109 protein-coding genes, 1 tRNA gene and 1 riboswitch (2 of these 111 running past the window's edge) are annotated in these 115343 nt (G+C 64.3%); of the genes, 76 read left to right on the top strand and 34 right to left on the bottom strand.

The genetic code is table 11. The annotated features are described in order from the left end of the window. Positions 1-357, top strand: the 3' portion of a protein-coding gene (locus ACSKT0_RS05365; RefSeq protein WP_437772844.1) for a flavin monoamine oxidase family protein. The gene continues 1368 nt to the left of window position 1, outside the view; the window shows 357 of its 1725 coding nt (coding positions 1369-1725); its start codon lies off the left edge, out of view; the stop codon is at positions 355-357. Here the strand turns inward: ACSKT0_RS05365 and ACSKT0_RS05370 are convergent. The 3 genes from ACSKT0_RS05370 to purU all read right to left on the bottom strand — a co-directional run bounded on the left by ACSKT0_RS05370 (position 354) and on the right by purU (position 2618). Next, positions 354-878, bottom strand: coding sequence for a gamma carbonic anhydrase family protein (locus ACSKT0_RS05370; RefSeq protein ID WP_437772845.1), 525 nt, complete (start codon positions 876-878; stop codon positions 354-356). The two genes, ACSKT0_RS05365 and ACSKT0_RS05370, sit on opposite strands and share 4 nt — an antisense overlap. Before the next feature lie 93 nt (positions 879-971). Then, entirely contained in the window at positions 972-1661 is a 690-nt protein-coding gene (locus tag ACSKT0_RS05375; protein ID WP_437772846.1) for a class I SAM-dependent methyltransferase, read from the bottom strand. Between the two features lie 96 nt (positions 1662-1757). Further along, positions 1758-2618 carry a formyltetrahydrofolate deformylase gene (gene purU, locus ACSKT0_RS05380; protein ID WP_437772847.1) on the bottom strand — a complete coding sequence of 287 codons (861 nt, stop codon included), beginning with the start codon at positions 2616-2618 and terminating at the stop codon, positions 1758-1760. 36 nt (positions 2619-2654) lie between these two features. Continuing rightward, a riboswitch (ZMP/ZTP riboswitch) is annotated at positions 2655-2740 on the top strand. A gap of 105 nt (positions 2741-2845) precedes the next feature. Between purU and glyA the strand changes: the two genes are divergently transcribed. From glyA to ACSKT0_RS05445, 13 genes are all read left to right on the top strand, one after another. Beyond that, entirely contained in the window at positions 2846-4144 is a 1299-nt protein-coding gene (gene glyA / locus ACSKT0_RS05385) for a serine hydroxymethyltransferase (protein WP_236818388.1), read from the top strand. Positions 4145-4152: 8 nt separating this feature from the next. Next, a complete protein-coding gene (locus ACSKT0_RS05390; RefSeq protein WP_437772848.1) occupies positions 4153-5064 on the top strand; it encodes a bifunctional methylenetetrahydrofolate dehydrogenase/methenyltetrahydrofolate cyclohydrolase in 912 nt (303 codons plus the stop codon). 102 nt (positions 5065-5166) lie between these two features. Further along, a complete protein-coding gene (locus tag ACSKT0_RS05395; RefSeq protein ID WP_437772849.1) occupies positions 5167-6312 on the top strand; it encodes a sensor histidine kinase in 1146 nt (381 codons plus the stop codon). Then, on the top strand, positions 6309-6974 hold the full coding sequence (locus tag ACSKT0_RS05400) for a response regulator (protein WP_437772850.1): 666 nt from the start codon (positions 6309-6311) through the stop codon (positions 6972-6974). Before ACSKT0_RS05395 ends, ACSKT0_RS05400 begins: the two co-directional genes overlap by 4 nt. Before the next feature lie 133 nt (positions 6975-7107). Next, entirely contained in the window at positions 7108-7407 is a 300-nt protein-coding gene (locus ACSKT0_RS05405; RefSeq protein WP_345450074.1) for an SHOCT domain-containing protein, read from the top strand. A gap of 229 nt (positions 7408-7636) precedes the next feature. Continuing rightward, positions 7637-8566, top strand: coding sequence for an ABC transporter ATP-binding protein (locus ACSKT0_RS05410; protein WP_437773973.1), 930 nt, complete (start codon positions 7637-7639; stop codon positions 8564-8566). Next, positions 8559-9380 carry an ABC transporter permease gene (locus tag ACSKT0_RS05415; RefSeq protein WP_437772851.1) on the top strand — a complete coding sequence of 274 codons (822 nt, stop codon included), beginning with the start codon at positions 8559-8561 and terminating at the stop codon, positions 9378-9380. Before ACSKT0_RS05410 ends, ACSKT0_RS05415 begins: the two co-directional genes overlap by 8 nt. Then, positions 9377-10210: an ABC transporter permease gene (locus ACSKT0_RS05420; protein ID WP_437772852.1), complete on the top strand. Its 834-nt coding sequence runs from the start codon at positions 9377-9379 to the stop codon at positions 10208-10210. The genes ACSKT0_RS05415 and ACSKT0_RS05420 overlap by 4 nt, the downstream gene beginning before the upstream one ends. Before the next feature lie 67 nt (positions 10211-10277). Continuing rightward, on the top strand, positions 10278-10850 hold the full coding sequence (locus ACSKT0_RS05425) for a hypothetical protein (protein ID WP_437772853.1): 573 nt from the start codon (positions 10278-10280) through the stop codon (positions 10848-10850). 10 nt (positions 10851-10860) lie between these two features. Then, on the top strand, positions 10861-11694 hold the full coding sequence (locus tag ACSKT0_RS05430; RefSeq protein ID WP_345450080.1) for an exodeoxyribonuclease III: 834 nt from the start codon (positions 10861-10863) through the stop codon (positions 11692-11694). An 18-nt stretch (positions 11695-11712) separates the two neighbouring features. Continuing rightward, positions 11713-12804: a tryptophan--tRNA ligase gene (gene trpS, locus ACSKT0_RS05435; protein WP_437772854.1), complete on the top strand. Its 1092-nt coding sequence runs from the start codon at positions 11713-11715 to the stop codon at positions 12802-12804. A 124-nt stretch (positions 12805-12928) separates the two neighbouring features. After that, on the top strand, positions 12929-13501 hold the full coding sequence (locus tag ACSKT0_RS05440; RefSeq protein ID WP_437773974.1) for a 2'-5' RNA ligase family protein: 573 nt from the start codon (positions 12929-12931) through the stop codon (positions 13499-13501). Continuing rightward, the gene (locus ACSKT0_RS05445) at positions 13389-14525 is read left to right on the top strand and encodes a YihY/virulence factor BrkB family protein (RefSeq protein ID WP_437772855.1); all 1137 of its coding nucleotides are present in this window, start codon (positions 13389-13391) and stop codon (positions 14523-14525) included. Before ACSKT0_RS05440 ends, ACSKT0_RS05445 begins: the two co-directional genes overlap by 113 nt. 91 nt (positions 14526-14616) lie before the next feature. On the opposite strand, the gene ACSKT0_RS05450 is transcribed toward ACSKT0_RS05445, so the two are convergent. From ACSKT0_RS05450 to sdhC, 5 genes are all read right to left on the bottom strand, one after another. After that, entirely contained in the window at positions 14617-15381 is a 765-nt protein-coding gene (locus ACSKT0_RS05450) for an alpha/beta hydrolase family protein (protein ID WP_437772856.1), read from the bottom strand. A gap of 95 nt (positions 15382-15476) precedes the next feature. Beyond that, positions 15477-16259, bottom strand: coding sequence for a succinate dehydrogenase iron-sulfur subunit (locus ACSKT0_RS05455; protein WP_078105990.1), 783 nt, complete (start codon positions 16257-16259; stop codon positions 15477-15479). Position 16260: 1 nt separating this feature from the next. Next, on the bottom strand, positions 16261-18060 hold the full coding sequence (sdhA, locus tag ACSKT0_RS05460; RefSeq protein ID WP_234751269.1) for a succinate dehydrogenase flavoprotein subunit: 1800 nt from the start codon (positions 18058-18060) through the stop codon (positions 16261-16263). Between the two features lie 93 nt (positions 18061-18153). Further along, positions 18154-18648: a succinate dehydrogenase hydrophobic membrane anchor subunit gene (locus ACSKT0_RS05465; RefSeq protein ID WP_437772857.1), complete on the bottom strand. Its 495-nt coding sequence runs from the start codon at positions 18646-18648 to the stop codon at positions 18154-18156. 3 nt (positions 18649-18651) lie between these two features. Further along, complete coding sequence (gene sdhC, locus ACSKT0_RS05470; protein WP_059387994.1) at positions 18652-18987, bottom strand: succinate dehydrogenase, cytochrome b556 subunit; 336 nt, start codon at positions 18985-18987, stop codon at positions 18652-18654. Between the two features lie 283 nt (positions 18988-19270). On the opposite strand from sdhC, the gene ACSKT0_RS05475 reads away from it, so the two are divergent. From ACSKT0_RS05475 to ACSKT0_RS05615, 29 genes are all read left to right on the top strand, one after another. Then, entirely contained in the window at positions 19271-20404 is a 1134-nt protein-coding gene (locus ACSKT0_RS05475; RefSeq protein WP_437772858.1) for a mannose-1-phosphate guanylyltransferase, read from the top strand. Positions 20405-20480: 76 nt separating this feature from the next. Further along, a complete protein-coding gene (locus tag ACSKT0_RS05480; protein ID WP_345450094.1) occupies positions 20481-21680 on the top strand; it encodes an amidohydrolase in 1200 nt (399 codons plus the stop codon). Positions 21681-22025: 345 nt separating this feature from the next. Continuing rightward, positions 22026-22460 (top strand): MarR family winged helix-turn-helix transcriptional regulator, encoded by a 435-nt coding sequence (locus ACSKT0_RS05485; protein WP_437772859.1) that lies wholly within the window; start codon positions 22026-22028, stop codon positions 22458-22460. Positions 22461-22520: 60 nt separating this feature from the next. After that, positions 22521-22952, top strand: coding sequence for an organic hydroperoxide resistance protein (locus ACSKT0_RS05490; protein WP_437772860.1), 432 nt, complete (start codon positions 22521-22523; stop codon positions 22950-22952). Further along, positions 22949-23968, top strand: coding sequence for an NADP-dependent oxidoreductase (locus ACSKT0_RS05495; protein ID WP_437772861.1), 1020 nt, complete (start codon positions 22949-22951; stop codon positions 23966-23968). The genes ACSKT0_RS05490 and ACSKT0_RS05495 overlap by 4 nt, the downstream gene beginning before the upstream one ends. Before the next feature lie 280 nt (positions 23969-24248). Then, positions 24249-25355 (top strand): BMP family lipoprotein, encoded by a 1107-nt coding sequence (locus tag ACSKT0_RS05500; protein WP_236816176.1) that lies wholly within the window; start codon positions 24249-24251, stop codon positions 25353-25355. 163 nt (positions 25356-25518) lie between these two features. After that, positions 25519-27069 (top strand): ABC transporter ATP-binding protein, encoded by a 1551-nt coding sequence (locus ACSKT0_RS05505; RefSeq protein WP_345450105.1) that lies wholly within the window; start codon positions 25519-25521, stop codon positions 27067-27069. Next, positions 27062-28435: an ABC transporter permease gene (locus ACSKT0_RS05510; RefSeq protein ID WP_437772862.1), complete on the top strand. Its 1374-nt coding sequence runs from the start codon at positions 27062-27064 to the stop codon at positions 28433-28435. The genes ACSKT0_RS05505 and ACSKT0_RS05510 overlap by 8 nt, the downstream gene beginning before the upstream one ends. Then, on the top strand, positions 28432-29961 hold the full coding sequence (locus ACSKT0_RS05515; RefSeq protein WP_437772863.1) for an ABC transporter permease: 1530 nt from the start codon (positions 28432-28434) through the stop codon (positions 29959-29961). Before ACSKT0_RS05510 ends, ACSKT0_RS05515 begins: the two co-directional genes overlap by 4 nt. A 2-nt stretch (positions 29962-29963) precedes the next feature. Further along, positions 29964-30374, top strand: a complete 411-nt coding sequence (locus tag ACSKT0_RS05520; protein WP_437772864.1) for a cytidine deaminase — start codon at positions 29964-29966, stop codon at positions 30372-30374. Beyond that, complete coding sequence (locus tag ACSKT0_RS05525) at positions 30371-31681, top strand: thymidine phosphorylase (RefSeq protein WP_437772865.1); 1311 nt, start codon at positions 30371-30373, stop codon at positions 31679-31681. Before ACSKT0_RS05520 ends, ACSKT0_RS05525 begins: the two co-directional genes overlap by 4 nt. A gap of 65 nt (positions 31682-31746) precedes the next feature. Then, positions 31747-32397: a DedA family protein gene (locus tag ACSKT0_RS05530; RefSeq protein ID WP_437772866.1), complete on the top strand. Its 651-nt coding sequence runs from the start codon at positions 31747-31749 to the stop codon at positions 32395-32397. A gap of 234 nt (positions 32398-32631) precedes the next feature. Continuing rightward, on the top strand, positions 32632-33321 hold the full coding sequence (locus tag ACSKT0_RS05535; protein WP_437773975.1) for a DedA family protein: 690 nt from the start codon (positions 32632-32634) through the stop codon (positions 33319-33321). Positions 33322-33349: 28 nt separating this feature from the next. Continuing rightward, positions 33350-34504, top strand: a complete 1155-nt coding sequence (locus ACSKT0_RS05540; protein ID WP_437772867.1) for an adenosine deaminase — start codon at positions 33350-33352, stop codon at positions 34502-34504. A gap of 199 nt (positions 34505-34703) precedes the next feature. Then, the gene (locus tag ACSKT0_RS05545; RefSeq protein WP_437772868.1) at positions 34704-35342 is read left to right on the top strand and encodes a MazG nucleotide pyrophosphohydrolase domain-containing protein; all 639 of its coding nucleotides are present in this window, start codon (positions 34704-34706) and stop codon (positions 35340-35342) included. Positions 35343-35435: 93 nt separating this feature from the next. Continuing rightward, entirely contained in the window at positions 35436-36716 is a 1281-nt protein-coding gene (gene eno / locus ACSKT0_RS05550) for a phosphopyruvate hydratase (RefSeq protein WP_437772869.1), read from the top strand. Positions 36717-36873: 157 nt separating this feature from the next. Next, positions 36874-37611, top strand: a complete 738-nt coding sequence (locus tag ACSKT0_RS05555) for an FtsB family cell division protein (protein WP_437772870.1) — start codon at positions 36874-36876, stop codon at positions 37609-37611. A 56-nt stretch (positions 37612-37667) separates the two neighbouring features. Next, positions 37668-38384 (top strand): DUF501 domain-containing protein, encoded by a 717-nt coding sequence (locus tag ACSKT0_RS05560; protein ID WP_437772871.1) that lies wholly within the window; start codon positions 37668-37670, stop codon positions 38382-38384. Continuing rightward, positions 38381-39328, top strand: coding sequence for a Ppx/GppA phosphatase family protein (locus ACSKT0_RS05565; protein WP_437772872.1), 948 nt, complete (start codon positions 38381-38383; stop codon positions 39326-39328). Before ACSKT0_RS05560 ends, ACSKT0_RS05565 begins: the two co-directional genes overlap by 4 nt. Positions 39329-39344: 16 nt before the next feature. Then, positions 39345-40742 carry a S8 family serine peptidase gene (locus tag ACSKT0_RS05570; RefSeq protein WP_437772873.1) on the top strand — a complete coding sequence of 466 codons (1398 nt, stop codon included), beginning with the start codon at positions 39345-39347 and terminating at the stop codon, positions 40740-40742. A 71-nt stretch (positions 40743-40813) separates the two neighbouring features. Next, positions 40814-42259 carry an NAD(P)/FAD-dependent oxidoreductase gene (locus ACSKT0_RS05575; RefSeq protein ID WP_437772874.1) on the top strand — a complete coding sequence of 482 codons (1446 nt, stop codon included), beginning with the start codon at positions 40814-40816 and terminating at the stop codon, positions 42257-42259. Between the two features lie 90 nt (positions 42260-42349). Continuing rightward, positions 42350-43270 carry an N-acetyltransferase gene (locus tag ACSKT0_RS05580; RefSeq protein ID WP_437772875.1) on the top strand — a complete coding sequence of 307 codons (921 nt, stop codon included), beginning with the start codon at positions 42350-42352 and terminating at the stop codon, positions 43268-43270. Between the two features lie 42 nt (positions 43271-43312). Next, positions 43313-43386: transfer RNA gene (locus tag ACSKT0_RS05585), tRNA-Leu, on the top strand. 241 nt (positions 43387-43627) lie between these two features. Continuing rightward, on the top strand, positions 43628-44857 hold the full coding sequence (locus ACSKT0_RS05590; protein ID WP_437772876.1) for a branched-chain amino acid ABC transporter substrate-binding protein: 1230 nt from the start codon (positions 43628-43630) through the stop codon (positions 44855-44857). Positions 44858-44935: 78 nt separating this feature from the next. Then, entirely contained in the window at positions 44936-45955 is a 1020-nt protein-coding gene (locus ACSKT0_RS05595; RefSeq protein WP_234751305.1) for a branched-chain amino acid ABC transporter permease, read from the top strand. Further along, positions 45952-47154, top strand: coding sequence for a branched-chain amino acid ABC transporter permease (locus tag ACSKT0_RS05600; RefSeq protein WP_234751306.1), 1203 nt, complete (start codon positions 45952-45954; stop codon positions 47152-47154). Before ACSKT0_RS05595 ends, ACSKT0_RS05600 begins: the two co-directional genes overlap by 4 nt. Then, the gene (locus tag ACSKT0_RS05605) at positions 47147-48034 is read left to right on the top strand and encodes an ABC transporter ATP-binding protein (RefSeq protein WP_437772877.1); all 888 of its coding nucleotides are present in this window, start codon (positions 47147-47149) and stop codon (positions 48032-48034) included. Before ACSKT0_RS05600 ends, ACSKT0_RS05605 begins: the two co-directional genes overlap by 8 nt. Further along, complete coding sequence (locus ACSKT0_RS05610; protein WP_437772878.1) at positions 48021-48734, top strand: ABC transporter ATP-binding protein; 714 nt, start codon at positions 48021-48023, stop codon at positions 48732-48734. The genes ACSKT0_RS05605 and ACSKT0_RS05610 overlap by 14 nt, the downstream gene beginning before the upstream one ends. A 132-nt stretch (positions 48735-48866) precedes the next feature. After that, positions 48867-49814, top strand: a complete 948-nt coding sequence (locus tag ACSKT0_RS05615; protein ID WP_437772879.1) for a Bax inhibitor-1/YccA family membrane protein — start codon at positions 48867-48869, stop codon at positions 49812-49814. Positions 49815-49888: 74 nt separating this feature from the next. On the opposite strand, the gene ACSKT0_RS05620 is transcribed toward ACSKT0_RS05615, so the two are convergent. From ACSKT0_RS05620 to galT, 3 genes are read right to left on the bottom strand one after another with little or no spacing between them, the layout of a single operon-like run. Next, positions 49889-51127, bottom strand: coding sequence for an acetyl-CoA C-acetyltransferase (locus tag ACSKT0_RS05620; protein WP_437772880.1), 1239 nt, complete (start codon positions 51125-51127; stop codon positions 49889-49891). A 53-nt stretch (positions 51128-51180) separates the two neighbouring features. Next, positions 51181-52350, bottom strand: coding sequence for a galactokinase (gene galK, locus ACSKT0_RS05625; protein ID WP_437772881.1), 1170 nt, complete (start codon positions 52348-52350; stop codon positions 51181-51183). Next, on the bottom strand, positions 52347-53480 hold the full coding sequence (gene galT, locus ACSKT0_RS05630) for a galactose-1-phosphate uridylyltransferase (protein WP_437772882.1): 1134 nt from the start codon (positions 53478-53480) through the stop codon (positions 52347-52349). The genes galK and galT overlap by 4 nt, the downstream gene beginning before the upstream one ends. A gap of 102 nt (positions 53481-53582) precedes the next feature. Here galT and ACSKT0_RS05635 point away from each other — a divergent pair, with 102 nt between their 5' ends. Genes ACSKT0_RS05635 through ACSKT0_RS05650 form a run of 4 tightly spaced genes read left to right on the top strand, consistent with a single transcriptional unit; the run spans position 53583 to position 57779 of the window. Beyond that, a complete protein-coding gene (locus tag ACSKT0_RS05635; RefSeq protein ID WP_437772883.1) occupies positions 53583-54533 on the top strand; it encodes an aldose 1-epimerase family protein in 951 nt (316 codons plus the stop codon). A gap of 41 nt (positions 54534-54574) precedes the next feature. After that, positions 54575-55900, top strand: coding sequence for an AI-2E family transporter (locus tag ACSKT0_RS05640; RefSeq protein WP_437772884.1), 1326 nt, complete (start codon positions 54575-54577; stop codon positions 55898-55900). Positions 55901-55903: 3 nt separating this feature from the next. Continuing rightward, positions 55904-57142, top strand: coding sequence for a threonine ammonia-lyase (gene ilvA, locus ACSKT0_RS05645; RefSeq protein ID WP_437772885.1), 1239 nt, complete (start codon positions 55904-55906; stop codon positions 57140-57142). A gap of 13 nt (positions 57143-57155) precedes the next feature. Then, positions 57156-57779 (top strand): rhomboid family intramembrane serine protease, encoded by a 624-nt coding sequence (locus ACSKT0_RS05650; RefSeq protein WP_437772886.1) that lies wholly within the window; start codon positions 57156-57158, stop codon positions 57777-57779. Between the two features lie 209 nt (positions 57780-57988). On the opposite strand, the gene greA is transcribed toward ACSKT0_RS05650, so the two are convergent. Then, a complete protein-coding gene (greA, locus tag ACSKT0_RS05655) occupies positions 57989-58483 on the bottom strand; it encodes a transcription elongation factor GreA (protein ID WP_437772887.1) in 495 nt (164 codons plus the stop codon). Between the two features lie 153 nt (positions 58484-58636). Then, positions 58637-59095: a DUF4307 domain-containing protein gene (locus ACSKT0_RS05660; RefSeq protein WP_437772888.1), complete on the bottom strand. Its 459-nt coding sequence runs from the start codon at positions 59093-59095 to the stop codon at positions 58637-58639. A gap of 129 nt (positions 59096-59224) precedes the next feature. On the opposite strand from ACSKT0_RS05660, the gene mca reads away from it, so the two are divergent. The 3 genes from mca to ACSKT0_RS05675 all read left to right on the top strand — a co-directional run bounded on the left by mca (position 59225) and on the right by ACSKT0_RS05675 (position 62816). Then, positions 59225-60130 carry a mycothiol conjugate amidase Mca gene (gene mca, locus ACSKT0_RS05665; protein ID WP_437772889.1) on the top strand — a complete coding sequence of 302 codons (906 nt, stop codon included), beginning with the start codon at positions 59225-59227 and terminating at the stop codon, positions 60128-60130. 69 nt (positions 60131-60199) lie between these two features. Next, entirely contained in the window at positions 60200-60580 is a 381-nt protein-coding gene (locus tag ACSKT0_RS05670; protein WP_437772890.1) for a hypothetical protein, read from the top strand. Beyond that, on the top strand, positions 60558-62816 hold the full coding sequence (locus tag ACSKT0_RS05675) for a thioredoxin domain-containing protein (protein ID WP_437772891.1): 2259 nt from the start codon (positions 60558-60560) through the stop codon (positions 62814-62816). The genes ACSKT0_RS05670 and ACSKT0_RS05675 overlap by 23 nt, the downstream gene beginning before the upstream one ends. Here the strand turns inward: ACSKT0_RS05675 and trhA are convergent. Next, positions 62813-63454, bottom strand: coding sequence for a PAQR family membrane homeostasis protein TrhA (gene trhA / locus ACSKT0_RS05680; protein WP_437772892.1), 642 nt, complete (start codon positions 63452-63454; stop codon positions 62813-62815). The genes ACSKT0_RS05675 and trhA overlap by 4 nt on opposite strands. A 244-nt stretch (positions 63455-63698) precedes the next feature. Here trhA and ACSKT0_RS05685 point away from each other — a divergent pair, with 244 nt between their 5' ends. Next, on the top strand, positions 63699-64460 hold the full coding sequence (locus tag ACSKT0_RS05685) for an isoprenyl transferase (RefSeq protein ID WP_437773976.1): 762 nt from the start codon (positions 63699-63701) through the stop codon (positions 64458-64460). Between the two features lie 250 nt (positions 64461-64710). Beyond that, complete coding sequence (locus tag ACSKT0_RS05690) at positions 64711-66108, top strand: PhoH family protein (protein ID WP_236816243.1); 1398 nt, start codon at positions 64711-64713, stop codon at positions 66106-66108. 219 nt (positions 66109-66327) lie between these two features. On the opposite strand, the gene ACSKT0_RS05695 is transcribed toward ACSKT0_RS05690, so the two are convergent. Together ACSKT0_RS05695 and ACSKT0_RS05700 are read right to left on the bottom strand one after the other, a co-directional pair. After that, positions 66328-66981: a GNAT family N-acetyltransferase gene (locus ACSKT0_RS05695; RefSeq protein ID WP_437772893.1), complete on the bottom strand. Its 654-nt coding sequence runs from the start codon at positions 66979-66981 to the stop codon at positions 66328-66330. Positions 66982-67012: 31 nt separating this feature from the next. After that, positions 67013-68226 (bottom strand): IS3 family transposase gene (locus ACSKT0_RS05700; RefSeq protein WP_437771263.1). Its coding sequence is split into 2 segments (ribosomal slippage): positions 67013-67965 and positions 67965-68226, totalling 1215 coding nucleotides; the frame shifts between segments, so codons are not numbered across the junction. Positions 68227-68416: 190 nt separating this feature from the next. On the opposite strand from ACSKT0_RS05700, the gene ACSKT0_RS05705 reads away from it, so the two are divergent. Both ACSKT0_RS05705 and ACSKT0_RS05710 read left to right on the top strand, forming a co-directional pair. After that, entirely contained in the window at positions 68417-68821 is a 405-nt protein-coding gene (locus ACSKT0_RS05705; RefSeq protein WP_437771023.1) for a hypothetical protein, read from the top strand. Positions 68822-68853: 32 nt separating this feature from the next. Beyond that, positions 68854-69852 (top strand): transposase, encoded by a 999-nt coding sequence (locus ACSKT0_RS05710; RefSeq protein WP_437771022.1) that lies wholly within the window; start codon positions 68854-68856, stop codon positions 69850-69852. 77 nt (positions 69853-69929) lie between these two features. On the opposite strand, the gene ACSKT0_RS05715 is transcribed toward ACSKT0_RS05710, so the two are convergent. After that, positions 69930-70700 (bottom strand): hypothetical protein, encoded by a 771-nt coding sequence (locus tag ACSKT0_RS05715; protein WP_437772894.1) that lies wholly within the window; start codon positions 70698-70700, stop codon positions 69930-69932. Between the two features lie 59 nt (positions 70701-70759). On the opposite strand from ACSKT0_RS05715, the gene ACSKT0_RS05720 reads away from it, so the two are divergent. Next, entirely contained in the window at positions 70760-71317 is a 558-nt protein-coding gene (locus tag ACSKT0_RS05720) for a prepilin peptidase (RefSeq protein WP_437772895.1), read from the top strand. Between the two features lie 163 nt (positions 71318-71480). Beyond that, a complete protein-coding gene (locus tag ACSKT0_RS05725) occupies positions 71481-71954 on the top strand; it encodes an NUDIX hydrolase (protein ID WP_345450176.1) in 474 nt (157 codons plus the stop codon). Here the strand turns inward: ACSKT0_RS05725 and ACSKT0_RS05730 are convergent. The 6 genes from ACSKT0_RS05730 to ACSKT0_RS05755 form a co-directional block, all read right to left on the bottom strand. Continuing rightward, the gene (locus ACSKT0_RS05730) at positions 71942-72142 is read right to left on the bottom strand and encodes a hypothetical protein (RefSeq protein ID WP_437772896.1); all 201 of its coding nucleotides are present in this window, start codon (positions 72140-72142) and stop codon (positions 71942-71944) included. The two genes, ACSKT0_RS05725 and ACSKT0_RS05730, sit on opposite strands and share 13 nt — an antisense overlap. Positions 72143-72259: 117 nt before the next feature. Then, the gene (locus ACSKT0_RS05735; protein WP_437772897.1) at positions 72260-73960 is read right to left on the bottom strand and encodes an MDR family MFS transporter; all 1701 of its coding nucleotides are present in this window, start codon (positions 73958-73960) and stop codon (positions 72260-72262) included. Then, positions 73957-74625, bottom strand: a complete 669-nt coding sequence (locus ACSKT0_RS05740; protein ID WP_437772898.1) for a TetR/AcrR family transcriptional regulator — start codon at positions 74623-74625, stop codon at positions 73957-73959. The genes ACSKT0_RS05735 and ACSKT0_RS05740 overlap by 4 nt, the downstream gene beginning before the upstream one ends. Before the next feature lie 132 nt (positions 74626-74757). Then, entirely contained in the window at positions 74758-76194 is a 1437-nt protein-coding gene (locus tag ACSKT0_RS05745; protein WP_437772899.1) for a class II fumarate hydratase, read from the bottom strand. Between the two features lie 98 nt (positions 76195-76292). Continuing rightward, a complete protein-coding gene (locus ACSKT0_RS05750; protein ID WP_078105935.1) occupies positions 76293-76907 on the bottom strand; it encodes a carbonic anhydrase in 615 nt (204 codons plus the stop codon). A 9-nt stretch (positions 76908-76916) separates the two neighbouring features. Next, a complete protein-coding gene (locus ACSKT0_RS05755; RefSeq protein ID WP_437772900.1) occupies positions 76917-77636 on the bottom strand; it encodes a DUF4245 domain-containing protein in 720 nt (239 codons plus the stop codon). Positions 77637-77840: 204 nt separating this feature from the next. Here ACSKT0_RS05755 and glpX point away from each other — a divergent pair, with 204 nt between their 5' ends. Then, positions 77841-78860 (top strand): class II fructose-bisphosphatase, encoded by a 1020-nt coding sequence (gene glpX / locus ACSKT0_RS05760; RefSeq protein WP_437773977.1) that lies wholly within the window; start codon positions 77841-77843, stop codon positions 78858-78860. Positions 78861-79260: 400 nt separating this feature from the next. Then, the gene (locus tag ACSKT0_RS05765) at positions 79261-79860 is read left to right on the top strand and encodes an endonuclease domain-containing protein (RefSeq protein WP_437772901.1); all 600 of its coding nucleotides are present in this window, start codon (positions 79261-79263) and stop codon (positions 79858-79860) included. A 32-nt stretch (positions 79861-79892) separates the two neighbouring features. Here the strand turns inward: ACSKT0_RS05765 and ACSKT0_RS05770 are convergent, their stop codons facing one another. From ACSKT0_RS05770 to ACSKT0_RS05785, 4 genes are all read right to left on the bottom strand, one after another. Then, positions 79893-80828 carry a lipid II:glycine glycyltransferase FemX gene (locus ACSKT0_RS05770; RefSeq protein ID WP_437772902.1) on the bottom strand — a complete coding sequence of 312 codons (936 nt, stop codon included), beginning with the start codon at positions 80826-80828 and terminating at the stop codon, positions 79893-79895. A 3-nt stretch (positions 80829-80831) separates the two neighbouring features. Beyond that, a complete protein-coding gene (gene manA, locus ACSKT0_RS05775) occupies positions 80832-82082 on the bottom strand; it encodes a mannose-6-phosphate isomerase, class I (RefSeq protein ID WP_437772903.1) in 1251 nt (416 codons plus the stop codon). Between the two features lie 75 nt (positions 82083-82157). Continuing rightward, entirely contained in the window at positions 82158-82682 is a 525-nt protein-coding gene (purE, locus tag ACSKT0_RS05780; RefSeq protein ID WP_437773978.1) for a 5-(carboxyamino)imidazole ribonucleotide mutase, read from the bottom strand. Between the two features lie 80 nt (positions 82683-82762). Next, the gene (locus tag ACSKT0_RS05785; RefSeq protein WP_437773979.1) at positions 82763-83902 is read right to left on the bottom strand and encodes a 5-(carboxyamino)imidazole ribonucleotide synthase; all 1140 of its coding nucleotides are present in this window, start codon (positions 83900-83902) and stop codon (positions 82763-82765) included. A 219-nt stretch (positions 83903-84121) separates the two neighbouring features. Here ACSKT0_RS05785 and ACSKT0_RS05790 point away from each other — a divergent pair, with 219 nt between their 5' ends. Beyond that, positions 84122-84694, top strand: a complete 573-nt coding sequence (locus ACSKT0_RS05790) for a GtrA family protein (RefSeq protein WP_437772904.1) — start codon at positions 84122-84124, stop codon at positions 84692-84694. Here ACSKT0_RS05790 and ACSKT0_RS05795 read toward each other — a convergent pair. Beyond that, positions 84681-85379: a TIGR03089 family protein gene (locus ACSKT0_RS05795; protein WP_437772905.1), complete on the bottom strand. Its 699-nt coding sequence runs from the start codon at positions 85377-85379 to the stop codon at positions 84681-84683. The genes ACSKT0_RS05790 and ACSKT0_RS05795 overlap by 14 nt on opposite strands. Before the next feature lie 364 nt (positions 85380-85743). On the opposite strand from ACSKT0_RS05795, the gene ACSKT0_RS05800 reads away from it, so the two are divergent. The 3 genes from ACSKT0_RS05800 to ACSKT0_RS05810 are packed head-to-tail and all read left to right on the top strand — an operon-like array spanning position 85744 to position 91293. Next, positions 85744-86289 (top strand): WhiB family transcriptional regulator, encoded by a 546-nt coding sequence (locus ACSKT0_RS05800; RefSeq protein ID WP_236818426.1) that lies wholly within the window; start codon positions 85744-85746, stop codon positions 86287-86289. Positions 86290-86315: 26 nt separating this feature from the next. Beyond that, on the top strand, positions 86316-89639 hold the full coding sequence (locus ACSKT0_RS05805) for a glycosyltransferase (protein ID WP_437772906.1): 3324 nt from the start codon (positions 86316-86318) through the stop codon (positions 89637-89639). Next, positions 89632-91293: a DUF5719 family protein gene (locus ACSKT0_RS05810; RefSeq protein WP_437772907.1), complete on the top strand. Its 1662-nt coding sequence runs from the start codon at positions 89632-89634 to the stop codon at positions 91291-91293. The genes ACSKT0_RS05805 and ACSKT0_RS05810 overlap by 8 nt, the downstream gene beginning before the upstream one ends. On the opposite strand, the gene ACSKT0_RS05815 is transcribed toward ACSKT0_RS05810, so the two are convergent. Further along, entirely contained in the window at positions 91287-91805 is a 519-nt protein-coding gene (locus tag ACSKT0_RS05815) for a metallopeptidase family protein (RefSeq protein ID WP_437772908.1), read from the bottom strand. The genes ACSKT0_RS05810 and ACSKT0_RS05815 overlap by 7 nt on opposite strands. Positions 91806-91902: 97 nt before the next feature. On the opposite strand from ACSKT0_RS05815, the gene ACSKT0_RS05820 reads away from it, so the two are divergent. From ACSKT0_RS05820 to ACSKT0_RS05840, 5 genes are all read left to right on the top strand, one after another. Continuing rightward, positions 91903-92277: a DUF3499 domain-containing protein gene (locus ACSKT0_RS05820; protein ID WP_437772909.1), complete on the top strand. Its 375-nt coding sequence runs from the start codon at positions 91903-91905 to the stop codon at positions 92275-92277. A gap of 185 nt (positions 92278-92462) precedes the next feature. Further along, complete coding sequence (locus ACSKT0_RS05825) at positions 92463-92702, top strand: Trm112 family protein (protein ID WP_437772910.1); 240 nt, start codon at positions 92463-92465, stop codon at positions 92700-92702. A gap of 41 nt (positions 92703-92743) precedes the next feature. Next, a complete protein-coding gene (gene ahcY, locus ACSKT0_RS05830) occupies positions 92744-94225 on the top strand; it encodes an adenosylhomocysteinase (RefSeq protein WP_437772911.1) in 1482 nt (493 codons plus the stop codon). Between the two features lie 114 nt (positions 94226-94339). Continuing rightward, a complete protein-coding gene (locus tag ACSKT0_RS05835; protein WP_437772912.1) occupies positions 94340-95686 on the top strand; it encodes a L,D-transpeptidase in 1347 nt (448 codons plus the stop codon). A gap of 119 nt (positions 95687-95805) precedes the next feature. Continuing rightward, positions 95806-97038: an Ig-like domain-containing protein gene (locus ACSKT0_RS05840; RefSeq protein ID WP_437772913.1), complete on the top strand. Its 1233-nt coding sequence runs from the start codon at positions 95806-95808 to the stop codon at positions 97036-97038. Between the two features lie 65 nt (positions 97039-97103). Here the strand turns inward: ACSKT0_RS05840 and ACSKT0_RS05845 are convergent, their stop codons facing one another. Then, entirely contained in the window at positions 97104-97904 is an 801-nt protein-coding gene (locus tag ACSKT0_RS05845; RefSeq protein WP_437772914.1) for an RDD family protein, read from the bottom strand. 140 nt (positions 97905-98044) lie between these two features. Between ACSKT0_RS05845 and ACSKT0_RS05850 the strand changes: the two genes are divergently transcribed. Next, entirely contained in the window at positions 98045-99037 is a 993-nt protein-coding gene (locus ACSKT0_RS05850; protein WP_437772915.1) for a stage II sporulation protein M, read from the top strand. A 145-nt stretch (positions 99038-99182) separates the two neighbouring features. Continuing rightward, complete coding sequence (locus ACSKT0_RS05855; protein ID WP_437772916.1) at positions 99183-100352, top strand: TIGR01906 family membrane protein; 1170 nt, start codon at positions 99183-99185, stop codon at positions 100350-100352. 92 nt (positions 100353-100444) lie between these two features. On the opposite strand, the gene ACSKT0_RS05860 is transcribed toward ACSKT0_RS05855, so the two are convergent. Beyond that, positions 100445-102091, bottom strand: coding sequence for a dolichyl-phosphate-mannose--protein mannosyltransferase (locus ACSKT0_RS05860; protein WP_437772917.1), 1647 nt, complete (start codon positions 102089-102091; stop codon positions 100445-100447). Between the two features lie 161 nt (positions 102092-102252). On the opposite strand from ACSKT0_RS05860, the gene rsmI reads away from it, so the two are divergent. Next, positions 102253-103083, top strand: a complete 831-nt coding sequence (gene rsmI, locus ACSKT0_RS05865) for a 16S rRNA (cytidine(1402)-2'-O)-methyltransferase (RefSeq protein WP_437773980.1) — start codon at positions 102253-102255, stop codon at positions 103081-103083. A gap of 187 nt (positions 103084-103270) precedes the next feature. Next, positions 103271-104752, top strand: coding sequence for an NAD-dependent succinate-semialdehyde dehydrogenase (locus tag ACSKT0_RS05870; RefSeq protein WP_437772918.1), 1482 nt, complete (start codon positions 103271-103273; stop codon positions 104750-104752). Between the two features lie 164 nt (positions 104753-104916). Here ACSKT0_RS05870 and ACSKT0_RS05875 read toward each other — a convergent pair whose 3' ends face one another. The 3 genes from ACSKT0_RS05875 to ACSKT0_RS05885 form a co-directional block, all read right to left on the bottom strand. After that, on the bottom strand, positions 104917-107346 hold the full coding sequence (locus ACSKT0_RS05875; protein ID WP_437772919.1) for a transglutaminase TgpA family protein: 2430 nt from the start codon (positions 107344-107346) through the stop codon (positions 104917-104919). A 155-nt stretch (positions 107347-107501) separates the two neighbouring features. After that, the gene (locus ACSKT0_RS05880; protein ID WP_437772920.1) at positions 107502-108920 is read right to left on the bottom strand and encodes a DUF58 domain-containing protein; all 1419 of its coding nucleotides are present in this window, start codon (positions 108918-108920) and stop codon (positions 107502-107504) included. A gap of 23 nt (positions 108921-108943) precedes the next feature. Next, on the bottom strand, positions 108944-110020 hold the full coding sequence (locus ACSKT0_RS05885) for an AAA family ATPase (RefSeq protein WP_437772921.1): 1077 nt from the start codon (positions 110018-110020) through the stop codon (positions 108944-108946). A 198-nt stretch (positions 110021-110218) separates the two neighbouring features. On the opposite strand from ACSKT0_RS05885, the gene ACSKT0_RS05890 reads away from it, so the two are divergent. The 5 genes from ACSKT0_RS05890 to ACSKT0_RS05910 all read left to right on the top strand — a co-directional run. Next, positions 110219-111103, top strand: a complete 885-nt coding sequence (locus tag ACSKT0_RS05890) for a TatD family hydrolase (protein WP_437772922.1) — start codon at positions 110219-110221, stop codon at positions 111101-111103. Positions 111104-111369: 266 nt separating this feature from the next. Then, complete coding sequence (locus ACSKT0_RS05895; RefSeq protein WP_437772923.1) at positions 111370-112521, top strand: transglycosylase family protein; 1152 nt, start codon at positions 111370-111372, stop codon at positions 112519-112521. A gap of 106 nt (positions 112522-112627) precedes the next feature. Continuing rightward, positions 112628-113509: a 16S rRNA (adenine(1518)-N(6)/adenine(1519)-N(6))-dimethyltransferase RsmA gene (gene rsmA, locus ACSKT0_RS05900; RefSeq protein WP_437772924.1), complete on the top strand. Its 882-nt coding sequence runs from the start codon at positions 112628-112630 to the stop codon at positions 113507-113509. Then, positions 113506-114483 (top strand): 4-(cytidine 5'-diphospho)-2-C-methyl-D-erythritol kinase, encoded by a 978-nt coding sequence (locus ACSKT0_RS05905; RefSeq protein WP_437772925.1) that lies wholly within the window; start codon positions 113506-113508, stop codon positions 114481-114483. Before rsmA ends, ACSKT0_RS05905 begins: the two co-directional genes overlap by 4 nt. Before the next feature lie 39 nt (positions 114484-114522). After that, positions 114523-115343, top strand: partial view of an ABC-F family ATP-binding cassette domain-containing protein gene (locus ACSKT0_RS05910; RefSeq protein ID WP_437772926.1) — the start only. The gene runs 1015 nt beyond the window's last position; only the first 821 of its 1836 coding nucleotides appear in the window; the start codon lies at positions 114523-114525; its stop codon lies off the right edge, out of view.

Consider the following 115343-nt stretch of genomic DNA (forward strand, 5'->3'; position numbering starts at 1 on the left):
GAGCAGATCTACCCCGGTGTGGACATTGCGAGCCACATCGTGGGCCAGCCCATCACCGTTTCCTGGGAGGCCGACCCCAACTTCATGGGTGCCTTCAAGGCCAACCTGCCCGGGCACTACCGCTACCAGCAGCGACTGTTTACGCACTTCAAGCAGGACAAGCTGCCGGAGAGCCAGCGCGGGATCTTCCTGGCCGGCGACGACGTCTCGTTCACTGCTGGCTGGGCCGAAGGCGCCGTCACCACAGGGTTGAACGCTGTGTGGGGCGTCGTGAACCATCTTGGTGGTTCGTCCGTGGCAGGCAACCCCGGTCCCGGTGACTTGTTGGACGAACTGGGTCCGGTCAGCCTGGACTAGCCTTGTGCGTGCATCTCGCGGTGCGCTGCCGCCAGCTCGCGGTAGTGCGCCGCGTTGCGCTTCACGCCGTCGAGCTCTTCTTCGCTCAGTTCGCGGCGCACTTTGGCGGGCACGCCGGCAACCAAGGAGCGCGGCGGGATGACAGTCCCCTCAAGCACGACCGCGCCAGCGGCAATGAGCGAACCGGTACCGATGACGGCGCCGTTCAAGATGGTGGCGCTCATGCCGATGAGGCAGTCGTCCTCCACGGTGCAGCCGTGGACGACTGCGCTGTGCCCGACGCTGACGCGCTCGCCGACGGTGCAGGGGAATCCGGGGTCGGCGTGCAGGACCACATTGTCCTGGAGGTTCGAGCCGGCACCGACGCTGATGGCGGCGGTGTCGGCACGGACCGACACGCCATAGAAGGCGCTCGAGTCCGCGCCGAGGGTGGCCTTGCCGATGATGGAAGCCGTGGGTGCCACGAAGGCGGTGTCATGGATGGCCGGGGTATCGCCGGCAAAGGTGTAAATGGGAGCCATGGGGCAAGCCTAGATGACGGCGTCCGGTCCACCCATCCCAACTGGGTCGCATTTGTTGTCGTTATGAGCCCTGAAAACGACAACAAATGCGAGTCACTTGGCTGAATCGGGACGCGTCCGGAGGACCAGGAACTGGTAGTGCTGTGTCCAATTCCCCGCACCCGGCCCGGATTCGGCTCCCGTGCCCTCGGGCCAGGTCTCAAAGTGCTCCACGTCGCCGTGCGCGCCGAAGATGCGGCGCACGGCGTCGTCGCTCCGGCGGCTGAAGAACCGCCGCGGCTCGTCTTGGTCCTCGGGGTTGAGGACTTCTTCATCGTCACCGGACCAGAGCCCGACGGCGATCGGCGCGCCAGCCGCGCTGACCCGCACGAGTTCACGAACGACGTCGTGGATTACCGCGTTGGGGACGTGCAGGAGGGTGCTCATGGTCCACACGGCCGGGAAAGTGGCATCGGCGAACGGCAGGGACCGGCCGCTGGCAACGCTGGCGTTGAGCCCTTTGGCGCGGGCAACGTGGATGCTCTCCTCGGACAGGTCGACGCCGGTGTAGTGCAGTCCCGCCCTCACGAATTCCAAACCTTCGACGCCGGTGCCGCAGCCTAGTTCGAACAGCGAGTGCCTGTGTTCGTCCTTGAGCAAGCGGATGAACCAGTCGCGGCATTCCGTCCGATGCGGGGTCATGGCGCGGGTGTTCTGGATTCCAGCCTGCCGGTCGTAGTAAACCGCCAGGTTCGCCTCGTGATAGTCGGCTTCGTCGCTGAAGGCCCTCCGGGTCCCGTCCATGCACCCAGCGTAGAACACCCAACTAGCTCGCAGTAGATGTCGTTATGAGGCGTCAAAACGACAACAAATGCGAGCTAGTTGGGAGGGGGACGGGCGCTAGTTGAACACCACCGTGCGGGTGCCGTCGAGCAGGACGCGGTGCTCGGCGTGCCACTGCACCGCCTGCGCCAGGGTGCGGCCCTCGACGTCGCGGCCCATCTGCACGAATTGCTCGGCTGTGCGGGCGTGGTCCACCCGGATGACTTCCTGCTCGATGATCGGACCCTCGTCGAGGTCTGCCGTGACGTAGTGGGCAGTGGCTCCGATGATCTTCACGCCCCGGGCATGCGCCTGGTGGTAGGGCTTCGCGCCCTTGAAGGACGGCAGGAAGGAGTGATGGATGTTGATGGCCTTGCCACTGAGTTCGGTACAGAGTTCGTTGGAGAGGACCTGCATGTAGCGCGCCAGGACGGTCAACTCGATGCCATGCTCACGGATGAGTTCGAGCAGCTTCGCCTCGGCCTGGGGCTTGGTGTCCGGAGTGACTGGGATGTAGTGGAAGGGGATCCCGTAGAACTCCGCCAGGCCTTCGAGGTCCCTGTGGTTGGACACGATGGCCGGCACCTCTATGGGGAGGGTGCCAGTGCGTTGCTGGAAGAGCAGATCGTTGAGGCAGTGTGCGTCCTTTGATCCCAGGATCAGGGTACGGACCTTCCGGCCCACGGGGTTGATCTGCCACTTCATACCGAATGCTTCGGCCACCGGCGCCAGCGCGGAACTCAGTTCAGCCTGGGTCGAGGACGTCGTGGCTTCCACCCGCATGAAGAAGTTTCCCGTGCTGGGGCTGCCGTATTGCTGGGAATCGGCGATGTTGCAGCCGGCCTCCAACAAAGCGCCTGCAACGGCGTGCACAATTCCGGGCCGGTCCGGGCAGGACAGGGTTACAACAAAAGACGTAGGCAGGGTGGAGTCAGTCACACGATCAAGCCTACCGTTGCGCACCTGTTGTACTGTTTAAGTCGTCGCGACTGGCGTTGGGTGGTGTACCACCAGGGAGCGGCATTGATGAAGACCACGGATCGTACGCCTGGGCCGAGGGTCACGTTTTACTGTCGCTGTGCCATGCCCCGTAATCAAAGGCATTGAAAAAACCCAGCCGGTAGCCTGACCTGTAGAAACACCCGTTGCCTATCCAGGAGATCTTCGTGACCACCACCACCATCACCTCCGCGACCATCAGCAACCAGCCGCTTTCCGAGCTCGACCCCGAGATCGCAGCAGTTCTGGAACAGGAACTCGGCCGCCAGCGCGGCACCCTGGAAATGATCGCTTCCGAGAACTTTGCGCCCCGCGCCGTCATGGAGGCCCAGGGCTCGGTCCTGACCAACAAGTACGCCGAAGGTTACCCGGGCCGCCGCTACTACGGCGGCTGCGAATACGTCGACATCGCCGAGCAACTGGCCATCGACCGCGTGAAGGCGCTCTTCGGCGCTGAGTACGCCAACGTCCAGCCGCACTCGGGCGCGCAGGCCAACGCCGCAGCCCTGTCCGCCATGATCACTCCCGGTGACAAGATCCTCGGCCTTTCCCTCGCCCACGGTGGCCACCTGACCCACGGCATGAAGCTCAACTTCTCCGGCAAGCTCTACAACGTAGCTGCCTACCAGGTTGAAGAAGACAACTTCCGCGTGGACATGGACAAGCTCCGCGAACAGGCCATTGCCGAGAAGCCGCAGGTCATCATCGCCGGCTGGTCCGCTTACCCGCGCCACCTCGACTTCGCAGCCTTCCGTTCCATCGCCGACGAGGTTGGCGCGCTCCTCTGGACGGACATGGCCCACTTTGCGGGCCTCGTCGCAGCAGGCCTGCACCCGAGCCCGGTGCCGCACTCCGACGTCGTCACCTCCACGGTGCACAAGACGCTGGCCGGCCCCCGTTCCGGTGTAATCCTCGCCAAGCAGGAGTGGGCCAAGAAGCTCAACTCCAACGTGTTCCCGGGCCAGCAGGGCGGCCCGCTCATGCACGTCATCGCCGCCAAGGCTGTCGCCTTCAAGATCGCTGCCGGCGAGGAATTCAAGGAGCGCCAGGAGCGCGTCCTCGAAGGCGCCAAGATCATCGCCGATCGCCTCAACCAGGCCGATGTCGCTGAAGCCGGCGTTTCCGTCTTGACCGGCGGCACCGACGTCCACCTGGTCCTCGTGGACCTGCGCAACTCGCAGCTGGACGGCCAGCAGGCCGAAGACCTCCTGCACTCCGTGGGCATCACCGTCAACCGCAACGCCGTTCCGTTCGACCCCCGCCCGCCGATGGTCACCTCCGGCCTGCGCATCGGTACCCCGGCACTGGCTACCCGCGGCTTCGGAGCCACCGAATTCACCGAAGTTGCCGAGATCATCGCTTCGGCGCTGAAGTCCGGCTCCGCTACCGACGTCGAAGCCTTGCAGGCCCGCGTCGACAAGCTCGCCGCCGACTTCCCGCTGTACCCGCAGCACGAGCAGTGGTAAACCCGTCCATGGCGCAGACCGCGAAGATCCTTGACGGCAAAGCAGCCGCAGCCGCCATCAAGTCCGAGCTGACTGAGCGCGTCGCTGCCCTGAGGGCCCGCGGCGTAACTCCGGGCATTGCCACCGTGCTCGTAGGTGCGGACCCTGCCTCGCAGCTCTACGTGTCCATGAAGCACAAGCAGTCCGTGGAGATCGGGATGAACTCGATCCAGCGTGAGCTTCCGGCGGACGCCACCCAGGCCCAGGTTGAGGCCCTCATCGACGAACTCAATGCGGACCCCGCCTGCCACGGCTACATCGTGCAGCTGCCGCTGCCCAAGCACCTGGACACAGACGCGATCCTTGAGCGGATCGACCCCGCCAAGGATGCCGACGGCCTGCACCCGACCAACCTGGGCCGGCTGGTGCTCAACGTCAACGGAGAGATCACCTCGCCGCTGCCGTGCACACCCCGCGGCGTCATCGAGCTCCTGGAGCGCAACGGCTACAGCCTCGCCGGCAAGCACGTTGTGGTTGTCGGCCGCGGCGTCACGATCGGCCGCTCGATCGGTCTGCTGCTCACCCGGCGGGCCGTGAACGCCACCGTCACGCTGACGCACACCGGCACCAAGAACCTCTCGGAGCTGCTGCGGCAGGCGGACGTGATTGTAGGCGCGGCGGGTGCCAAGCACATCGTCAAGCCTGCGGACGTGAAGCCGGGCGCGGCCGTGCTCGACGTCGGTGTCACCCGTGAAACCGACCCCGAGACGGGCAAGAGCAAAGTCCACGGCGACATCGATCCCGCCGTTGCCGATGTGGCCGGGTGGATTTCGCCGAACCCTGGCGGCGTCGGGCCCATGACCGTGGCGCTGCTCATGACCAACGTGGTGGAAGCCGCGGAACGCCAATTGGCAGCGGGAAGCGTTTCCGGCATCGCCTGATTGTGCTCCACAGCGCTGTGTAGGGCGCCTACTCCCGCCGGAGTAGGCGCCCTACACCGTTAACCCGACGACGCCGGCGCCCTCCGCGGCTAGGCTCGGAGCATGCAGCGGCGTTTCCAGGGTCCGCCCACGAGTTTCATCGTGATCGCGGTGGCCCTGATCCAGGTCTTGGGGACTGTGTTTTCGGCGAGCCATCAGGCTGCCCTGCGCCCCCTGGATCCGCTCGCCTTCATGCTGCTCTTGGCGGGCCCCGCGGCCTTGGCTTTCCGGACCCGCAGGCCCGCTGTCATGCTGCCGATCACCCTCGCGGCCACGTCCAGCTATTTACTCCTCGGTTACGCCTGGGGTCCGATTGTGCTGTCCCTGGCTTGCTCGATCGTCCTCACCGCCGCCGCGGGGCTGCGCTGGCAGGCCTGGCTTGGGGCGGGAATTTGTGCTGCAGCCGTCGTTCTGATGGCTGTCCTCGCAGGGGATGAGACGGGGCTGGTCCGGGCCTCTGCCGGTGTTGCCTGGGCGGCGATCCTTGTCCTGATCGGTGAAGGCTTCCGACGGCGGGGCGAGCGGATGGCCGAATACCGGCGACGGCGGGAGGCCGCGAAACAGGCCGAACGGGACGAGTACCGTCTCACGCTCGCCCGCGATATCCACGATGTGGTGGCCCACTCCCTCTCGATGATCAACGTCCAGGCTTCCGTGGCGCTCCATCTGGGAACGAACGATCCCGAGAAGCTCCGCCCGGCGCTGGAAGCCATCAAGGCCGCCAGCAAGGAATCCCTGGCCGAAGTCCGTCAGCTCCTCGGTGTGCTGCGCGACGACGCCCCGCTGAGTCCCGCGGCGCCGCCAAGCCTGGGGCGGATCCCGGAACTCGTGGAGGACGCGAGGCGAGGCGGCTTGGAAGTGCGGTTCGAAAACTCCGTAGAGGCGGACAGGGCAGGCCCCGAACACCTTGGCCCAGCGCAGCAGGAAGCCGCCTACCGGATCGTCCAGGAAGCGCTGAGCAACGTCCGCAGGCACGCCGGCGCGGCGTCCGCCGTCGTACTTCTAGAACTGGCCGGGAATGCGCTGAGGGTGAGGATCGACGACGACGGCGGCGGCCTCCGGGGAGCGCCCGCCGGAAACGGGCTCAGGGGCATGCGGGAGCGCATCGAGGCCCTTGGCGGCACGCTTGGCCTGACGCCGCTGGAGCCCGGGCTGCGCGTGGAAGCGAACCTCCCTCTGAACTCCAACAAGGGAGAACGCCAGCTATGATCCGCTTACTGCTTGCCGACGACCAGAACCTCATCCGGGCGGGATTCCGGGCCCTCCTGGACGCTGAACCGGACATGGAAGTGGTGGCGGAAGCGGGTACCGGCAGGGACGCCGTCAGGCTGGCCGAACGTGAGGCGCCCGACGTCGTGCTCATGGACATCCGCATGCCTGATGGCGACGGGCTCGCCGCAACGCGGCAAATCCTGGCCAACCCCCGCCTCGCGCACACCCGCATCATCATCCTCACCACGTTTGAGCTGGACGAATACATCGCCGAGGCCGTGCGCGCGGGTGCCGCCGGCTTCCTCGTCAAGGACACCGAACCGGAGGAACTGATCCGCGCCGTGCGGGTGGTGCACGACGGCGATGCCCTTCTTTCGCCGTCCGTGACCCGCCGCATCATGGCCCAGCTGGCCCTGCACAGCAAGGCTGCGTCGAAGACAGTGCCCCTGGGCCAAATCACCGAGCGCGAGCGGGAAGTCCTGGCGCTCGTGGGCGAGGGCCTGAACAACGCAGAGATCGCCGAGCGGCTGTTCATCACTCCTCTGACAGCGAAGACGCACGTTTCACGGATCATGACCAAACTGCTGGTCCGGGACCGTGCGCAATTGGTAGTGCTGGCGTACGAATCCGGATTGGTCCGGCCGGGCTGGAGCAGCTAGCCTTGGCCCGCTGTCTCCCGGGGGAGTAGGCGGCAGGGCGCAAGTGACTCCCTGTGGCCGACGCCTTTCGATGGGCCAAAAACCAGACTGGAACCAGAGCCGAGATACGGCCTGTTGAGAGTTTGGACTGGACATGTTGACATCACTGAGCACCACCATCGGCGCCGCGGCCGCGCAGCTTCCCGCCGACGTCGTCCATGGGCCGGGGGACGGATTCGTCTTCTGGCCGTTTTTCCTCCTGATCCCGCTGTTTTGGTTCCTGGTCATCGGTTGCTTCATCTTCTTCGGCCGCCGGATGTGGCGTCGGAACCACTACTGGGCAGCAACCCAGGGCGCCGAAAGCGTGCTGAGGGAGCGCTACGCACGCGGCGAAATCGACGAGACCGAGTACCGCCAGCGCCTGGAAGTGCTGCGGGCACATCCGACGAAGTAGGGAACCGGACGATTCTGCTGGATCACTCGTCTGGATAAACCATCAGGCCTTGGAATCACGCGGTTCCAGGGCCTGAGGTTTGGAGTGATCTCGCAGAATGTCCCGCAGGGTCCCGCGAGTTACTCCAGAAAATTGCGGAATACCTCTTTCACGTATTCCTTGGCTCTACTAGTCTGCTGGGGTGCACAATGAAGCCACCCGCTCTTTCTCCACGTCAGCCAGCTTCCAGATGAACCCACCCGCAGTCATCACAGCCGAAAACCTCACCAAGAGCTACGGCGAGCTCACCGCCGTCGACGGTATCTCGTTCGAGGTTCCGGCGGGGGAGTCCTTCGGCCTGCTTGGCCCGAACGGCGCCGGCAAATCGACCACCATGAAAATGATCGGCGGCGTCTCCCAGCGGACGTCCGGGAAGCTCAGCATCATGGGCCTGGACCCGGAAACCCATGGGCCGGAAGTCCGTGCGCACCTCGGGGTGGTGCCGCAGCAGGACAACCTGGACGAGGAACTGAAGGTCCGCGAAAACCTGATTGTCTATGGCCGCTACTTCGGCTTGCCGTTGAGCTACTTGCGTCCCAAGGCCGACGAACTGCTCGAGTTCGCCCAACTGACAGACAAAGCCAAGTCCAGGGTCGATGCCCTCTCGGGCGGCATGAAACGGCGTCTCACGATTGCCCGCTCGCTCATCAACGAGCCCAAGATCCTGCTCCTGGACGAGCCCACCACGGGACTGGACCCGCAGGCCCGGCACATCCTCTGGGACCGGCTGTTCCGGCTCAAGGAACAAGGCGTAACGCTGATCCTCACTACCCACTACATGGACGAGGCCGAACAACTTTGCGACCGGCTGATCGTAGTGGACAAAGGACGGATCATGGCCGAAGGCTCGCCCGCCAGCCTGATCCGCGAATACTCCACACGCGAGGTGCTGGAACTCCGCTTCGGCTCTGAACGCAACGCCACCATCGGCGTCGAACTTGCAGGCATCGGCGAACGCGTCGAGACGCTACCGGACCGCGTGCTCATCTACGCGAACGACGGCGAATCGGCCCTGGAGCAAGTCTCCGCCCGCCGGCTCCGTCCCTTGACCTCGCTCGTGCGGCGTTCTTCGCTGGAGGACGTCTTCCTCCGGCTGACCGGGCGGAGCCTCGTTGACTAGCGCCCACTCGCCGGCCGTTTCCGCCAGCCGGGCGAGGCGCTGGGGATCCTTCTTCTACGCCGAGCAGGTCCTGCGAGTGATGCGCGGCTACGGCTGGTCCGTCTTCCTGTACAGCGTGGGGCAGCCCGTGGCCTACCTCTTCGCGATGGGCGTCGGGCTGGCGAGCCTCGTGGATGCGAACAGCGCGGCCGTGTTCGGGGGCGTGAACTACCTGACGTTCATCGCGCCGGCACTGTTGGTCTCATCCGCCGTCATGACTGCGTCAGGGGACTTTTCCTACCCGATCATGGACGGCTTCAAATGGCGCCGCGTGTTCTATGGCCCGCACGCCTCACCGCTCGTACCGCAGCAGATCGCCGCGGGGCACATCATGGCCAGTGCCTTGAAATTCCTTGTGCAATCAGCGGTGTACTTCGCCATCGTGGTCATGTTCGGTGCCTCGCCGAGTCCGTGGGGCTGGGTGTCGGCGATAGTTGCGACAGTGGCCGGTTTGTCCTTCGGGCTGCCGCTCATGGCCTACGCCTCGACCATCACCAAAGACTCCGGCCAGTTCGCGTTGGTGCAGCGTTTCATCGTGGTGCCGCTGTTCCTGTTCTCGGGCACGTTCTTCCCGCTGGATTCGCTGCCGCTCGGGGTGCGCTGGATCGGTTGGATCTCCCCGGTGTGGCATGGAACGCAATTGGGCCGCGTCTTCACCTATGGACTCGAGGAGAATCCCTTGTTGACCCTGACCCACGTCGTGTTCCTCGTGGGCGCGGCCGCTGCAGGTTGGACGCTGACGCGGCGCCAGTTCGTCAGGAGGATGGGGACATGAGCGTTCTTACTGGAGGCCATAGCGCCACCGACGCTGCCCGGGAACGCACCTTCGGCCCTCTGTACTCCCGCAACGCGCTTGCTGTTGTGTCACGGGGCCTCATGGCAGCGAAAAGCAGCACCTGGTTGATCCTCGTCTCAGGGTTCTTCGAGCCGGTGCTGTACCTGATTTCCATGGGCGTGGGACTCGGCCCGATTGTGGGAACCGTGGCGGGACCGGGCGGCCAGGAAATCAGTTATGCGGCCTACATCGCTCCCGCGCTCCTGGCCGTGTCCGCCATGAACGGCGCTGTCTATGACTCCACCTGGAACGTCTTCTTCAAGATGAACTTCGCCAAGCTGTACCAGGGAATGCTCTACACGTCCCTCGGGCCGTTGGACGTAGCCATCGGGGAGATCTTCCTGGCCCTGCTGCGCGGACTCCTGTATGCCACAGGGTTCACGGCCGTCATGGCCGTCATGGGACTCATCACCACGCCATGGGCCATCCTCGTCATTCCGGCCTCGGTGCTGATCGCTTTCGGCTTTGCGAGTTTCGGCATGGGCATCACGAGCTTCATGAAGACTTTCCAACAGATGGACTGGATCAACTTCTTCATGCTGCCCATGTTCCTTTTCAGCGCCACCTTCTACCCGCTGAGTGTCTATCCGCAATACATCCAGTGGCTCATCCAAGCAATGCCGCTATGGCACGGCGTGGAACTCCTGCGGCAGATCAGCATCGGTTCCTTCAGCCCGGCCACGGCAGTTCATGTCGCCTACTACCTCGTGATGATCGCCCTCGGCATCACGCTCACTACCGGAAGGTTGCGCAAGCTCTTCCTGAAATAGCCGGGCAGGCTGTTCGCCGGGGGTGGAAGAGAGCGGTTCGCCGCGCGGAGTTTGCGACAATGGGTGCATGCGATCCCTCGGCGACTCCCCGTCATCTGTTCCCTCGTCCGCTTCCGCCCGGAGCCCTTTCAAAGGCTTCCGCATCGGTGGACTGGGCATGACAGTGGTGCTCATCGCCTTCCTGGTGGCCGTGATCTTCGCCGCCAACCATAACGACGTCGTCGGTTGGATCGTCGCCGTTGTCTCCTTCGGCTGGCTCGCGCTCGCCGCCTTTGTGGTCTTCAGCATCCAGAAGGCTGCCAGGCGGGCCGGTAAAAAACTCACCGAAGCCCAGAACGCTTTCAACGCGGCAACCGGCCGCGCGCCGTCGTCGTCGAGCGCCGACCACGGTGGCACCCGGGTGGTCTCGGAACGGAACGAAGCGGATGAAATCCGGGACCTCAAATTGGACCACTCCTTCAAGATCGTCCAGGTGCAAGTACGAGTGGTCGAGGACGAACGGGCCAAGGGCGACGCCGCCGACCAGGACACCATCGATCGCGCCCTGGAGACCATCGCCATCACGTCGAGCAATGCCCGGGACATGATCAAGTCCTCCGGCGGCGGCGACGAGCCCGTCTCGGGCACCATCATCGACTAGAGTAGGCGGGGTGAGCTCGGCATTGAAGAAGGACTTCCTTCGCATCGCAACGGTCAACGTCAACGGCATTCGCGCCGCCTACAAGAAGGGCATGGCAGAGTGGCTGGAACCGCGCGACGTCGACATCCTGTGCCTGCAGGAAGTCCGCGCGCCCGATGAGGTGGTCCACCAGCTCATCGGCGAAGGCTGGTACATCCTGCACGCCGAAGCCGAGGCCAAGGGCCGCGCCGGCGTTGCGATTGCCTCCAGGCAGGAACCCGTTGCTACCCGCGTGGGTATTGGCGACGACTATTTCGCCACGACCGGACGCTGGGTCGAGGCAGACTACGTCGTGCGGGACGGCGGCGGCAAGGACACTACGCTGACGGTCGTCAGCGCTTACGTGCACTCCGGCGAAGCGGACACGCCCAAGCAGGTGGACAAGTACCGCTTCCTGGACGTCATGACCACAAGGCTTCCGGAACTGGCCAAGCACAGTGAGCATGCCCTGGTGGTCGGCGACCTCAACGTGGGCCACACCGAGCTCGACATCAAGAATTGGAAGGGCAACACCAAGCGTGCCGGTTTCCTTCCTGAGGAGCGCGCGTACTTCGACCGCTTCTTCGGCGACGAGATCGGATGGAGGGATGTCCACAGGGGCCTGGCAGGAAATGTCGATGGCCCCTACACCTGGTGGTCCCAGCGCGGTAAGGCCTTTGACACTGACACAGGCTGGCGCATCGACTACCACATGGCCACTCCTGGACTCGCGGCAGCCGCTCTTTCGGCCGTCGTTGACCGGGCGCCGTCGTGGGACACCCGTTTCTCCGACCACGCACCGCTGGTAGTCGACTACCAGCTCTAGGCTTTCGAAAGTTTCCTCATGACCAGTTCCACCACGACCGAACCCGCTGCAGCCGCAGCCAAGGCAACATCCACCAAACTGGCCGCCGGGGCAAAGCACCGTGTGCTGTCCGGCATGCAGCCCTCTGCCGACTCCCTCCACTTGGGCAACTACCTTGGTGCCCTGGTCAACTGGGTCCGCATGCAGGACGAGTATGACGCCATCTTCTTCATCCCGGACCTGCATGCCATTACGGTGCCGCAGGATCCTGCCGAGCTGGCCCGCCGGACACGCGTCACCGCTGCGCAGTACATCGCCGGCGGCGTAGATGTGGACAAGTGCACGCTGTTCGTCCAGTCCCAGGTTCCTGAGCACGCCCAGCTGGCGTGGGTCCTGGGCTGCATCACCGGCTTCGGCGAGGCCTCGCGCATGATCCAGTTCAAGGACAAGTCGCTGCAACACGGTTCCGACCACGCGAGCGTCGGGCTCTTCACGTACCCGATACTGCAGGCGGCCGACATCCTGCTGTACCAGCCACATGGGGTACCCGTAGGCGAGGACCAGCGGCAGCACATTGAACTCAGCCGCGACCTCGCCCAGCGCTTCAATAGCCGCTACGGCGAGACGTTCCAGGTGCCGCAGGCCTTCATCCAGAAGGAAACGGCCAAGATCTACGATCTCCAGAACCCCACGGCGAAGATGTCCAAGTCCGCGGAGTCGCCGGCCGGGTTGATCAACCTTCTCGATGACCCGAAGGTCACGGCCAAACGCATCAAGTCGGCCGTCACGGACACCGAGACGGAAATCCGCTTCGATCGCGAAGCCAAGCCCGGGGTGTCCAACCTGCTGAGCATCTACTCGTCCATCAGCGGCCAGCCGGTGGAGAAGATCGTCGCGGACTACGAAGGCAAGATGTACGGTCACCTGAAGGTTGACCTCGCTGAACTCGTTGCTGCCCATCTCGGGCCAATCCGGGACCGCGCCAACGAGCTGCTGGCCGATCCGGCCGAGCTCGACCGGCTCCTCGCCCACGGAGCGGACAAGGCCCGCGAGATCGCCTCGGCCACGCTCGCGGACGTCTACGCCAAGGTGGGCTTCCTGCCTTACGGCGGACCACAAGGAATCCGCTAAAACCATGTGCGCAGCTGGCAAGATCAGCGTCCAGGTCGGCTCTCTTTCAAGGGGAGCCGGCCAGGCCGCTGACGCCCACCCGGCCACGGGCGCACACCAGTCTGCCAGCGCGTGCGGGGACAATATGTGCGTAGGGGTCATCCTGGGTTTCCCCAGGGAAGTCGCCCAGGAACTGCAGCAATGGCGTGCATCCTTCGGTGATCCCATGGCGGAAGTCATCCCGGCCCACATCACCCTCGTCACGACGACGCCTGCCCAGGACTGGGAAGCCACCCTCGAGCACGTTCGCGATGTCGCCCGGCGCCAGGCACCTTTCAAGATCACGATTTCCGGCACGGGCTCCTTCCGTCCGGTGTCCCCGGTGGTGTTCCTGAAGGTCGAAGACGGTTTCGAGGAGTGTGTGGGCCTGCACGAACAACTGCAGACCGGCCCCCTCGAACGCGACCTTCCTTTCCCCTACCACCCGCACGTCACGGTAGCGCACGACGTCGCTCCTGAAAGCCTGGACGAAGCCGAAACGGTGCTCAAGAACTACAGCGCCACCTTCCCTGTGGTTAGCATGGGACTTTACGAGCACGACGACAATGGCATTTGGCAGCTACGGGAAGAGCTCGACTTTGGCGGCGACGCAGACCAAGCACGGAAAAGCACAGCACAACGACCGGCAGCAGGCGGAAAGGCCACCGCTACCGACTGAAGGGGCGCAGCTGAAGCTGCAGCTCATTCACCGTCAGGTCGAATGGGGAAAGGCCCGGCGCTCAGGACATAGGGGCGCCACGATTCCGGCGTTCATCAACTTGGCCCTCGCCCGGCTGAGCAACTTCCGGCCGATGCGTGCCTTCAACCTCTACAACCTGCGCCATGGTCCACTGTTGAGCGCGGGCATTGGCTTCACCATGTTCTTCTCCATCACAGGCCTGCTGGCCACAGGATTCGCGGTGACCGGCTTGGTCCTCAATGGGCAGCCCCAACTGGTTGATTCAATCGTCTCGAGCGTCTCCACGGCGGCCCCGGGACTCCTGAAAACCAGCGGAGGCAACGGCCTGGTGGATCCGCACGATCTCCTGAACCCCACAGGCCTTGGCTGGACGGCCGTCATAGCCGCCGTCGTCACGGTCTTTACCGCGCTCGGCTGGATCGCCGGGATCCGGGAGGGTCTTCGCGGAGTCTCCGGGCTGGAGTCCGTACAAGAGAACCCCCTGCTGATGAAGGCCCGCGACGCCGGGACCCTCCTGCTGCTCGGCGCAGCCTTGGTGGTCAGCGCCGGTGTTTCGCTCGTGTTCGGGACAGCGGCCGGATGGATCATCGAACGGCTCGGGTTGGCCGACGCCGTCGCCGGCCCCGTCACGTGGCTCGTTCGCACGGCCGTTCCACTTGTCCTCAACTGGGCGACCGCGGTGATCATGTTCCGCTTCGCAGGCCGCCTGAAACTTCGCCGCCAAGCGTTCGTGGAAGGAACAGTGCTGGCCGGCATCGGGACCACCATCCTCCAGATCTTCAGCACGGAATTGCTGGCGAACGCCGGACGGAACCCCATCCTGGCCTCATTCGCCATCATCATCGGGCTTCTCATCTGGTTCAACCTTGTCAGCCAGGTCTACTTGGTCTCCGGGGCGTGGGCCGCCGTCAGGGAAGCGGATACCGGCGCTCATGAGCACCCCAAGCCGGCCCTCGGATCACGGCACCCTTCGCCGCGCACGTTCCACGCAAAAGGGTCCTGACGGCATCCAGAGCCCCAACTGACTAACAGTTGTTGTCGTTTTGAGCGCTCATAACGACAACAACTGCTAGTCAGTTGGGCTGGGTCTCCTGCTAGTCGCCGAGGTACTGCCCGGCCCAGGCCGAGATTATCCCCGCGACCCGGGCGGCTTGCCCCTTGCCCGTCAACAGGTGGTCACTGCCTTCAAGCGAAATAAAGCTCCGCGGGTGCCGTGCCGTTTGGAAGATCTCGCTGGCATTGTCGATGCCCACAGTGTTGTCTGTGGGGGAGTGCAGCACCATGAGTGGTCTGTGCAGGGTACGGATGCAGTCCCTGAGGTCGGCCTTCTCCACGTCCTCAACAAAGTGGCGGCGAATCTCCATGCGCCTGCCGCCCAAATTGACCTTTGCGCTGCCTTCGCTGAGAATCGTGCTGACTTCGGCGTCGAACATGTGCTCCACATGCCTGGGCTGGAATGGGGCGCCGACAGTCGCTACCGCCCGTACCTCGGGGAGGCTGAGGGCGGCGGCCAACACAGCGGCCCCGCCGAAGGAGTGGCCAACAAGCAGGGAGATTTCCTTACCATCAGCACGCATGAACTCGGCGGCGCGGATGGTGTCCGCCACTTTCACGCTGAACGATCCTGCGGACCAATCGCCGGAGGAGTCGCCGAGTCCAAGGTTGTCGAAGCGAAGCATGCCGACGCCGAGATCCGCCAAGCCCTTGCAGATACGCGAGGCTGACGGGCTGTCCTTGCCGAGGGTCAAACCATGGGAGAACACACCCCAGCCCCGGACCGGGCCCTCAGGCACGTCCACGATCCCTGCCAGGAGATCTCCGGTACTGCCTTCGAAGCTGATCTTCGTGGACTTGGACACCCTGTCCGCCTTTCGTTTTGCGAGCGAGTCTTAAACAACGACGACGGCGGACCCCGCCAAGGGGACGCCGTCGTCGTCGTATTCTAAATTTTGGACTAGATCTTGCGTGCCAGGATGGCCTGCTTGACCTCGGCGATTGCCTGGGTCACCTGGATGCCACGCGGGCAAGCCTCCGAGCAGTTGAAGGTGGTGCGGCAGCGCCACACGCCTTCCTTGTCGTTGAGGATCTCCAAGCGCATATCACCGGCATCGTCGCGGGAATCGAAGATGAAGCGGTGCGCGTTCACGATGGCGGCCGGGCCGAAGTACTGGCCGTCCGTCCAGAACACGGGGCAGGACGACGTGCACGCAGCGCACAGGATGCACTTGGTGGTGTCGTCGAACCGTTCCCGGTCCTCGACCGACTGCAGGCGTTCCTTGGTGGGCTCGTGGCCCTTGTTGATCAGGAACGGCATGACCTCGCGGAAGGACTGGAAGAACGGCTCCATGTCCACGATCAGGTCCTTCTCCACCGGGAGGCCCTTGATCGGTTCAACGGTGATGGGCTTGGAGGTGTCCAGGTCCTTCAGCAGGGTCTTGCACGCTAGGCGGTTACGGCCGTTGATGCGCATGGCGTCGGATCCACAGACTCCGTGTGCACAGGAACGGCGGAAGGACAGCGAGCCATCGATCTCCCACTTGATCTTGTGCAGGGCGTCCAGCACGCGGTCGGTGCCGTACATCGTCAGCTGGTGGTCTTCCCATACGGGCTCTTCCGAGACCTCGGGGTTGTAGCGTCGCACGCGCAGCGTGATGTTGAAGGTGGGAATTTCCCCGCCTCCACCAATGTGCGCGGGCAGCTCGATCTTGGATGCTGGCTCAGCAAGTTCAGCAGACATCTTAGTACTTCCTCACCATCGGCTCGTAGCGCGTAAAGACAACAGGCTTGGTGCCGAGTCGGATGCCCGCGATTGCTTCCGCAGATCCGTCCGCCGGGGCGTGCTCATCCTTATACGCCATGGAGTGCTTCATGAATTTCTCGTCGTCGCGCTCCGGGAAGTCCTCCCGGAAGTGGCCTCCACGGGACTCCTCGCGGTGCAGGGCAGCAACTGTCATGACTTTGGCCAGTTCCAGCAGGAAGCCCAGTTCCACTGCTTCGAGCAAGTCAAGGTTGAAGCGCTTTCCCTTGTCCTGGACGCTGATGCGCTGGTAGCGCTCTTCGAGGGACGCGATGTCCGTGAGCACCTGGTTCAGGGTGTCCGCAGTACGGAACACCTGCATGTTGGCATCCATGGTGTCCTGCAGTTCCTTGCGGATCGCGGCAACCCTTTCGCCGCCATCGGAAGTGCGGACGTGGTTCAGCAGATCCAGCGTGTACGCCTCCGGGTCTTCCGGGAGCTCCACGAAGTCAGCAGTCTTGGCGTATTCGGCTGCGGCAATGCCTGCACGCTTGCCGAAGACGTTAATGTCCAGCAGCGAGTTGGTGCCCAAGCGGTTGGAGCCGTGGACCGAGACACAAGCAACCTCGCCGGCTGCGTACAGGCCCGGCACGATGGTGTCGTTGTCCTGCAGGACCTCGGTGGTGATGTTGGTGGGAATGCCGCCCATGGCGTAGTGCGCCGTCGGGAACACCGGAACCGGTTCCGTGTACGGCTCGACACCGAGGTAAGTGCGCGCGAATTCGGTGATGTCCGGAAGCTTCGCGTCGATGTGGGCCGGCTCAAGGTGGGTCAGGTCCAGGAGGACGTAGTCCTTGTTCGGGCCGCAGCCGCGTCCTTCACGGACTTCGTTTGCCATGGAACGGGCCACGATGTCGCGGGGAGCGAGGTCCTTGATGGTGGGGGCGTAGCGTTCCATAAAACGCTCACCCTCGGAGTTGCGGAGGATCGCGCCTTCGCCGCGGGCAGCTTCCGAGAGGAGGATGCCCAAGCCGGCGAGACCGGTCGGGTGGAACTGGAAGAACTCCATGTCCTCCAGCGGGATTCCGCGGCGGAAGGCGATGCCCATGCCGTCACCGGTCAGGGTGTGGGCGTTGGAGGTGGTCTTGAAGACCTTGCCTGCGCCGCCGGAGGCGAACACCACGGACTTGGCCTGGAAAACGTGCAACTCGCCGGAGGCGAGGTCGTAGGACACGACGCCGGCTACGCGCTTCTGCTTGTACGGCGTTCCGTCTTCGCGGACGGCGTCTTCCTCGACGGTCAGCAGGTCCAGGACGTAGTACTCGTTGTAGAACTCAACGTTGTGCTTGACGCAGTTTTGGTACAGCGTCTGCAGGATCATGTGGCCAGTGCGGTCTGCTGCATAGCAGGCGCGGCGGACCGGAGCCTTGCCGTGGTCACGGGTGTGGCCACCGAAACGGCGCTGGTCAATGCGGCCTTCGGGCGTGCGGTTGAACGGCAAGCCCATCTTTTCCAGGTCCAGCACGGCGTCGATGGCTTCCTTCGCCATGACCTCGGCTGCGTCCTGGTCTACCAGGTAGTCGCCACCCTTGATGGTGTCGAACGTGTGCCACTCCCAGTTGTCCTCTTCGACGTTGGCCAGGGCTGCACACATGCCGCCCTGGGCTGCGCCAGTGTGGGAACGGGTGGGGTAGAGCTTGGTCAGTACTGCAGTGCGTGCGCGCTGACCGGATTCGATCGCGGCGCGCATGCCGGCGCCGCCGGCACCGACAATAACGACGTCGTACTTATGGACCTGCATACCAGATGCTCTTTCTCTCTAAGTCAGATGGTCGGCGGAGCCTGCTCCGCGTGTTGTGCACAGCCGGACTAAGCCGGTGGTGCAGCGGAGCCGCTACGGCGCCGGGCAGAACCCGCCCGGCAGCTGAACGCCGTTGACGACGGGGCACGGGTTGAACGTGAAGATCACCAAAGTGCCAAGGACGACGATGACGACCGTAGCCGCGTAAAGGACCACCTTGAGCCACAGGCGGGTGGCGTCCTTCTCGGCGTAGTCGTTGATGATGGTGCGGACGCCGTTGGTGCCGTGCAGCATGGCGAGCCACAGCATGGCCAGGTCCCAGAACTGCCAGAACGGGTCGGCCCACTTGCCGGCCACGAAACCGAAGTCGATGCCGTGGATGCCTTCGCCTACCATGAGGTTCACGAAGAGGTGGCCGAAGATCAGGACCACGAGCACGACGCCGGAGAGCCGCATGAACAGCCACGCGAACATCTCGAAGTTCCCCTTGGAACCGGTGCCGCGACGGTACTGCGGAGCAATTTTCCCACTGCCGATTTTTCCACCACTGTTTTTTCCACTGCGTGGGGTTTGAATATCAGTGCTCATGGCTTAGTGGCCTCCCAGTGCGAGGGACAGGTGGCGGATGGCGAAGGCCCCGAAGGTGACCAGCCACAATACCAGGACGGTCCACAGCATCTGGCGCTGGTATTTCGCGCCCTTCTTCCAGAAGTCAATGGCGATGACGCGCAGACCATTGAAGGCGTGGAAAACAATCGCTGCGACGAGGCCCGTCTCGCCGAGGGCCATGAGGGGGTTCTTGTAGGCGCCGATAACGGCCGTGTAGGCCTCCGGGGACACACGCACCAATGAGGTGTCCAGCACATGGACCAACAAGAAGAAAAAGATCACAACACCGGTAATGCGGTGTCCAACCCAGGACCACATGCCTTCACGGCCGCGGTACAAGGTGCCAGCTGGTTTTGTCGGCACTGAATAAACCTTCCTGCAACACAGCGGCGCTGGCACGGGATCCATGCGGGGGAAACGCCAGCTGCGAGAGCACTCGTAGCTCAGCCTAAATCTAGGCTTCGCTCACAGCTTATTCAATTTAGGCACCCCTTCTTGTAACGAGAGTGCGGGTGTTCGCCTGAATTCCGGTCTTTTCGCCGCGCGGGTGAGACGAAGACCACAAAGTGGGAGTTGCGCGTGTGTCGGATAAGGTGTTGCGGTGAGTATAGAAAACGCTGCAAGCTTCGAATCGCCATTGCGTCACTTCCATGCGGTTATTCCGGCTGGCGGAGTGGGCACGCGCCTGTGGCCGCTTTCGCGTGCTGCTGCGCCCAAGTTCCTGCATGACCTCACGGGTTCGGGAAGCACCCTGCTGCGCGCTACGTACGACCGCCTCGAACCATTGGCCGGCAACCGCGTGCTGGTGGTTACGGGTGTGGCGCACCGGGTTGCTGTCTGCCGCCAGCTTCCCGAAGTGGGCGAAAACGAATTGGTCCTCGAAAGCGAACCGAAGGACTCGGGAGCGGCGATCGGCCTCGCCGCCGCCATCCTGTACCGTCGCGACCCGGACACCATCATGGGTTCCTTCGCAGCCGACCATGTCATCAGCCCGGACAACCTCTTCCAGGAAACTGTCCGTGAGGCCATCCACACTGCGGCCGCCGGAAAGATCGTCACCATCGGCATCAAGCCCACGCACCCCTCGACCGGGTTCGGCTACATCCGCACCGGGGACTTGCTCAACATCGATGACGCACCGAACGCGCATGCCGTGGTCGAATTCGTCGAGAAGCCGAGCGAGGACATTGCCAAGAAATACCTCGAGACGGGCGACTACGTCTGGAATGCGGGCATGTTCGTCGCCCCCGTCGCGCTCATGCTCAAGCACCTGGAGGCAAACCAGCCGGTCCTGTTTGCCGGGCTGGAGGAAATTGCCAACGCCTGGGACACGCCGGAACGCGACGAAGTGACTGCCCGGGTGTGGCCCACCCTGCCGAAGATTGCCATTGACTATGCAGTGGCTGAACCCGCCGCAGCGGCGGGGGATGTCGCCGTCGTGCCCGGTACCTTCCGCTGGGACGACGTCGGAGACTTCGCCGCAATCGGTCGACTCAACAATGCCGGCGACGTCGATGAGGTGACCGTCCTGGGCGAAGGCGCCCGTGTCTTCACCGAGAACGCCAGCGGCGTGGTCGTCTCCGACACCAAGCGCGTGATCGCCCTTATCGGGATCAAGGACGTCGTGATCGTTGATACGCCGGACGCCTTGCTTGTCACCACGAAGGAACACGCCCAGCGGGTCAAGGGCGCGGTGGACGCACTCAAGGCGAGCGGCGACACAGACGTTCTCTAGCGCCCTCTTGCGGCGCTGTCCGTAACCAAGAGACCCCTTTCGCTATTCGGGGGGCGTGGATGGCTAGAGTTGTGAGGTGCGCAATTTCACTACCGAAACCGAGCCGACCCCAGTGGTGAAGCCGTGGCTTGACGATCTCTTGCCGGAACTCCTTGAATTCCGGAGGGATCTGCATGCGCACCCCGAACTTTCCTTCAAGGAATTTCGCACCACGGACAAGTTGGTTGAACGGCTCGAAGCGGCGGGGCTTGAACCCCGCCGGCTGGAAGGGTCGGGGCTGACAGTCGACGTCGGCGAGGGGCCTATCGCGACGGCCCTCCGCGGCGACATCGACGCGCTCCCCATCATCGAAGAGACCGGGCTTCCGTTCGCGTCGAAGAACCACGGCGTCACCCACGCGTGCGGGCATGATGTCCACACCACGAGCATGCTTGGCATTGCCTTGGTGCTGCACGCCATGCACCAGGAATCCCCCTTGGGCGGCACGGTGCGCATCATCTTCCAGCCAGCAGAAGAAACCATGCCCGGCGGTGCCCTGTCCTGCATCGAGCAGGGGGTGCTCCAGGGTGTCCCGCGGATTCTTGCGCTGCACTGTGATCCGCGTATCAACGTCGGCAAGATCGGCACGCGCATAGGCGCCATCACCTCGGCGTCGGACACCATCAAAATCGAACTGACCGGACGTGGCGGCCATACTTCCCGTCCGCATTTGACCGAAGACCTGGTCTTCGCGCTAGCCCAAATCGCCGTCAACGTCCCGGCCGTGCTATCCCGTCGGGTGGACGTGCGCAGCGGCGTTTCGGTGGTGTGGGGTCAGATCGCGGCAGGGTCCGCACCCAACGCCATCCCCGCCAACGGATACATGGCCGGCACCATGCGTTGCCTCGACAGGGACGCCTGGCACAGCGCAGGGGAGTTGCTCGACGACGTCGTCCAGCAAGTTGCCGCGCCGTACGGGGTGGACGTGCACCTTGAGCACACCCGCGGCGTCCCTCCCGTGGTCAACTCGGAACACGAGACTGCCCTCATCGAGGCGGCGGCGCGTGCGGAACTCGGCGAGCACGCCGTCGTCCTGACCCCCCAGTCCATGGGAGGCGAAGACTTTGCCTGGTTCCTGGCCGACCTGCCGGGTGCCATGATGCGGCTCGGAACGCACACCCCCGGCGGTGAGGAATACGATCTCCACCGCGGTGACTTCATTGTGGACGAGCGTGCCCTCGGCTTCGCGATCCAGGTCCTGGCCGCCGCCGCGCTGCGAACCATCCGGGATCTCTAAGCCTCGGACGCTCGCTCACTTATGCCGGGTTCTAGCCGGACGCTCGCTCACTTTTGCCGGGTTCTGGCCGGACGCTCGCTCACTTATGCCGGGTTCTGACCGGACGCTCGCTCACTTTTGGTCGAAACGCCGGGGATCCTCTTGCAGATCATCTGCAAGAGGATCCCGTTGTTTCGGCTTGTTTGTGAGCGGGCGTTGTTGGGGGTGGGCTTGTTTGTGAGCGGGCGTTGTTGGGGGTGGGCTTGTTTGTGAGCGGGCGTTGTTGGGGGTGGGCTTGTTTGTGAGCGGGCGTTGCCGGGGTCAATTGAGTTGTGCACAATTTAATTGTGAGCTATCGTTATTCCCATGAGTGAAGCCCCCCGCCTCGACCGCCAGGTCTGTTTCGCCCTCTACTCCGCGTCCAAGGCCGCCACTGCGGTCTACCGGCCCGTCCTGGACGAGCTTGGACTGACGTATCCGCAATACCTCGTGATGCTGGTGCTCTGGGAAAACGAGCCTCGAAGCGTCCGGGAACTGGGTACCGAGCTGGGACTCGACTCAGGCACCCTGTCACCGCTGCTCAAGAGGCTTGAAGCCTTGGGCCTCGTGGAGCGCCGGCGTTCAGCCGAGGACGAGCGACGCGTCGAGATCCACCTGAGCGACGCCGGGCGGGCCCTCAGTGCCCGGGCGGGCGCTGTGCCGCAACGCCTCGCCGACGCCGCCGGCCTGAGCGCCGCGGAGCTTGCGCAGCTTCACGACACTCTGGGCCGGCTCACTGCCGCCCTCCATTCAGCCATCTGATCGTCCATCCCAAAACGTCCATCCCAAAACGTCCATCCCAACAAAGGAAAAGGAACCACAGTGAAGACTTTGTACATAGCCGAGGCACTTGCCTCCGGTGAAGGCCGCGAAGGCAACGCCCGCACGAACGACGGCAAGCTGGACGTCGCTCTCGCCAGCCCGGTGGAACTGGGCGGAAACGGCCAGGGCACCAACCCCGAGCAGCTCTTCGCCGCCGGTTACGCGGCATGCTTCCACTCGGCACTCAGGCTGGTAGGGCGCAAGGCCCGGGTGGATCTGACCGATTCCGCCGTCGCCGCCAAGATCCATTTCGGTGCATTGGAGGGCAGCGAGGGATACGGCCTCGCCGCGGAGCTTGAGATCGCGCTGCCTGCCCTCGACCGGGAAACCGCCGAGCAACTCGTGGCCAAAGCCCACCAGATCTGCCCCTACTCCAACGCGACCCTTGGGAACATCGCCGTCGACATCAAGCTTGTGGAGGTGGCAGCATGAGCTCGGCACTTCCCAAGAGCACCCGCGAAATCCGGCTGGCATCCCGCCCGCAAGGACGCCCTGTCCAAGAGAACTTCCGGCTGGCCGAGACCGATCTGCCGGAGCTGCAGGAGGGCCAGATCCTGGTCCGCAACGAGTTCATGTCGGTCGATCCCTACATGCGCGGCCGCATGAATGACACGAAGTCCTACTCGGCACCTTTCCAGCTCGACGCAGCGCTCGACGGCGGTGCGGTGGGTGAGGTGATCGCGTCCCGTTCCGAGGCACTCAAGGTGGGTGACGTCGTCGTGCACCAGCTCGGCTGGCGCGAATACTCGGTGGTGGATGCGGCAAGCGCGACGCCGGTTCCGGCCGGCCTGGCGCCGACTTCGGCGTTCCTCGGAGCACTTGGCATGACGGGCCTGACGGCATATGCCGGGCTGCTCAAGGTGGCCGAGTTCAAAGCCGGGGACGTCGTCTTCGTTTCCGGTGCCGCAGGCGCAGTGGGTTCGATCGTCGGTCAGGTCGCCAAGGCCATGGGCGCTTCCAAGGTGATCGGCAGCGCCGGTTCCCCGGAGAAGGTGGCTCGCCTGCTGGAACTCGGCTTCGACGCGGCCTTCGACTACGACGACGGTCCCGTCGTGAAGCAACTTCGTGAGGCTGCGGGGGAGCGCGGCATCGATGTCTACTTCGACAACGTGGGCGGCGAGCACCTCGAAGCTGCCCTCGCCGTCCTCACAGTGGGTGGCCGCGTGGCAATGTGCGGCGCCATTTCGCAGTACAACTCCACAGAGCCCGCATCGGGCCCCCGGAACCTGGCCGTGGCCATCGGAAAGCAACTGACCCTGCGCGGCTTCCTCGTGGGTGGCCAGCGACAGCACGCCGCCGAGTTCGCCCAGAACATGGCCGAATGGCTGGCCAATGGAACGGTCCGCTACGACGAGACGATCGTTGATGGACTGGAAAACGCGCCGAAGGCTTTCATCGACCTCCTGGATGGAGCCAACACCGGCAAGATGCTGGTCCGCCTGCCCTGAGTATGATCCCGCACTGAGTACCGGCCGCAGCGGGCGGGCATCCTAGGACCGTTCGCTGGGAGTTCCACTACTGCTTGGTAACAAAAGCTCAACAATCTTCGGGTTGTTGGGCTTTTGTGTTACCCGGGTGTGTTCAATCCCACTAAAGTTGTGCCATCAGTGCGCCCCAGGCGCAGTGCTGCGAAGCATCAGTGAAAACAGAATTTCAGACTCGAGTTTTCGAAACGGACACTCATTGACCAACTGTCGTAGCATCAATCACTTTCTTCCTGGAGGAAAATTGAAGCAATCACTGCGTGCCACATTAAAGCGCGGTTCATTTGCAGGCGTCGCAACTGCGGGCGCCGCTGCACTTTTGCTGGCAGGCTGCGGTAGCGCACCGTCTGCTTCGAGCTCGGGCAGCGCCACCAAGTCGGACTACACCGCATGCATGGTGTCCGACTCCGGCGGCTTCGATGACAAGTCGTTCAACCAGTCAGGCTACGAGGGCCTTCAGGCAGCAGCCAAGGACCTGAGCATCCAGGAGAAGCACGTCCAGTCCAAGGCCGACACGGACTACGACCCCAACCTTCGTTCCATGGTGCAGCAAGGCTGCAAGCTGACAGTTACGGTCGGCTTCCTGCTGGGCGACGCCACGAAGAACATCGCGACGGCGAACCCCAACAGCCACTTCGCCATCATCGACTACTCGGACCCCACCTTCCCGAAGAACGTCAAGCCGATTGTCTATAACACGGCCCAGGCCGCGTTCCTGGCCGGGTACCTCGCCGCCGGCACTTCCAAAACGGGCAAGGTTGCGACCTTCGGTGGCCTCAACATCCCCACCGTGAGCATCTTCATGGACGGCTTCTCCGACGGCGTGAAGTACTACAACCAGAAGAAGGGCAAGTCCGTCCAGCTGCTTGGCTGGGACAAGGACAAGCAGGACGGAACGTTCGTCGGCGACTTCAAGCAGGTCGACAAGGGCAAGGTCCTCACCCAGGGATTCCTGGACCAAGGGGCCGACGTCGTCCTTCCCGTCGCTGGACCGGTTGGAGCGGGCGCCGGAAGTGCGATCCTTGACGCCAAGGCAAAGGGCACGGACGCAAAGCTGATCTGGGTCGACTCGGATGGCTACCTGACCGCACCCGCCTACAAGTCGGTCATCCTGACTTCGGTCCAGAAGACCATGGCGACCGCCGTCGAAACGGTCATCAAGGCCGACAAGGACGGCAAGTTCGACCCCAGCCCGTACGTCGGCACGCTCGACAACGGGGGCGTGGCGCTTGCCCCGTTCCACGATCTCGACTCCGCTGTTCCGGCAGACATGAAGAGCGATCTTGACCAGTTGAAGAAGGACATCATCTCCGGCGCAGTCAAGGTCGAATCGAAGTCCAGCCCCAAGTAAAAATCCGGGCTAAACCGCATCGCGCTGCCCTTCAGCCGAGTTTTGGCAGAAGGGCAGCGCGTTCTGCGTTGCCTTCAATTTGCTCTTCGACACTCCTATGCCGAGCACTATGCTGGGAGCACGGTGATGACGAGGAGCCATCCTTTATAGATGGGTTGGAGTTTTGAAACTCGAACTGAAAGGGATCACGAAGCGCTTCGGATCCCTCGTAGCCAATGACCACATCGATCTCGTGGTTGAACCCGGCCAAGTCCATTGCCTCCTGGGCGAAAATGGTGCCGGCAAATCCACCCTGATGAATGTCCTTTACGGACTCTACGACCCCAGCGACGGCGAAATCCTGGTCGACGGAAAACCCGTTGTTTTCAAGGGGCCGGGCGATGCCATGGCGGCGGGGATCGGAATGGTCCACCAGCACTTCATGCTGATTCCGGTATTCACCGTCGCGGAAAATGTCGCGCTGGGAAACGAAGCCACCAAGGCGGCCGGTTTCCTGAACCTGGATGAAACCCGCCGCAGGATCTCCGAGATTTCCAAGCAGTACGGATTCCACGTCGACCCCGATGCCCTCGTGGAAGACCTGCCCGTTGGTGTGCAGCAACGCGTCGAGATCATCAAGGCACTCGTGCGCGACGCCGAAGTCCTGATTCTCGATGAACCGACCGCGGTTCTCACTCCGCAGGAAACCGATGAGCTTCTGGACATCATCCGGCAGCTCAAAGCCGCCGGAAAGTCAATTGTCTTCATTTCGCACAAATTGCGCGAGGTCAAGGAAATTTCGGACATCATCACGGTGATCCGACGGGGCAAAGTAGTCGGCTCGGCCGATCCCTCGGCGTCCCCGACGGAACTCGCCTCGGCGATGGTAGGCCGGGCGGTCAGCCTGACCCTGGAAAAGAAGCCCGCCCAGCCGGGTGAGGCGACCTTCAAGGTCCGGGACCTGACCGTTGTGGACCACAATGGCCAGCACGTCGTGGACGGGCTGAGCTTCGACATCGCCAAGGGTGAAGTGCTTGCCATCGCCGGTGTCCAAGGCAACGGCCAGACGGAGCTCACGGAAGCCATCCTCGGCGTCCAGCAGCACGTCACCGGGTCCATCGTCCTCGACGACGTCGAACTGCTGGGCAAGAGCGTCAAGCAGGTCCTGTCCGCCGGCGTCGGGTTCGTCCCGGAGGACCGCAAGATCGACGGCCTGGTGGGAACGTTCTCCATTTCCGAGAACATGATCCTGGACCTTTACGACAAGGCGCCTTTCGCCCAAGGCATCGGCATGAAACCGGCCTTGATCGCTTCGCACGCGGAGAAGAAGGTCGAGGAGTTCGATGTGCGGACGCCGTCGATCGATGTCGCTGTGGGTACGCTCTCCGGAGGCAACCAGCAAAAGGTGGTCCTGGCCCGGGAGCTGTCCAGGCCATTGAGGCTCTTCATCGCATCGCAGCCCACCCGAGGGCTCGATGTCGGCTCCATCGAATTCGTACACAAGAGGGTCATTGCGGAACGGGACAACGGAACTCCGGTGATGATCGTGTCCACGGAACTCGATGAAGTCCTCGAGCTCGCTGACAGGATCGCCGTTCTCTACCGGGGAAAGCTGGTCGGGATCGTTCCCGCCGGTACGTCCCGCGATGTGCTGGGCTTGATGATGGCCGGCGTTCCCGAACATGAGGCAGAACTGACTGCGCACAAGACCCTCGAGGGAGGAACCCATGTCTGAGTCCAATACCCCTCGGCAGGAAAACGAGGTCGAGCCGGAGCGCCCGGAAACATTGGACGACGAGGCCGTCCTGGATGTCGCGCTGGACACGGCGGACGGTGCAATGGCCCCGTCAGTAATTCCGGCTGCCAGCCAAGGCGGACAGATCCCGCACGCCGCCGGTGGTTCGGTCTTCCGGCAGATCGTGACCGGAAACGCCATGGTCTCGGTGTTGTCCGTGCTGCTCGCCATTGTGCTCGGCGGCATCCTGATGGCCGTGACGAACCCCAAAGTTGCCGAAACGGCAGGCTATTTCTTCGCGCAGCCGGGGGACATGCTCACCGAGGTCTTCAGGCCCTACGTGGCGTTGGTCCAGGGCGCGATATTCAACTGGGCCGGGGCCGACGCCGCAGCCCAGCTGTACCCGATCACTGAAACCCTGACGGTGTCCACGCCCCTGATCCTGGCAGGACTCGGCGTGGCCTTGGCCTTCCGTGCGGGCCTGTTCAACATCGGTGCGCAGGGGCAGATCATTTTCGGCGCCCTGTTCGGCGCCTACGTGGGCTTCACCTGGCACTTGCCTTTCCTGGTTCACCTGCTGCTTGTCATCGTTGCCGGATTTGTCGGCGGCGCGGTGTGGGGCGGCGTCGTCGGCCTCCTCAAGGCCCGGACCGGTGCGCATGAGGTCATCGTGACCATCATGCTGAACTACATCGCGAACTTCCTGCTCCTGTTCCTCCTGACCACTCCCGCTTTCCAGCGCAAGGGCTCGACCAACCCGATCTCGCCCTTCCTGGACCAGTCGGCACTGTTCCCGGAGTTGCTCGGCCCCCAGTTCAGGCTCCACGCGGGCTTCCTCCTTGCCGTGCTGGCAACGGTCTTCGTCTGGTGGCTCCTGAAGCGCTCCACGCTCGGCTTTGAATTCAGGGCCGTGGGCGCCAACCAGAGCGCGGCACGCACCGCCGGAATCAACGTTCCCCGCGCCGTAATCCTCGTGATGGCGATTGCGGGTGCGCTTGCAGGCCTGGCCGGCATTGCGCAGGTATCCGGAACGGAGAAATACCTCTCCGGAGGTGTCGCTGCTTCCATCGGATTCGATGCCATCACGGTCGCGCTGCTCGGTCGTTCGACGCCGTGGGGAACATTCTTCGCCGGGCTCCTGTTCGGCGCGTTCCGTGCGGGAGGCGTCGCAATGCAGGCTGAAACCCAGACCCCCATCGACATCGTCTTGGTCATCCAGTCGTTGATCGTCCTGTTCATTGCTGCACCGCCGCTGGTGCGGGCAATCTTCGGGCTGAACCCGCGGAAAAAGAAGAAGGCCACTGGCGGCCCCGGCTCCGGAACCATCCCCTCCGGAAAAATCGAGAGCGGAGCTGCAACAGCATGAGCACCACAACAACTCAGCCCGGCGGTGGCACCCCCGCCGGAAACGCCCCGGCGGGCCCGGGAAAAACGGGTGCCACCGAGCTGGTGAGCTGGAAGGCCGGCATTGGACTATCCCTGCTCGCAATCCTGGGAACCGTGCTGTTCGGCTTCATGTCCAACTCGAAGTCGGCAGGCTTCGGCATTGCCGAGGCCGCCAATGAAGCGGCCTCCAGTGTCGCTGCTTTGGTCACGTTCGTCCTGGCCCTTCTGCTTTCCGTTGGTCTCGGATACCTGTGGTTCGTCCGCCGTCGTTCAGGCCTCACCTCCGGTTCAGGCACGGGGTCAGGTTCAGGCACGGTACCGGGTTGGCTGCCCCCATCCACCGTCGCCGCCGTCGTGGTCCTTGGCCTTGCCGCGCTCGGAGTGGCAAAGGTTTCCAAGATCACGCTCCCTTCCGCGGCCATCGGCTGGATCGCTGCGGTGATCCTTCTTGGCCTGGCCGGCTACACGGTGTATCTCACCCAGGCGAAGAGGGCTGCACCCCGCTGGGTGGGCGGCACCTTTGCCGCAGTGTTCCTCATCGGGTTCATGGTCTGGATCGTCGCTGGCGGAAATGGCAATGAGCCGTCGATCTCCCTCGCCGGACTGATCGCAGGATCCGTCACCTTGGCCGTGCCGCTCGTCTTCGGATCCCTTTCCGGCGTCCTGTGCGAACGCGTCGGCGTGGTCAACATTGCCATTGAAGGACAGCTCCTGCTGGGAGCATTCTCCGCAGCCGTTGTTGCCACGGTGACGCACAACGTCTACGCCGGGCTGGTCGCGGCGGCCGTCGCCGGGACGCTTGTTTCCTTGGTCCTGGCCGTGGTCAGCATCAAGTACCTCGTCAACCAGATCATCGTCGGCGTCGTGCTCAACGTCCTCATCAGCGGACTGACGAGCTTCCTCTTTTCGACGCTGCTGACGGCTGACCCTGATGGGCTCAACAAGCCGGGGCGCTTGCCTCCGGTGGACATCCCCTTCCTGTCCGATATCCCCATCATCGGCCCCATCCTGTTCCACCAGTCCCTAGTGGGCTATTTGATGTACATCGCAGTGATCGTGGTTTACCTTGGCCTCTTCCACACGAAATGGGGACTGCGCGTGCGGGCCGTCGGCGAGCACCCGCAGGCAGCCGACACCGTGGGCATCAACGTCAACCGGACCCGATTCTGGAACGTACTCATGGGCGGTGCGATCGCGGGCATCGGCGGCTCGTTCTTCACGCTGGTGTCCGTGGATGCGTTCAGCAAGGACATGTCCGGTGGCCGCGGGTACATCGCCCTGGCGGCGCTGATCTTCGGGCGCTGGAACCCGATCGGTGCCTTCCTGGCCGCGTTGCTGTTCGGCTTCGCGGACAACCTCCAGAGCGTCATCACCATCATCGGATCGCCCGTGCCGAGCCAGTTCATGGCCATGCTGCCTTACGCCTTGACTGTCTTCGCCGTCGCTGGATTGGTGGGCAGGTCCCGGCCGCCGGCGGCAAGCGGCATACCGTACGTCAAGGGCTGACCATGGCGCTCACGGATACCGACGTAGACTGGGCGGCCCTCGAGGCCGCTGCAGTCGCCGCCATGGGGAAGGCCTACGCTCCGTATTCGAAGTTCCCGGTGGGGGCTGCCGCCCTCACCGAGGACGGGCGGATCGTCAGCGGATGCAACGTCGAGAACGCAAGCTATGGACTCACCCTGTGCGCCGAATGCGCCCTCGTGGGGGACCTCCATATGGGTGGCGGCGGCAGATTGCGGGCGTTCTATTGCGTCGACGCGAAAGGCAATGTCCTCATGCCATGTGGCCGGTGCAGGCAATTGCTGTATGAATTCCGGGCACCCGGCATGCAACTCATGACAACGCAGGGCATCAAGACCATGGACCAAGTGCTGCCAGATGCCTTCGGTCCCGACAACCTGGAGGAGAACCGGTGACACAGACTGAAGCGTTCGACGCCGTACAGATCATCAGCATCAAGCGGGACAAGGGAACCCTGAGCCCGGAGCAGATCGACTGGACCATCGACGCCTATACCCGCGGCGTCATTGCCGACGAGCAAATGGCGGCCCTGAACATGGCCATCCTGCTCAACGGGATGGACCGTGCCGAGATCTCACGCTGGACCGAGGCGATGATCGCCTCGGGAGAGCGGATGGACTTCTCGAGCCTTCGGCGGCCCGACGGTGGCGTGAAAGCGACCACCGACAAACACTCCACCGGGGGCGTCGGGGACAAAATCACCCTTCCGCTTGCGCCGCTTGTGGCGGTCTTCGGGGTGGCGGTTCCCCAGCTTTCCGGCAGGGGACTGGGCCACACGGGCGGCACGCTCGACAAGCTCGAGGCAATTCCCGGGTGGCGGGCGAACCTGAGCAACGAGGAAATCCTGGCCCAGCTGCAGGACGTGGGCGCTGTCATTTGCGCCGCCGGCACGGGTTTGGCTCCGGCGGACAAGAAGCTCTATGCCCTGCGCGACGTCACGGGCACCGTGGAAGCCATTCCCCTGATTGCCTCGTCCATCATGAGCAAGAAGATCGCCGAAGGCACAGGCTCCCTTGTACTCGACGTGAAGGTGGGCTCGGGGGCGTTCATGAAGGACGAAGCCCGCGCCCGCGAGCTGGCCGAAACCATGGTGGCCCTTGGCAAGGATGCGGGCGTCAACACGGTGGCCCTCCTTACCAACATGAGCACGCCGCTGGGCTTGACCGCGGGTAATGCGATCGAGGTGGAGGAATCGATGGAGGTGCTTGCGGGCGGCGGCCCGGAAGACGTCGTCGAGCTCACCGTCAGGCTCGCCGAAGAGATGCTCGCGTGCGCCGGAGTGCACGACGCCGACCCCGCGGCCGCCCTCAAGGACGGCCGCGCGATGGATGTCTGGAACCGCATGATTGAAGCCCAGGGCGGCGATCCGCGTGCCGCCCTGCCGGTGGCCAAGGAATCCGAGGTCATCCAGGCTCCGGCCGACGGCGTCCTCGTGGGGCTCGACGCTTTGTCCGTGGGCGTGGCTGCGTGGCGCCTGGGCGCCGGACGTGCCCGGAAGGAAGACATCGTCCAGGCCGGCGCAGGAGTGCGCATGCACGCCAAACCGGGCGCCTTGGTCCGGGCGGGGGAACCACTCATGACCCTACTGACCGACACCCCGGAAAAGTTCGACAGGGCAACGGAAGCCTTGGAAGGCGCTGTGCTCATTGCGCCGGAAGGCTCACGGCCGGCGCAACGGCTCATCATCGACCGGATCTCCTAGGCTGATCTCCCGGGCAATTCGGGATGCCCGGGAGACAATCCCTGCGGCCATTCGTTAGGAAGACCGTGCAAGCCATCAACGACTTCATCCTCGCCGCGGCCGGGCAGCCTTGGGTTTTGCTTCTGGTTTTCGCCTGCTGCGTGATCGACGGTTTCTTCCCGCCCATTCCGAGCGAGTCGATGGTAGTGGGACTCGCGGCAGTCTCCGTGACCGCCGGGACGCCCAACACGTGGCTGTTGATCCTGGTGGGTGCCCTTGGGGCTTTCACTGGCGACAACATCGCCTACTTGATCGGCCGCAAAGTAGGTGTTCGCCGATGGCGGTGGATGCGTTCCCAAAGGATGCAGGGTGCCTTCCGCTGGGCCGGGAGGGAACTTCGACGCCGGGCCGCGTCGCTGATCATGGTTGCCCGGTTCATCCCCATCGGCCGTGTGGCGGTCAACCTCACAGCCGGAGCAACCCACTTCCCGCACGGCATGTTTGTGGCGCTCACGGCCATGTCCGCCGTTCTGTGGGCCAGCTATTCGGTCGCCATCGGCGTGTTCTTCGGCCAATGGTTCGAGCACAACCACCTGCTCGGAGCGGTCATCGCGATCGGCGCGGCCGTCATCCTGGGAATCATCGTGGACCGGATCATCAGCAAAGTCCGCGGGGCCACGCCTTCCACCGAAGAGGGCGAAGAAACCGGGGAGCCCGAAGAGGAATCCGTCGTGTAGCAGGCGTAGCCAAGGGGAGCCGTCTCCTCCCTTGGTATGAGCCCTTGGCACCGGAAGATCCCTCCACGGGTGGATGCTTCCACTTCGACTTTCGAGCTAGCCTTAAAGTGTGTTCTACCCCGGCCGGGGCGTAGCGAACGACGCCCGGGCCGTGGGACACTGGATAGCGATCTATGTCACGCGACCGTGTGACTTTCCTTGAGGAGCAATGCCTGCGTGGAATTCATGAACCACATGCTCGAGCATGCCGCCGGGCAACCGTGGATCTACCCGGTGCTCCTGGTTTTCTTTTTCATCGACGGCTTTGCCACGATCCTTCCCAGTGAGACCGCGATCGTCGGGCTTTCGGCCCTTGCGATGCACCGGGGTGAGCCCAACCTGTGGCTCCTCGGCGCTACTGCGCTTGTCGGGGCCATGGCCGGCGACAACATGGCCTACATGCTGGGCCGCAAGATCGGCCTGGACCGCTGGAAATGGATGCGCAAGCCGAAGGTCCAAAAGATGTTCGCTTGGGCGCACTATGAGCTGGACAAGCGCGGCGCCGTGCTCATCTTCACGGCCCGATACATACCGTGGGGCCGGGTGGCGGTCAACTACGTCGCCGGACAGACTGGCTTCCGCCACAAGACCTTCTTCTTCCTGGATGCCTTCGCCTGCTTCACTTGGGTAGGTTACTCGATCGGCATTGGATCGCTGGCTGGCCACTGGGTGCACAACAACCCGCTCCTCGGCGTGGGGATTGCCGTGGCATTCGCCGTGGTACTCGGCGTCATCGTGGACCACACCTTGCGTTGGTGGCACAAGCACCTCGAAAAGAAGGACGGCGAGAAGAAGGAAGCCGCTTCCCCGGAAACAGCCGCAGCAGACGCGGGTACCGCGGTTAACGCGGCGTCCGGTGTCGACCGCTCAAACCCTGCTGGCTAAGCTTCTTCCGTCCCCCTAGAGTTGAGACGTGACTGAGCCTATTGTTGATGCCGCCCCTGCCCTTGACTTCGACCTGAAGAGCCTGCCGAAAGTTTCCCTTCACGACCACTTGGACGGGGGACTGCGCCCGGCCACCATCATCGAGCTGGCGGAGGCCGTCGGCCATACCTTGCCTTCCACCGATCCCGTAGCCCTGGGCCAGTGGTTCCGGGAGTCCGCCGACTCCGGTTCTTTGGTCCGCTACCTCGAAACCTTTGATCACACGATTGCTGTCATGCAGACCAAGGAAGGCCTGGCGCGCGTCGCCAAGGAATTCGTCGAGGACTTGGCCGACGACGGCGTCGTGTACGGCGAGATCCGCTGGGCACCCGAACAGCACCTGCAGAAGGGCCTCACCCTGGACGAGGTTGTGGACGCCGTCCAGGAAGGGCTCGACGCCGGAGTGGACGCCGTTGAGGAATCCGGGCGCCAAATCCAGGTCGGCCAGCTCATCACGGCGATGCGCCACGCGGACCGCGGCCAGGAAATTGCCGAGCTCGCCGTGCGCCACCGTTACGACGGAGCTGTCGGCTTCGACATCGCCGGAGCCGAAGACGGTTTCCTGCCTTCCCGATTCAAGGACGCTTTCACCTACCTGGCCGAGCACAACTTCCCGGCTACCGTGCACGCCGGCGAAGCCGCGGGCCTGGAAAGCATCCAGTCCGCCCTTGTGGACGGCCGCGCCTTGCGCTTGGGCCACGGCGTGCGTATCGCCGAGGACATCACCGTTGAGTTCGAAGACGCCGAGGGCGAAGAGGCCGACGACGACGCCGAGGACACCGTCGGCATGGTCACCTTGGGTGAAGTGGCCGGCTGGGTCCGCGACCGCGGAATCGCCCTGGAAATCTGCCCCTCGTCCAACCTGCAGACCGGCGCAATCGCGAACTTCGGCGAAGGCATCGAGAACCACCCGCTGGACATGCTCTACCAGCTGGGCTTCAACGTCACCATCAACACCGACAACCGGCTCATGAGCGGCGTGACGCTCACGGACGAGTTCGAGCTTCTCGTGGAGACCTTCGATTACGATCTGGACGACCTTCTCGAACTGACGCTCAACGCGGCCGAGTCGTCGTTCCTGCCGCTGGATGAAAAAGAGGCGTTGGTGGAGTACATCAACGACGCCTACGCCAACCTTGGCTGAGCAGACTCCTGCAGGCGTCGGTTCTCCTGAACGGCCCGCAGACGTGCTCGTTGGGCCCACGGCAGCAGGGGTCCCCGGCCGAGCTTGCGAGGTTGGGGAGCTGCTTGATGGGCCCACGGCAGCAGGGGTCCCCGGCCGAGCTTGCGAGGTTGGGGAGCTGCTGGGGAAAATTGCCTCTTTGCGCGAGCACTGTCCGTGGATGGGGGCGCTGACCCATGAGTCCCTCGTCGAGTACCTGATCGAGGAAGCGTACGAAGTGGTCGACTCGATCGAAGCCGGCGCGTCCGGTTCCGATACTGCCGACGAACTCCGGGGCGAGCTGGGCGACGTGCTGCTCCAAGTGGTGCTGCACGCCCGGCTCGCCGAGGAGCAAGGACAGTTCACGTTCGACGACGTCGCGCGCGCCATCACGGAGAAGATGGTGCGGCGCAACCCGCACGTCTTCAAGCCGGACGGGTCCTTGCAGGAATCCTTCCCGGCCACCGTGGAGGAGATCGTCGAAAAGTGGGACGCCGTGAAGAAGGCCGAAAAGCCCGGGCGCTCGGATCCATTCGAAGGAATACCGCCTCACCTTCCTGCCCTCGCCCTGGCGCAAAAGTCGCTTGACCGTGCCGAGCGGTCAGAGCGCGCAGGCGGCCCGGAACGGGACGGCCGTCACGTGGCGGCGGTTGAGGTTCCCGACTCCGAAGCTGCGCTCGGAGACTTGCTGCTCGCCGTCGTCGCGGGCTCAAGGGAGAAGGGCTTCGACGCCGAACGGGCCTTGCGCGGCGCCGTCCGCCGGTACCAGGGCCGCGACGGCGAAGCCACAAAACGTGAGGGTTCCGACGCTGTTCCGTAACCTTGGCCGGTCTCGACTAGGCTAGTGGCGACGAGGACGTCGAGAATTTCCCTCAAGATTCCCAGTAAATCGCTTCACCATAAGGAGCAGTCCATGGCGCTTATCGATGCCATCCACGCCCGCGAGATCCTTGATTCCCGCGGAAACCCGACAGTAGAAGTTGAAGTTCTGCTTTCCGATGGCCAGATCGGCCGCGCGGCAGTTCCCTCCGGTGCTTCCACCGGCGAGCACGAAGCCGTTGAACTGCGCGACGGTGACAAGGGCCGTTACCTCGGCAAGGGCGTCCAGAAGGCCGTTGACGCGGTCATCGACGAAATCGCCCCGGCCCTGATCGGCTTCGACGCCACGGACCAGCGCAGCATCGACCAGGCCATGATCGACCTCGACGGCACCCCGAACAAAGGCAAGCTCGGCGCGAACGCCATCCTCGGCGTTTCCCTCGCAGTGGCCAACGCCGCCGCCGCCTCCGCGGACCTTCCCCTGTACAAGTACCTGGGCGGCCCGAACGCCCACGTCCTGCCCGTCCCGCTGATGAACATCCTCAATGGTGGTTCCCACGCCGACTCCGACGTCGACATCCAGGAATTCATGATCGCCCCGATCGGCGCGGAGACCTTCTCCGAAGGCCTGCGCTGGGGCGTTGAGGTCTACCACAACCTCAAGTCGGTCCTGCAGGCCAAGGGCCTCTCCACCGGCCTCGGCGACGAAGGCGGCTTCGCGCCGAACCTGCCGTCCAACCGCGCCGCACTGGACCTGATCCAGGAAGCCATCAGGAACGCCGGCTACACCCCGGGCAAGGACATCGCACTTGCGCTCGACGTCGCCTCCTCCGAGTTCTACAAGGACGGCGCCTACCAGTTCGAAGGCAAGGCACTCTCGGCCACCGAGATGAGCGCCTACTACGCCGAACTCGTTGCCGACTACCCGCTGGTCTCCATCGAGGACCCGCTGGACGAAAACGACTGGGAAGGCTGGAAGACCCTCACCGACACCATCGGTGACAAGGTCCAGCTGGTTGGCGACGACCTCTTCGTCACCAACCCGATCCGCCTGCAGCAGGGCATCGACTCTGCCACGGCAAACTCCCTGCTCGTCAAGGTCAACCAGATCGGTTCCCTGACCGAAACCCTGGACGCCGTTTCCCTGGCCCAGCGCTCCGGTTACACCACCATCACCTCGCACCGCTCCGGCGAAACCGAGGACACCACCATTGCTGACATCGCCGTTGCCACCAACGCGGGCCAGATCAAGACCGGTGCCCCGGCCCGCTCCGAGCGCGTCGCCAAGTACAACCAGCTGCTGCGCATCGAAGAAGAACTCGACGATGCCGCTCGCTACGCCGGCCGCAGCGCTTTCCCGCGTTTCAAGGGCTAGTATCCGCTGAAACAGCTGACCGGTGGCTATGGTGGAAAGACCATAGCCACCGGTTCTGTTTAACGAAATGTGCGAGCACTTCGGCAAACCGCAGGCTCCGTGAGGCACGCAACGCGCAGCAACCCGCCAGGCAAGCACCAGGCATTACAGGAGTGTCATGGCCACCCGCCGCCCCAAGGTCCCCCGGGCAGATGCCCTCGGCCGCTCGCCCCAAAAAAATGCCGACGGTGGCCATGTCATCCGTGCCGACTTCGGTGAATCCCGCAAGGCAAGCGCTGCCCAGCGAGAGAACCCGGTTAACGCCGGGTCCAGGACGTCGTCCAATGTCAAAGACGAAGACGGCACGCAAAGCAAGGCCCAGTCCGGATCCAAGGCTGGTTCTGCGGCGAAGCCGGGACGTCCGCTTCCGGGCAGAACGGGAAGCACCCCGGTTGTCGGCAAGGCATCCAACAAAACGTTCGGTGCCGGCTCCACGCACACCGACAAGGACCACAGCGCGCGCCCTGTGCCCGCGAAGGCGTTCTCCGGCCGGATGCTTGCCCTCGCTGTGGTGATGATCGCGATCACCATCATGCTCGCGCCCACAGTCAAGATCTGGTTGGAGAAAAAGGCGGAAATCTCCAGCTTGGAAGCCGATATTGTCAGCAAACAGGCCGAGCAGGCGAGCCTCCAGAAGCAGATCACGCGGTGGCAGGACCCCAACTATGTGAAACAACAAGCCCGGGATCGCATTAACATGGTTATGCCGGGTGAAGCAGGCTACTGGGTGTTTGGTGGAGACGTTCCCGCCGGGACACCGGGCGGAAGCACCAGCTCGGGAGCCTCCGGAAGCCCGTCCAATCTGCCATGGGTGGATGGCCTGTGGGAATCCATCAGGCGCTCGGCAACAGACTAGACGCGGTGCCCGCCGCCGTCGCGCCCTGAGGGGCGCGGCCAAACAGGGCAGGAAGGATGGCAGCGCCAGTGGAAGACAACTCGGCACCTGCATCGCAGGAGGCCCGCAAGCCATCAGCACACGATCTCGAGATCCTCAGCCGTCAGCTCGGACGGCCGGTGCGCGACGTCGTCGAAATCCCGGCGCGCTGCGTGTGCGGCAACCCGCTGGTCGCCGCGACCGCTCCGCGCTTGAGCAACGGCACGCCGTTTCCCACGACGTTCTACTTGACGCACCCCGTCATCACCGCCGCCGTGTCGCGGCTGGAAGCCGGCGGGCTCATGAATGAGATGAACGAACGCCTCACCGCTGACGAGCCTTTGGCGGCGTCCTACAGGAGCGCCCACGAAGCCTATCTCCAGGCACGTGACGAGATTGCCGGACGCGCCGGCACCGGCGACGTTCCAGAAATCGCCGGCGTCTCGGCCGGTGGCATGCCCACCCGCGTCAAGTGCCTGCACGTGCTGGTGGGCCATTCCCTGGCCGCCGGTCCCGGCGTCAATCCGCTTGGCGATGAGGCCATCGGGGCGATCAGCGAATGGTGGACCGCGGACCGCTGCTATTGCGACGGCGCGTGGGACAGTGCGGGGGAGGCCCCATCCCGGGACCTCAGCCGCCACGGACCGCAGGGCCTGCCGGACATCGTGGGCCGTCCCGCCCCGGTCCGCAAATCCAAGTCCCCCCACCCATCAGAGCCATCAGGGGAACCAGCCGCAGGGGAGCCCAACGTATGAACCGGGTAGCTGCCATCGACTGCGGTACCAATTCGATCCGGCTCCTGATCGCGGATGCGAACGGCGCGGACGCAGGCTTTCCGTTACGGGACGTAGTCCGCGAGATGCGCGTTGTGCGCCTCGGACAAGGTGTCGACGCCACCGGCGAACTTGCCCCGGAGGCGCTCGAACGCACCTTTGCGGCAACCGCCGACTACGCCGAGCTGATCCGCCGTCATAGCGCCGGGAGCGTCCGTTTCGTGGCGACCTCTGCCAGCCGGGACGCCCGTAACCGGGACGTCTTTGTTGACGGGATCCGGGAACTGCTGGGCGTCGAACCCGAGGTCATCTCGGGTGACGAAGAAGCCTCGCTGTCCTTCGCCGGCGCAAGCAGTGTGCTGCCTTCGCGCGGCAAGGACCCGGTGCTTGTAGTGGATCTTGGCGGCGGAAGCACCGAGTTCGTCCTCGGAGACGCAGACGGCGTCATTGCCGCCAAATCCGTCGACATCGGCTGCGTGCGGCTGACCGAGCGGCACCTCCGCAGCGACCCTCCGACGCCGGAGCAGATCTCCGCCGCGGAAGCCGACGTCGACGCAGCCATGGACCTCGTGGCCCGCACGGTCCCGCTGGGCCGGACCACCGCCGTCGTGGGCGTTGCCGGCACCGTAACCACCATCACGGCGCATGCTTTGGGCCTGGGCGAGTACGATCCCGCACTCATCCACGGTGCCAGCCTGGACCTGGTGACCATCAGCGACGCGGCCACAAGTTTGTTGGAAATGAGCCGCGAGGAACGTGCCCGGCTGCCCTACATGCACCCCGGACGCGTTGACGTCATCGGGGCCGGAGCCCTCGTATGGCGCCGCATCCTCCAGCGCTTGGCAGAACTCGGAGAGGGCTCCATCACTGCTGCCATCTCCAGCGAGCACGACATCCTCGACGGTATCGCGCTGAGTATCCGTTGAGCATGGGTATTCGCTGATGACGTTGCCACACAGTTGGCGCCGCCGGACATCATCGGCCGCGCTGGCCGCGATGCTGGCCGGGGGAAGCCTTGCAGGTGCGCTATTCACTGCCCCTTCGGCGTTCGCCGACTCTTGGCGGGACAAAGAATACTGGCTCAACGAGTACGGCATCTCCGCCGCCTGGCAGGTATCGAAGGGCGCCGGGGTGAAGGTGGCCATCATCGACAGCGGAGTGGACGGGCAACACCCCGACCTCAAGGGCGCGGTGGTCGGCGGAACCGACGCTTCGGGTGCGGGAGATCCGAACGGCCAGAAGAGCATCGGCGCCAAACCCGAGCACGGGACCCTCGTCGCCACGCTCCTCGCAGGGCGTGGACACGCTTCGGCCAGTCCATCGACCGCTCCCTCGTCTCCGTCGCCGGCGTCGTCTCCTTCGTCCGGTTCCAGTGTCGGCCCGGACGGAATCGTCGGCGTCGCGCCCGAGGCCCAGATCCTGTCCGTTTCCGCTTGGCTCGGTTCGCCGAATCCCGCGGGGAAGACGGACCAGGAACAGATTCCCGAAGCTGTCCGATGGGCAGTGGACAACGGCGCCAAGGTCATCAATATTTCCCTCGGCAGCACATCGCCCGATTGGCCCCAGAGCTGGGACGCGGCGTTCCTCTATGCCGAACAGAAGGACGTGGTCATTGTGGCCGCGGCGGGCAACCGGATCGGTGGAAACGTCCAGGTCGGCGCGCCGGCCACGATTCCGGGTGTACTGACCGTGGCGGGACTCGACCGGAACCGCACGGCCAGCGTCGACGCCTCTTCGCAGGGAATCAGCATCGGCGTCTCGGCGCCCGCGGAAAAACTGGTGGGCGGACTGCCTGGGGGTAGCTATGAAGACTGGGCCGGCACGTCCGGCTCCGCGCCGATTGTCTCCGGAGTCGCGGCTCTTATTCGCTCGAAATGGCCGGATATGAGCGCCAAGCAGGTCATCAACAGAATTGTGTCGACGGCCGAGGATGCAGGGGCGCCCGGCAAGGACCCCATCTACGGGTACGGCATCCTCAACGCCGAGGCGGCCCTGAAAGCCGATGTACCCGAGGTAGCGAGCAATCCGGTGGGATCGATTGCGGACTGGATCCGGGTGCATCGGCGCGGCGACCTCAGCAGCCCCACACCTCCGTCAACATCGAAGCCGGGCATACCTGCGGCCACCTTGGCGGATCCCACAGTTCCTGCGGCGAAGGCGCCCTCGCAGGCCGACACGGCGGTTCCGGCCGCTGTGGTCATCGGCTTCGGTTCGCTTTTCGTGGCGATCGTTGCGGGCGCCTCCGTCCAATTGAGGCGCGCCTACCGGACCACACCGGAACTGCCCGACGAGTCCGCGACCGGCGCGGTGGACGTCGTGGATCCGAGCGGCCCGAAATAGCCCCCGGCGGTAGGGTGTAGCTCCGCGAAATAGTTAGTGAAGATTTTCACAAGGTGCTGTACTCTATTCTTATGGCAACCACCCCTGAGCTCATTGACCGTCCCCGTGTTCTCGTTGTCGGCGGCGGATACGTCGGCCTGTACGTAGCACTCAAGCTGCAGAAGAAGATCGCGAACGCCGGCGGCATCGTCACCGTCGTCGATCCGCTTCCCTACATGACCTACCAGCCCTTCCTCCCCGAGGTTGCCGGCGGCAACATCGAGGCACGCCACGCCGTCATCTCGCACCGCCAGCACCTCAAGCAGACGGAACTCATCCAGGGCCGCGTCACCAGCATCGACCACCAGAACCGCACCGCCGTTGTTGCTCCGGCCGACGGTGGAGAGCCTTTCGAGATCCCCTACTTCGACGTAGTGGTTGCCGCCGGTGCCATTACCCGGACCTTCCCCATCAAGGGCCTTGCTGACGAAGGCATTGGCCTGAAGACCATCGAAGAAGCAGTCGCCCTGCGAAACAAGGTCCTTGAGCGCATCGAGCTCGCTTCCACCATGACGGACGCTGCCGAGCGCGCCAAGGCCCTGACCTTCGTGGTCGTCGGTGGCGGTTTCGCCGGTATTGAGTGCATCACCGAGATGGAAGACCTCGCCCGCGCTGCGGTCAAGAACAACTCGCGCGTCCGCCAGGAAGAGGTCCGCTTCGTTCTCGTCGAAGCCATGGGCCGCATCATGCCCGAGGTCACCGCAGCCCAGGCCGAGTGGGTTGTTGAACACCTGCGCAGCCGCGGCATCGAGGTCCTGCTCAACACGTCCCTCGACAACGCAGAGGGCAGCCTCAAGCTCATCAACCTGCCGGACAAGACCCCTGCCCAGGAGTTCGAAGCCGACACCCTCGTGTGGACCGCAGGCGTGCAGGCCAACCCGATGATCCGTTCCACCGACTTCCCGCTCGAGCCGCGCGGGCGTGTCCGTGTCCTCCCGGACCTGCGCATTGCGGGCGACGAAGGCATCATCGACAACGCCTGGGCAGCCGGCGATATCGCTGCCGTTCCCGATCTCACGGGCAGCGGCTTGCCGGACGGCACCTGTGTCCCGAACGCCCAGCACGCCCTGCGCCAGGCCAAGCGCCTTGCCAAGAACCTGTGGGCCTCCCGTTGGGACAAGCCCATGGGCGACTACAAGCACAAGAACCTCGGTGCGGTTGCCGGCTTCGGCGAATGGAAGGGCGTTGCCAACATCAACATCCTGGGCCGTATCGGACTCAAGGGCGGACTCGCCTGGCTGGCCCACCGCGGCTACCACGGCCTGGCCATCCCCACCGGTGAGCGCAAGGTCCGCGTGATCTTCAACTGGCTCCTGGGCATGACCATGGGCCGCGACACCACGCAGCTGCTGGACCTCGACAACCCGCGCGGAGCCTTCGTGGCCGCTGCCACCCCGGCTCCCAAGCCGGCCGCCGCACCCGCGCCGGCTGCCGAGCCTGCTGAAGCCAAGGCTCCGGTCACGGCTGACGCCAAGTAGCGAATCCCAAGTAGTACCGACGACGGCGGCCGTCTCCCACGCGGGAGGCGGCCGCCGTCGTCGTTTAATAGCGGGTCCTAGACTTGCAGCATGGCTGGCGAAAGCGATCTGACGACTCTCCTGAGATCCATGCACCCCGTGCTTCGAGACGGTGACTACGTGTACGCGTTGTGGCCGCACGGCAAACCGCTTGAGGGCCATATCGAAGCCGCTGTCCGCGAGGCGGAGGGCCTTACCGTGGTGGTGCGGCGGGAGGAGGCCGGGCGCTTGGGACTGGCCTACGATTTCGTGGCGGCGTGGATCACCCTTCAGATCCACTCCGCGTTGGAAGCTGTGGGGCTCACCGCGGCGGTCAGCGCGGCCCTCACTGCAGCCGGTATCAGCTGCAACGTCCTGGCCGGATTCCATCACGACCACCTGTTGGTTCCATCTGCCGAACGCGGGCACGCCATGGAAGTGCTTGGACTGCTGGGCCAGGGTGTGGTGCTGCGATCGGAGAGGGAGGTGGATCGCGAGTCCGTGCTTGCGCTCACTGCTGCCGCCTTTTCCACCAGCCCGGTCACCGGGCTGCCCGTCGAAGGAGTCCCGGCCGAAGTGACGCTGCTGCGTGAACTCTTCGACTGCGATGAGTACTTGCCGCAGTTCAGCATCGTGGCCGAGATTGCCGGTGAGATCGTAGGCCACGTCATCAGTACCCGCGGCTGGATCGGGGAGCTCCGGCTTTTGGGGCTGGGCCCGATCAGCGTCCAGCCACACCTGCAGCGTCGGGGCATCGGATCTGCGCTCTTGCGGGAAACCGTCCGACGGGCCGACGATGCGGGCGAACCGGGCATCGCGCTGCTGGGCAGCACCGGGTACTATCCGCGCTTCGGATTTCTACCCGCCCGCACGCTGGGCGTGATGGCCCCCGACGCCGGGTGGGGGGACCATTTCCAGCTGTTGCCCCTCAAAGCATGGCCCGACGGCGTCAGCGGAACCTTTCGTTATGCCGCGCCATTCCAAGGACTCTAGGAGGCAAAGGAGGGGAGTGCGCTGGGTTACCATTATCCGGGCGCCCCAGTAGCCCAATTGGCAGAGGCAGCGGACTTAAAATCCGCGTGTTGTGGGTTCGAGTCCCACCTGGGGCACGCACGCGAAATGCGAACCGTGCCGCCCCCCGTGTTGCGCCAGGCTGTGCCGTGACGGGAAATTAACCCCGTGTTCATGCGAAGGGCCGTCCGGGCGTGGCAGTGATCCACCGTTATTAGATCCTGACCTGCATATATGTGTTCCACGACACATATTTGGTAGTACTCTCATGGAACATGTTCGAAGTGAAAGTGACTTCGGGCGAATGACCACGAATCAGACGCACCGCGGAGGCTATTTATGTACAGGAAGAAAGTCATTTCGGCGATTGCAGCAGCAGCCACCCTTGGCATGCTCGTGGCGGGCTGTGCGAATCAGACTGCCCCTAGCGGCACCGAGACCTCGGGTGGCGGCGGCAGGATCAACATCCCTGCGATTTCCAAAGTCGACGTTCCTGCCGGAGCTGTTTTGCCAGCAGGCGATGGCAAAGCAAAATGCCCGTCAACCACTACCCTTGCCTATGCCGGTGCAGAGACAGGACCCAACGCCCAGCTGGGTATCAACATCTTCAACGGCATCCAGCTGGCCATCAACCAGCACAACACCGCGAACCCCGGCTGCCAGGTCCAGTTCAAGAAATTCGATACTGAAGGCGACCCGAACAAGGCCACGGGCCCCGTGACGCAGATTGTGTCCGAGCCGGACATCGTCGGCGTGGTGGGTCTGCCGTTCTCGGGAGAATCCAAAGCCACCGGCAACATCTTCGAGCAGAAGGGTTTGGTGCACATCACGCCCTCCGCAACCAACCCGAGCCTGACGAAGAACGGCTGGACCACCTTCTTCCGTGCCCTCGGCAATGACGCCGTCCAGGGTCCGGCTGCGGCGAAGTTCCTCACGGACAAGCTGCAGGCAAAGAAGGTCTACCTCGTCCAGGACGATTCTGACTACGGCATCGGTTTGGGAACCACAACGTCCGCGGCCCTTGGCTCCGCGATGGTGGGCTCCGACAAGGTTGTCACAGGCCAGAAGGACTTCTCGGCCGTGATTTCCAAGATCATGAACGCCAAGGCAGACACCGTCTACTACGCCGGATACTACGCAGAAGGCGCTCCCTTCGACCAGCAGCTGGTTGGAAAGGGATTCACAGGCTCCTTCGTGGGTCCGGATGGCGTGAAGGATGACCAGTTCATCAAGCAGGCCGGCGACGCGTCGTCGAACTCGTACTTCACCTGCCCGTGCATCCCCGGCGAGTTGATCCCGAGCTTCGAGTCCGAGTACAAGAAGCTTGCCAACGCTGAGCCCGGAACCTACTCCATTGAAGGTTACGACGCAGCCACGGTCCTGCTCTCCGGTATCGACAAGGGCAAGCAGTCCCGCGCGGACCTTCTTTCCTGGGTCAAGTCCTACGATGCAGACGGCCTGTCGAAGCACTACAAGTGGGATGCAACCGGCGAACTGGCAACGCCTGATGTTTACGGCTACAAAGTTGAGAACGGCAAGATCGTTCCCATCGGCGTCATCGGAAAATAACACCGAGCCCAGATGAATGCTGGGGGTTAGCATCCATGCCGACCCCCAGCATTTCTTTTGATTACATCAGGAAGTGCCATGATCAGTGAAGTAATTCCCAACCTGCTCCACTCGGTTCCCGTGGACGACACGTGGATCACGTTCGACGTAAACTCGTTTACCCAAAACTTCTGGAGCTCAACCTTTGACGGGTTGACCTTCGGGGCAATTTACGCATTGGTTGCCCTCGGCTACACCCTCGTCTACGGCGTTCTCAACCTCATTAACTTTGCCCACTCTGAAGTGTTCATCACGGGTTGTTATGGAGTGTTCTTTACCCTCAGCGCCCTTAATTTCGGCCCCTCAGCTCCGAGGCTGGGTTTTTGGGCCATCGTGGGAAACCTTGTCCTCGCCCTCGTCGTCGCAATTATCGCCTCAGCGTTGATGGCAGTGATCGTGGAACGCGTGGCTTATAAACCTTTGCGGCAGCGCAAGGCGCCCCGCCTGGCATTCTTGATTACCGCCATCGGTGTTTCCTTCGCCATTCAGTACACGATCTACTGGTGGCGCGGACCGAGCCCGGAGGCTGCGCTGACGATGTTCCGGCCGCTCGCAATTTTCGACGTCTTCGGGACAATCGTCGATTCGCAGCAGGTGGTTATTGTCGTCGCTGCGATTATCCTCATGATCGCCACTGATCAGTTCATTAGGCGGTCCCGTACCGGACGAGGCATCCGTGCCGTGGCGCAGGACCCGGACACCGCAACCTTGATGGGTGTCAACAAGGAAAAGATCATCGTGACCACCTTTATCATCGGCGGGATCCTGGCCGGAGCAGCTGCCTTGTTCTACGTCATGAAAATCCCGTCCGGCGTGCAATACAACGGCGGATTCATCCTCGGCGTCAAAGCCTTCGCGGCCGCTGTCCTCGGAGGCATCGGCAATGTGCGCGGTGCTTTGCTGGGCGGCCTGCTGATCGGTTTGATTGGCAACTACGGCCAGGTGCTCCTGGGTAGTTCCCAATGGACGGACGTTGTCGCGTTCGTGGTCTTGGTGTTGGTATTGATTGTGCGACCCGAAGGTGTCTTGGGTAGCTCGCTTGGAAAGAGTAAGGCATGAGCACGACAGACGGCCCCACGCTTATTCCCGATGATGCTTCAGCACAGGAGATCGCCGACCGCGAAGCCAAGATGCGGCAGCGCAAAGGCTGGTTCCCGGGACTGAGCGACAAATGGAACGCTCTCCCGCGCCAAACCCAATGGCTGATCCTGATCGTCGTGGTGGTCATTGCGTACTTGCTTCCCATCCTCAATCCGCCGCTGATCACGACGGAACCGGGCAACAATTGGCAAATTGCACTCGCGCAAATGTCCGTCTATGCCTTGGTGGCTGTGGGCTTGAATGTGGTGGTCGGCTATGCGGGCCTCCTTGACTTGGGCTACGTGGCATTCTTTGCCCTGGGTTCCTACACGGCAGCAATGTTTACCAGCCCGGATTCGCCGTATGTGCACATTCCCTATTTGTGGACGCTGCCCCTGGCGATGGCGGTTGCCATGTTCTTTGGCGTGGTCCTGGGTGTGCCTACTCTTCGCCTCCGCGGCGACTACCTGGCTATCGTCACGCTCGGCTTCGGCGAGATCGTGCGCATTTTGGCCACCATCATTCCGGCGATGAAAGGCCAGGTTGGTTTCCAGAATGTCGGACACCCTCCGGGAACGGATTCAAGCGGCCAACCAATCTTCCTGAACTCGAGCGGAACTCCGTGGTACTGGTTGACGCTGACCATCATCATTTTGGTGCTCTTGGCCGCCGGAAACCTGGAGCGCAGCCGCGTGGGACGCGCGTGGATTGCCATCCGTGAAGATGAAGATGCCGCGGAAATCATGGGCGTCCCCACGTTCAAGTACAAGGTGTGGGCCTTCGCGATTGGTGCTTCCGTGGGCGGACTCTCGGGTGCTTTGTTCGCCGGCCAGGTGGGTTTTGTGAACAACCAGAAGTTCGACATCGCCACCTCAATCCTGTTCGTCGCTGCTGTTGTCATGGGCGGCACGGGAAACAAGGTCGGTGCGATTCTTGGTGGTGCGTTGGTGGCATATATTCCGCTCCGCTTTACCGCGATTGCCGAGTTCAAGTACCTGATCTTTGGTGCGGCGCTGGTGGTCATCATGATTTTCCGCCCCGGGGGACTTCTGCCGGCACGCCAGAGCCTCCTCGCGTACGGACGCTTGGCTTACAACAAGCTCAAGGGCGCCGTAGGCGACATCCCTCCTTCAGGCAAAGTCGTTTTGGAACCGGGAAAGGGGGCTGACAATGAGTGAAGCAATTGAACCGGATATTGATGTGGAAGCACTCAAGGAACAAGGTGTGGACCTTGAGGTCGCCGGGAAGGTAGCGCCTGAAAGGGACATTGTCACCAAGGTGGGCGAAGCCTTGGTCCAGGTTCAAAACCTGACGATCAAGTTCGGTGGCCTGACGGCCTTGGACAATGTCACTTTCGATATCAACCGAGGCGAGATCCTCGGCCTGATCGGTCCCAACGGTGCCGGCAAAACCACCTGTTTCAACGCCATGACAGGCGTATACAAGCCGACGTCCGGAAAGGTCTTGCTCGAAGGCCAATTGCTCAACGGACTGCCGCAGCACCGGATCACCAGGCGGGGCTTGGCCAGGACCTTCCAGAACATCCGCCTTTTTGGTGAGATGACAGCTTTGGAAAACGTGGTTGTCGGTCTCGATGCACGCCACCGCACGAGTGTCGGCGGGGCACTCCTTCGTCTGCCGACCCATGTCCGGGAAGAGAAAACCGCCATTGAACGCGGCATGGCATTGCTTGAGTTCGTGGGCATCGCTGATCATGCCCATTTCTTGTCGCGGCACCTTCCTTACGGATACCAGCGCCGCCTGGAAATCGCGCGGGCGCTGGCCACCGACCCTAAGGTCCTGTGCCTGGATGAGCCTGCGGCCGGGTTCAATCCCGCGGAAAAAGAAGAACTCATGGCCCTGATCCGGACCATCCGTGACGACGGCTACACCGTCCTGCTCATTGAGCACGACATGAAGTTGGTCATGGGCGTGACCGACCGGATCGTGGTCCTCGAGTTCGGGAAAAAGATCGCGGATGATTTGCCCAAGATTATCCGCGACGACCCGAAAGTTATTTCCGCCTATCTCGGGGAGCCTGAAGATGACCTTGCTTGAGCTGAAGAACGTTTCCGTCCACTACGGCCGGATCCAAGCCATTTCGGACATGTCATTCAGCGTGGAGGAGGGCGAAATCGTTTCGCTCATCGGTGCCAACGGTGCCGGCAAAACCACCACCATGAGGACCATCTCCGGATTGCTGACTCCCTCGGCCGGCTCCATCACCTTCGAAGGCCGGGACATCACCAGGATGAAAGCGCACATCCGGGTCGTCCAAGGTATTTCGCAGGCGCCTGAGGGACGCGGAATCTTCCCTGGCATGACGGTGGAGGAGAACCTTGACATGGGCTCCTACGGCCGCAAGGACCGGACCAAGGTGTCAGACGATTTGGAGCGCGTCTTCGACCTGTTTCCCCGGTTGAAGGAGCGCATCAAGCAGTTTGGCGGCACCATGAGCGGTGGCGAACAACAGATGCTCGCGATTGGCCGGGCGCTGATGTCCAACCCGAAGCTCTTGCTGCTGGATGAACCTTCCATGGGGCTTGCTCCGCAGTTCATCCGCCAGATCTTCAAGATTGTCACGGAGATCAACAAGCAAGGCACCACGGTGCTTCTGGTGGAGCAAAACGCCAACCAGGCCCTCGCCCGCGCACACCGTGCTTTTGTCCTGGAAACCGGGTCAATTACGCACAGGGGAACCGGCAAGGAGCTGCTCGCCAACCCGGCGGTCAAGGAAGCGTACCTCGGCGTCGGATAACCGCATGTGCCGGCACCCTCACAACAAGGAGGGTGCCGGCATCAGCCCTGGTGGAACTTTCGGTGCGGACCAAGCGTGGGAATTGGTAGCGTGAACTATCACTTCGCACCCACGGCAAGAAGGACACCCACCATGGCACTCGGCGGCAACCCGATCTTCAACGGAAAGAATTTCCGTGGAGCCACACAGGCTCCGCCTGTTCCCAGCTATTCCCACGGCCAGAACCACTATGGCCAGAACCAGTACGGCCAGAACCAGTACGGCCAGAACCAGTACGGCCAGAACCAATACGGCCAGAACCAGTACGGCCAGCCCGCCTGGACGGCACAGCCGCAGATGACCAGCGATCAGCTGCAGCAGATGTACAACCAGCCCGCAGCCGGTCCGGCCGAGACCGGCCGTATGACTTTCGACGACGTCATCGTCAAGACTGCGGCCTGCCTTGCGGTGCTGTTGCTTGGGGCAGCCGTCACATTGTTCGTGGCTCCCGGCACGGCAAGTCTCCTCATGATTGTCGGAGCGCTGGGCGGCTTCGCCCTGGGCATGGTCAACTCCTTCAAGAAGCAGCCGTCCCCGGCGCTGATCCTGAGCTACGCCGGACTTGAGGGCTTGTTCCTCGGTGGCCTGACCCGCCTCCTGGATGGCATGTTCCCGGGAGTCGGCCTGCAGGCAGTCATTGGTACCCTCGCGGTGTTCGGCGTCACGTTGGCTCTCTTCAAGAGCGGCAAGGTGCGCGCCACCCCCAAGGCAATTCGCTTCTTCATGATCGCGACGCTCGGCTACCTCGTCTTCGCAGTCATCAACATGGTCCTGGTGTGGACCGGCGCCGTCCAGTCGCCGTTCGGCCTGAGCAGCAGCGTGCACATCTTCGGCATCCCGCTGGGCGTTTTCATCGGCGTCCTGGCGATCGGCCTGGCCGCGTTCTCCCTGGTCATGGACTTCACGAGCATCGAACAGGGTGTCCGGCAGGGCGCTCCCGAGAAATACTCCTGGACAGCCGCTTTCGGCCTGACCGTCACGCTCGTGTGGCTCTACGTGGAGATCATCCGCCTGCTGGCGATCCTGCGCGGCGACGACTAACCTCCCGGGACTTGTTGAGCGTGGTGCCCCTGAAGATCCGTCTTCAGGGGCACTACGTGTCTTTCCGAAGCGGCTTACGACAGCCGCTCGAAGACCACCGCCATGCCTTGCCCGCCACCGACGCACAGCGTCGCCAGTCCCAAGGTGCCATCCCGTTCGCGGAGGCCATTGAGCAAGGTGGTGGTCATGCGGGCGCCTGTCATGCCAAAGGGATGGCCAAGGGCGATGGCGCCGCCATGGACGTTGAGCTTCTCCGGATCGATGCCCAGTTCGCGGGCGCTCGCCACCACCTGGACAGCGAAGGCTTCGTTGAGCTCCACGAGGTCAATGTCTGCCATGCTCAGCCCCGCCAAGGCCAGCGCCCGGCGGGACGATTCCACGGGTCCCATGCCCATGAGCTCCGGGGAAAGGGCACTGACGCCGGTCGAGACGATGCGTGCCAGCGGTTCGAGGCCAAGCTCCCGGGCCCTGACATCGCTCATGACCACCACAGCGGCGGCGCCATCGTTGAGCGGGCATGCGTTGCCAGCAGTTACGGTCCCTTCCTTGCGGAAGACCGGTTCCAAGGCGCTGACCGCTTCAAGGGTGACGCCGGCGCGGGGTGAATCGTCGCGCTCGACGACGGTGCCGTCCCTGCGGGTGTACGGCGTGATCTCCCGGGCATAGAAGCCCGAGGCAATGGCCGCCTCAGCGCGGTTCTGGCTCTGGACCGCCCACAGATCCTGCTCCGCCCGGCTTATTCCGTGGCTCGTGGCGACATTCTCAGCGGTCTGTCCCATCGCGATGTAGACGTCCGGCATCCGTCCACCCATGCGGGGATCCGTCCACGGCGTGTTGGACGCGGCCCGGGCGGCCGTGCGGGCGCGCGCGGCTTCAAACAGGGGGTTATGAAGGCTGGTGTCCGTTTCCCCGGCACCGACCCAGTTCTGGTAACGGGACACCGTTTCTACCCCCGCTGAGACGAAGGCATGGCCTTCCCCGGAGCTGATCGCATGGAAGGCCATCCGGAGGGTCTGCAGGCTCGAGGCGCAGAAGCGGTTGATCGTGGCCGCGGGGACCGTGTCCAGGCCGGCCAGGACGGTCACCACCCGGGCCATGTTCGAACCCGCCTCGCCGCTCGGCTCGGCGCAGCCAAGGTAGAGGTCATCGAGGCCGCGGCCGTCCAGTGCTCCTGGATCAAAGGCCGGAATCTTCGCGAGCGCGGCAGCCACCATCGCCGCTGCGAGGTCGTCAGGACGTTCGTCCTTGAGGGACCCTTTGAAGGCCCGTCCAATCGGGCTTCTGGCAGTGGAAACGATGACAGCCTCAGTCATGCCCCCAGCTTACGCCGGGGCCCGCTCGCCGAAAGGCGGCGGATGCACCGACGTCAGGCGAGGCGTGTGGCCCCGGCGGCCGGAGTCACGGTGAAGATGTCCGGGGTCGTGAAACCTGCCGCCGCGAACGCGCGTACGACGGCGTCGCGCACCTCCTGCTCGTGGCCCACCGGGGTGAGGGCGATGGCTGAGCCGCCGAAACCGCCTCCGGTCATCCGGGCACCGATAGCGCCGTGGGCGCGGGAGGTTTCCACCGCCAGGTCCAGCTCCGGGCACGAGATCTCGAAGTCATCGCGCATGGACGCATGGCTCGCATCCAGGAGCCTGCCGATGTGGGCGGGGCCCTCCGTGGTGAGGCGTTCCACGGTCTGCAGCACGCGGTCGTTCTCCGTGACGATGTGCCGCACCCGCCGGAAGGTGGTGCTGTCCAGGAGGCCACTGGCTTCCTCCAGGTCGCCGATGCCGACGTCGCGGAGCGCCGGGACGCCCAGGACTTGGGCCCCGAGCTCGCAGGAGGCCCGACGGGAGGCGTAGCCGCCGTCCGCATGCGAATGGGAGACCTTGGTATCGATGACCAGCAGCACGAGCCCGGCTTCCTCAGCGTCGAAGGGGACCAGTTGGACGCTCTGGTCGCGGCAGTCCAGGAAGACCGCATGGCCCTTTGACCCGCGAAGCGACGCCGACTGGTCCATGATTCCGGTGGGCGCGCCCACGAAGTCGTTTTCGGCCCTCTGCGTTGCGAGGACCATGTCTTCGGCGCCCAGTCCCGCGCCGGTCAGCTCGTTGAGGGCCGAGATGACGGCGCATTCGATGGCGTGCGACGAGGACAGTCCCGCGCCAAGGGGGACATCCGAATCCATGAGGAGGTCGAAGCCCGGGACAAGGATGCCGCGCTGTTGCAAGGCCCAGGCCACGCCGAGCGGATACTTCGTCCAGCCCTTGGCTGCTTCCGGGACCAACATGTCGACGTCGGCTTCGACCAGGCCTTGCCCGCCGAAAGTGGACAGCAGCCGGACTCGTGAATCATGGCGGATCCGGACTGCAACCTTCGCGGTCTTGTCGATGGCGAAAGGCAACACGAAACCCTCGTTGTAATCGGTGTGTTCGCCGATGAGGTTCACTCGTCCCGGTGCTTGCCACACGCCGTCGGGGGCTGAACCGAAAGTCGACTCGAAAAGCCCGGACAGGGCACTCACGGCCGGGGCGTCGGGAGTGGAGGTCATGCTGGGGCCCCTTCCGGGATGGCGCGCTGCGAATCGCTGGCGACGGCGCGCAGCCGTTCTGCCACGGATTCGGGCGTGGTGTCGTTGATGAAGGCTCCCATGGCGGCCTCGGAACCGGCAAGGTACTTGAGCTTGTCGGCGGCACGGCGTGGGGAGGTGAGTTGCAGGTGCAGGTGGCCCGACGGTCTCAAGGCAGCATCGAGGGGTGCCTGGTGCCATGCGGAAATGTACGGCGTGGGAGTCGGATACAGGGCATCCATGCGCTTGAGCAACTCAAGGTAGACGTGGGCCAATTCGTCGCGTTCTTCGCCGCTCAAGGCGGCGAGGTCTGGAACTTGCCGATGCGGGACGAGGTGCACCTCCAGCGGCCAGCGGGCGGCGAACGGCACGTAAGCGCTGAAGTGCTCGCCTTCGAGCACCATGCGGCTCCCGTCCCGCCGTTCGGCCTTGAGGATCGAGGACGTCAGCGATTCCCGGCCCTTGGAGTTGTCGAAGTGCCGGCTGGCAGCGGCGCCAAGGCTTGCCGCCCGCGGCGTGACGTAGGGGTAGGCATAGATCTGTCCGTGAGGGTGGTGGAGCGTTACCCCGATGTCCGCGCCCCGGTTTTCGAACGGAAAAACCTGCTGGATTCCAGGGAGCGCGCTGAGTGCCTCGGTCCTGTGCGCCCAGGCCTCAATAACAGTGCGGGCCCTGGTTTCGCCAAGCTCGGCAAAGGATCCGGTGTGGCTGGGGGTGAACGAGACAACTTCGCATCGGCCGTAGGCGGGGCCTGCCGTTCCCCATGCAGGGGTGCCTGGAATCGTGCCGACCGCCGGGCCCAGTGAGGGGAAGCGGTTCTCGAAAACCACGACGTCGTAGTCCGGCGCGGGAATTTCCGAAGGGTTCGCGGGAGTGGTGGGGCAGATCGGACATTGGTCCGCGGGCGGAAGATGGGTGCGGCTTTGGCGATGTGCCGCGACGGCGACCCATTCGCCGCTCAGCGCGTCGTAGCGAAGCTCGCCCGGATCAGCTCGCGGCGGCAGCTCACGGTGATCCGTCAGCGAGCCGGGATCGCGCTCCGGCGAGCCGGCGTCGTCGAAATAGATCAGCTCCCGGCCATCGGCGAGGCGTGTGCTGGTAAGGCGAGTCATGGATTCATGGTGCCACAGAGTGCTCAAAAAGGCAAAATATCTAACAAAAAAGAACATTAAGGGTGGGGTCAAGCAAGGCGCGGCATGCAGTACGGTGGTGCCATGCCTCCCACTACACCGATTTCCGCGCCGGGCGAAGAGACCGTATCCCGCCGCTTCGCCAGCGGACGCCAATTCGAGATCCGCCGCGGTGACGCGCTCGCCGTCGTGACTGAGCTCGCCGCGGGCTTGCGGTTGTTCAGCCGCGACGGCGTCCAACTCACCGAGAGCTACGGGGACGGGCAACTACCGCCTGGCGCTACCGGAATTACCCTGGCTCCGTGGGCCAACCGAATCGAAGACGGGATCTGGTACCTCGACGGAAAGAAGCAGCAACTGGACATCACGGAGGTGTCCCGCAACAACGCGAGCCACGGGCTCCTGCGCAACTCCTCCTACGCCCTCGTGGCAGAGGACGAATTCTCCGTGACCCTCGAAGCCGTGATCTTCCCGCAGCATGGCTACCCCTTCCTTGCCCGGCACCGGGTCCGCTACGAGATCGACCCCGGGCTCGCACTGCGGGTCTCCCAGAGTTTCATCAATGATTCGGCGGCACCCGCGCCCTTCGTACTCGGGGCACACCCGTATTTGCGCGTCGGGGACGTTCCGCCGGAAGAGATGGTCCTGACTGTCCACGCCGGCACACGGCTCGTGGCCGACGAGCGGCTGATCCCGCGTAGTTCGGTGCCTGTCGAGGGCGATTTTGATTTTGGCGGCGGCCGGAGCGTGGGCGGCCTGGATGTCGATGTGGCATTCACGGATCTGGAGTTCGACGGCGGCATCGCCCGCCAAACGCTGTCGGCGCCGGATGGTCGGAGCGTCTCCTTGGAGCAGGACGAAAACTGCGCCTACGTCCATGTCTTCGTCACGGATACCTTTCCTGGCCGCTCGAAAGCCGTTGCGATCGAGCCCATGACCGGTCCCGCCAACGCCTTCAACTCGGGGGAGGGGCTCCGGTGGCTTGAACCAGGCGGGACCTTCACCATGAGGTGGGGAATTTTGGGCACGCTCTAGATGGGTTTCCCATCCGGCACTCCCTGCGGAATTATGGGGGAATGACGCCAGCACAGGACGCCACGCCATCAAGTGACCCCGTTTCGGCCGCGCCCAGGCCGGTGTCAGAGCATCACATTGCGCAGGACATCCCGTATGGAGTGCGGATCGCTGCCGCCTGGGCCTGGCGGGTGGGCCTCATCTTGGTGGTAGTTGGAGCCCTTATTTGGCTGTTGGGGAAGGTTAGCTTCCTGATCATCCCGCTCATGGTCGCCTCCCTTCTTGCCGGCTTGCTCTACCCGGTCACGCGGTGGCTCAGAAAGTTCAAGATCCCGCGTGGAGCGGCCGTCGCTATCACGGTGGTGGGGTTCCTCGGGATCCTTGCGGGAGCACTGGCGTTGGTCGGCCGGCAGCTCGCAGTGGGATTCGGCGAGCTTTGGCAGGAAGCGCTTACGGGCATCCAGCAAATCCAGGCGTGGCTGGCCGACGGGCCGCTGCATCTGACCGCAGACCAGATCGACACCTACATCCAGAGCGCCACCTCGGCCCTGCAGAACAACAGCAGCAGCATCCTCAGCGGCGCCCTGTCGTTCGGCAGCACGGCCGGGCATTTTGCGGCGGGCATGGTCCTGGCCCTCTTCATCCTGATCTTCTTCCTTCTGGAGGGATCGAGGATCTGGCGGTTCATCGTCGGGCTCCTGCCCAGGACTGCACGCGCCGCCGCCGACGGCGCCGGCCGGCGCGGTTGGTCGTCCATGGTCAGCTACGTGCGCATCCAGATGTTTGTGGCGTTCGTGGACGCTGTGGGGATCGGCGTCGGCGCAGCGATTATCCAGGTTCCGCTCGCCCTGCCGCTGGGTGTCCTTGTGTTCATTGGTTCATTTATCCCGGTGGTCGGTGCCCTCGTGACGGGAGCCATCGCCGTGCTCCTGGCTTTGGTGGCCAATGGTCCCGTTAACGCGCTCATCATGTTGGCCATCGTGCTGTTCGTGCAACAGCTCGAAAGCCATATCCTCCAGCCGCTCATCATGGGCAAGGCAGTATCGTTGCACCCTGTCGCAGTGATCTTGTCCGTCGCAGCCGGTTCCTACCTGGCCGGAATTCCGGGAGCGCTCTTCGCCGTTCCGCTCCTCGCCGTAGCAAATACGGCGGTTCGCTATATTGCCGCGCGGACGTGGGAACATGATGAAGGACTGATGACGGCGTACGCCGGCGCAGGGATTGCACCACCGGACTCCGATGAGGAACCCACCATCAAGGAAATCCACCGTCCCGGCGCCGACGCGGGCGCACGGTCCAACAGCGGCGAAGGCGCCGCAGGTCAGCACGCGGCTGCGGAACGGACATTCCCCAAGGATGCCGCAGAGCACACCAACAAAGGAGACTAACCCGTGAATACCCTCGATACCCTGCCCGTCACCCTGGACGATGTCCTTAAGGCGCGGGAGCTGCTCGAGGGCATTATTACCAAGACCCCTATCGAGTCCTCACGGGCCCTGGGAGCCATGGTAGGCGGAGAGGTCTTCTTCAAGTGCGAGAACCTCCAGCGGGCAGGTTCCTTCAAGGTCCGTGGTGCGTACGTGCGCATGGCGCGCCTGTCTCCCGAGGAAAAGAAGCGCGGCGTGGTCGCGGCTTCGGCAGGCAACCACGCACAAGGCGTTGCAGTGGCGGCGAAAAGCCTGGGGATCAAGGCACGCATCTACATGCCGCTCGGTGTAGCGCTTCCGAAGCTTGCTGCTACCCGCAGCCACGGCGCTGAAGTTGTCCTGCACGGACATAACGTCGATGAGGCCCTGGCCGAGGCGCAGCGTTACGCGGATGAAACAGGCGCCGTCTTCGTCCACCCCTTCGACAACGTCGACGTCGTGGCGGGCCAAGGAACCGTCGGGCTCGAAATACTGGATCAGGTCCCCAACGTCGACACCATCCTCATGGGAGTTGGCGGCGGCGGCCTGCTCGCCGGCGTCGCAGTGGCCGTCAAAGCGAGGGCAAAAGAGCTGGGACGCGAGATCCGGATCATCGGCGTGCAGGCTGAGAATGCGGCTGCCTACCCGCCGTCGCTCGCCGCTGATGCCTTGGTGCCGCTCAAGAAGGTTTCGACCATGGCGGACGGCATCGCCGTCGGTCGCCCTGGCCAGCTGCCGTTCAGCATCATCCGCGAACTCGTAGACGACGTCGTGACCGTGAGCGAAGACTCCTTGGCCCGTGCGCTCATCTTCCTGCTGGAGCGCGCCAAGATGGTGGTCGAGCCGGCCGGTGCTGTCGGCGTCGCCGCCCTCATGGACGGCAAGATCGAAAACCCGGGGACCACCGCCGTCATCCTGTCCGGCGGCAACATCGACCCCATGCTGATGCTCAAGGTGATCCAGCGCGGCCTCTCAGCGGCCGGACGCTACATGACCGTGCGCATGATGCTCGACGACCGGCCGGGTTCCTTGGCCACCATCGCCCGCATCATCGCCGAAAACGATGCCAATGTGACCGGCTTGGACCACACCCGCGTGGGCGGCGCGATCAGCATGGGCGACGTCTCCATCACCGTCAACCTGGAAACCAAAGGCCACGAGCACAGTGAGCAGGTCCTCGCAGCCCTTCGCGCCGAGGGCTTCCACCCGATCGTGGTCCACTGACGGGCTGCTGGCCATGGCGCTTTACGACAACAGGGACAGGCGGGTACCGGCGAAGGATTCACTGGCCATCCGTGCCAGGGGCGGATTGCTGTTCATGGGTGGCTTCGTTGTGCTGTTGGCTGTGATCGAACTGGTCAACACCTTGATGTTTCACAGCCTCAACGCCATCTTCGGGCTGCGGCCGCGGAGCGCGGACGGGGTTTTCGACATCCTGACGTTCCCCTTGCTCCATGCCAATTTCGGCCACCTTCTGTCCAATGCGCTGCCGTTGGTCATCTTCGGATTCCTGGTGTTCCTGTCCGGTCTCCGGGTGTTCCTGACGGCTCTCGCGTTTAGCTGGCTAGGCTCAGGCCTTACGGTGTGGCTCATCGGCGGGGGAGGCGTGACAGTGGGCGCTTCGGGCCTGGTCTTCGGACTGTTCGCTTTCCTGTTGGTGCGCGGGTTCTTCAACCGCAGCTGGTGGCAAATCCTGCTGTCCGTGGTGCTCTTCCTGGCGTATGGCAGCATCTTGTTCGGCGTGCTGCCCACCGTGATGGGTTTCGTTTCCTGGCAAGCGCATCTTGGCGGGGCCGTCGGGGGAGTGGTGGCTGCAGTGCTGCTGCGCCCGCGTCCCCGCACCGTGGCCCAGCCCAACTGACGCCGCACCGTGGCCCAGCCCAACTAGCTCGCAGTTGTTGTCGTTTTGGGCGCCCAAAACGACAACAAATGCGAGTCAGTTGGGGGAACAAAGCAAAACGCCGGCCCGCCCCGCGAAGGGGTGGGCCGGCGAAACGACAACACCGCGTGGGCCCACGCCGCCAGGGTTCCCTGGCCGAGCTTGCGAGGCGAGGGTGGCGGTGGGGACTATCAGCCGGCGAACGGCTTGGCGGAAACAATCTCCACCGGAATTTCCTTGCCGTTGGGGGCGACGTAGCTGATTTTGTCGCCTTCCTTGTGGCCCATGATCGCCACTCCGAGCGGGGACTTCTCACTGAAGACGTTGAGATCGGAATCGCCGGCGATTTCACGGGATCCGAGCAGGAAGGTCTCTTCGTCACCGGCGATGCGGGCAACCACGACCATGCCCTGCTCGACGATTCCGTCGTCGGCCGGAGCTTCGCCCACCTGGGCGTCGCGCAGGAGCGCGGTCAGCTGGCGGATGCGGGCTTCGATCTTGCCCTGCTCTTCCTTCGCGGCGTGGTAACCGCCGTTTTCCTTGAGGTCGCCTTCCTGGCGGGCGGCTTCGATCTTCTGTACGATCTCCGCACGGCCGGGGCCGGAAAGGTGGTCCAGCTCTGCCTTCAGGCGGTCAAATGCGTCCTGGGTAAGCCAAGCTGCAGGCGCGCTGTTGGTGGTCGACACGGACTTCTCCTTATGGATCTGACAAGCAAAGACCCCGCCGGTGCAGGCCACTCGTGGAACTCAGCAACCAACTCAGCGGGGTTAAGGTATTGATCCAGTGTAGTCAATCCTGTGGACAAACCCAAGCTCACTGAGTCGCGGGTCACACCTTTGCTATTTGCTGCCGTTTACAATCCAGCAGTTGTCCACGACGGCGGACACGGCCTCGGACTCGGTGCGAAGGATGGTCCTTTGGGCGGTTGTCTGGCCGCCGTCGGCCCCTGCTTTGGGGGCGTTCGGCCCGATCTCGACGACTTTCCAGCCGACCACCGCGAACTTGGAGTCCATGGCCTTGACCGCGCATTTTGCCGTGGCATCGGGATTCTTGGTGACCTGGAAATCGACCGACAGCTGGGTCGCGTCCGTGGCGCTGTAGCCGATGTCCTTGAACGACACAGACGACTGCGAGGAAGACGTGGTGACCCAGAACAAGAGCCCGATGGCCACGAGGAGGGCGGCGATGACGATGTTCCGTTTGGTTTTCCCTCCGAAGGCGCGCTTTTGGCTGCCGTAGCGATTGGCTAGGCTGGTAGTTGCCGGCAGCGCCGTGCCCGATGGGTCTTCCGAAGTCACCCACCTAGTTTAGTGGGCTTCTGGCGCCTGCCCGCACACAGCGGAGTCGCACGCGTTAGAAATACCTGATCAGTTGAAAGCCATCAGCAAGCCCAGAACAGCATTACCTGGAAAGAGGAACCGTACCGGATGAGCACATCCACCAGCCCCGACACGCAGCTTCGGCTGCTCACCGTCCACGCACACCCGGACGACGAGTCAAGCAAAGGCGCGGCAACTATGGCGATGTATGCGGCTTCCGGCGTGGAGGTCATGGTGGCTACGTGCACTGACGGTTCCCGCGGGGACATCCAGAACCCGGCCATGGAGTCCGCTCCGCACCCGAAGCGGGACATGGCAGGCGCCCGCCGCTTGGAAATGAAGCAAGCTGCCGCGGTCCTGGGAATCAAGCAGCGTTGGTTGGGTTTTGTGGATTCTGGACTGCCCGACGGCGATCCGTTGCCACCGTTGCCCGCCGGCTGCTTTGCGCTTCAGCCCCTTGAGCGGGCGGCGGCACCGCTGGTCCGCTTGGTCCGCGACTTCAAGCCGCACGTCATCGTGAGCTACGACGAAAACGGCGGCTATCCGCATCCGGACCACATCATGGCCCACAAGGTCGCCGTCGAAGCTTTCCACGCTGCCGGTGACCCTGAGCGCTACCCCGGGACAGGCGAAAGCTGGGCGCCCAGCAAGCTGTACTACGATCGCGCCTTCAGCCCCGACCGTTTCCGCGCCTTGCATTTCGCACTCGAAGAGGCGGGCCTGCAATCGCCTTATGCCGAACGCCTGGCTTCCTGGCTCGAAGCCGATGCGGAAGGCCATACTCCGCCGAGGCCGATGCACCAGACCACTACGCAAGTGGATTGCGGTGACTACTTCGAGGCCCGTGACGACGCACTCAGGGCGCATCGGACCCAGATTGATCCCCTTGGATTCTTCTTCGCGGTATCCCCGGAGATGCAGCGCAGGGCCTGGCCGTGGGAGGACTACACGCTGGTCGACTCCCGTATCCCGGCTGAACTGCCGGAAAAGGACCTGTTCGCAGGGCTAAGATAGGATCGCCGGCGATTTCTATCAAGCGTAGAAGTCGCCACCGGCTGGAAACTCCCATAGAAGGTTTGAACCGTGCACCACTTTCTCATCGCCCTGGCCACGACCCCGTCGCCTACCCCGACCCCGTCGCTGCGCCCCGGCTTGTCGGAAGACCAGGTGACCCCGGGCACCTGGGGTTTCGTCCTGACTGCCTTCATCGTGGTGCTCACGACCTTCCTGATCGTTGACATGGTGCGTAGGATCCGGCGGGTACGCTACCGCGCCCAGGTTGAGGAAGCCCTCGTCGGCGAGGCCGACGGCGCTGAGGCTGAGGGCACTGGGATCGACGGCACTGAGATCGACGGCGCTGAGGCTGAGGGCACTGAGATCGGCGGCGCCGGGACCGGCGGCGTCGTCCCGGGCAAGCCGGGCGTTAAAGAATCCGACGGCGATGCCGGCTCCGGAGCCCGCTGACCCGGGCACCACCCGGGAATGGCCGGGGGCGTCCAACGCCCTCGGCTTGGAACCGTCCGCCTATCTCCGCCAGCATGCGGACAATCCGGTGCACTGGAGGCCGTTCGGCGATGAGGCCTTCGCGTTCGCGGCGGCCCGCGATGTACCCGTTTTTCTCTCCATCGGCTATGCCGCGTGCCACTGGTGCCACGTCATGGCCCATGAGTCCTTCGAAGACCAAGACACCGCCGACTACTTGAACGCACACTTCGTGGCCATCAAGGTGGACCGCGAAGAACGCCCCGACGTGGACTCGATCTACATGGCAGCCACCCAGGCCATCAGCGGCGAGGGCGGCTGGCCGATGTCCGTCTTCCTGACTCCCGACGGCTTGGCCTTCCATGCAGGCACCTACTTCCCGCCAACGCCCCAGCCCGGGAGGCCGTCCTTCCGCCAGGTGCTCGAAGCGGTCCACGAGGCGTGGCTGGAACGCCGCGACGCCGTCGAGCAGAACGCGCGACGGCTCGCCGCCGGCATGGCCAATGCCCAGCTCGCCTCGGCGGTGTTCCTCGACAGGCCGTCCGAAAGCCTGGACAGAAGCCTGCTATCCGAAGCTGTGCGTCTCCTCGCCCGCTCGGAAGACCCCGACGGTGGTGGCTTCGGCGGCGCTCCCAAGTTCCCGCCGTCGGCCGTTCTTGAGTTCCTGATACGGCACGCTGCCGTGCCGTCGGATACCTCGGACGCCGCCCGCGACATGGCGGGCCGCACTCTCGCCGCCATGGCCTGTTCCGCACTGTGCGACCAGCTCGACGGCGGCTTCGCCCGGTATTCCGTGACCGCGGATTGGTCCGTGCCGCATTTCGAGAAGATGCTTTACGACAATGCCCAGCTTCTCCGCGCCTACGTCCACTGGGTCCGGCTGAGCGGCGACTGGGTCCTGCCTGCCGGCGAGGCCGCGAGTGTCGCGTCCCGGGTGGCGGACTGGATGCTGGATTCGCTGGGTGTGGGCGATCCCGCAATCCCGGGCGGACTCGCTTCCTCGCTCGACGCCGATACCGTGGTGGACGGAGTGCATCATGAAGGCGCGTCCTACCTGTGGACTCCTGCGAGCCTCGAAGCCGTGCTTGGACCGGGGGACGGGGCGGCCGTGGCCCGGCTCATGAACGTGGGGCCGTCCGGGAGAGTCTCGGAGCTTGGATCTCCGCTGCATCCCGGGCGCCGGCTGTCCGGGGCGGAATCGCGGTTGTGGGACCGCGTCAGGCCCGCCCTGCGCGCCGCACGCTCGGCCCGCCCCCAGCCGGCCCGGGACGACAAAGTCGTGGCGGGCTGGAACGGCCTGGCCATCGCAGCGCTTGCCGAAGCCGGAGCGGTCCTGGACAGGCCGGAACTTGTGACCGCGGCGGAAAGCGTGGCCGAGTACCTCATGCGCGTGCATTGGCGTCCGGCGGCCGGCCCCGAAACTTTCAGTGCCTCAAATGCCGGCACCTCAAAGCCCGGGGCGGGGGTGCTGATCAGGGTCTCGCACGACGGCGTTGCGAGGGGGATCAGCGGTCTGCTGGAAGACTACGCGTTTTGTGCCGAAGGCTTCCTGGCTCTCTACGCCGTGACTGGCCAGCGGCGCTGGTACGTGTTCGCGGAGGAGCTGATCAGCGGCGCCTGCGCGCGCTTCGTGGTGGACGGCAGATTGTCGGACTCCGTGGGGGAATCGGCCCAGGTATTCAACGCGCAGGGACAGCACGCGGGCCTGGACCCCTTCGACAATGCGGCGCCGAGCGGGGCGGCGGCCTTTGCCGGAGTGTTGCTGAGCTATGCGGCGTATTCCGGTTCGCACGAGCACCGAGCCATGGCAAGCAGCATCCTGTCGCTCCTGCCGCCGATAGCCGGGCGGGCGCCCAGGGTGGCGGGATGGCTGCTTGCGACCGCCCAGGCGGCCGTGGCCGGTCCCATAGAGGCCGCCGTATCCGGCCCTCCAGGCGGGAAGCAGCGCGAACTCCATCGCGCTCTGTTGGCTTCGCCGAGTCCCGGGCTGGTGGTGGCCGTCCAGCTCGGTATGGCTGGCGAAAAAGCCGACGACGACGGCGCGCCGCCCGGGTCCCGCGCCAAGGAACCGGAGGTGCCACTGCTTGAGTCCCGCACGGCTGCCGCGGACGGCTCGCCACAGGTGTACTTGTGCCGGGGGATGGTCTGTGACCTGCCGCTTGGCTCCGTTGAGGAACTCGTGCAGCGCCTTGACGCGATGACTGAGGCCGCAGGCTAGCTCAGCACGGCAATCATGATTGCGGCGAAATGTGCGGCGAAGGCCAGCACCGTGAGGGCGTGGAAGAGTTCATGGAAGCCGAAGTTCAACGGACTGAAGTTGGGCCTCTTGATCCCGTAGAAAACGGCGCCAGCGATGTAGAGGGCCCCGCCCACACAGATCAGGATCGCGGCCGGAACGTTCGCGGCGAAGAACTCCGGCAAATAGAACAACGCCCCGCAGCCCAGTGCGACGTAGATGGGCACGTAGAGCCAACGTCGAGCGCCGGTCCAGAGAACCCGGAACAGCACTCCCAGTAGTGCTCCGGACCAGATCACCCACAACAGGAGCACGGCCTTGGGGCGCTCCAGGAGGGACCACGCCAGGGGTGTGTAGCTGCCCGCGATCACGAGCATGATGTTGGTGTGGTCCAGGCGTTTGAGGACCATCCTGGTCTTCGGCTCCCAATTGCCGCGGTGGTAGACCGCGGACACGCCGAAGAGCAGTACACCCGTCAAAGCGTAGATGGCGGACGCGATTTTGCGATCGGTCGTAGGCGCCATCGTCACCAGGACGATCCCTGCCGCGACGGCGAAAGGAGTGGCCACAGCATGTATCCAGCCGCGCCACCTTGGTTTGGTTGTGAGCAGCTCCGACATCGTTAAAGCGTAACCCGCGGGCGGATAAGTTACTGCCGAGTAGCACGTTTTGCGATCGTTTTCCGCTGCTCAGGTGTGCCGACTGTCCGCCTTGGGAAGGTAGCCTTGGTGGTGCGCCTACGGCAGAAGTCGCGAGGTGCCGATCGTTGTTTGGCTGAAGGGTTGGCTGCCAACCAGGCTGGCCGCCGTCGTCGTTTGTTTCGCTTTTCACGTGCTGTTCAAAGGAAGTCAGGTGAGTGTCCGGATGGAGTGGCCCGGCTTCCTCTACGGCTTCTACGAGCGCAAACTGCTCCGTTCGCTCGAACAAGAGAAGATTCCCCGGCACATCGGCGTCATGGTTGATGGCAACCGCCGCTGGGCGCGGCAATTCAACGCTCCCACCAGCGAAGGCCATCAAGCTGGCGCGGACAAGATCCACGAATTCCTCGGCTGGTGCCAGGAACTCGGAGTCAAAGTCGTCACGCTCTACATGCTCTCGACGGACAATATGAACCGCTCCGGCGAAGAGCTCGAACTGCTTATGGGAATCATCGCCAACACCCTCGATCGCTTGGATGACGACGCCGATATCTCGGTCCACGCCATGGGTGCGCCGGAGCTCCTTCCGGACTATCTCGCCGAGCGGCTCAACAAGCTCACGGCCCGCACACCGATCCGCGAGCGGCTCCATGTGAACGTGGCCGTCGGGTACGGCGGACGGCGCGAGATCGTCGACGCCGTGCGGGAACTGCTGCACGACGCGGTCGCGCACGGCCGCGACATCACCGAGCTGGCCGATGAGCTTTCAGTGGACGATATCTCGCGTTTCCTCTACACACGCGGCCAGCCGGACCCCGATCTGGTGATCCGCACGTCAGGTGAACAGCGTTTGTCAGGTTTCCTCATGTGGCAAAGCGCCTACAGCGAGTTCTATTTTTGCGAGGCCCTCTGGCCCGCGTTCCGCAAGGTTGATTTCCTGCGGGCCCTGCGGGACTATGCCGGCCGCCAGCGCCGCTTCGGTTCCTGAGACGGTGAACTTCCCGGTGCGCACCCGTTTACGGGAAGTTCACATTTTGTCTACACGAATCGCCGTTTGGGCTAACCGGAAATGTAATCGCACGGGAATACGTTAATCCCATCAGTAGGCAAACCGCCTGCTGATCGGGGAGGCCAGTAGATGGAGCGAATCATCGCACCAGTTACGTGGGGGGCCGCGCCCGGCCTTCCGGCCGAGCCGCCTCACGAATAAGCCGGGTTCGCCCGGGGCTGGAGTCGATGTGGCTATTTCTGAGCAACTGCCCGTAGTCGTTTCCGACGGGGAAAGTTCAGCTACCTCTCGCACCAAGCGGGCCAACGATGGGCGGACTGCAAAGTCCGGAACCCCGACAGGCCGAAGCTATGTGATTGACACTTCCGTGTTGCTTTCCGATCCGCACGCCCTTTTGCGCTTCGCGGAGCACGAAGTCATTGTCCCGATCGTGGTGATCACGGAATTGGAGGGCAAGCGCCACGACCCCGAATTGGGTTACTTCGCGCGCAAGGCCCTCAGGCTCCTGGATGACTTGCGCATTGAGCATGGCGGGTTGAATCAACCTATCCCGATCGGATCCGACGGCGGCACGCTGCGTGTCGAGATGAACCATGTGTCAACCGAAGTGCTGCCGGCAGGATTCCGCGGCGCGGACAACGACAGCCGCATCCTGGCAGTCGCCAAGAACCTCGCCAACGAAGGCCATAACGTCACGGTCGTCTCCAAAGACCTCCCCATGCGCGTCAAAGCCTCCGCGATGGGGCTGTTCGCGGACGAATACCGCAATGAACTCGTCAAGGACTCCGGCTGGACCGGCATGGCGGAGATCGAAGCCAGCGAGGACGAAATCACCACCCTGTACGGGCACGAACCGGTTTTCATCCCGGCAGCGGCCGAGCTTCCCGTCAATACGGGCCTGGTGCTGCTCTCCAACCGGGGCTCCGCCCTGGGCCGCGTGGGCGCGGACAAGCAAGTGCGGCTGGTCAAGGGGGACCGTGATGTCTTCGGACTGCACGGCCGCTCAGCTGAGCAACGGCTTGCGATCGACCTGCTCATGGATCCCAGCGTCGGAATCGTCTCGATCGGCGGCCGGGCGGGCACTGGAAAGTCGGCCTTGGCCTTGTGTGCGGGACTCGAAGCCGTCCTGGAGCGCCGGGAACACCGCAAGGTGATTGTGTTCCGGCCGCTGTACGCGGTGGGCGGACAGGAACTCGGGTACCTGCCCGGTTCCGAGGCAGAGAAGATGAACCCCTGGGCGCAGGCGGTCTTCGACACCCTCGGTGCACTCGTCAGCCAGGAAGTCGTCGAAGAAGTCATGGACCGGGGCATGCTCGAAGTCATGCCGCTGACCCACATCCGGGGACGTTCGCTCCACGATGCGTTCGTGATCGTAGACGAGGCCCAGTCGCTCGAAAAGAACGTGCTCCTCACGGTCATGAGCCGCATCGGCCAGAACTCCAAGATCGTCCTGACCCACGACGTCGCCCAGCGCGACAACCTCCGCGTGGGCCGGCACGACGGCGTTGCCGCCGTCGTCGAGACCCTCAAGGGGCACCCGCTGTTCGGCCACATCACCCTGACCCGCTCCGAACGCTCGCCGATCGCGGCCCTCGTGACGGAACTGCTTGAAGGGGCGGAAATCTAAGCTGCATTTGCGCGGAGGGCCGTGGCCGGGTTCGCCGGGCCACGGCCCTTCACCGATCCTCGATCGTTTCCTCGAGCCGGTTGACGCTCGCTCACGTATGTGGGGTTTCGGGCGGACGCTCGCTCACGTATGTGGGGATTCCGGCGGACGCTCGCTCACGTATGTGGGGTTTCCTGGCGACGCTCGCTCACGTATGTGGGGTTTCGGGCGGACGCTCGCTCACATGCCCAGGAACCTTGCTGTGGCCTCATGGCCTTCTACCTTTAGCTTCCAATCGGGCCGGATGAAGGACCCCGTGGGGAGACGAACGCGTTGGACTTCCACGACGTCGGTGCCCCATTGGTCGCGGTAAATGCCGTTGGGTTCATAGCCGAGGCTGGCGGAAACGCCCAAGGATTGCTTGTTCCAAATGGCAGCTTCGGAGGTCGCTACTTCTGCATTCAGGTAGTCGAAGGCGTAGCTGAGGGCGGCCGCCCGCATCTCCTTGCCGAGGCCTTGGCCTTGAGCGCCTTTCTTGAGCCAGGAGCCGGTGGACACAGTCTTCAACGATGCGAAGTTCTTCGCCTCCAGATCCTGGCAGCCAATGAAATCGGCGTCGTGCCAGATGCCGAGGAGGAGCGTCCATGATTCCGGAGTCATTCCTGCACGGCAGCGCCAGTACCACCGGGCCATGTTGGCACCCAACTCATCTTCGGGCAGTTCTGTCCAGGGATTGCTGAAGGGGGACCTCCCTGACTCGTGAATGCCGCTGAGGGCTGCCCCGACCGCTGCCGGGATGTCAGCGTCCTGGATGGGGCGCAAGACCAAGCGGGGGTTGGGCGGAAGGGGCGTATAGGTGAGCGGGGGTTGGGCGGAAGGGGCTGCGGTCGTCAAGTTTTTGAGACATTTTCGTTGTTTGTTTTGGTTAGGCGGCCAGGGGTTCCTGGACGCTGGTGTGGTGGTTTGCGTGGGCGGTGGCTGGCGGGATGCCGCCGGCCCGTCGGTTGGGTCGGCGGCGGTTGTACCAGCCCTCGATGTAGTCCATCACGGCGGTCCGTGCGGTGAGCCTGGAACCGAAGCGGTGGTGGTGGTAGAACTCGGTCTTGAGGTGTGAGAAGAAGTTCTCGGCGACCGCGTTGTCCCAGCACACCCCCACCTTGCCCATGGACTGGGTGACCTCGTTCTGGGCGCACCATCGTTGGAATTCCTCCGAGGTGTACTGGGTGCCCCGGTCGGAGTGGAAGACGACTGGGCCGCCGATGAGGTGGCCGTGGTTCCGGGCCATCCGCAGGGCCGCGGTGCACAGGCTGGCGCGCATGTGTTCGGCCATGGCCCAGCCGATGACCATCCCGGAGAACAGGTCGATGACCGTGGCCAGGTAGAGCCAGCCCTCGCCGGTGCGCAGGTAGGTGATGTCCCCGACCAGCCGGGTCCCGGGCACCGCGGAGGTGAAGTCGCGCCTGCCCTGGTCATCGAGCATGTGGTTCTGGATGTGGGCGGTCTTGGCCTGCGGGTCCTGGAGCGTGGTCTTTTTCCAGGCCTGGGTGCGGATGGCCCGCAGGCCGTGCTCGCGCATGATGGCCCCCACGGTCGGGGCGGAGACCTTGGTCCCGGCCGCGTTCAGGAGCCGGGTCAGCTGGTCCCGCCCGGCACGCCCGGACTCCTTCGTGTAGAGCTTGGTGACCGCGGTGACCAGCTCCCCGTGCCGCACGGTGCGCGGTGAAGGGCCGGCAGGTTTGCGCCACCGGTAATAGGAGGCCCGGGAGACGTTCAATTTCCGGCATAGCCACACCACGGGATGGTTGGCCTTCTCCGCTTCGATGAACTCGTAGAAATCCTCTACTTTTGCTTCGCGGCAAAGAAGGCGCTGACTTTTCCCAGGAACTCGACCTCGGCCTTCAACCTGGCGTTTTCGGCCAGCGCTTTCTGGTGTTCATCCCACGCCACCGGCCCCCGGTCCTCGGGCTGGGCAGGGGTGTCCGGTTGCTTGTCCCGGGACTTGTGTACCCAGCTTCCCAGCGTGCTTTCCTTCACCCCGATCTCCTGCGCGATCTGCTTCACCGGCCGGTCCGAAGACAAAACCAGTCGAACCGATTCCTCCCGGAACGCGGCGTCGTATGTCTTTCTGCGGGTGGTCATCTGAAACTGAGGCTCCCATCAAGCTGTCTCACAAAACCATACGGCCGCAGGCGTATATGTGAGCGGGGGTTGGGCGGAAGGGGCGTATAGGTGAGCGGGGGTTGGGCGGAAGGGGCGTATAGGTGAGCGGGGCCCTCATCGTCAAGCTGGTTGTGAGTCATTCATTACCTTTTGATTGAAGGAGCCGGCGATGGCCGTTGATAACAAGGGTTTTACGCGTGAAGAGATCCGTGAGTTCATGCATGAGTACTATTTGCAGCCGCACGGGTCGAGGAAGGAATGGATGGCCTCGACGTCCGTTTCGGAATGGACGTTCCGCCGGTGGCGCAAGATGATGGTCCAGGGCGATATCGACCGTGGCCTGATTCCGCGGGAGCATGGAGGCATGGTCCCGACGAATCGTGAACTCTCCGCGTTCGAAAAAGCACGCGCGAAGGAAATGGCTGCCCACCGTGCCGAAGTCGAAAAACTCCAGAAGCGGGTGCAGGAGCTGGAGGACACGAATTCCGCGCTGGGAAAAGCTATCGGGCTCTTGCACGAGTTGAGCGTGCCAGAGCCCGATACAACCCCGACGAGCGCTCACAACGATTCATAGCGGCCGAGAACACTCTGGTCCTGGAACTGCATGTGATCATCGGCTCCCAGCGGACAGCGCTCAAGCTGGCGGGCCTCTCGCGCGGGACCTGGCATTACCGGTCCAATCCCCGTCCGGCGGTGCAGCACCCGATCCACCAGAGCGACCGGGCCTACGAATCCCGGATCAGCTCCGCGCATCAGGACCGGATCCTGGGGCTCATCCTGGCCAGCTGGGAGAAGGGCAACTCCGTTGACCATGCCTTCGCCACAGCCTGGGACAACGGCGAGCTGCTCGCCTCCAACCGCTCGTGGTGGCGGATCGCGGCAGACTACGAGGACCAGCAGGCCCGCCCAACCATCCCGCGCAAGCGTTGGGGCACGCGTGGTTCCTCTGAAAAGCCGGTGGTCAAGGCCACCGGACCCTGCCAGGTCTGGTCCTGGGACATCACCGACATCTATGCCAAGTGGCAGGGCAAGGTTTTCAAGGTGTACTCCATCATGGACATCTTCTCCCGGGAAATCGTCGGCTGGCGGGTGGAGGAACGCGAGTCCGACCACCTCGCCGCGCAGATGTTCAAGACAGCCATCGCCCGGCACGGCGCCCCGCGCATCGTGCATGCCGATTCAGGCCCGGCCATGAGATCAACCCTGCTCCGTGACACCCTCACCGCCCACGGCGTGGAACTCAGCCATAACCGCCCGTACGTCTCCAACGACAATCCCTTCTCGGAGTCAGGCTTTCGCACGATGAAATACCGGCCCGGCTACCCCCGGATCTTTAACGATCTCGAGGCCGCCAGGGAGTACCTCACCTGCTACGTGCACTGGTACAGCACCGATCACAAACACTCCGGCATCGCACTGTTCTCACCATCACAGGTCCACGACGGGTCGTGGAAAGAACTCTGGACCAAGCGAGACAAAGTCCACCAGGACTACTACGAACGACACCCGGGAAGATTCCGCCGCCGACCCACCACACCGGCCCCCGCCACATACGCCGGGATCAACCTCCCCCAGACCAAAACACCCCAAAAACTAGCCCAGTGACTCCACACAGCTTGACAACTTTCGGGGGTTGGGCGGAAGGGGCGTATAGGTGAGCGGGGGTTCCTGGGGGCCCGCCCTTACGAACGGGGGCCGATGTCCCAGCTAATGTGCTTCCGGACGTCGGTGAGGTTCATCGATTCGGCGAGGAACAGATCGTCCAGCATGTATTCATCCACGCCCAGAATCCGCATCCAATGCCCCTGACCTGCGGTATCGCCGTCGAGCGATTGGCTGGAAACGCACACGCCCGTTCCCGAGTCCACGCGCAAGAGCGTGCGTCCGGGGAAGCAGAGCGGCGTCGCCGCGTCAGACGCCACGTAGCTGGATCCCGGCGTCGCGATGGTTTCGAGAGCCGGGCGTCCTTCGTGATCCACTTCCCGGATGGGGCCGAACGACACCCGATTGGACTCGGGAAACTCCATCGGCACGGGAGCGTTCCCGGCGAGCTCGACAGGATCGAGGGCTGCCGCGAGCCGACCGTTCCCGAACGACGGTTCGCCGTAGGCCGCTTCGGGGCGCCGGCGGACCAAGCCCGCGGAGTCGTAAACGGGGGTGACCAAGTGGGCCGGCAACAGCCACGACTTGCGCTTGGAACCAAGGTAAAGCCCGTCGCGGGAGTCGTTGATGCCCGTGGTGCTATGCAGCAACGCGCCATCGACGGTCTCGAGCCGAAGCGCTCCCGGGCGGCGCAGCCATGCACGCACTGTGGCATCCGCGTTGCCCGGACGGTCCAGGTATTCGAACCTCAGGCTGGTCCATTTCCACGGGGAGGAACGGCAGAGGTTTCGGAAGTTGGAGGACATGTCGGCGTCGGAATCGCCTTGGATTTCTGCACTGTAACGCCCCATATCCACAGTCTAAGGGTGCGTGACCGGCGCAGCTTTGAGAAAACCGATAACATCCGAGGGTGATCCGAAGACTCGGCGAATTGTGGGGGACCAGTGTCCCGGCCTTCTGGCTGCTGCTCGCAGCTTGCGTGTACTTTGCGGTCATGGCTGCCCGGCTCACGGTCATCGACGTGCGTCACCACCTGCTCCCCAACCGGATCGTCTTCCCGTCCTATGCCATCGCCGGTGTGTTGCTGCTCGGCGCAGCGGTAGCCGTCACCCTGGCCGAGGGAGCGGCAGGGCCAGCGCCCGACGGCGGTGCCTCCTTCCTGGGCGTTCCCGCCTTGGGAATCGTGGCCGGGGGAGCAGCGCTTTGGGTGTTCTACTTCATCCTGCGCTTGGTGTACCCGCCAGGGATGGGCTTCGGCGACGTCAAATTGGCCGGTGTGCTCGGGCTATACCTTGGCTATCTGGGGTGGGCGCATGTTTTCGCGGGAACGTTTGCGGCGTTCCTCTTCGGCGGGCTGTGGAGTCTGGGAGTCCTGGCTGCCCGGCGGGGAACGTTGAAATCATCAATACCCTTCGGTCCGTTCATGCTCGCGGGTGCCGCCGCGGCGATGTTTGCCCTGCCGGCGTGAGAAGCCGCGAGCGAAAGGGAGCGCGGGAGGACCGTTTGAGCGGGCTTGCCCGCTGTCATTCGCGCATCGCCGGTGGGATACTCGCCCTACTGGAGGGCCCGATCCGGAAGCGGAGGCAGTGCTCTTGTTGGTGATGACTGTTTCAACGGAAGCGGGCTAGGCCGTGGCGATCCCCGAATTCATCCGGGAAATCCGCGAGAAGATCGGCAACGACCCGCTGTGGCTACCCGGCGTTAGGGGCGTAGTCCTGGATGACGAGAACCGGGTCCTGCTGTGCCAACGGGCCGACAATGGCCGGTGGACCTTGATCACCGGAATGCTGGAACCGGGGGAGCACCCGGCCCCCGGTTTGCTCCGCGAGATCTTCGAGGAGACCGCAGTCGTGGCCGAAACCGAGCGCATCCTGGCGGTGGGCGTGATCGGCCCGGTCACGTATCCCAACGGAGACGTGTGCGACTTCCTGGATATTGCCTTCAAATGCCGTTATGTCTCGGGGGAGGCCCGCGTCAACGACGACGAGTCAATCGCCGTCGGCTGGTTTGCCCTTGACGAGTTGCCTGAGATCAGCGCCGGCCACCGCGAAACCATCCGACTGGCGTTGGAGCCGGGCTCCGCCGTCGCGTATCAGCGCGATTGACGGGCCGCGAGGATCGCGCGGGCAGCGAAGAGGCACGCGGCGACACCGCAGGCGATAGCACCCACGATGGTCCACCATTCTCCCTTGGCAGAGGCTATGGAAACGGCCAGAAGGCCGAAAAGGACTGCCCCTAATCCCCATCGAACGGCCGGGCTGATGTTCGCGGATTCTTCGGGCTCTGAACTCATGGGTTCCAGCCTAAGCCAAACGCCCGGCCCGGTGGACATGCCCGGCTTTGCATCCGGGCAGTGGGCACATTCCCCATATGTCCACTGGTCCGAGCCAAGGCCGGGCATGTCCTGGCGTTAGCGCCGGGCGAGCTCACCGTCATTGTCGCCCACCGTTGCGGACTCCGGCTCAGCGGCTGGGTCGACGGACGCCCCGACGGCCCCCTCGGCGGTTCCTCCGAGGCGTTCGGCTTCAAGGCGTTCCGCTTCCTGGCCCCCGACTGCCTCGCCCCGGGCCACCATTCCGGCGGTGTCCGAGAGCGGGATCTGCTTGAGGGTGATCGCGAGCAGGAGGGCGATGGCGATGAACGGGATCAGGTACCAGAACACGGGTGCCAGTGAATCGGCGTAGGCGTTGACGATCGCGTCCTTGACCTGAACCGGCAGTTGGGCCAGCGTCTGAGGATCAAGCTTGCTGGTGGACTGTGCAGCCTGTGCAGCAGAAGCCCCGGCGCCCGTGAATGCCTTGGTGAGGGACTCGGCCAGCCGCGTGGTAAAGATCGAGCCGAAAACGGCCACGCCCAACGAAGCCCCGACCTCGCGGAAGTAGTTGTTGGTGCTCGTTGCCGTGCCGATCTGCTCGGCGGGAACCGCGTTCTGGACCACCAGGACGATGACCTGCATAATCAGGCCCAGGCCTGCGCCGAAGATGAACAGCTGGATGCAGATGACCCAGATCGGAGTTGCCGCGGTGAGCGTGGTGAGCCACAACATCGCAACGATCGTGAGGCTCGCGCCGAGGATCGGGAACATCTTGTACTTGCCGGTCTTGGAGATGCGAATACCGGAGTAGATGGACGTACCCATGAGTCCAACCATCATCGGCAGCATGAGCAGGCCGGAGACGGCGGCTGAGGTACCGGAGGACATCTGCAGGAACGTCGGCACGAAAGCGATGGCGGCGAACATGCCCAGGCCGAGGGTGAAGCCGATGGCAGTTGCGTTGATGAAGATCCGGTTCTTGAACAGGCTCAGCGGAATGATGGGGTCTTCTGCCTTGCGCTCCACGAGGACGAAGAGGAAGGCAGCGAGCACCATGCCGGCGCCGAAGGCCCAGGTGAGGGGGGAGTCCCATCCTTGGTCCTTCTTGCCGCCGAAGTCGGTGAAGAAGATCAGGCAGGCCGTGGCAGCAGACAGCAGCAGGACTCCAAGGATGTCGATGCGCTTTTCGGCCTTCTTGTTCGGCAGGGTGAGCGTGAACCAAGCGATGGTGAACGCCGCAATGCCGACGGGGATGTTGATGTAGAAGGCCCATTCCCAGGTCAGGTGATCGACGAAGAAGCCGCCCAGAAGGGGACCGGCCACGGCGGAGAGGCCGAAGATGGCACCAAGGGGGCCCATGTACTTGCCGCGTTCCTTGGCAGGCACGATGTCCGCGATGATGGCCTGCGACAGGATCATCAGTCCGCCGCCGCCCAGGCCCTGGATGGCGCGGAACACCACGAAGCCCCAGAAGTCGGTGGCGAAGGCACAACCGATGGAAGCTACGGTGAACAAACCGATGGCAATCAGGAACAGGTTCCTCCGGCCCAGGATGTCACCGAACTTGCCGTAGATCGGCATGACGATGGTTGTGGCGAGCAAGTAGGCCGTGGTGATCCAGGCCTGGTTCTCCACGCCGCCGAGCTTGCCGACAATAGTGGGCATGGCCGTGGACACGATGGTCTGGTCCAGGCTGGAGAGCAGCATTCCGGCGATGAGCGCCGAGAAAATGATCCAGATCCTTCTCTGGGTCAAGAGCAGCGGCGCGGCCGCTTTGGTCTTGAGAGTGGTACTCACGGTTGGTCCTTCTGGGGTTCGACGGGGTTGGTGTCCAGCGGTTGGGCGAAGAGCGCGCGTGCTGCCCTGAGGTTCTGGTCCAGCAATTCGCGGTAGGGCTCGGTGTTCTCTTCGGAAAAGAACTGTTTACTCGTCTTCTTGGTGACCGCGCCGAAGACCGCGGCGGCCATGATGATCTCGGGGTGGTCCGCGGTGAGGCCTTCCCGGGCGGCGATGAGCTCGGCGAACTGGCGCTCGCGGACTTCGCCTTCGCGGGTCAACCGGCCCAGGAGCTGGGGCTCGGCCGTGACTGCCGCGATGAGCTGGCGGATCTCCGATGGGCTGACGGTGGACCGCTCGAGGACGGCCAGGGTGAAGCGGCGCAGTGCGGACAAGAGCGAGTCGGAGATCGTGCCGATGGCACGGGCGGGGTTGCGTTGGAAGGCCTCCAGCGCGTCCTCGGGAAGCTCGTCGGAGAACGAGCCGATCACCGCGTCCTCCTTGGTGTGGAAGTAGTTGAAGAACGTCCGCCTAGAGATCCCGGCCTGTTCGCAGGCTTCTTCGACGGTGAAACCGTTGAGTCCGCGTTGGGCGGTCAGGGACCTTGCGACGGCGGAGATCGCCGCGCGGGTCTGAGCACGCTTGCGCTCCCGGAGTCCGCCGTCATTAATTGCACTATTTTCCACAAAGTAAAGTTTTGCACTTACTGTCCAAAAGTGCAAGAAAATTTCTGTGGCCGGAAACGACGACGGCGGCCGGCACCTTCCGTGGGGAAGGCGCCGGCCGCCGTCGGGCTGGCCAGCGGGGCTGGAGGGAGACTAGGCCTTGTGGGCCGGGCGGGTCATAGTGGTGACGTCGAGGGCCTTGTCGAGCTGCTCTTCAGTCAGTTCGCCCCGCTCAAGGTAGCCGAGGGAGATCACGGCTTCGCGGATGGTCAAACCCTCGGCAACGGCCTTCTTGGCGATCTTTGCCGCCGCTTCGTAACCGATGAACTTGTTCAGCGGGGTCACGATGGACGGGGAAGCCTCGGCCAGGAAGCGTGCACGCTCCACGTTGGCCGTGATGCCGTCGATCATCTTGTCGGCCATGACGCGGCTGGTGTTGGCCAGGAGCCGGATGGATTCGAGCAAGTTGGCAGCCATCACCGGGATGCCGACATTGAGTTCGAAGGCACCGTTCGTGCCGGACCAGGCGATGGCGGTGTCGTTGCCGATGACCTGGGCGCAGACCATGATCGATGCTTCGCAGATGACCGGGTTGACCTTGCCCGGCATGATCGACGAGCCAGGCTGGAGGTCCGGGATGGAGATTTCGCCAAGTCCCGTGTTGGGGCCGGAACCCATCCAGCGCAGGTCGTTGTTGATCTTCATGAAGGAGATGGCGATGTTGCGCAGCTGGCTGGAGCCTTCGATGAGGCCGTCGCGGTTGGCCTGCGCTTCGAAGTGGTCGCGCGCCTCGGTGAGCGGCAGGCCGGTGTCGGCTGCGAGGAGCTCGATGACGCGCTCCGGGAAGCCTTCCGGGGTGTTGATGCCGGTGCCGACCGCGGTTCCGCCCAGGGGGACCTCGGCGACGCGGGGGAGGGCGGCGTTGATGCGCTCGACGCCGTAGCGGACCTGCGCGGCGTAGCCGCCGAACTCCTGGCCCAAGGTCACCGGAGTGGCGTCCATGAGGTGAGTGCGCCCGGACTTGACGACGTCCTTGAACTCCACGGCCTTGCGGTCCAGGGAAGCAGCCAGGTACTCGAGGGCCGGGATCAGGTCGTTGATCAGGGCCGACGTCGCCGCGACGTGGACCGACGTCGGGAAGACATCGTTGGAGGACTGCGAAGCGTTGACGTGGTCGTTCGGGTGGACAACTTTGTCACTCCCGCCGGCCGCGAGGGCGCGCGTTGCCAGCTCGGCGATGACCTCGTTGGTGTTCATGTTGGAGGACGTGCCCGAACCGGTCTGGAAGACGTCGATGGGGAAATCGCCGTCGTACTTTCCGGCGGCAACCTCATCGGCAGCGTTGGCAATCGCCTCGGCGAGCTCGCCGTCGAGCACTCCCAGTTCAGCGTTCGCCAGGGCCGCGGCCTTCTTGACGCGGGCCAGGGCCTCGATGTGTGCGCGCTCAAGCGTCTTGCCGGAGATCGGGAAGTTCTCCACGGCGCGCTGCGTCTGGGCGCGGTACAGGGCGTTCACAGGAACGCGAACTTCGCCCATCGTGTCATGTTCAATACGGAACTCGGCCGTGTTGGATTCTTGAGTGGAAGTCATGGGGCTAGCTTATGGCGAGCAGCCGCTTGACCGAAAACCGGCGGAGCAAAGCTACGGCCGTTGTGTGCCGCCCCCTCGGGGGCGGCCCGGCATCCGGACTAGAGCTTGCCGATCCCGGAAACAAGCGCCGCGCGGCCCTCGTCCAGTTTGTAGGAAAGCCCGACGACGGCGGCCCGGCCGTCGTCGATCGCGTCGGAAATCACACGGGAACTGTCGGCGAGGCGGCGGGCCGTCTGCTTGACGTGTTCCACGACCATCTCGTTGACGTCCGTCTGCTCGTTGCGCATAGCGGTGAGGACGGAAGGGGTGATGCGCTCCACCAGGGAACGGATGAAACCCGCGGGCATTTCACCGGTCTCGACGGCACTCTTGGTCGCGGTCACTGCGCCGCAGCTGTCGTGGCCAAGGATCACGATGAGCGGAACATGCAGCTGGGAGATGCTGTATTCGAGCGAACCGAGGACGGCGTCGTCGATCACTTGCCCGGCCGTGCGGACCACGAAGGCATCGCCCAGACCGAGGTCGAAGATGATTTCCGCGGCCAGGCGGGAATCCGAGCAACCGAAGATCACGGCAAAGGGATGCTGGTCCTCGACCAGGGAATGCCTGCGGGAAGCATCTTGGTTGGGATGCAAGGACTCCCCGGCGACAAAGCGTTCGTTTCCTTCGCGCAGACGGCGCCAGGCAAGGGCAGGAGTCAGATAAGTAGCCACGGCGCTACTTTACGGCTTTGAGGTAGCAGGCTGCGAAACTGTGTCGCCCGGCTTCGTGCTCGCGTCCGCGGAAGCGACAGGAGCCGCGTCCATTGCCTTGACAACGGCCGCGGCCAAGGTGGAGAACTCGTCCAATCCCGCGCTGCCGCTCAGGATGATCGTGGTGCCGCGGTAGTTCAGGACCATGCTGCGGTTGCCTTTGGCAGTGTCATGGAGTTCCCAGTCGTGGCCACCGGCGCTGCGCGTGCCGGTCACCGGAGCGCTGCCGGCCTGCTGGAAAATCCAGGTCGGATTGGCCTTGCGGGTCTGGACAATTCCGATGAAGGCCTGCTTGGGCGTGACGTATCCGACTTCCCATGTGGGTACGCCGTCGCCGGTGCCCGATACCCAGCGGGCGTAGTTCGGACTAAATGTGTCGCCGGTAACCGGCGCCACGGGTGTGAAACCCGCCACATCTTTCGCGTTGGCTGAGGTTGCGGCTACATCCACGTTGGGCTTGTAACCGTTGCTCTTTGGCGCCGGATTCATGAGCACGATCGGCAGGAACGCCAGCACGCAGAGGAGCAGCGCGATGAGCATGCCAATGACCGAAGCGTTGGCCCTTTTGGCTGCTTTGGCCGCGATTACGGGCTTGACCGCAGGCTGACCGGCGTCGCCGGCACCAGCTGCGCCCGCGCCTTCGCTGCCGGAGGGGGCGGCGGCAATTGCTTTGTCTTGCGTTTCACTCACGCTTCAATAGTCTCCTATCCAAGCGGCTAATACACATCGGCCGGTCAGTGCAAGGGGCGTTCCGGGACTTGGTCATCCCATGACCGAGGCGCCCCGCCCCGACTATGATCTCTTCTAGAGGAATCATTCAGGCCGACAAGCCCAGCCATTCCTGGTCCCACGAATCGCGTCATCGAAGAAGAGGTTCACGTGTCTCCAGCGCCAATGTCCCAGAAGTATTCCACGATTTCGCCGGCGCTCGCCGTCGGGACCGATGAGCCGGACCGCAACCTGGCCCTCGAACTTGTCCGGGTTACCGAAGCCGCCGCGATTGCAGGCGGCCACTGGGTTGGATTCGGCGACAAGAACAAGGCGGACGGCGCCGCCGTCGACGCCATGCGCTCTTTCCTCCACACCGTCCATTTCAACGGCGTCGTTGTCATTGGCGAAGGTGAAAAGGACGAAGCTCCCATGCTCTTCAATGGCGAGCACGTCGGTGACGGCACCGGGCCGGAGTGCGACGTCGCCGTCGACCCGATCGATGGAACCCGACTGACTGCCCTGGGCATCAACAACGCCCTCGCCGTCCTGGCAGTGGCCGAACGCGGCACCATGTTCGATCCCTCCGCCGTGTTCTACATGGAGAAGCTCGTCACGGGCCCCGAAGCCGCCGACATGGTGGACCTGCGCCTGCCGGTGAAGCAGAACCTGCACTTGATCGCAAAGGCCAAGGGCGTTAAGGTCAACCAGCTCAACGTCATGATCCTGGACCGCGACCGCCACCGTCCGCTGGTGGAGGAAATCCGCGAAGCCGGTGCGCGCACCAAGTTCATCATGGACGGCGACGTAGCAGGCGCCATTGCGGCCGCACGTTCCGGCACCGGCGTCGACGCCCTGATGGGCATCGGCGGCACCCCGGAAGGCATCGTTGCAGCATGTGCCATCAAGTCCCTCGGCGGTGTCATCCAAGGCCGCCTGTGGCCCACGAGCGACGACGAGAAGCAGAAGGCCATCGACGCTGGACACGACCTCGAGCGCGTCCTCTCGACGAACGACCTCGTCACGAGCGATAACTGCTACTTCGCAGCCACCGGCATCACCGACGGCGACCTCCTCAGGGGCGTGCGCTACTCGAAGGACAAGGTCCTGACCCAGTCCATCGTGATGCGCTCCAAGTCCGGCACCATCCGCTTCGTCGACGGCGAGCACCAGGCCAGCAAGTGGGAGGGCTACGCCCGCAAGTAGGACCCGGCTTAGTGCAAAAGGGCGGCACGATCGCTCGGCGGCTATCTCCTCGTTCCTCGTCGATTCTGACGCCGCTGTCACGATCCCACCGCCCTTTTGCGCGCCCGCAGACTTCCGTCGGGCTAACTGGGAGAAGGTCCGCGACGGCATTGTCACGTTGTCGCGGGGACTGCGCCTGCCGTTGCACAGCACGGGGACGGTGGCGGAACACTTGCGGGGCTATATCGAGTTCGACCCCGAATGTTGCCTGAGCCATGGCTCCGCCGCGCGGATCCTCGGCATCAGTTTGCCCAAGGCGCTTGAAGAGGACTGGCGGATCCACTTGGCTCGCCCGGGCGAGAGATGGAAACCACGGAGGCGCAATGTTGTTGGGCACCAACTCACGTTCAAACCGGGTGAAGTGATAAAGCTGGACGGCGTCCGACTCACCTCACCTGCCCGGACGTGGCTGGACTTGGCCCATTTGATGAGTATCGACGACATTATCGCGGCGGGCGACTCGATCGTCGTCGAGCATGGCGAAAACCATCCCAGGCCGCGCAAGGCTTTGGCAACCATTGAGGATTTGAAGGCGATGGTGTCAGCCCATCCCGGCATGCGAGGCGTCCGCAAAGCCCGGCTGGCCCTGGATCTGGTTCGAGCCGGCGCGGATTCGCCGCAGGAAACGCAAATGCGCCTCATATTGCTGCATGCAGGTTTGCCTGAACCCACGCTGAACCACGTCATCGTCAACGAATGGGGCGCTCCCGCTGTGTGGCCCGATGCCGCTTACCTCAAGGAGCGGGTCGCCCTCCAATACGACGGGCGGCACCATGGGGAAGCTGAGCAGTACCAGCGGGACATCAGGCGCCAGGCGTTGACGGAACGGCTGGGTTGGCGCGAAGTCCGGGTCCACCATGAGGATTTGCTCGGGCCCCGGCCAGAAGTGGTGGAAAAAGTCCGCCGGGCGCTGCGGGGACGCCGCGAGTTGGCAGTAGATGCCCGCAAAATTGGATTTTGAGGTCATCTGCTGCCAGTTCGCGCGGAGGAACCCTAGCGGAGCTTTTCGCGCAGCTTCCGGGCGACTTGGTAGGCGCCGTAGCGGAACTTGTTGACGGGAAGGTCCCACGTGCCTGGGTAGGCTATTTCGCGGCCGCCGAAGGACTTTTTGAAGGCGGTGAATCCGGCCCACTTGTGGTCCGGCTCGTCCTCCGGGGCCACGCCCCACAGGTCGACGTGCTTGAGCCCTTTGTCCTTGGCGTCCGCCATCAGCGTCACGAGCAATGGAATGCCCGCGCTGAGCTTGCGGTGCGTGTCATCGAGCGCCGCGTGGGCGTAGGTGCGCGTGTCGACGGAGTCGTACGCCAGGGCAGCGGCAATGGCTTCGCCCTCGAGTTCGGCGATGAACAGGGTGGCGGCACCGGCGGGCATAAGGGAGCGGGCCACCGAGCCGAGGTAGTCGTCGCTCTGGGGCTTGAAGCCATTGCGTGCGGCAGTCATGTGCAGGAAGTTGAGAAGCACTGAGATCTCTTCAGGATCCTGCGAGGACCGGAAGGTGACACCCTTCTTGTGGATGTTGCGGTACAGGTTCCGGTTGGTGGGTTTCATGCCCGCGAGGACGTCCTTGAAATCGCCTTCCAGATCGACAATCCAGCTCAATTCCGGCTGCTGGTTGGACGGCGCAGGCTGCAGGCCGCGTCCCCGCAGGATCGCACCGGCTTCAGTGGCTTCGAACCCGGCGGTGACCGGTTCCATCCGGACAAACACCGCCCGGCTCCGGCGCGCGATCGCCACGAGTGCGGCTAGGGCTTCGTCGAAGGCCTCCAGCGAATCGGCCACGGGTCCGTACGGCGTGTAGATGACCTTGCCTGCCGGGTTCTTTTCCTCCACGGCGAGGAAACGCCAGCCCAGGCCGGACTCCTCGTGCACGGTACGGCCGAGGGATCGCTGGAAGGACGCCCATGCGGGCGTCTGCAGGAAATACTCCACGCTCTAGTTCCCCAAGCCCGTTGTGACGGCAAAGGCAACGCTCGTTCCCGTTGCGCCGGCAACCGGGTGCACCATGACGGGCTCTTCGGATGCCGGGATGAACGCACTCCCGCCGCGCTCCACGGCGAGCTCGCTTTTGGGGGAGTCGAGCACCACGGAACCCGAAACCACGACGACGACGGCGGGACCGGCCTGGGCCATCGGCACGGGTTCCGCTCCGGGAGCCAACTCGATGCGCTGTAGTTGGAATTCCTTGAAGGGGGGCACATAGAGATCCTGGCCGAATCCGGAGGTCCGGGGTTCGATGCGCGGTACGCCGAGGGAAGCGAATTCGATGGTCTTCAGGAGCTCGGGGACATCGACGTGCTTGGGGGTGAGCCCGCCACGGAGCACATTGTCCGAAGCTGCCATCACCTCCACGCCGAGGCCTTTCAGGTAGGCGTGGACGTTTCCGCCCGGCAGGTACACCGATTCGCCCGGGGACAGGAAGACAAGATTCAAGAGCAAGGAAATCAGGACACCGGGATCGCCCGGGAACTCACTGTTGATGTCCACCAAGGTGGAGAGCTCCGCAGCGTGCTGACCCATCGGCGCGCCCGATTTCAGGATGGAAACCACCTGATCCGTCGCGGCGGAGACGGCGTCCCCGCCGGTAATCAGCCGGGTGAACGCAGCTTTGAGTGCCGAGGGCTCGTCGGACCCGGAAAGGTCCGCGATGACTCCGGTGATGACATCAGGAACGTCGACGGCGGCTAGGTCCAGGAGGGTCCCGACGTGCTCGAAGACACGCTGCGAATCGGCCGCGGGACGGAAACCGCAGAGGGCGTGAAACGGAGTCAGCGCGAAGATCATCTCCGGCTTGTGGTTGTCATCGCGATAGTTGCGCTCCGGTGCGTCCGCTGCCATACCCGCGGCATTTTCCTTCGCGAAGCCGTCCCTGGCCTGCTGCAGGCGAGGGTGGACCTGCAAGGACAGGGGCTTGTCGGCTGCAAGGAGCTTGGTGAGGAACGGCAAGCGGGGACCGAATTCAGCCACGCTCGTTTCACCAAGGAAGTGCACGGGATCCACGTTGATCAGGGCGTCCAAGGCGACGGAAGACCCATCCGGACGGGTGGCCACGGACGGCGAGTCCGGGTGCGCTCCGATCCACAACTCTGCCTCCGGACCACCCGAGGCGGGCCTTCCCAGCAGAGCGGCGATCGCCGTCGTCGATCCCCATGCATAGGGGCGGAGAACATTCTCAAGCTGGTACACGGCAGGGGATCCTTGTCATTGCGGAGGGTTCATTCGGGAGTGCCGGGGATGACCTTCTAGCGGCTGCTCAGGCCCTTAGCGGCTGCTGCGGGCGGAGACGTTCGCGCTGGAGAAGACTTCGGCGACCTTGTCACGGAGCCTGGCCCCTTTTTCGGTAGCAGTGTTGTTGAGCTCCCGGGCGAATTCGAGCAGCTCGCCACGAAGCCGGACGGCCAGCTCGTCGGTTCCGGACGCCAGCATGCGCACTGCAAGGAGGCCGGCGTTGCGCGCGCCGCCGATGGAAACCGTGGCAACGGGAACACCGGCGGGCATCTGCACGATGGACAGCAGGGAATCCATGCCATCCAGGGTTTTCAGCGGTACCGGGACGCCGATGACGGGCAGCGGGGTGACCGAGGCGAGCATGCCCGGCAAGTGGGCGGCGCCGCCTGCCCCGGCGATGATGACGCGGATGCCGCGCTCATGGGCGTCCTGGCCGTAACGGATCATTTCGGTGGGCATGCGGTGGGCGGAGACGACGTCGGCTTCGAAGGGGATGCCGAATTCGGCCAGGGCGTCCGCCGCGGCTTCCATGACAGGCCAGTCGGAGTCGGAGCCCATGACGAGGCCTACGATCGGAGCAGCGTTCGCCGCGCCCGCGTTTCCGGCAATCGCGTTCTCGGCACTGACGTTTCCTGTGCTCATGCGGTCTCCTCTGAGGTGGTCTCGGCCGGCATGCGGCCGTCGCGGATGATGTCGGCCACTACGGTGGCCCGGCGTCGGATGGAGTCGACGTCCGCTGTCGAGTTGCCGACGAGATTCACGTGCCCGATCTTGCGGCCGGCCCGCACGGACTTGCCGTAGCAGTGGACCTTTGCGGCAGGTTCGTAGGCGAGGGCCTTGGGGTAGGCGCTGTAGAGATCCTGGTTGTCGCCGCCCAGGAAGTTCTTCATGACCACCACCGCGCCCAGGGCATCTGTGGCACCCAGCGGGAGGTTGAGGACTGCGCGCAAATGCTGTTCGAACTGGCTCGTGACGGAGCCGTCCTGCGTCCAGTGGCCGGTGTTGTGCGGCCGCATGGCGAGTTCGTTGACGAGGAACCCGACTCCGACGCCGGGCGTTTCGAAGAGCTCCGCAGCCATGACGCCCGTGACTCCGAGTTCATTGGCGATTCGCAGCGCTGCCTCTTCGGCTGCCGCAGCGACTTCCACGGGAATGTCCTGGGCCGGCGCAATCACTTCGTCGCAGACGCCGTCCACCTGGACGGTGTGGACTACCGGCCAGGCGCGGGATGCGCCGTCGGGGGTCCTTGCGACGAGCGCGGAAAGCTCGCGGCTGAAGTCAACCTTCTCTTCGGCCAATAGCGGGCTCATGGCTTCGAACCAGTCCGCGGTGGTGCGTGCGTCCTCGGCGGAATGGACGATGCGCACGCCCTTGCCGTCATAGCCCCCGCGGGGGGTCTTCAAGACAATCGGCCAGCCGGTCTGCTCGCCGAAAGCGACAAGGTCTTCGACGCCGCGGACCGCAGCCCACGCCGGATTGGGGAGTCCCAAGCGGTCGATCGCGGCGCGCATCACGAGTTTGTCCTGCGCATGCACCAAGGCATCGGGGCCCGGCTGGACGTTGACTCCGGCCTCGATCAGTGCCCTCAGGTGCTCGGTAGGGACGTGCTCGTGGTCGAACGTCATGACGTCCAAGCCCTCCGAGAACTCAAGAAGGGCGGCGAGGTCCTTGTAGTCGCCAATGGGAGCCGTTGCCACGGCCTGGACCGCGGAAACGTCCTCACCTTCGGCAAGGACCCGGAGTTCAAAGCCGAGAGCAGTTGCGGCCGGGGCCATCATTCGTGCGAGCTGTCCGCCGCCCACCACGCCAATTACAGGAAAAGTCACAAGGTTCAGCCTACCGAACCAGCAGCTGGTTCCCAGATTCTGCTCGCCGCCGGGTCCTGGGAACCCGGCTCGCGGCCGCCGGCGCGGAATAATTCGGCAAGCTCCAAGGAATCGGAGCTAAAATGGAGCCTTCGGCCCATCGGCCCCCTAGAACAACGGCCATGGAGGGTCATGATCAACACACTTGCAGATCGCATCCGCGGGCTCGCCTCGCTCTTTTGGCGCGAAGTAGCGAAGTTTGGCGCTGTAGGCGGTGTTGCGTTCGTCATAGATAACGGCTTGACCTACTATCTCATGCACGGCCCGATGACGGACAGTGAGGCCAAGGCCCGTTTCGTCGGCGCCACCGTGGCCACCGTGTTCTCCTGGATCGCCAACCGTTTCTGGACATTCCGCCACCGCCGCCAGGCGAACGTGGTGCGCGAGTTCGTCATGTTCGTCATCATCAACGGCATTGGCATCGGAATCTCCACAGGCCTGACCGCCATCGCCAAATACGGCATGAACATCCAGGACAAGAACGTCCTGTTCGCTGCCGGGATCGTCGGCATCCTCGTCGCCACCGTAGTGCGGTTCTTCGCTTACCGCTTCCTGGTGTTCAACAAGGAACTCGACGAAGAGCCGGCCTTCTCGCATGACCACGAGATCATCGAAGCCCACCACAAGGCCAAGGCCAAGGCCATGCATTCCGCTAGCACCGCGGCTGACTCCGATGAGGGCGAAGGCGCGGTCAAGCGCCGCTGACGCGCTCGTTGTCCAGCAGGTGCTGGGTGACGTCAACCTCCGGGTGCACGAGGACAACTGAACCGTCTTTGTTCCACGCACCCAGTGCGTCGGCGAGGGCCGACTCCAAACCGTCGGCCGCGCGTACCAGCAGGCGCACGCCCGCGTCGTGTTCCTTGGCGAATCCGTCTAGCAACTCCGCGTGCGAGTGTCCGGTTTCGAGGCGGCGCAGGGCCGGCATTGCCGCGTCCGGTTCGGCGTGCGCCATGAACACGTCACCGTGGGAGCGCACCTCAGCCGCGTAGTCGACGACGCCGACCGGCAGTTCTCCCGGCCAGCGCATTGCGAGTGCAGCGAGCGGCACGGCAACGACGGCGTCGAAGCCGGCTCCCGCACCGACGTCGGGGGTGTCCGTGACAAGCAGGTCGGCGCTGCCGCCGTCGAGCACCAGCTCCATCCCCAGCTGCCACCCGGCCAGCGCCCACACGAGGGACTTCCAATGGGCCGGCAGGTCCAGGCGAAGGCTCATGCCCGGTTCGGCGTCGAACTCGTCCTGAAGCAGGTTGCTGGTCTTGGCCACCCAATTGTCCAGGACCCGGCCTGAAAGCTCCACCCGTTCGGCGTCCGGTCCGTACCAGGTCAGTCGGGGGGATGTGGCGTGTCCGGAACGCAGGGCTGCCATCAGGTTCATCGCGGGGGTGCTCATGGCTACATCTTGCCACGAGGCGCGCGGCCCGCCGCTGGAGCATGTGAGTTACACCACATGGGGCTGGGCGGCGGCGACGGCGCGACGTTCCAAGGGGCAATCAATTTCCCCGAAATTCAATGAAAATACATTTTAAGTGAGTCGATGCTTCCGTTTTCCGCGGAGGCGCGCGGATGGTGCGAAAAAATCGCGGGCGTGGCGTGACCGCAGTTAGTACGGAAAGTTGATTATTATCCCGGCGTGGCTTGACGGCACGGTAGTTACACACGTGTAATTAGATATCGAACGCCGCTGCGGGAGTATCGGGTACATAACCGAGTACCGAATGAGCACGGCAGCAGCTGCACACATCAGGAGGGACGCCATGGGGCAAGCGTTGCGTATCCAGGAAGATGCAGTCGTCGCGGAATATGCGTCGGTGAAGTACCGGTCGCGCGAAGTTCCGGGGGATTGGTATGTTGACCCGGCAGATCCGCAGGCGGCGGACCGCTATATAGAGACCACTCGGGAGTCGCTGGAAGACGAGGCAACAGCCTTTCTTGCTGCCCACGAGGCTCTTGTGGGAGGCGCGCCGGCAGATCCGGAGGACGATCTCGACGATCCTCCCATGGAGCTGCGCCGTCCGCTCGACAACCCGGCACAGCCGGTATGGATCGGGCTTCCGCGCCAGGGGGACTTCGACGACGAAGGCGAACTTGGCTGGCAGACGGACGCCTTGTGCGCCCAGACGGACCCGGAGGCGTTCTTCCCCGAGAAGGGCGGTTCCACCCGGGATGCCAAAAAGGTTTGCGGTGCGTGCAATGTCCGTTCGCAGTGCCTTGAATACGCACTCGCCAACGATGAACGTTTTGGTATCTGGGGCGGGCTCTCCGAGCGTGAACGCCGCAGGCTGAGGAAGCGAGCGGTCTGATTCTCAAGGCAGTACACGTTACCGCCGTGGTCGTCTCGCACGACGGCGGTAACTATCTCCCCAGAACCCTGGCGGCTCTGCTGGACCAGACGCGTCCGGCAGATGCCGCCATTGGCATTGATACGGGCTCCCGCGACAAGTCCGCCGCATTGCTGCAGCGGGCCCTCGGCAAGGCCAATGTCACCGCCACAGGCGAACACAAAGCAGGTTTCGGTGCGGCCGTCATGGCCGGCCTGGCCCGTTCGGCGCCACGTTCGCAGGAGCCAGGAGCCGTGGAGTGGATCTGGTTGTTGCACGACGACGCCGCTCCTGCTCCGGATGCACTCGCCGAGCTGCTCCAGGCAGTCGAGCGCGCCCCTTCGGTCACTGTCGCCGGTTGCAAGCAGCTGGCCTGGAATGCGGAACGCAGGCTCATCGACGCCGGCCTGTCCACAAGCCGATGGGCCGAACGGCTGACGCTCATTGAAGCCGACGAGCTCGACCAGGGTCAGTACGACGGGCGCACGGACACTTTCGCCGTGAATTCCGCAGGCATGCTGATCCGCCGCGATGCCTGGGAGCAGCTGGGCGGCTTCGACCCCGCGCTTCCGGGAGTGGGAGACGACGTCGATTTCTGCTGGCGCAACTGGCTTGCGGGCAACAGGGTCGTGGTGGTTCCGGCGGCGCGCATGTTCCATGTGGAGCACCGACCCCACAGCCTGGCGACACCTGCGGCCGCACGCAAGAGCCAAGTCCATTTGAGGCTCACCCATGCTTCGCCGTGGAAGGTTCCGCTGCACGCGTTCGGCGCGTTGCTCGGGAGCATGGTCAGACTCATCTTGAGCATCCTGGTCAAAGAGCCCGGTCACGGGATTTCCCAGCTCGGCGCCACCGTTGCGGCGCTCGGCCGTCCCGGGGCGATTCGGCGCTCCAGGCTGAACGCGGCACGGACGCGACGCGTGCCGCGGTCAATGGTCAAAGGTCTCCAGACTCCGCGCCGCGAGGTTTGGGCCCACCGCCGGTCCCTCGTCGAGGCGATTGGCGCAGACGAATTCCAGGAGACGGATTCGCTGGCTCCGGAACCGAGCGGCGACGCCGGCGACGATTTCGTGGCCCTCGCGACGAATGAGCGGGGTTGGATCGGCACGGGCGCGGTGGCCGCCGGATTTGTTGCGCTGGCCGCTTCCATCGTGGGGCTGTTAGGGCTCCTGGGGGCAAGCGGGATAACGGGCGGAGGCCTCTTGCCGTTGTCCGCCGCAGGTGACATCTGGCGGTCTGCGTCCACGTGGTGGATCGGCCTGGGTGCAGGCTTGCCCGGACACGGGGATCCCTTCGCCTACATCCTGTGGCTCGTGTCATTGCTCGGAGGAGGCGCCTCCGGCACAGCCATCGTGTGGCTGTTGTTGCTCGCCATGCCGCTGTCCGGCCTGGGCGCCTGGTTTGCCGCGGGCGCGATGACCACGCTGCGCCGCTACCGGTTCATTGCCGCGCTGATCTGGGCCGGAGCGCCGGCCCTTCAAGTCGCCTTGAACCAAGGAAGGGCCGGAGCCCTCCTGGCCCACGTGGCGATGCCGCTGCTGGTGCTGGCCCTCTTCCGGGCCACTGGATCGGCCCTGGGGCGGGACACTGCGTTGGACCGACAACTGAATCACGATCGGATCCAGCCATCCGGCTACGCCGCAGCCAAGCTGGTGACGGGGAAGCCGGGCGTCAACGGCACTCCGTCGTGGACGGCTGCTGCCGCGGCGGGCCTGATGCTCGCAGTCGTGACGGCTTCTGCGCCGTCCCTGCTGCCCCCCTTTGCAGTACTCATTGTTTTTTGCGGCATCGCCTTGGGGCGGCGCGGCCGGACCATTTGGTGGTCACTCCTTCCGAGCGCCGCGCTCTTTGCGCCGTACGTCCTCTCGGTCCTTGAACGGCCCCGCACCCTGCTGGCGGATCCAGGCCTCCCGCTGGGGTTCGAAGCCGCACCTTTGTGGCAGCAATTGCTCGGCCAACCCTTGAAGTTCGACGTCAACGGCGGATTGGCGGGCTTGGCACTATTCGGCCCGTCGGGTATTCCGTGGGCGCTGGCGTTTGCCCTGCTGCTCGGTGCCCCGGTGCTACTCTTGTCCATTGCCGCGCTCTTCGTGCCCGGAAGGCGGTCGCGCGTCACGCGTTTCCTCTGGGCAGGGGCCCTTTTGCTCCTTGCCTGGGCGTGGCTCGCCGGACATGTGGCAACGGGTGTCGACGGCAACCTGCTCGTGGCACCTTTCACGGGGCCGGCAGTTTCCGCCGCCGGGTTCGCGTTCCTGGGAGCGGCGCTGATCGGCGCCGATAACCTCCTCCGGCTCAAAGCCAAGGCGGAAGACGGCCGCACGGTCCAGCGCGCGGCAGTGCGAACCGTTTCCGCTGTAGCAACGCTTCTCCTCATTGCCGGACCCCTGGCCAGCATGGGGCTGTGGGCAACCCAGAATGTCCTGGCCAGCGCGGACACTTCCCCTCCTTCCAGCGGCGCGCTTGGCACGCCGCGCCTGGTCCAGCCCTCAGGGCAAGGCACCTTGCCGGCCACCGCCGTCGACCACGGCCAAGGGCCGGAACAGACCCGTACCCTGGTCATCACCGCCGGTGAGAACGGTGGCTACACGTCATCCCTCATGCGCGGCGCCGGGACGACATTGGACTCGCTCTCCACTGTCGCCGCGGGCCGGTCCATCGTGGGTTCACCCGGACAGGAACGCCTCGCGGCCGACGACGACGCTACCGCGTCCATCCGGAACGCCGTAGCGACGATTGTCGCGGGAACAGGCGTCGATCCCCGGCCAGGCCTTGAGCAACTCGGTGCCGGATTCGTGGTTCTCAAGTCAGCCGACACCGCTGCCCAGCTGACGGCCAACAGGATCGATTCCGTTCCCGGCCTGGTGGCTGTGGGAAAGACCGATTCCGGGTGGCTCTGGAGGGTCACGCCGCTCAACCAAGCCGCCGCAGCCGACGCCGAGACGGCACACCGCGTCAGGGTGGTGGATGCCAAGGGTGCCGTGGTTGCCCTCTTGCCCTCCCTCGGAACCTCTGCCGCCGGCGACATCCCGGCGGGCGGGGACGGACGCCTGGTAGTGCTCGCTGAGCGGGCAGACGCCGGTTGGGGCGCTTGGTTGGATGGCCGCCAACTGAGCCCGACGACGTCCGGATGGGCCCAAGCTTTCACCTTGCCGTCCACAGGCGGCCAGATCGAGATCCGCTACACCACAGTGTGGGAGCCTTGGCTCAGCATTCTGCAGGGCGTAGTGATTGGCTTGACCGTCCTGCTGGCCATCCCCATGCCTGCCCGCAGGCCGAAAGCCGGCCTCCTGAAGGAACAAAACTCCCTCCGTAAGGAGTACAGCAGTGTCTGACAACCAAGGCCCGGCACCCGAGCTCAGAGCGGGGTCAGGGAAGCGCGGCCAGCGCAAAGCCCAGAACCAGAACAAAGGCCAGAACAAGAACAAAGCCGTTGTGTTGGGAGCTCTTTCCGCGACGTTGCTCCTCGCTGCAGGGGCCGGAATGGTGTCGGCAGCATCCATCCTGCCGTCCCCGTCGGGAAGCAAAACGCTGGACATGTCCCTTGCGGATGTCCCGGCGGGCAAGACAACCGCAGTGTGTCCGGCGCCTCCCCGTCTTGCAGAAGGAACCGCCGCGGGCACCGACAGCCAGTTCAGCCCGGTTTCGCGTTCGGCAAAGAGCTTCCTGGATGCGGTGGTGCTCAGCGACGCCGCCGGATCCGTCCCGGGGAGCAACCTCGCCTCGCTCGGGGGCTCCGCGATAGCCGACATTGCCAAGCCCCCGGCTGCCGCCCAAGCCCCGGCGTCGGGGCCTCCCGTGCTGAACGCCGGCGTCGTGGCCCAGAGGTCCGCGGGCGAGGTCACCGTGGTAGGCGCCGATCCCATCAGTGGCCAGAAGGCCGCGGTGGCGGGCTTGATGAGCTACACCGCGAGCGACGGCGACCTCCGCGGGCTGGCGGCGGCACCCTGCCAGCAGCCGATCAACGATGCATGGCTCCTTGGAGCAAACACCGCGCTGGGGCGAACGGCGGTTTTGAATATCAGCAATGCCTCGGGCACACCGGCTACGGTGAATCTCGAGTTGTTCGGTGCCCATGGACAGCTCCAAGCCCCGGACAGCCGTGGCTTGCTGGTTTCGCCTGGAGCCACCCGATCCATCAACTTGGCCGGACTGGCCCCGAACGAGGGCCAGCTCTCGGTGCATCTGCGCAGCAGCGGCGGCCCCGTCGCGGCAACCATCCAGCAGAGCGTCCTCCGGGGCCTCACCGCCGGTGGTGTCGAGCTCATTACTCCCGGTGCCGGCGCAGCCGATGCCCAGGTCATGACCGGGGTGGATGTCCAGGACCCGGCAGCCGTGAAGTCACTCGCTGACAAGCCCGGTTTTGCCGACGTCGTTCCGGCCTTGCAGATCACCGTCCCCGGTCCGGTGGACGCCGTCGTGGACGTGCGTTTGTTCGGGCCGAACGGCCAGCGTGCCTTGCCCGGCGGGGGAGCGGTGACCGCCAAAGCCGGTTCGGTTACCGAAGTTCCGCTCACGGGCGTCCCGGCCGGCATGTATACCGTCAGCGCGACTTCGGATGTTTCCTTCGCAGCGTCCTCCCGCGTAACGCGGGGGCTCAAGGCCGAGGATCCCGTTGATTTCGCCTGGTCTCCGGCAGCAGTCCGCTTGGGTAGCCAGCATGTGATGGCGGTGCCCCAAGGCGGAACCCGGTTCCTCAGCTTCGGCGTGCCGGCGGGCCGGGCCACGGTCAGCTACTCGCCGGTTACCTCTGACGGCAAGGTACACAAGACCCAAACGGTCGACATCGCCGGAGGGACCACATCGGTCATCGGCGTTCCGGACAAGTCCGACGGCGCCGCAGTCTCGGGCTACATCGTGTCGGCGTCAGGGGACGCTGCCTACGGTGCGCTCGTCCTCGGCCAGGGCGATCAACCCGGCGTTTCGGTCCTGACCATCCAGGATGGCGCTGCGGGCCACGAAAAAGTACAGGTCACGCTCGGTTACTGATAACGACGGCGGTAAACGGGGTCCAGGGTCTCCGGCGGCACTCCGAGCATCTCGGCGGTGTACTCGACGACGACGTCGTGCACCAGGTCCTGAAGGTCCTCGCGGCCGCCGGTGGTGTGCTCGACGACGCGCCGATAGATCGTGATGACGGGTCCTGCGCCGTGGGCTGCCGGGGTGTATGAGCCCAGCGGCGCCGCGGTTCCCTCTGCCACCAGTTGCTCAAGGTTCGGCGGGATCTCGTCGACGGCGAACGCCACGCCGTCGAGCCGTTTGCCCCACATATCCTGCAGCCGCTCCGCGGAATCGAGCACGAGGTCGTCGAACCTCTCGGCACGCGTCCGGTAGCCGGGAAGGTTGGGAAGGATGATTTCCCCGCGCAACCCCCGCCCGTGGCGGTTCCTGCGGCGCTCCCTGAAGCCGCGTGCGGACGTGGCCGCCGCCGTCGTTTCCTGGCTGTCCCCGGTGTCGGACAAATGGACTGTGAAGCCCGGAACGTGGTGCTGTGACTGCATATATCGACTTTAGACCCGTGATTCCGCCAACGCGACATAATGCGCGCAAAGGGGCAATGCACCGCGCCGCGGGGAAGTGCGGCTAATCTGGGATGTTGTGGGTGCAATCCGTCAGTGTTCCAGATCAGCCTGCCGCCAATCCGCGGTGGCTACTTTGACGTACGTTTACGCCGAGTCCACGGCGGTGCTGGGTCCGCTGGCCACCTATGCCGAGCCGCATTCCTACGATCTGTGTGGGCAGCATGCGGAATCGCTGACTGTGCCGCGGGGCTGGGAGGTCATGAGGCTCGCCATGCCGTCCTCGCCGCCTCAGCCCGGGCCGGACGATCTCCTTGCCCTGGCGAACGCCGTGCGTGAAGCCGCGTCGGCCCCGGCCGCGCCGGAACAACGCGCCGTCCGCACACCCTTTGACGGACCGGCCCCTGCAGAGGGGACCAGGCGCCACCTGCGCATCCTGCGCGATCCTTCCTGACCCCCCGACGACAGTCACTGCGCGTCCCCTGCCCTGTGTACTACCCTGTGTCTCGCCTTATGTGTCGCCGCTCCCCGGATGACAAGCTTTGTGACACCGTGCGCTGCGCCGCAGGGTTGTACTCTGGAAACTGCCATATCTGTCCACAGCGGCGTCCGCGAGATGCCATCCAGGGAGCTTCAACCATGCCAAAGGTCAGTCCTGAATTGTTGTCCATCCTGCGGTGCCCTGTCACCGGGTCCCCGCTGGAGCAGGACGGCGAGGAACTTGTCACGACGGCCGCTTCCGCCTCGGGTGAGAAGCTCCGCTATGCCATCCAGGACGGAATCCCTTTGCTGCTGCCCCCGGAACTGCTGGCAGCCGCCAACGCCGCGGCCTCAGACCAGCACGACGCAGACCAGCACGTCGGCCCCCGCCACGCCTGAGCCCCCCTGACTCGACCATCCGGTACTTCCAAAGGACTTCCATGACTTTCGACTACAAGGTTGCAGACATCTCCCTGGCTGAAGCGGGGCGCCACCAGATTCGCCTGGCCGAGCACGAAATGCCTGGCCTCATGTCGTTGCGCGCAGAGTTCGGTCCGAGCCAGCCGCTCAAGGGCGCACGCATTGCGGGATCCCTGCACATGACGGTGCAGACCGCGGTGCTCATCGAGACGCTGACAGCCCTCGGTGCCGAGGTCCGCTGGGCCTCGTGCAACATCTTCTCCACGCAGGACGAGGCCGCTGCCGCCGTCGTGGTCGGCAAGGGAACCGTCGAGGATCCCCAGGGTGTTCCCGTGTTCGCCTGGAAGGGCGAGACCCTCGACGAATACTGGTGGACCGCCGAGCAGATCCTCAGCTGGCCGGGCGCGGACGCCGACCCTGAGTTGGGCCCCAACATGATCCTCGACGACGGCGGCGACGCCACGCTGCTGGTCCACCAGGGCGTCGAATTCGAAGCCGCAGGCGCCGTGCCGACGGCCACGGAAAGCGATCCCGAAGAGTATGCACTCGTCCTGGACGTGTTGCGGAAGAGCCTTGCCGCCGACCCGAAGAAGTGGACCCGCATCGCGGCCGGCATCCGTGGCGTGAGCGAGGAAACCACCACGGGCGTGCACCGTCTCTACCAGCTCGCCGAACAGGGCAAGCTCCTGTTCCCGGCCATCAACGTCAACGACTCGGTGACCAAGAGCAAATTCGACAACAAGTACGGCATCCGCCACTCCCTGCCGGACGGCCTCAACCGCGCCACCGATGTCCTCATGGGCGGCAAGGTCGCCGTTGTCTGCGGTTATGGCGACGTCGGCAAGGGCGCCGCTGAGGCGCTCCGCGGCCAGGGTTCGCGCGTGATCGTGACGGAGATCGACCCCATCTGCGCACTCCAGGCAGCCATGGACGGCTATCAGGTGGCCAAGCTCGATTCGGTCTTGGAGCAGGGCGACATCTTCATCACGACCACCGGCAACAAGGACGTCATCATGGCCTCCGACATGCTCCGCATGAAGAACAAGGCGATCGTGGGCAACATCGGCCACTTCGACAACGAGATCGACATGGCCGGACTGGCAAAGGTCGCCGGCGTCCAGAAGGTGGAAATCAAGCCGCAGGTGCACGAGTGGGTGTTCCCCGCGGCCGACGGCCGCGAAGAGCGATCGATCATCGTGCTGTCCGAGGGCCGCCTCCTGAACCTGGGCAACGCGACCGGCCACCCCTCGTTCGTGATGAGCAACTCCTTCGCGAACCAGACGATCGCCCAGATCGAGCTGTGGACCAAGAAGGACCAGCCGGAGGCCGAGCGAGAATACTCAAAGCAGGTCTACGTGCTGCCCAAGATCCTCGATGAGAAGGTCGCCCGACTGCACCTGGATGCTTTGGGCGTGGAACTAACCGAGCTCAGCAAGGAACAGGCGGAATACCTGGACCTTGACGTTGCCGGGCCGTACAAGCCGGAACACTACCGGTACTGAGTACACCGGCTGGGGCGCGCCGAGGCGGGCTCCCAGCCAATATCAAGCCGCACCCTTTAGGATGCCGCTGTGGGGCGTGAGTTTTTGGGGGCGTGAGTTTTGGAGAAAACAGGAATGGGTCTTAATCCCGACGGCGAGCAAGCGGACACTTTCGAGCATGTGGGCGCTGCGCGGCTCTTCGACGTTGAGCAGGACAGTGGCGGTGCCCGGCACTTGGACACCTCGCACTTGGACACGACGCCGACGAAGCGAAGCCGGTTCCGCAAGGTCGCCTGGATCGTGGTTGTCTGCCTCATTGCCGCGCTCAGCGGCACGTTCGCCGCAGTGGCCCCGCATGCGGCCAGCGCAGCAATCGAGTCCGAGGGATCATCAGGTGAACGCAGCGAGGCGGCAGCAGTGCTGCCCGTCGTGAAGCCTGCCACGGTTGTTGCCTCGCCTGCGAGCGGGGCCAAACAGGTGAACCCGGCTGCGCCCGTCACGATCAGCGTCAAGGACGGAACCCTGGACAGGGTCTCCCTGACGAGCGCCCAAGGGAAGACCGTTGATGGTGCGTTGACCCCGGATGGACTGAGCTGGACCGCATCCACGCCCCTCGAGTTCAACTCCTCCTACACCTTCAATTACACCGTTGCGGATGCGGCCGGACGCCTAATGTCGAAGACTGGATCTTTCACGACGGTTTCCACGCAGAACGAGGCCGACGCCGCCATGTACCCCCTGGACGGGGCGAAGGTAGGCGTGGCGCAGTCGCTGCAGCTCACGTTCAGTGAACCCGTGGTCAACAAAGCCGCCGTCGAGAAGGCCATCAAGGTGACCTCCACGTCGGGCCAGGTCGGGGCCTTCCACTGGTTCAGCGACACCATGGTGCGTTACCGTCCGGAGAACTTCTGGGCGGCGAACAGCACCATCACCGTGGACCTCAAGCTGTTCGGGGTGGACTTCGGCAATGGACAGATCGGCAACTTCAACAAGACGAACACCTTCAAGATCGGCGATAAGAAGGTGGCGGTGGCCGACGCGGTTGCGCACACGTTCACGGTCAGTGTCAACGATCAGCAAGTGGGCGAGTGGCCGGACACCATGGGCGACACGAGGTTCCCTTCCGCGCGCGGCTACTTGGTGCTCATGGAAAAGTACCGGGTAGAGCACATGGACGCCTCGACCATCGGCCTCAAGCCGGGGGATCCGGCCTACTACGGACAGCTTGACGTCAACTACGCCACGCGCCTGACACCCAGCGGCGAGTTCATCCACCAGGCTACCGACTCTGCCCTGCCGTACATCGGTGTCACGAACCTCTCCCACGGCTGCATCGGACTAGGACCCGACGGTGCGAAATGGGTGTTCGACAACATGACAACCGGGGACGTCGTCCAGGTGGTCAATACCCAGGGTGACTACGCCAACTTCGACGACGGCTTTGGCGACTGGAACATCCCTTGGGCCCAATACGCCAATTGAGCAATACGCCAGCTGACAGGGCGCGCCTTTCGGCACTGTCCGGGACGCATCAGTACCACCGGTAGACTTGGCGGGTCAGTCTTGGGGGCTGGCTTTCTGCCGGGGGATGTGGAGTTGCTGTGGCGTCGCAAAGGAAGCGCAAAGCCGGGAAGATTCTCGGAATCATGGGGATGTGTGCCGCTGTTGCGGCCGGAGGGATCGGTGTTGCGACCGCCCCGGATTTGCTGCAAACGGCAGTCGAATCAGAAGCGGGATCGCCGCAACGCACGGATGTCGGACTGGGGTCCGCCGTCGTCAAGGCAGTGGAACTGGGAATTACGCCCCTTGACGGTGCCCGCGAAGTCAATCCCGCCGTCGGGCCATCTGTGAAGGCCGTGCACGGCACGCTGAAGGACATTGAACTTGTCCCGGCCACGGGCGGCAGGGCCGTCAAGGGAGCCATCAGCGCCGACGGCAGCACCTGGGCCACGGTGGATCCTTTGGGGTTCAACATTGAGTACCGTTTTGGCTTCACCGTTGTTGACGCCGCGGGCCGGGAAACCCGGAAGACCCAATCCTTCACCACGGTTTCCACGCCCAACGAGGCCAACGCCATGGTGTTTCCCAACCACGGTGCCGTCGTGGGTTCGGGCCAGCCCATCGAAATCAACTTCAGCGAGCCCGTGGCGGACAAAGCCGCCATGGAACAGGCCGTGAAGATCAGTGTTTCCTCGGGCCAGAAGGTGGCCTGGCGCTGGTACTCGGACCGGAAAGTTCGTATCCGCCCGGAGACCTTCTGGGCAGCCCACACGAGCGTCACAGTGGACATGCCTCTGTTCGGCCGGGATTTCGGCAACGGAATGATCGGCAACTCAGACGTCAAGGCAACGTTCACGACAGGCCCGCAGCGGATAGCGGTGGTGGACGACGCTACCAAGACCATGAAGGTGTATTTCGACGGCGCGCTCGTCAAGACCGCTCCCGTGACCCTCGGCAGCCCGGATTGGCTCTCGCCCACCGGCTACGCCGTGATCATGGAGCAGGAGCGCCACTCCAAGTTCAACGCTGGCAGCATCGGCCTCAAACCCGGTGACAAAGGCTACTACGCACCGCTCGTCGTCGAGCACGCCAACCGGCTCACGAACTCAGGGGTCTACGTTCACCAGGCGCTTCCATCGGCTTACGGAGCCGTCGGCGCGTACAACGTCTCGCATGGCTGTGTTGGCTTGCTCCCGGCCGATGCCGTGTGGTTCTTCAACAACATGCGTACGGGGGACGTGGTGCAGGTACTGAACACCGGCGCCCCCGCCGTGGAACCGCTAGAAGGCTTCGGCGACTGGAACATCGCCTGGGCCGGCTACGCGAAGCGCTGAGCGCTGCCGGGACTTGCCGCAGTTATGCCCGACGGCGTGGCTCACCCTGCGCGCCGCGCGCTCGGCTAGCGCGTGAATGGAAGCCTGTTGAGTCGATCGCCGACAACGGCGCTGCGTTGTTCTGCGCGGCGCAGCCGTTCCAGGTCACGGTTTCGCCGCTCGCCCAAAACCGCGTGCAGGTAGTCTTCCGGCGTCGTTCCGGGCGGCGGCGATGGGGCGACGTAAGCCGCCAATTCGCTCGCGAGGGCCGCGGCCATGCGGGCGCGCGAGTCCGGCGCCATCCGCCAGGCCTGCTGGACGAACTGTGATGCCCGCCGCGCCATGCCGTCCGGAACCGTGCCGATATCCGCGAGTCGCACCCACGCCTGCAGGTACGGAGGGGCATAGGGGAGGATTTTGGGTTCAGCGGGAACGCGCTGCCTGAGCGAATAGGTTCCGGCCACAACGTCTCCGAGCCTCTTCGACTTGTTGTTGAACAATGCCACGGCAATGGCCAGTCCGCCGAACGTCGCGTAGATCTCCAGGAAGCCGATCAACCCACGGATCACTGCGTGCCGGAAGCGGATGGATCCGCCGTCGTCGCGCACAATCCGGAGCCCGGTAGCCAGCTTGCCCAGCGAGCGGCCGCGGCTCAGCGTTTCCACCGCCACGGGGACCGCCACGAGGCACAGCACCACGCTGGACAAGGCCATCGCGCGGCCCGCGGCCACGTCCACATGGGGTGCCGCCATACTGAGCAGGATCAACAGACCCAACAGCAACACAACGTGAGCCACGACGTCGAGCATGAGCCCAAGTGCCCTCGCCCCGAACGATGCCGGCCGCAGTTCAAGGACCACGGCCTCGCCGGTAATGATCGAACTCAAGCCCGCCCCCAAGCATCGCCACGACGTCTGCAGGACCGGACGGCTCCCGCTGGATCGAGTCTAATCGCGGCCACGGCTGCGGAGGAGGGGTCTGCTTGGATGTGGGACTGTTCGGGGAGGGTTGGGATTAGGGTGGAGCCGTGGACATGGATGCCTTCTCTGTCGTGAACGGGACAAAATGGTCCCGCTTGCACGAACTCGCGCACAAACGGCGCCTTGACGGTGGTGAAGCCGACGAGCTTCTGCGTTTGTACCAAGTAGTGTCATCACACCTGTCCCTCATCAGGTCCGTGGCCCCGGAGAGTGCACTCTCCGCCTCTTTGTCGGCGGCCCTCGCCCAGGCCCGTACCCGCTTCACCGGGGCGCGGTCGAATTTCATGGAAGACCTCGCCCGCTTTTTCGTGGTGTCACTGCCCGCCGCGTTCTACCGCTTGCGCTGGCTCACGGTCTGGTGCGGGGTTTTCTTCTGCCTTGTGGCCGGCGCCTACGCCCTCTGGATCGGAACGTCTGCGGACGCCTTGAGGGCCCTCGGAAGCAGCACTGCCGTGAAGCAATACGTCGACCATGACTTCGTCGGCTACTACTCAGAGAACCCCGCTGCGTCCTTTGCCGGCGCCGTCTGGACCAACAATGCCTGGATAGGGGCGCAGGCCGTGGCCTTGGGCATCACCGGTTTCTGGGTGCCCTACACGCTGTTCGCGAATGCACAGGGCCTGGGAGTCGCAGCGGGCGTGTTTGCCGCCACCGGCAAGATGGACGTATTTTTCAGCTACATCCTCCCGCACGGCCTCATGGAGTTGACGGCCGTCTTCATTGCCTCCGCGGGCGGCCTCCGCATTTTCTGGGCCATGGTTTCCCCGGGTCCGCGGCGCAGAATGCAGGCAGTCGCGGAAGAAGGGCGTTCCCTGATCACGGTGGCCCTCGGCCTGGTGCTTGTCCTGTTCGTTTCCGGACTCGTCGAGGCGTTTGTGACGCCGAGCCCGCTTCCCGTGTGGGCCAAGATCTTGATCGGTTCGCTCGTTCTCGCGGCATACTGGGTCTATGCCTTGGTGCTGGGCGGGCGGGCATTCCGTGCCGGCGCCACTGGCGACCTTGACGCAAACGACGCCGGTTACCGGGAGATAGCCGCCTGACGGCACCCGGGTCCGGCCGCAATCAGACGTTCGACGGGGTGGCTCATCGTCTCTCCGCGAGGGCTGACGGTAGGCTCGAAGGCAGAGAAGATTGCCAGCGGACCGTTCCTGCTCCGGCATGTGAATCCTACGGAAGTGAATCCAAGTGACCGAGAAGAGCCCGATCCCCAAAGACCCGGACGCGGATATCCACGACGACGGCGACGAGCCGGCCTTCGAATGGATGAAGCCCGCCCCCAAGTCCGCGGCCGCTGACGTACGCCCGGCAGGGGCCGCTGACGCAGCCCGGGACTCTTCGGCGAAGCGCGTGCCAGAAGAAGGCAAACAGGGAGCCGGGTCCGCGTCAGGCGCAGTTGCAGGCGAAGCTGCACGGCCTCTCGCTGAACGGCCCGTCGCAGCACAACAGCCGGAGAGCCGGGCAGACCGCAAAGCCGCCGAGGCTGCGGAGGCCGGGCCGGAACCGGCCCTCTTCGCTGAGCCTCTGCCGACGTCGGCCCTTCAGGTCCGCCCGCCGGAAGCCGAGGTGGAACGCCGCAACCACGAGCGGGAGCTGGCCGCCAAAACCAAGCCTCTGGCGCCCCGCATTTTCCAGGTCCTGCTCGCCGCCTTCTACCCGGTGGTCCTCCTGGTGCTGGCAATCCGCGCCGTCGCGAGCCCGTTGTTCCTGTGGGTGGAGTATTACCGTCCGGGCTTCCCCGGAGACGGCTATGGCTTCAATGCCGATGACCGGATGACGTATGGTTCCTATGCCCTGGACTATCTCAGCAACTGGTCCGGGCCGCGCTACTTGGGCGAGCTCGTCAACCATAACGGCGAGAAGCTGTTCAAGGAGGGCGAAGTTTCCCACATGGCCGATGTCAAGACCGTGATGCTCTCCGCATTCGGCGCCGGCGCCCTCATGATCATCATTGGCATCATCGCGATGATCTATCTGCGCAAACGAAGCACGGGCGGGATCCGCCGCGGACTCTTTGCCGGTTCGATCGTCACCTTGGTCCTCATCCTGGGACTGGGCACGCTTGCGGGACTGGGCTGGCAGCAGTTCTTCACGGACTTCCACCACATCTTCTTCGCCAACGGCACCTGGACCTTTGCACTCGACGACACGTTGATCCGCTTGTTCCCGGGACAGTACTGGATGGACTCCGGAATTGCGATCGGCGCCTTGGTCTTCATCACGGCACTGCTGACACTCATCTTCACGTGGCCTACCCGCCGTCGTCGCGGACTCTCTGCCAAGAACGAAGCCGCTGCGGACGACAGTGTGGATCCCGACCCGGAGATCCGCGCGGAGGCCGGCACGCCGGAGAAGTAGCACCGCCGCAAGAACGAAGAAGCGGCCTCCCCGGAATATTCCGGGCGGGCCGCTTCTTTGTGCGCGTGCCGTGCTGACCATCGGGCAGACCCTTAGATCCAGGACGGCATCCACATACGCATGCGCCACCCCTGGTAGCTGATCACTTCTGCCGTCCACACCGGATAGAAAAACGCCGACAACAGCACGGCAAGGACCACCACAAGGCCAACCACGTAGAGGCCCGAGCGGCGGCGCCACGGAGGAGCCCCGCTCTTGCCGAGCACCAGTCCTAATCCATAGACGAGAGCCAGCACGAGGAAAGGCTCGAAGGAAAGCGCGTAGAAGTAGAACATGGTGCGCTCCGGATACATGAACCACGGCAGGTAACCGGCGGCGACCCCGGCCAGGATGGCCCCGGCCCGCCAGTCGCGCCGGCCCGCCCACCAGAACAACACCACGAAAAGCGCAATCGTGGCACCCCACCAGATCACCGGGTTGCCGACGGACAGGATCGCCGAAGTGCAGTTGGGCAGATCGCAGCCGGGGGTTCCCTGCTTGGGGGACTCATAGTAGAACGATGTGGGCCGCCCCATGACGAGCCAGGTCCACGGGCTCGCCGAATACGGATGGGGCGAGCTGAGGCCTTGATGGAAGTTGTACGCCTCCATGTGGTAGTACGCCAAGGAGCGCAGCGGCCCGGGAATCCATCCCCATGTATCGGAGGGATTCGTATCCGCCCAGTGGCGATAGTAGGCGTCCTTGGAAAGGAACCAGCCGGTCCACGTCGACAGGTACACGGCTCCGGCCACCGGGATCATGGTGAAGAACGCCGGAATGCCGTCCTTGATGATCCCGGCGCTGGGCCAACTCCGGATGCCCGCAATACGCCGCGCGCTCATGTCCCAGAACACGGTCAACAGGCCGAAAGCGACGACGAAGAACAGCGCCGACCACTTGGTTCCGACCGCCAAGCCGAGGCACACACCGGCCGCCAGCCGCCACCAGCGGAATCCGAGCCACGGCCCCGAGGCGAGGTGCAACGCCGTCGGCCGGCCGTCCTTGGAGGCGCCTGCCAGCGCGGCAAGCCGTGCCGCCAGCCGTCGCCGTCCGTCGTCGCGATCCATCAGCAGGGCGCCAAAGGCTGCGAGCAGCCAAAACATCAGGAAGATGTCCAGCAGCGACGTCCGCGACATGACCAAGTGGTGGCCGTCGACGGCGAGCAACAGCCCAGCAGCCGCGCCCAGGATGTGGGAACGGAACAGCTTCAGGGCGATCAGGGCGATCAGGGCGATGGAGAGGGTGCCCGTCAGGGCCGCGGAAAACCTCCAGCCGAAGGAATTGTCCGAGCCAAAGAGCCACATCCCGAAAGCGATCATCCATTTCCCTACCGGGGGATGGACCACGTACTCGGGGGAGTTGAGCAGGACGTTCGGGTTGCCGGCATTGAAGGCATCGTTGGCCTTGTCCGGCCAGCTCCGCTCGTATCCGCTGACCAGGAACGAGTAGGCATCCTTGACGTAGTAGGTCTCGTCGAAGACGAGGCTGTGCGGTGCGTCGAGGCGGACAAAACGCAGGATCCCGCCGATCACGGCAGTAATGGTTGGGATCAGCCAGAACCAGAGCCTCAAGGACGGCGGATAATCCCGCCAGCTTTGGATGCTGCCAATGAGCCGCGTCCGCAGGGCCTCGGCTGCGAAAGCCTCCCGGGGCCGTATCAACCAGGTTTGCGGGGCGGGGCGCACGGAGGTATCGGTCACTCAGCCCATGCTACCTTTTGCCGCCGGTAGCTCCCTGAAAGCGGTAGCCGGGGCATTAGGCTTGTTGGGTGACTGAACAGCTGAGCTCCCCGGATGAAACCACCGTTCCCGACTCGGCGGAGTCCCTCGAGACGGAGGCCCTGCCCGCCCTGCCCGACGGCGTGGGCCGGATCGTGCTGGCCGCCACTCCCATCGGCAACGTGGGCGATGCCTCCAGCCGGCTTATCGAGTTGTTGCAGACGGCAGACATCGTCGCTGCAGAGGACACCCGGCGCCTGCATCGTTTGGTCCAGTCACTCGGCATCACCGTGTCCGGCCGGGTCATCAGCTACCACGAGCACAACGAGGCCGCCAAGACCGAGGAACTGCTGGATCACGTACGGGCGGGCAAGACCATCATCATGGTGAGCGACGCCGGAATGCCCGCAGTGTCCGACCCCGGCTTCCGCCTCGTGGAGGGAGCCGTGGCAGCAGGGCTGTTCGTCACAGCTTTCCCCGGCCCGTCCGCCGTCTTGACGGCCCTCGCACTATCGGGGCTGCCCACGGACCGGTTCTGTTTCGAGGGATTCCTTCCCCGTAAAGCCGGCGAACGCAGCGCCCGGCTTGCGGACCTCGGCAACGAACGCCGGACCATGGTGTTCTTCGAGGCACCACACCGGCTCGAGCCAATGCTCCGTGCCCTTCACGAGCGGTTCGGTTCGGACCGCCGCATCGCCGTGTGCCGCGAATTGACGAAGACCTACGAGGAAGTCATCCGGGGAACCGTCCGCGAACTGCTCGAGTGGGCTGAAAACAACGAAGTCCGCGGCGAAATTGCCGTCGTCGTGGCCGGCGCCCCAGAACAGGCGCCGGGCAAGCCCGAAGACCATGTTGCCGCGGTCAATGACCTCATTGCCAAGGGCATCAGGCTCAAGGAAGCGGTAGCCGCGGTGGCCGAGGAGGCCCGCATCAGCAAGCGCGAGCTGTACTCTGCTGTGCTCGCGGCGCGGTAAGGCAGTGCTCGCGGCGCGGTAGGTTCCGGCCAAGCTGAGGCTGTGCAACTGCACAAACACTTGCTCCCGCGGCAGTGCGCGAAGGCGTAGACACTGCTTCGCGGCGGGCAGTACCGTGACAGTAATTCCACAAAAATCAAGTGTTGGTGCATCTCTCCAACGTGCGCCGACTGACGAAGGAGTCACAGTGACTGTTACCGCCGATCGCGAAAGCGAACTTCTCGCCTCCGTTCCCACGGGGCTGCTCATCAACGGCCAGTGGCTGCCTGCGGCGTCCGGCAAGACGTTCGATGTCGAGGATCCCTCCACGGGCAAGGTGCTCTTGAGCATCTCCGACGCTGGAGTGGAGGACGGCGCCGCGGCGCTGGACGCTGCTGCCGCCGCCCAGGCCTCCTGGGCCCGTACCGCTCCCCGCGAGCGTGGCGAAATCCTGCGGCGAGCGTTCGAACTTGTCACGGCACGCGCCGAAGACTTCGCACTGCTCATGACCCTGGAAATGGGCAAGCCCTTGGCCGAAGCCCGCGGCGAAGTAGCCTATGGCGCCGAGTTCCTGCGCTGGTTCTCCGAGGAAGCCGTCCGCGTCAGCGGCCGCTACTCCGCGGCCCCGGACGGCAAGAACCGCATCCTGGTCCAGAAGAAGCCTGTTGGTCCCTGCCTGCTGATCACCCCGTGGAACTTCCCGCTGGCCATGGCTACCCGCAAGATTGCCCCCGCGGTTGCCGCCGGCTGCACCATGGTGCTCAAGCCCGCCAACCTGACCCCGCTGACCAGTCTGCTCTTCGCGCAGGTCATGCAGGAAGCCGGCCTCCCCGCAGGCGTGCTCAACGTCGTCCAGACCTCCACGGCAGGCGCAGTCACAGGGCCCCTCATCAAGGACGACCGCCTGCGCAAGATCTCCTTCACAGGTTCCACCGCCGTCGGGCAGTCCCTCATGCGCGAAGCCGCCGACAAAGTCCTCCGCAGCTCCATGGAACTCGGCGGCAACGCCCCGTTCGTGGTCTTCGAGGACGCCGACCTGGACAAGGCCGTGGAAGGCGCTGTCGCGGCCAAGATGCGCAACATGGGCGAGGCTTGCACCGCAGCCAACCGCTTCATTGTGCACGACTCCATCGCCGACGCCTTCGCCGACAAGTTCGCTGCCAAGATCTCCGCGCTGAACACCGCGCGCGGTACCGAGCCGGACTCCACGGTCGGCCCGCTGATCGACGGGAAGGCCCGCAACGGCGTGCATGCCCTCGTGTCCGACGCCGTTGCCAACGGCGCGATCGCCGTCACCGGCGGTGCCCCGGTGGACGGACCAGGCTACTTCTACCAGCCCACCGTGCTCAAGAACGTGTCCGCGGACGCCCGCATCCTGAAGGAAGAAATCTTCGGACCGGTGGCCCCGATCATCACGTTCAAGAGCGAAGACGAAGCCATCAAGCTGGCCAACAACACCGAATACGGCCTGGTTGCCTACGTCTACACCAAGGACTTGAACCGTGGTCTGCGCGTCAGCGAAAGGATCGAGACCGGCATGCTCGGCCTCAACGCCGGCGTCATCTCCAACGCCGCAGCACCTTTCGGTGGCGTGAAGCAGTCCGGCCTGGGCCGTGAAGGCGGTTTCGAAGGCATCGAGGAATACCTCACCACGCAGTACGTCGGCATCGCGGATCCTTACGCCGACTAGCAAAGCCTTCGGCAGACCTCTCGCAACGGGGACCTGCCGTTGAATGAAGGCAGGGCACTGAACCTTTGGGTTCCGGTGCCCTGCCTTTTGCCGTTCCATCCAACTGAGTCGCAGTTGTTGTCGTTTTCGGCGCCCATAACGACATCTATTGCGAGTTAGTTGGGTCAGCGCCGCCAGCGGATGGAGCCGGACAGTCTCTGCACGGATGCTGCCGCGCGGCGTGCTGCCGCGGCGGAAATGCCACCCAGCCAGCGGAAAGGTGACCACAAGAGCTGGAACCAACGGGACATCAAGGACGGCGGGAACCAGTCCGCGCGGAAGACCGCGAACCAGGAGGCGTTGCGCCGGAACGCGGCCCGGACAGCCGCGATCCGGTCCCCGGCCGGGTTCGGTTCCTCCGCCGTAGTATCCGCCGGGATGCCCGCGGGGGGACCATAACGCTGCCGTTCGAAGTCTCCGGTGAGCGATGCAAGCGCGTGCTGGCCGGCGTCGTCGGCGGCTCCCGACGGCGACGCTGCCGCAGCCGGCGCTCCGAGTGCGGCCGAGTTGCTCAATCGAGCCGCGAAATGCCGCGGCGTTTCGCTGGGCACGGGCGGTACACCGTAATCCGTGGCGAGGTCCTGGAGCTCAGCCCATGCCAGGACGGGGCCATCCCGGGGCTCGGCGGGGCCGGCTGTGCCTCCCGAACCGGGATGCTTGGCCCGTGCCGGCCTCAGGCGCCGAGCCCGGATGCCGGAGCGGACCAGCCGCGGGGAGGCTGCCAATACCGCAAGAAGAAGCGCGGCCGCGGTGACGTACAGAATGGTTGCGGAGCCGCCGGCCGTGCCTGATCCGACTCCCGGACCAGCAACGGGCGGTACAGCAGCGGTACTCGGCGCGGGAGTCGAGGAACCCGGGGTCAGGTTTTCGTCATGCAGGTTGGTGCTCGGGCCGCCCGCTGCGGCAGCCTCGCTCGCGTAGGGCGGAACGACGCCGCGGGAAGGGGTTGGTTCGAAGGCGACCCAACCGACTCCCTCGAAATAGAGCTCGGGCCAGGCGTGGGCGTCGCGGGCATCCACCTGGTATTCCGGCAGGGGTTCCTGGCCCGCCACGGCAACTGTGGCCCCTGTGGCGTGGCCCGGCGCGTAGCCGACGGCGATGCGGCTCGGGATTCCCTCGAGCCGCGCCATGACGGCCATTGCAGAGGCAAAGTGCACGCAATAGCCGCTCTTCTGCTGCAGGAAATCGGCCAGCACTGACATGCCGTTGCCGTCATAACCGCCCTGCACCGGAGCCTGCAGGGAGTAGCTGAACTGAGACGAGCGCAGATAGTCTTGGATCGCCATCGCCTTGGCATAGTTGCCGTTGGCGCCGGCCGTCACTGTCTTGGCGGTGTTCTTCACAATGTCCGGAACATTGCTCGGCAACTGGATGAAATCCTGCGAGATGGACGTGGGCTTGGCGTTGTCCAGGCTCAACGTTGCGGAGGTCAGGGCCGGCAGCGCCGAATACACCGTGTACTGCTGGTTCCTCGTGGTTCCGTCCTCGCCGCGGATGCTGAGCGTCGCCGGATCCCACGACCAGCGTCCGCTCAGACCGTTGACGGCTGTCGGTGCATAGGGGACCGGAAGGTACGGACTGGTGAACTGCCCGGTGTCGACCACCGTCACTTGGCGCACGAGCTCGGAGGGGAGCGGGTAGTCCGGCGCCATCCGGCCCGGCCCTATGCGCCGTGAGGCTTCGCGGTCGTCCGGTGCCCAGGTATCGCCGTCGAACTTGTCGATGGTGACGGAGCGCAAGTAGACCGGGGCCGTGGAACTCGTGGCATAGGTGATGCTGCCGTCGCCGGTGGGATTCCGCAGGCTGTTGCCGAGCGTGATCATGGGGTTCAGGCCGTTGGAGACACCCCAGGGATTCAACCGCGAACCCACCGGAAACGTCCCGCGATCGAAGCCCGGAATGGCCAACGGCAACAGGAGCCCCAGCGCCAGGGCCACGCCACCGATCACGATGGATCGTTTGAGCTGCCCCGTGCCATGGGCGTTGTCGGTCTGCAACCGGGAGTCCGGCGCGAACCACTGGCTGCAACCGAGGATCAGGATGAAGCCGACTGCGGCAGCGAGGAATCCGGGCAGCCCGCCGCCTTGCGGCTTGATGGTCGCCGGGAACACGAGGACAACCAGCAGGCCCAAGCCGCTCGTCGCAGGCATGCCGAGCGGGACCGCCAGGGCGTCGACGAGGACAGCAACCACGCCCAGGGCCGCGCAGGCGACGAACACGATTCCTGCGTTCGGTGAGACGGGTGCCGTCTCCGAGACTACGGTTTCGCCGGCCCGTTTGAGGAACTGACCCAGCGTGTCAAGGGTCGCGCCGGAGGGAATGAAGCCCGCGATGCTTTCCGGCCGGAAGAACGTGAAGTCGAGGATAAACACCAAGGCGAGCAGGCCGCCCAAAGTGGTGAGCAAAGGGTGGACCCTCAAGGCGCGCAGGACCGCCAAGGTCAATCCGACGACAAACACCGTGGTGATGGCGGGAACCAGCCAGGCCCAACCCCTGAAAACCCCGTTGAGCGAGAGCGAGGCTCCGAGCACTGCGACGGCGATGGCCGCCGACATTGCCCAAGGGTACGCTCCGGGCCCTGGCTTCCGCCGGGCGCGGGGCGCCCTTCCCGGACCAGGGGCACTTCCCTGACCGCGGGAGGCAGGGTCGCTTGTCCCTGCCGGCTCCGGGCCCGCGGACCGTCCCGGAGAGCCGTTCCTGGAGGTAGTGGTCATCGTGGCACCGCCGCGCCACGCCGGACGTCCATCGCTGCGGCAGCGGCCGCGAGGATCTCTCCTTGATCGAAACCGGCCCATGCGGCAGTAAGGTCCGTTCTCGAACTCACGGCCACGGCACGCCAGCCACCCAGCTTCAGGGCTTCGATGACGGGCTGGACGTGGTGCGGGTGGTCGGTGACCACCAGGGCAAAGGCGTTGGCCCCGTAGCCGGCGGCCGGCGCCAACGCGCGGGCCTCGGAGAGCGGCATGTTGCCGAGCAACGCGAGGACGGGGCCACGCAGGCGGTGTGCGGCCAGCTTGTCCATGAGATGGTCGTCGAAGGGCGCCTCGGCACCATCGACGACGGCGGCTTCCTTGCGGCTGCGCTCGCCGTGGACATGCCGTGGGCCGCTGAGCTGGATGGCGGCGAGGCTTTCGGCAATGGATTGCAGGCCTCCCACGCTGCTGAATTCCTCGGTTTCGGGATACGGCGCGGAGCGGGATGTGCGAAATGCGGGGTGTCCGGCGGCATCGAGGAAACGCAGCGAATAGTTGCGATCGGCAAGGTGGGCGCTGATCGACATCGCTGCCGTCACGACCCATTCGAAGTTATCACTGCTCACCAGTTCAAAAGCGTCTTCGTGCGCGGGGCCGAAGACCGCGGCAGAGCCCGACACGAAAGCGGAATAGCGTTGGTCCAGGATGATGGTCGCCTCGGGCGTGGTGACGGATTCCTCCTGCCGCACCATGAGTTCGCCGTGCCGCGCCGTCGCGGCCCAATGGACGCGCCGCATGGGGTCGCCATGCCGGTATTCACGGGTCATCACATCGTCGTCGCTGGGATTGGCGCGGATCCGCGTGGCCGTCACGCCGTCGTTTCCGCGTGCGCCGGCCAGGCCTGTGGCGGGGAGTTCGACGGCGGCGGGCGTCACGGTCAGGATGTCGCCGTCGTCGATCTCGTGCCGGTGCAGCGACAATCCGAAGGGATCGCAGAACTCGGCCGTGACCGGACCGATCCTGAACTGGCCGCGCTTGCCGGAGCGCAAGTGGTACTCATAGCGGCTGGTGCCGCCGGAAGCGGCACGGGCGGGAAAGCGAAAAGCCGGAGGTTCGCCGAAGCGCGGTGGCAACTGCTCTTCCATGATCACCGGCCCGGCCGCTGCGCCGGTCCGCGCAACTGCCAAGCGCACGGTGGCCGTGGAGGAAGTCTCCACGGAGGAGGGATGGAATTCGCGGAACACCTGGAAACGCGGCTTGAGTATGCGGACGCCGGCAAGCGATACCAGCGGCAGCACCAGCAGCAGGATCCCGAGGGCCAACAGATCCCGCCTGCCAGTGATCTGGGCAAGCAGCAAGAAACCCACACCACTGGCCAGCAAACCCCAGCCACGGGTAGTGAACAGATGCTTCGGAAGTAGATCGATCAGCGCCATGCCTGCCCCCTCCTTCCCTCTCCCTAGCTGCCGCGGCGTTCCGCGCCAGCGTCTTGGCTTACCGGGAGGGAGGCCAAGATGGCCCGGATGATGCTTTGTGGTGTATCACCGGAACTCGCGGCCTTGCGGTCAAGGATGATGCGGTGTGCCAGAACGGACTCGGCGACGGAAATGACGTCGTCGGGAAGGACGAAATCCCTTCCGTCGAGGGCAGCGGTCGCTTTGGCCGCCCGCAGCAGCTGCAGGAGGGAGCGCGGGCTGGCTCCGAGGCGCAGGCGGGCGCTGTCCCGGGTGGCCCGGCCCAGGGCAACCGTATATTCCTTGACGGACTGCGAAACGTAAACCTGCTGCACCGTGGCGATCATTGCGGCGACGTCCGCGGAAGTGACCACCGGTGTGACTTTGGCGAGGGGTGAGACCGCCTGATGCGTCTCGAGCATCTCGATCTCGGAGAGCTTGTCCGGGTAGCCCATCGAGATGCGGGCCATGAAACGGTCCCGCTGCGCCTCCGGTAGCGGGTACGTTCCTTCCATTTCGATGGGGTTCTGCGTCGCGACAACCATGAACGGTTCGCCCAGCTGGTAAGAATGGCCGTCCACCGTCACTTGGTGTTCCTCCATGCATTCGAGGAGGGCGGACTGCGTCTTGGCGGAGGCGCGATTGATTTCGTCTCCGATCACGATGTTGGCGAACACCGCACCCATCCGGAACTCGAACTGCCTCGAGGACTGGTTGTAGATGGAGACGCCGGTGACGTCCGAAGGAAGAAGGTCCGGGGTGAACTGGATCCGGCTGACCTTGCAATCGATGGTCCGGGCGAGGGTCTTGGCGAGCAGCGTCTTGCCGACACCCGGCACGTCCTCCACCAACAGGTGGCCTTGGGCGAGGAGGACGGTGAGGGCAAGCTTGGCGGCCTCGGCTTTGCCGTCGATGACTTTGTTGATGGCCGCCAGGATTTTCTCGCTGGCAGCGTGGAATTGCTCAGGATCCATGACCGTCGGCTTGTGCCCGTTGAAGGACTCGCGCTCAGGCGGCAGGGCAGCCACGGCCTCGTCCCGTAGCAACTCGTCATCAACGGTGCCGTGTCGCTTTGAGTCCATGGACAATCCCCTCAGCCATGACAGAACCCCGGCCGGGCCGCGGTGCCCTGGCCGGGATTTACCGCCTTTTGTACCAGACTACCCAGCCTAGGGCCGCCGCAGACAGAGGCATGTTCCGCTGGAAAGGATACAGGGGTGATCAGGGAGGGATACGTCGGCGATCAGGAAGGCATCAGCAGGGAAAGATAGGGTGGATCCATGTGCAATTCCCTCCCGCCGGCTTCCTACCGCGCGCCTGAAACCGGCGATTCCCGCAAAGAATACCCGCCTGCTCCCGAACCGCTGCCGGTCCCCGTGATGGACAACCACACGCACCTCGACTTCCGGCACGGCCTGCTCGAAGTCGCGGTGGCGGATGCCCTGGACGCAGCCGAAGCCGTAGGTGTCCAGGGCGCGGTGCAGGTAGGTTGCGACCTCGAGTCATCGCGGTTCACGGTCCAGGCGCTTGACGCGGACCGGCGGCTCCTTGGAGCTGTCGCCATCCACCCCAACGACGCCCCCGTTTACGCGGGCCGCGGAGAGCTGGAATCGGCGCTCGCGGAAATCGAGGAGCTGGCTGCCCATCCGAGGGTCCGTGCGATCGGTGAAACCGGGCTTGATTTCTTCCGCACCCATGGAGACGGACTGGTGCACCAGCGCCATTCGTTCCGCCGCCACATCGATATCGCGAAGAGACTGGACCTCACGCTCCAGATCCACGACCGTGACGCCCACGACGACGTGGTCCAGGTTCTCCGGGAGGAGGGGGCCCCCGGGCGGGTGGTGTTCCATTGCTTCTCGGGCGATGAAGAACTCGCACGGATCTGCAATTTGAACGGCTGGTACATGTCCTTTGCGGGCACCATGACGTTCAAGAACGCCGCAAATCTGAGGGACGCGCTGGCCATCGCGGATCCGGAGCTGGTGCTCGTCGAGACTGACTCCCCGTTCCTCACGCCGCACCCTTACCGGGGCCGTCCGAACGCGAGCTACATGGTGCCGTACACCGTCCGTTCCATGGCCGAAGTGACCGGAACAGAGCTATCCACGCTGTGCTCGCAACTGGCTCAAAACACCATCGCCACCTACGGATCCTGGGACTAGGCAGCATTCACGCTGCATACCCAGTATGTAAAAATCTTGGTCACTTTATAACGCTTCGGTTACAGTGGGTAACCAGTAGCCGGGGTCGGGGAAGGCCTTCGGACAACTAACTCCGTTCGCAATTGGTGTTTTCAGTTGAATTGAGTGTGGCGGCGCACAACTCCGCTGCAGTCCTCACGCATGCTTCGGCCTGCATCCGGGACCGCGGCAGGAGGCCCCTGTGCGCTTTTCCCCGTGCCCGGATGGTCCAAAAGTTACGGGCAAACATGGTCAAGTTCTTCACCACGGGCGGCAAGTTCAGTTTCGTCAAGGTCGGTGCGCAGCTGCTGGTGCTTTTGGCACTGGTGCTGGGAGTCGTTGCTTTCACGGGCAACAACAAATCAGTCACCCTCAACGTCGACGGCAAAGTGAGTTCCGTCCAGACCTTCGGCAATACCGTTGACCAGGTGGTCAAGGCAGCCAAGGTTGATCTGAAGGCTGAGGACCGGGTTTCCCCGGCCTTGGACACCTCGGTGCAGAACGGCTCCATCATCAACGTCAATCTGGCCAAGGCCGTAACGGTCAGCCTTGACGGCGCCCAGCGGACGGTCAACACCACGGCCCCGAACGTCGAAGGCCTCGTCTCCGAGCTCGGCGTCGCGAGCGCATCGGCCGTCTCCCAGCCCAAGGACACGCAGCTGGCCGTCTCCGGATCCTACGTTTCGATCCTTACCCCCAAGACGATCAGCCTGATTGTCGACGGGCAGAGCTCTTCAAAGACCACGACGGCGGCCGACGTGGGAACCGTCCTCAGCGATGCCGGCGTCTCGCTCGGCGCGAACGACCGGGTTTCGCAGCCCAACTCGGCTCCCGTTGTCCAGAACATGGTGATCAAGGTTTCCCGGGTGGACACCAGCAAGACCGCCACCGAGACGGAGAACGTCCCCTTTGACACGGTCACCATGGAAGACCCCACCCAGTTCAGCGACCAGAAGACTGTGACCCAGGAAGGGGTCCTCGGACTGCTCAGCAAGACGTTCAAGCTCGTCCTGGTAGATGGTCGCGAAGCTTCCCGGTCTTTGGTCTCCTCTGACGTCACCGTCAAGCCGGTCTCCGCGAAGGTGACGGTCGGAACCAAGGAGCGCCCCAAGCCCGCCCCCGCCGCGGCTGTTGCCTCAGGACCTACCGGCGCGCCGAACGAGGCAATGTGGGACAAGATTGCTCAGTGTGAGTCCGGCGGGAACTGGGCCATCAACACCGGCAACGGTTACTACGGTGGCCTGCAGTTCGACATCCAGACCTGGATCGGTTCCGGCGGTGGCGCTTACGCTCCCAACGCAGCCGCCGCCAGCAAGGCCCAGCAGATTGACATCGCCAACCGCGTCTACGCGCAGCGCGGCCTCGGACCTTGGGGCTGTGGCTGGGCAGCTTCCAGCTAAACGAAATGAAATTGGCCGGGTCCGGAATCTTCGGGCCCGGCCTTTTCGCGTGCCGAAGATGGGGAGCGCGCGCTCCCGCTAGTCGCTCAGACGATACGATACCTAGGTGACTGAACCGAATTCCGAACCCGCCGCCGTCGCACCCCTTCTGGGAGCTGCGGACATCCGACGGCTCGCCGAGGAAATCGGTGTCCGCCCGACAAAGACCCTGGGCCAGAACTTCGTCATCGACGGCAACACGATCCGGAGGATCGTCTCTGTCGCCGGTATCGATCCCGAGGAAACCGTGCTCGAGGTTGGGCCGGGGCTTGGTTCGTTGACGCTCGGCCTGCTCGACGCCGCCAAAACAGTTGTCGCCGTCGAAATCGATCCCGTACTGGCAGGCAAGTTGCCGGACACGGTGCGCGCGTGGCGCCCGGAGTCCGTGGACGATTTCCATCTCGTCCTCTCCGACGCCATGAAGATCACCGAACTTCCGGTACAGCCCACGGCCCTCGTGGCCAACCTGCCGTACAACGTGGCGGTCCCTGTGGTCCTGCACCTGCTCCAGCATTTCCCGAGCCTGCAACACGGGCTGGTCATGGTCCAGGACGAAGTGGCGGACCGGCTGGCCGCCGGGCCCGGCTCCAAAATCTACGGAGTTCCCTCGGTCAAGGCCGCTTGGTACGGCCACATGCGCAAAGCCGGCGTGATCGGCATGAATGTCTTCTGGCCGGCGCCGAAGATCCACTCCGGACTCGTGTCCTTCACCCGCGGTATACCGCCGGCAACGCACGCGACGCGCGAGCAAGTCTTCGCGGTCATCGACGCAGCATTCGCCCAGCGCCGCAAGACACTCCGCGCGGCCCTCGCGTCCTGGGCCGGGAGCGCGGCCGAGGCCGAACGTTTCATCGTGGCTGCAGGCGTTGATCCGACGGCCCGCGGAGAGGTGCTCGATATCAACGCGTTTGTCCGGATCGCCGAGGCACGCCACCCCCTGGACGCATGAATCCGGCAATCAGCGGTGCGATCCGCGGCCGCTTCGTCGCACGGACCGTCCGCGTCCGGGCGCCCGGCAAGGTGAATGTTTCCCTCAACGTCGGCCCCTTGCGGCCCGACGGCTACCACTCGGTGGCCAGCGTGTATCTCGCGGTATCCCTGTATGAGGAAGTAGCCGCCACGAGCACCGAGGGTCCCGGGATCACGGTCAGCATCGCTCCCTCAAGCACGTTGGACCTCGACGGTGTGGACATCCCGCTGGACGAGCGGAACCTGGCCTACAAGGCTGCCGCCATCATGAGGGATGTCTCGGAGAACGCCACGGGAGTGCACTTGGAAATCACCAAGCGCGTGCCTGTTGCCGGAGGCATGGGCGGCGGCTCGGCCGATGCCGCGGCGACGCTCCTGGCCTGCGATGCGCTCTGGAACAGTGGTTTGTCCCGGGAAGAACTGGCCCACCTTGCCGCGGAGTTGGGTGCGGACGTGCCGTTCTCGCTCCTCGGAGGTACCGCCGTCGGGCTTGGCGTCGGCGACGAACTCTCACCCGCCTTGGCGAAAGCACAGATGGACTGGGTTTTGGTCTGCGCCGACTACGGACTCTCCACACCCGAGGTCTTCCACACCTTGGACAGGCTTCGGAACACCGAGGGACTCGACATCCCCGAACCGCTAGAGGTCGACGCCAAGATCCTGCAGGCACTGCGCGACGGGAATCCCGACGCCCTGAGCAAAGTCCTTGTCAACGACCTTCAGCGCGCCTCGATCGAGCTGTCTCCGCAATTGCGGGACACCATCGGGATGGGAGAGTCGAGCGGTGCCCTCGCCGGGATCGTTTCGGGTTCCGGCCCCACCGTGGCCTTGCTCGCCCACAACCCCCGGGCGGCCGAAGGGCTCGCCGAAGACCTTCGGCACCTGGGACACAACGCCCTTGCTGTGCACGGCCCGGTTCCCGGTGCCCGGATCATCTCCGATACCCTCCTTTGACAAGTCGCCCTGACTGTTCACATCAGAAAGTAGTACCCAGTGGCCCACCTGCTCGGCGGTGAAAACCTCACCGTTTCGTTCGCAACCCGCACCATCCTCGACGGCGTAACCCTTGGTTTGGAGGACGGCGACAGGATCGGCATGGTCGGGCGCAACGGCGACGGCAAATCCACGCTGATGCGCTTGCTGGCATTGCGATCGACGCCGGATTCCGGCCGCGTCACCAAACGCGGCGACGTCAATGTCGGCTACCTCGACCAGTCCGACGTGCTCGACGGCGACCTCACCGTGGGGGCCGCGATCGTCGGCGACCAAGCCGACCATGAATGGGCCGCGAACCCCAAAATCCGCGAGATCATGGGCGGCCTCGTGGCCGACGTCGATTGGCACGCCAACGTGCATGCCCTCTCCGGTGGACAAAAGCGCAGGGTCGCCTTGGCCAAGCTGCTCATCGAGGACCACGACGTGATCATGCTCGACGAGCCCACCAACCACCTCGACGTGGAAGGGGTCGCCTGGCTCTCCCGGCACTTGAAGACCCGATGGAGGGCCAACCAGGGCGCGTTCCTTGTGGTGACGCACGACCGTTGGTTCCTGGACGAAGTCTGCAACCGGACGTGGGAAGTTCACGACGCCATGGTGGACCCGTTCGACGGCGGCTACGCGGCCTACGTGTTGGCCCGCGCCGAGCGCGACCGGAGCGCTTCCGTCGTCGAGAGCAAACGGCAACAGCTGGTCAAGAAGGAGCTGGCGTGGCTGCGCCGGGGCGCCCCGGCGCGAACCTCGAAGCCGAAGTTCCGCATCGAAGCCGCCAACGAGCTGATCGCCGATGTTCCTGATCCGCGCGACTCGGTGGCCCT

The organism is Arthrobacter sp. KNU40, from assembly GCF_051515115.1.
Lineage (GTDB): Bacteria > Actinomycetota > Actinomycetes > Actinomycetales > Micrococcaceae > Arthrobacter.

Bases quoted from the DNA above. Each gene is read 5' to 3' on its own strand.
- ACSKT0_RS05370 (WP_437772845.1), bottom strand. From the start codon at position 878: ATGGCTCCCATTTACACCTTTGCCGGCGATACCCCGGCCATCCATGAC.
- ACSKT0_RS05375 (WP_437772846.1), bottom strand. From the start codon at position 1,661: ATGGACGGGACCCGGAGGGCCTTCAGCGACGAAGCCGACTATCACGAG.
- ACSKT0_RS05390 (WP_437772848.1), top strand. From the start codon at position 4,153: ATGGCGCAGACCGCGAAGATCCTTGACGGCAAAGCAGCCGCAGCCGCC.
- ACSKT0_RS05395 (WP_437772849.1), top strand. From the start codon at position 5,167: ATGCAGCGGCGTTTCCAGGGTCCGCCCACGAGTTTCATCGTGATCGCG.
- ACSKT0_RS05400 (WP_437772850.1), top strand. From the start codon at position 6,309: ATGATCCGCTTACTGCTTGCCGACGACCAGAACCTCATCCGGGCGGGA.
- ACSKT0_RS05405 (WP_345450074.1), top strand. From the start codon at position 7,108: ATGTTGACATCACTGAGCACCACCATCGGCGCCGCGGCCGCGCAGCTT.
- ACSKT0_RS05410 (WP_437773973.1), top strand. From the start codon at position 7,637: ATGAACCCACCCGCAGTCATCACAGCCGAAAACCTCACCAAGAGCTAC.
- ACSKT0_RS05420 (WP_437772852.1), top strand. From the start codon at position 9,377: ATGAGCGTTCTTACTGGAGGCCATAGCGCCACCGACGCTGCCCGGGAA.
- ACSKT0_RS05425 (WP_437772853.1), top strand. From the start codon at position 10,278: ATGCGATCCCTCGGCGACTCCCCGTCATCTGTTCCCTCGTCCGCTTCC.
- trpS (WP_437772854.1), top strand. From the start codon at position 11,713: ATGACCAGTTCCACCACGACCGAACCCGCTGCAGCCGCAGCCAAGGCA.
- ACSKT0_RS05440 (WP_437773974.1), top strand. From the start codon at position 12,929: ATGTGCGTAGGGGTCATCCTGGGTTTCCCCAGGGAAGTCGCCCAGGAA.
- ACSKT0_RS05445 (WP_437772855.1), top strand. From the start codon at position 13,389: ATGGCATTTGGCAGCTACGGGAAGAGCTCGACTTTGGCGGCGACGCAG.
- ACSKT0_RS05455 (WP_078105990.1), bottom strand. From the start codon at position 16,259: ATGTCTGCTGAACTTGCTGAGCCAGCATCCAAGATCGAGCTGCCCGCG.
- sdhA (WP_234751269.1), bottom strand. From the start codon at position 18,060: ATGCAGGTCCATAAGTACGACGTCGTTATTGTCGGTGCCGGCGGCGCC.
- ACSKT0_RS05465 (WP_437772857.1), bottom strand. From the start codon at position 18,648: ATGAGCACTGATATTCAAACCCCACGCAGTGGAAAAAACAGTGGTGGA.
- sdhC (WP_059387994.1), bottom strand. From the start codon at position 18,987: ATGTGGTCCTGGGTTGGACACCGCATTACCGGTGTTGTGATCTTTTTC.
- ACSKT0_RS05485 (WP_437772859.1), top strand. From the start codon at position 22,026: ATGAGTGAAGCCCCCCGCCTCGACCGCCAGGTCTGTTTCGCCCTCTAC.
- ACSKT0_RS05495 (WP_437772861.1), top strand. From the start codon at position 22,949: ATGAGCTCGGCACTTCCCAAGAGCACCCGCGAAATCCGGCTGGCATCC.
- ACSKT0_RS05510 (WP_437772862.1), top strand. From the start codon at position 27,062: ATGTCTGAGTCCAATACCCCTCGGCAGGAAAACGAGGTCGAGCCGGAG.
- ACSKT0_RS05515 (WP_437772863.1), top strand. From the start codon at position 28,432: ATGAGCACCACAACAACTCAGCCCGGCGGTGGCACCCCCGCCGGAAAC.
- ACSKT0_RS05520 (WP_437772864.1), top strand. From the start codon at position 29,964: ATGGCGCTCACGGATACCGACGTAGACTGGGCGGCCCTCGAGGCCGCT.
- ACSKT0_RS05535 (WP_437773975.1), top strand. From the start codon at position 32,632: ATGCTCGAGCATGCCGCCGGGCAACCGTGGATCTACCCGGTGCTCCTG.
- ACSKT0_RS05545 (WP_437772868.1), top strand. From the start codon at position 34,704: ATGGGGGCGCTGACCCATGAGTCCCTCGTCGAGTACCTGATCGAGGAA.
- eno (WP_437772869.1), top strand. From the start codon at position 35,436: ATGGCGCTTATCGATGCCATCCACGCCCGCGAGATCCTTGATTCCCGC.
- ACSKT0_RS05555 (WP_437772870.1), top strand. From the start codon at position 36,874: ATGGCCACCCGCCGCCCCAAGGTCCCCCGGGCAGATGCCCTCGGCCGC.
- ACSKT0_RS05560 (WP_437772871.1), top strand. From the start codon at position 37,668: ATGGCAGCGCCAGTGGAAGACAACTCGGCACCTGCATCGCAGGAGGCC.
- ACSKT0_RS05565 (WP_437772872.1), top strand. From the start codon at position 38,381: ATGAACCGGGTAGCTGCCATCGACTGCGGTACCAATTCGATCCGGCTC.
- ACSKT0_RS05570 (WP_437772873.1), top strand. From the start codon at position 39,345: ATGACGTTGCCACACAGTTGGCGCCGCCGGACATCATCGGCCGCGCTG.
- ACSKT0_RS05575 (WP_437772874.1), top strand. From the start codon at position 40,814: ATGGCAACCACCCCTGAGCTCATTGACCGTCCCCGTGTTCTCGTTGTC.
- ACSKT0_RS05580 (WP_437772875.1), top strand. From the start codon at position 42,350: ATGGCTGGCGAAAGCGATCTGACGACTCTCCTGAGATCCATGCACCCC.
- ACSKT0_RS05590 (WP_437772876.1), top strand. From the start codon at position 43,628: ATGTACAGGAAGAAAGTCATTTCGGCGATTGCAGCAGCAGCCACCCTT.
- ACSKT0_RS05595 (WP_234751305.1), top strand. From the start codon at position 44,936: ATGATCAGTGAAGTAATTCCCAACCTGCTCCACTCGGTTCCCGTGGAC.
- ACSKT0_RS05600 (WP_234751306.1), top strand. From the start codon at position 45,952: ATGAGCACGACAGACGGCCCCACGCTTATTCCCGATGATGCTTCAGCA.
- ACSKT0_RS05605 (WP_437772877.1), top strand. From the start codon at position 47,147: ATGAGTGAAGCAATTGAACCGGATATTGATGTGGAAGCACTCAAGGAA.
- ACSKT0_RS05610 (WP_437772878.1), top strand. From the start codon at position 48,021: ATGACCTTGCTTGAGCTGAAGAACGTTTCCGTCCACTACGGCCGGATC.
- ACSKT0_RS05615 (WP_437772879.1), top strand. From the start codon at position 48,867: ATGGCACTCGGCGGCAACCCGATCTTCAACGGAAAGAATTTCCGTGGA.
- ACSKT0_RS05620 (WP_437772880.1), bottom strand. From the start codon at position 51,127: ATGACTGAGGCTGTCATCGTTTCCACTGCCAGAAGCCCGATTGGACGG.
- galK (WP_437772881.1), bottom strand. From the start codon at position 52,350: ATGACCTCCACTCCCGACGCCCCGGCCGTGAGTGCCCTGTCCGGGCTT.
- galT (WP_437772882.1), bottom strand. From the start codon at position 53,480: ATGACTCGCCTTACCAGCACACGCCTCGCCGATGGCCGGGAGCTGATC.
- ACSKT0_RS05635 (WP_437772883.1), top strand. From the start codon at position 53,583: ATGCCTCCCACTACACCGATTTCCGCGCCGGGCGAAGAGACCGTATCC.
- ACSKT0_RS05640 (WP_437772884.1), top strand. From the start codon at position 54,575: ATGACGCCAGCACAGGACGCCACGCCATCAAGTGACCCCGTTTCGGCC.
- ACSKT0_RS05650 (WP_437772886.1), top strand. From the start codon at position 57,156: ATGGCGCTTTACGACAACAGGGACAGGCGGGTACCGGCGAAGGATTCA.
- mca (WP_437772889.1), top strand. From the start codon at position 59,225: ATGAGCACATCCACCAGCCCCGACACGCAGCTTCGGCTGCTCACCGTC.
- ACSKT0_RS05675 (WP_437772891.1), top strand. From the start codon at position 60,558: ATGCCGGCTCCGGAGCCCGCTGACCCGGGCACCACCCGGGAATGGCCG.
- trhA (WP_437772892.1), bottom strand. From the start codon at position 63,454: ATGTCGGAGCTGCTCACAACCAAACCAAGGTGGCGCGGCTGGATACAT.
- ACSKT0_RS05685 (WP_437773976.1), top strand. From the start codon at position 63,699: ATGGAGTGGCCCGGCTTCCTCTACGGCTTCTACGAGCGCAAACTGCTC.
- ACSKT0_RS05705 (WP_437771023.1), top strand. From the start codon at position 68,417: ATGGCCGTTGATAACAAGGGTTTTACGCGTGAAGAGATCCGTGAGTTC.
- ACSKT0_RS05715 (WP_437772894.1), bottom strand. From the start codon at position 70,700: ATGGGGCGTTACAGTGCAGAAATCCAAGGCGATTCCGACGCCGACATG.
- ACSKT0_RS05730 (WP_437772896.1), bottom strand. From the start codon at position 72,142: ATGAGTTCAGAGCCCGAAGAATCCGCGAACATCAGCCCGGCCGTTCGA.
- ACSKT0_RS05745 (WP_437772899.1), bottom strand. From the start codon at position 76,194: ATGACTTCCACTCAAGAATCCAACACGGCCGAGTTCCGTATTGAACAT.
- glpX (WP_437773977.1), top strand. From the start codon at position 77,841: ATGTCCCAGAAGTATTCCACGATTTCGCCGGCGCTCGCCGTCGGGACC.
- purE (WP_437773978.1), bottom strand. From the start codon at position 82,682: ATGGGCTCCGACTCCGACTGGCCTGTCATGGAAGCCGCGGCGGACGCC.
- ACSKT0_RS05785 (WP_437773979.1), bottom strand. From the start codon at position 83,902: ATGATGGCCCCGGCCGCAACTGCTCTCGGCTTTGAACTCCGGGTCCTT.
- ACSKT0_RS05790 (WP_437772904.1), top strand. From the start codon at position 84,122: ATGATCAACACACTTGCAGATCGCATCCGCGGGCTCGCCTCGCTCTTT.
- ACSKT0_RS05795 (WP_437772905.1), bottom strand. From the start codon at position 85,379: ATGAGCACCCCCGCGATGAACCTGATGGCAGCCCTGCGTTCCGGACAC.
- ACSKT0_RS05800 (WP_236818426.1), top strand. From the start codon at position 85,744: ATGGGGCAAGCGTTGCGTATCCAGGAAGATGCAGTCGTCGCGGAATAT.
- ACSKT0_RS05815 (WP_437772908.1), bottom strand. From the start codon at position 91,805: ATGCAGTCACAGCACCACGTTCCGGGCTTCACAGTCCATTTGTCCGAC.
- ACSKT0_RS05825 (WP_437772910.1), top strand. From the start codon at position 92,463: ATGCCAAAGGTCAGTCCTGAATTGTTGTCCATCCTGCGGTGCCCTGTC.
- ahcY (WP_437772911.1), top strand. From the start codon at position 92,744: ATGACTTTCGACTACAAGGTTGCAGACATCTCCCTGGCTGAAGCGGGG.
- ACSKT0_RS05835 (WP_437772912.1), top strand. From the start codon at position 94,340: ATGGGTCTTAATCCCGACGGCGAGCAAGCGGACACTTTCGAGCATGTG.
- ACSKT0_RS05875 (WP_437772919.1), bottom strand. From the start codon at position 107,346: ATGTCGGCGGCCATCGCCGTCGCAGTGCTCGGAGCCTCGCTCTCGCTC.
- ACSKT0_RS05880 (WP_437772920.1), bottom strand. From the start codon at position 108,920: ATGGCGCTGATCGATCTACTTCCGAAGCATCTGTTCACTACCCGTGGC.
- ACSKT0_RS05885 (WP_437772921.1), bottom strand. From the start codon at position 110,020: ATGGACTCAAAGCGACACGGCACCGTTGATGACGAGTTGCTACGGGAC.
- ACSKT0_RS05890 (WP_437772922.1), top strand. From the start codon at position 110,219: ATGTGCAATTCCCTCCCGCCGGCTTCCTACCGCGCGCCTGAAACCGGC.
- ACSKT0_RS05895 (WP_437772923.1), top strand. From the start codon at position 111,370: ATGGTCAAGTTCTTCACCACGGGCGGCAAGTTCAGTTTCGTCAAGGTC.
- ACSKT0_RS05905 (WP_437772925.1), top strand. From the start codon at position 113,506: ATGAATCCGGCAATCAGCGGTGCGATCCGCGGCCGCTTCGTCGCACGG.